This is a genomic window from Mesoplasma sp. JKS002658, from assembly GCF_023566355.1.
Taxonomy (GTDB): domain Bacteria; phylum Bacillota_I; class Bacilli_A; order Mycoplasmatales; family Mycoplasmataceae; genus Edwardiiplasma; species Edwardiiplasma whartonense.
This window is the reverse complement of record NZ_JAKNSW010000001.1, coordinates 346,030-448,687: the sequence shown is the minus strand read 5'-3', so window position 1 is coordinate 448,687 and position 102,658 is coordinate 346,030. Positions and strand designations below refer to the sequence as shown.

80 protein-coding genes, 1 tRNA gene and 1 other RNA gene (1 of these 82 cut by a window edge) are annotated in these 102,658 nt (G+C 32.0%); 77 read left to right on the top strand and 5 right to left on the bottom strand.

The genetic code is table 4. The annotated features are described in order from the left end of the window. The first annotated feature begins 95 nt into the window (after positions 1-95). The 42 genes from LD125_RS02050 (at position 96) to LD125_RS01845 (ending at position 42,825) form a co-directional block, all read left to right on the top strand. The gene (locus LD125_RS02050; RefSeq protein WP_250137380.1) at positions 96-1,856 is read left to right on the top strand and encodes a hypothetical protein; all 1,761 of its coding nucleotides are present in this window, start codon (positions 96-98) and stop codon (positions 1,854-1,856) included. A 91-nt stretch (positions 1,857-1,947) separates the two neighbouring features. Then, positions 1,948-2,295: RNase P RNA component class B (rnpB, locus tag LD125_RS02045), an RNA gene on the top strand. 83 nt (positions 2,296-2,378) lie between these two features. After that, the gene (locus tag LD125_RS02040) at positions 2,379-2,870 is read left to right on the top strand and encodes a CinA family protein (protein WP_250136459.1); all 492 of its coding nucleotides are present in this window, start codon (positions 2,379-2,381) and stop codon (positions 2,868-2,870) included. A gap of 83 nt (positions 2,871-2,953) precedes the next feature. After that, complete coding sequence (recA, locus tag LD125_RS02035; RefSeq protein ID WP_250136519.1) at positions 2,954-3,979, top strand: recombinase RecA; 1,026 nt, start codon at positions 2,954-2,956, stop codon at positions 3,977-3,979. 192 nt (positions 3,980-4,171) lie between these two features. Then, positions 4,172-4,801 (top strand): lipoprotein, encoded by a 630-nt coding sequence (locus tag LD125_RS02030; protein WP_250137381.1) that lies wholly within the window; start codon positions 4,172-4,174, stop codon positions 4,799-4,801. A gap of 401 nt (positions 4,802-5,202) precedes the next feature. Further along, positions 5,203-6,642, top strand: coding sequence for a ribonuclease Y (rny, locus tag LD125_RS02025; RefSeq protein WP_250137382.1), 1,440 nt, complete (start codon positions 5,203-5,205; stop codon positions 6,640-6,642). A 68-nt stretch (positions 6,643-6,710) separates the two neighbouring features. After that, complete coding sequence (locus LD125_RS02020) at positions 6,711-7,145, top strand: hypothetical protein (protein WP_250136462.1); 435 nt, start codon at positions 6,711-6,713, stop codon at positions 7,143-7,145. A 2-nt stretch (positions 7,146-7,147) separates the two neighbouring features. After that, a complete protein-coding gene (gene ffh / locus LD125_RS02015) occupies positions 7,148-8,503 on the top strand; it encodes a signal recognition particle protein (RefSeq protein WP_250137383.1) in 1,356 nt (451 codons plus the stop codon). Next, the gene (locus LD125_RS02010; protein WP_250137054.1) at positions 8,503-8,967 is read left to right on the top strand and encodes a 23S rRNA (pseudouridine(1915)-N(3))-methyltransferase RlmH; all 465 of its coding nucleotides are present in this window, start codon (positions 8,503-8,505) and stop codon (positions 8,965-8,967) included. Before ffh ends, LD125_RS02010 begins: the two co-directional genes overlap by 1 nt. A 121-nt stretch (positions 8,968-9,088) precedes the next feature. Continuing rightward, a complete protein-coding gene (rpsP, locus tag LD125_RS02005) occupies positions 9,089-9,367 on the top strand; it encodes a 30S ribosomal protein S16 (protein ID WP_250136465.1) in 279 nt (92 codons plus the stop codon). A gap of 14 nt (positions 9,368-9,381) precedes the next feature. After that, on the top strand, positions 9,382-9,894 hold the full coding sequence (locus tag LD125_RS02000; protein WP_250137053.1) for a ribosome maturation factor RimM: 513 nt from the start codon (positions 9,382-9,384) through the stop codon (positions 9,892-9,894). Next, positions 9,895-10,623, top strand: coding sequence for a tRNA (guanosine(37)-N1)-methyltransferase TrmD (gene trmD, locus LD125_RS01995; protein WP_250136467.1), 729 nt, complete (start codon positions 9,895-9,897; stop codon positions 10,621-10,623). A gap of 1 nt (position 10,624) precedes the next feature. Further along, positions 10,625-11,020: a 50S ribosomal protein L19 gene (rplS, locus tag LD125_RS01990; RefSeq protein WP_374982228.1), complete on the top strand. Its 396-nt coding sequence runs from the start codon at positions 10,625-10,627 to the stop codon at positions 11,018-11,020. A gap of 90 nt (positions 11,021-11,110) precedes the next feature. Further along, positions 11,111-12,061, top strand: coding sequence for a ribosome biogenesis GTPase YlqF (ylqF, locus tag LD125_RS01985; protein ID WP_250137384.1), 951 nt, complete (start codon positions 11,111-11,113; stop codon positions 12,059-12,061). Further along, positions 12,042-12,677 (top strand): ribonuclease HII, encoded by a 636-nt coding sequence (gene rnhB / locus LD125_RS01980; RefSeq protein WP_250137051.1) that lies wholly within the window; start codon positions 12,042-12,044, stop codon positions 12,675-12,677. The genes ylqF and rnhB overlap by 20 nt, the downstream gene beginning before the upstream one ends. A gap of 69 nt (positions 12,678-12,746) precedes the next feature. Continuing rightward, on the top strand, positions 12,747-13,061 hold the full coding sequence (locus LD125_RS01975) for a single-stranded DNA-binding protein (RefSeq protein WP_250136470.1): 315 nt from the start codon (positions 12,747-12,749) through the stop codon (positions 13,059-13,061). Between the two features lie 2 nt (positions 13,062-13,063). Beyond that, positions 13,064-13,786, top strand: a complete 723-nt coding sequence (locus tag LD125_RS01970) for a DNA-processing protein DprA (RefSeq protein WP_250137050.1) — start codon at positions 13,064-13,066, stop codon at positions 13,784-13,786. An 85-nt stretch (positions 13,787-13,871) separates the two neighbouring features. Further along, the gene (locus LD125_RS01965) at positions 13,872-15,872 is read left to right on the top strand and encodes an ABC transporter ATP-binding protein (protein WP_250137049.1); all 2,001 of its coding nucleotides are present in this window, start codon (positions 13,872-13,874) and stop codon (positions 15,870-15,872) included. A 13-nt stretch (positions 15,873-15,885) separates the two neighbouring features. Continuing rightward, positions 15,886-17,769: an ABC transporter ATP-binding protein gene (locus LD125_RS01960; protein WP_250137385.1), complete on the top strand. Its 1,884-nt coding sequence runs from the start codon at positions 15,886-15,888 to the stop codon at positions 17,767-17,769. A gap of 8 nt (positions 17,770-17,777) precedes the next feature. Further along, complete coding sequence (locus LD125_RS01955) at positions 17,778-19,424, top strand: hypothetical protein (RefSeq protein ID WP_250137047.1); 1,647 nt, start codon at positions 17,778-17,780, stop codon at positions 19,422-19,424. A gap of 46 nt (positions 19,425-19,470) precedes the next feature. Next, positions 19,471-19,547: transfer RNA gene (locus LD125_RS01950), tRNA-Arg, on the top strand. Positions 19,548-19,607: 60 nt separating this feature from the next. Continuing rightward, a complete protein-coding gene (locus tag LD125_RS01945) occupies positions 19,608-20,339 on the top strand; it encodes a DUF3196 family protein (protein WP_250137386.1) in 732 nt (243 codons plus the stop codon). Continuing rightward, entirely contained in the window at positions 20,329-20,625 is a 297-nt protein-coding gene (locus tag LD125_RS01940; protein ID WP_250137387.1) for a hypothetical protein, read from the top strand. Before LD125_RS01945 ends, LD125_RS01940 begins: the two co-directional genes overlap by 11 nt. 27 nt (positions 20,626-20,652) lie before the next feature. Next, positions 20,653-21,948: a GTPase ObgE gene (gene obgE, locus LD125_RS01935; protein WP_250137045.1), complete on the top strand. Its 1,296-nt coding sequence runs from the start codon at positions 20,653-20,655 to the stop codon at positions 21,946-21,948. A gap of 16 nt (positions 21,949-21,964) precedes the next feature. Next, positions 21,965-22,711: an NAD(+) synthase gene (gene nadE, locus LD125_RS01930; protein WP_250136478.1), complete on the top strand. Its 747-nt coding sequence runs from the start codon at positions 21,965-21,967 to the stop codon at positions 22,709-22,711. A 33-nt stretch (positions 22,712-22,744) separates the two neighbouring features. Further along, complete coding sequence (locus LD125_RS01925) at positions 22,745-23,023, top strand: TIGR04561 family membrane protein (RefSeq protein ID WP_250136479.1); 279 nt, start codon at positions 22,745-22,747, stop codon at positions 23,021-23,023. Next, complete coding sequence (locus LD125_RS01920; RefSeq protein ID WP_250137043.1) at positions 23,023-23,880, top strand: MSC_0882 family membrane protein; 858 nt, start codon at positions 23,023-23,025, stop codon at positions 23,878-23,880. Before LD125_RS01925 ends, LD125_RS01920 begins: the two co-directional genes overlap by 1 nt. Before the next feature lie 97 nt (positions 23,881-23,977). Beyond that, positions 23,978-24,733 (top strand): hypothetical protein, encoded by a 756-nt coding sequence (locus LD125_RS01915; RefSeq protein ID WP_250136481.1) that lies wholly within the window; start codon positions 23,978-23,980, stop codon positions 24,731-24,733. Between the two features lie 96 nt (positions 24,734-24,829). Then, positions 24,830-26,971: an ATP-dependent Clp protease ATP-binding subunit gene (locus LD125_RS03945; protein WP_250136482.1), complete on the top strand. Its 2,142-nt coding sequence runs from the start codon at positions 24,830-24,832 to the stop codon at positions 26,969-26,971. 72 nt (positions 26,972-27,043) lie between these two features. Then, a complete protein-coding gene (gene hrcA / locus LD125_RS01905; RefSeq protein ID WP_250136483.1) occupies positions 27,044-28,084 on the top strand; it encodes a heat-inducible transcriptional repressor HrcA in 1,041 nt (346 codons plus the stop codon). Between the two features lie 13 nt (positions 28,085-28,097). Next, positions 28,098-28,703 carry a nucleotide exchange factor GrpE gene (gene grpE / locus LD125_RS01900; RefSeq protein ID WP_250137388.1) on the top strand — a complete coding sequence of 202 codons (606 nt, stop codon included), beginning with the start codon at positions 28,098-28,100 and terminating at the stop codon, positions 28,701-28,703. Positions 28,704-28,733: 30 nt separating this feature from the next. Continuing rightward, positions 28,734-30,518: a molecular chaperone DnaK gene (gene dnaK, locus LD125_RS01895; protein WP_250136485.1), complete on the top strand. Its 1,785-nt coding sequence runs from the start codon at positions 28,734-28,736 to the stop codon at positions 30,516-30,518. Positions 30,519-30,577: 59 nt separating this feature from the next. Next, on the top strand, positions 30,578-31,693 hold the full coding sequence (dnaJ, locus tag LD125_RS01890; RefSeq protein ID WP_250137389.1) for a molecular chaperone DnaJ: 1,116 nt from the start codon (positions 30,578-30,580) through the stop codon (positions 31,691-31,693). A 169-nt stretch (positions 31,694-31,862) separates the two neighbouring features. Next, positions 31,863-32,993, top strand: a complete 1,131-nt coding sequence (gene mnmA / locus LD125_RS01885; protein ID WP_250137390.1) for a tRNA 2-thiouridine(34) synthase MnmA — start codon at positions 31,863-31,865, stop codon at positions 32,991-32,993. Between the two features lie 59 nt (positions 32,994-33,052). Next, positions 33,053-33,673, top strand: coding sequence for a hypothetical protein (locus LD125_RS01880; RefSeq protein WP_250136488.1), 621 nt, complete (start codon positions 33,053-33,055; stop codon positions 33,671-33,673). 51 nt (positions 33,674-33,724) lie between these two features. After that, positions 33,725-35,881, top strand: coding sequence for a DUF2779 domain-containing protein (locus LD125_RS03940; protein WP_250137391.1), 2,157 nt, complete (start codon positions 33,725-33,727; stop codon positions 35,879-35,881). After that, positions 35,874-36,854, top strand: coding sequence for a methionyl-tRNA formyltransferase (gene fmt, locus LD125_RS01870; RefSeq protein WP_250136490.1), 981 nt, complete (start codon positions 35,874-35,876; stop codon positions 36,852-36,854). Before LD125_RS03940 ends, fmt begins: the two co-directional genes overlap by 8 nt. A 19-nt stretch (positions 36,855-36,873) precedes the next feature. Beyond that, the gene (efp, locus tag LD125_RS01865; RefSeq protein WP_250137392.1) at positions 36,874-37,434 is read left to right on the top strand and encodes an elongation factor P; all 561 of its coding nucleotides are present in this window, start codon (positions 36,874-36,876) and stop codon (positions 37,432-37,434) included. 25 nt (positions 37,435-37,459) lie between these two features. Next, a complete protein-coding gene (locus tag LD125_RS01860; protein ID WP_250136492.1) occupies positions 37,460-37,753 on the top strand; it encodes an MMB_0454 family protein in 294 nt (97 codons plus the stop codon). Between the two features lie 20 nt (positions 37,754-37,773). Then, positions 37,774-39,066 (top strand): trigger factor, encoded by a 1,293-nt coding sequence (tig, locus tag LD125_RS01855; RefSeq protein WP_250137393.1) that lies wholly within the window; start codon positions 37,774-37,776, stop codon positions 39,064-39,066. A 129-nt stretch (positions 39,067-39,195) separates the two neighbouring features. Next, on the top strand, positions 39,196-41,526 hold the full coding sequence (gene lon, locus LD125_RS01850; protein ID WP_250137394.1) for an endopeptidase La: 2,331 nt from the start codon (positions 39,196-39,198) through the stop codon (positions 41,524-41,526). A gap of 54 nt (positions 41,527-41,580) precedes the next feature. Further along, positions 41,581-42,825: a replication-associated recombination protein A gene (locus LD125_RS01845; protein WP_250137036.1), complete on the top strand. Its 1,245-nt coding sequence runs from the start codon at positions 41,581-41,583 to the stop codon at positions 42,823-42,825. Positions 42,826-42,841: 16 nt separating this feature from the next. Here LD125_RS01845 and LD125_RS03935 read toward each other — a convergent pair whose 3' ends face one another. Beyond that, the gene (locus LD125_RS03935; protein ID WP_250137395.1) at positions 42,842-45,682 is read right to left on the bottom strand and encodes an MOLPALP family lipoprotein; all 2,841 of its coding nucleotides are present in this window, start codon (positions 45,680-45,682) and stop codon (positions 42,842-42,844) included. Positions 45,683-45,916: 234 nt separating this feature from the next. Between LD125_RS03935 and LD125_RS01835 the strand changes: the two genes are divergently transcribed. The 24 genes from LD125_RS01835 to aspS all read left to right on the top strand — a co-directional run bounded on the left by LD125_RS01835 (position 45,917) and on the right by aspS (position 84,983). Beyond that, positions 45,917-51,166 carry an ABC transporter permease gene (locus tag LD125_RS01835; protein WP_250137396.1) on the top strand — a complete coding sequence of 1,750 codons (5,250 nt, stop codon included), beginning with the start codon at positions 45,917-45,919 and terminating at the stop codon, positions 51,164-51,166. A gap of 258 nt (positions 51,167-51,424) precedes the next feature. Then, complete coding sequence (locus tag LD125_RS03930; RefSeq protein WP_250137397.1) at positions 51,425-53,395, top strand: lipoprotein; 1,971 nt, start codon at positions 51,425-51,427, stop codon at positions 53,393-53,395. Between the two features lie 43 nt (positions 53,396-53,438). After that, the gene (locus LD125_RS01825) at positions 53,439-54,161 is read left to right on the top strand and encodes a hypothetical protein (protein ID WP_250136499.1); all 723 of its coding nucleotides are present in this window, start codon (positions 53,439-53,441) and stop codon (positions 54,159-54,161) included. Between the two features lie 51 nt (positions 54,162-54,212). Then, the gene (locus LD125_RS01820) at positions 54,213-56,015 is read left to right on the top strand and encodes an ABC transporter permease (protein WP_250137398.1); all 1,803 of its coding nucleotides are present in this window, start codon (positions 54,213-54,215) and stop codon (positions 56,013-56,015) included. A 39-nt stretch (positions 56,016-56,054) separates the two neighbouring features. After that, entirely contained in the window at positions 56,055-57,554 is a 1,500-nt protein-coding gene (locus LD125_RS01815) for an ATP-binding cassette domain-containing protein (RefSeq protein ID WP_250136501.1), read from the top strand. Positions 57,555-57,678: 124 nt separating this feature from the next. Then, positions 57,679-58,248 (top strand): DJ-1 family glyoxalase III, encoded by a 570-nt coding sequence (locus LD125_RS01810; protein WP_250136502.1) that lies wholly within the window; start codon positions 57,679-57,681, stop codon positions 58,246-58,248. A gap of 55 nt (positions 58,249-58,303) precedes the next feature. After that, positions 58,304-60,100 (top strand): cysteine peptidase family C39 domain-containing protein, encoded by a 1,797-nt coding sequence (locus LD125_RS03925; protein ID WP_250136503.1) that lies wholly within the window; start codon positions 58,304-58,306, stop codon positions 60,098-60,100. 1 nt (position 60,101) lies between these two features. Further along, positions 60,102-60,434 carry a hypothetical protein gene (locus tag LD125_RS01800; RefSeq protein ID WP_250136504.1) on the top strand — a complete coding sequence of 111 codons (333 nt, stop codon included), beginning with the start codon at positions 60,102-60,104 and terminating at the stop codon, positions 60,432-60,434. A 24-nt stretch (positions 60,435-60,458) separates the two neighbouring features. Continuing rightward, entirely contained in the window at positions 60,459-60,950 is a 492-nt protein-coding gene (ybeY, locus tag LD125_RS01795; RefSeq protein WP_250136505.1) for an rRNA maturation RNase YbeY, read from the top strand. Positions 60,951-60,959: 9 nt separating this feature from the next. Next, entirely contained in the window at positions 60,960-61,868 is a 909-nt protein-coding gene (era, locus tag LD125_RS01790) for a GTPase Era (RefSeq protein ID WP_250136506.1), read from the top strand. 3 nt (positions 61,869-61,871) lie between these two features. Continuing rightward, complete coding sequence (recO, locus tag LD125_RS01785) at positions 61,872-62,642, top strand: DNA repair protein RecO (RefSeq protein WP_250137399.1); 771 nt, start codon at positions 61,872-61,874, stop codon at positions 62,640-62,642. Between the two features lie 100 nt (positions 62,643-62,742). Beyond that, on the top strand, positions 62,743-64,107 hold the full coding sequence (locus LD125_RS01780) for a glycine--tRNA ligase (RefSeq protein ID WP_250137400.1): 1,365 nt from the start codon (positions 62,743-62,745) through the stop codon (positions 64,105-64,107). A gap of 11 nt (positions 64,108-64,118) precedes the next feature. Further along, positions 64,119-66,023: a DNA primase gene (gene dnaG / locus LD125_RS01775; RefSeq protein WP_250137401.1), complete on the top strand. Its 1,905-nt coding sequence runs from the start codon at positions 64,119-64,121 to the stop codon at positions 66,021-66,023. Positions 66,024-66,045: 22 nt separating this feature from the next. After that, entirely contained in the window at positions 66,046-67,470 is a 1,425-nt protein-coding gene (locus LD125_RS01770; protein WP_250136510.1) for a sigma-70 family RNA polymerase sigma factor, read from the top strand. Positions 67,471-67,472: 2 nt separating this feature from the next. Further along, entirely contained in the window at positions 67,473-68,165 is a 693-nt protein-coding gene (locus LD125_RS01765; RefSeq protein WP_250137402.1) for a class I SAM-dependent methyltransferase, read from the top strand. Then, complete coding sequence (locus tag LD125_RS01760; protein ID WP_250137025.1) at positions 68,143-68,934, top strand: Nif3-like dinuclear metal center hexameric protein; 792 nt, start codon at positions 68,143-68,145, stop codon at positions 68,932-68,934. The genes LD125_RS01765 and LD125_RS01760 overlap by 23 nt, the downstream gene beginning before the upstream one ends. Positions 68,935-68,936: 2 nt before the next feature. Then, entirely contained in the window at positions 68,937-70,301 is a 1,365-nt protein-coding gene (locus LD125_RS01755; RefSeq protein ID WP_250137403.1) for a DEAD/DEAH box helicase, read from the top strand. A 32-nt stretch (positions 70,302-70,333) separates the two neighbouring features. Next, complete coding sequence (locus LD125_RS03920; protein ID WP_250137404.1) at positions 70,334-71,923, top strand: YitT family protein; 1,590 nt, start codon at positions 70,334-70,336, stop codon at positions 71,921-71,923. Positions 71,924-72,069: 146 nt separating this feature from the next. Further along, positions 72,070-76,020, top strand: coding sequence for a protein translocase SecDF, variant type (locus tag LD125_RS01745; protein ID WP_250137405.1), 3,951 nt, complete (start codon positions 72,070-72,072; stop codon positions 76,018-76,020). A gap of 21 nt (positions 76,021-76,041) precedes the next feature. After that, the gene (locus tag LD125_RS01740) at positions 76,042-76,554 is read left to right on the top strand and encodes an adenine phosphoribosyltransferase (RefSeq protein ID WP_250137023.1); all 513 of its coding nucleotides are present in this window, start codon (positions 76,042-76,044) and stop codon (positions 76,552-76,554) included. Between the two features lie 327 nt (positions 76,555-76,881). Beyond that, complete coding sequence (locus LD125_RS03915; RefSeq protein ID WP_250137406.1) at positions 76,882-79,497, top strand: lipoprotein; 2,616 nt, start codon at positions 76,882-76,884, stop codon at positions 79,495-79,497. A 195-nt stretch (positions 79,498-79,692) separates the two neighbouring features. Beyond that, positions 79,693-81,993, top strand: coding sequence for a RelA/SpoT family protein (locus LD125_RS01730; protein ID WP_250136815.1), 2,301 nt, complete (start codon positions 79,693-79,695; stop codon positions 81,991-81,993). Beyond that, positions 81,986-83,254 carry a histidine--tRNA ligase gene (hisS, locus tag LD125_RS01725; RefSeq protein WP_250137407.1) on the top strand — a complete coding sequence of 423 codons (1,269 nt, stop codon included), beginning with the start codon at positions 81,986-81,988 and terminating at the stop codon, positions 83,252-83,254. Before LD125_RS01730 ends, hisS begins: the two co-directional genes overlap by 8 nt. Further along, a complete protein-coding gene (gene aspS / locus LD125_RS01720; RefSeq protein WP_250136813.1) occupies positions 83,247-84,983 on the top strand; it encodes an aspartate--tRNA ligase in 1,737 nt (578 codons plus the stop codon). The genes hisS and aspS overlap by 8 nt, the downstream gene beginning before the upstream one ends. A 31-nt stretch (positions 84,984-85,014) precedes the next feature. On the opposite strand, the gene LD125_RS01715 is transcribed toward aspS, so the two are convergent. After that, a complete protein-coding gene (locus tag LD125_RS01715) occupies positions 85,015-85,719 on the bottom strand; it encodes a hypothetical protein (protein WP_250137408.1) in 705 nt (234 codons plus the stop codon). Between the two features lie 132 nt (positions 85,720-85,851). On the opposite strand from LD125_RS01715, the gene LD125_RS01710 reads away from it, so the two are divergent. The 7 genes from LD125_RS01710 to LD125_RS01680 all read left to right on the top strand — a co-directional run bounded on the left by LD125_RS01710 (position 85,852) and on the right by LD125_RS01680 (position 95,097). After that, positions 85,852-86,475 carry a hypothetical protein gene (locus LD125_RS01710; protein ID WP_250137409.1) on the top strand — a complete coding sequence of 208 codons (624 nt, stop codon included), beginning with the start codon at positions 85,852-85,854 and terminating at the stop codon, positions 86,473-86,475. 8 nt (positions 86,476-86,483) lie between these two features. After that, a complete protein-coding gene (locus tag LD125_RS01705) occupies positions 86,484-87,125 on the top strand; it encodes a hypothetical protein (RefSeq protein WP_250136795.1) in 642 nt (213 codons plus the stop codon). A 4-nt stretch (positions 87,126-87,129) separates the two neighbouring features. Then, positions 87,130-87,696 (top strand): hypothetical protein, encoded by a 567-nt coding sequence (locus tag LD125_RS01700; RefSeq protein WP_250137410.1) that lies wholly within the window; start codon positions 87,130-87,132, stop codon positions 87,694-87,696. Continuing rightward, positions 87,689-88,288 (top strand): ribosome biogenesis GTP-binding protein YihA/YsxC, encoded by a 600-nt coding sequence (gene yihA, locus LD125_RS01695; protein ID WP_250137016.1) that lies wholly within the window; start codon positions 87,689-87,691, stop codon positions 88,286-88,288. The genes LD125_RS01700 and yihA overlap by 8 nt, the downstream gene beginning before the upstream one ends. A gap of 14 nt (positions 88,289-88,302) precedes the next feature. Then, complete coding sequence (locus tag LD125_RS03910) at positions 88,303-91,206, top strand: cation-translocating P-type ATPase (protein WP_250137411.1); 2,904 nt, start codon at positions 88,303-88,305, stop codon at positions 91,204-91,206. Between the two features lie 88 nt (positions 91,207-91,294). Further along, entirely contained in the window at positions 91,295-93,526 is a 2,232-nt protein-coding gene (locus LD125_RS01685) for an MATE family efflux transporter (RefSeq protein ID WP_250137412.1), read from the top strand. A 134-nt stretch (positions 93,527-93,660) separates the two neighbouring features. Then, positions 93,661-95,097 (top strand): hypothetical protein, encoded by a 1,437-nt coding sequence (locus LD125_RS01680; protein WP_250137413.1) that lies wholly within the window; start codon positions 93,661-93,663, stop codon positions 95,095-95,097. 36 nt (positions 95,098-95,133) lie between these two features. On the opposite strand, the gene LD125_RS01675 is transcribed toward LD125_RS01680, so the two are convergent. Both LD125_RS01675 and LD125_RS01670 read right to left on the bottom strand, forming a co-directional pair. Next, positions 95,134-95,772, bottom strand: coding sequence for an NAD(P)-dependent oxidoreductase (locus LD125_RS01675; protein WP_250137414.1), 639 nt, complete (start codon positions 95,770-95,772; stop codon positions 95,134-95,136). A gap of 130 nt (positions 95,773-95,902) precedes the next feature. Next, a complete protein-coding gene (locus LD125_RS01670) occupies positions 95,903-96,895 on the bottom strand; it encodes a hypothetical protein (protein WP_250137415.1) in 993 nt (330 codons plus the stop codon). Between the two features lie 151 nt (positions 96,896-97,046). Between LD125_RS01670 and LD125_RS01665 the strand changes: the two genes are divergently transcribed. The 3 genes from LD125_RS01665 to LD125_RS01655 are packed head-to-tail and all read left to right on the top strand — an operon-like array spanning position 97,047 to position 102,069. Further along, a complete protein-coding gene (locus tag LD125_RS01665) occupies positions 97,047-99,701 on the top strand; it encodes a valine--tRNA ligase (RefSeq protein WP_250137416.1) in 2,655 nt (884 codons plus the stop codon). Between the two features lie 32 nt (positions 99,702-99,733). Continuing rightward, positions 99,734-100,021 (top strand): hypothetical protein, encoded by a 288-nt coding sequence (locus LD125_RS01660; protein WP_250136786.1) that lies wholly within the window; start codon positions 99,734-99,736, stop codon positions 100,019-100,021. Continuing rightward, a complete protein-coding gene (locus tag LD125_RS01655; RefSeq protein ID WP_250137417.1) occupies positions 100,003-102,069 on the top strand; it encodes a ComEC/Rec2 family competence protein in 2,067 nt (688 codons plus the stop codon). The genes LD125_RS01660 and LD125_RS01655 overlap by 19 nt, the downstream gene beginning before the upstream one ends. A 32-nt stretch (positions 102,070-102,101) precedes the next feature. Here LD125_RS01655 and rpsT read toward each other — a convergent pair whose 3' ends face one another. Continuing rightward, positions 102,102-102,347: a 30S ribosomal protein S20 gene (gene rpsT, locus LD125_RS01650; RefSeq protein WP_250136784.1), complete on the bottom strand. Its 246-nt coding sequence runs from the start codon at positions 102,345-102,347 to the stop codon at positions 102,102-102,104. A 158-nt stretch (positions 102,348-102,505) separates the two neighbouring features. Here rpsT and LD125_RS01645 point away from each other — a divergent pair, with 158 nt between their 5' ends. Further along, a protein-coding gene (locus LD125_RS01645; protein WP_250136783.1) for a peroxiredoxin crosses the window boundary here: on the top strand, positions 102,506-102,658 show its 5' end (the start). Its footprint extends 255 nt past the window's final position; the window shows 153 of its 408 coding nt (coding positions 1-153); the start codon lies at positions 102,506-102,508; the stop codon falls past the right edge of the window.

Genomic DNA, 102,658 nt, shown 5'->3' with positions numbered 1-102,658 from the left:
AATCAACCAATGAATGCTGGAAGTGTTATTGTTTTTTTGTTTGGTGATTATATCCTAATGATTAATATCAATTAGATTTTGTAAGGAAAAATTAAATGAAGAAATTTTTAATGATTTTAACTACTATTGGATTAGTCATGACCACAACTAGTGTGGTTGCTTGTGGAAGTTCAATAAAACAAGTTGTTGATACGATTGATATTGTTAAAAACGACGTTGATTTAACTTTAAGTTCAACTCATCAATCTGCAACCTTAACTATAACTCAAAGTGAGGCATTAAGTTTAAAGTTAATTCAATCGCTTGATTCGCAAGTTTATGTCAAAAATGATGATAATTGAGTTGATAGTTTGAGTGTTAATAATAACGCAATAGTTCTTAGTGCTACTTTTGTTTTGAATCAAAGCAATGGAGAGGTTACAGTAATGATTTTTGCTGATAACCCAATGCAAAGTGCTGTTGATGTTGTTTTTACTTTTAAGAACAAACGAACTTTAACTATTCAAGATTTGTATTTGGATTATTATCCTGAAGTTGAAATAGTTAAAGCAGCCAATATTGATGACAATCATGAGTTTGCAACCTTAACTTTAGTTCGAAGCGAGGCATTAAGTCTAAAATTACTTCAAGTTGATGATCATGGTTTAGTGAGTTATGGTGATAACTGAATCGATCATTTTGAGTGAGTAGTAGGAGTTAACCAAACCTTGATTAATGCTACTTTAAAACTTAAAACACGAACTGGTCAAGTAGAAATAATCTTTAATACAAATAAAGCAATGCGTCACTCTGAAAATCTTATGCTTACTTTAGATAAAACTCAAAAATCTAAATCGACCTTGATAGTTACTGGTTTAAATCTGAATTTTATTCGGACTGATCCAGTGACTCTACAAAAATATCCAACCCTGAAGACTGATCACCAATCAGCAACTTTTGATTTAACTTTCAGTGAAGCCTTGAGTTTAAAATTAACTCAATTTGATTCTAATGGGATTATTTCTCAAGGAATTAATTGACCACGTGATCATCAATTGACTACTGCCTTAAAGAATGGGACTGAGATTATTGCCGATCTTCTTTGACAAGAAAATGGTAGTGTAAAAATTACTTTAACTAGTTCTCAAAAGATGAGCGTTCCAAGTAATCTTGTCTTTGAAGTAAATAAAGATGATGAACCGCTTGCTCGTTTATTGGTTGGTGATTTGAACCTTGATTATGATGGTGAAATAATAATTGACAAGGTTTCAACTGATGTGAAAATTTCTGCTGATAAACAATCTGCTATTTTAACTTTAAGTGCTGCTGAAGCTAAGAGTTTAAAAATTACTCCCACTTCTAATTTTTTGACAACTTATCTTTCTGAAACCAGTCCACAAGTGATGACTGAAGTATCGCCATCATCCTTCAATGATGATGGTAGTATAGGGTTAATTTTAACCCTACTAGAAGTTATGAACAAGCCAACAACGGTTGTTTTTGACTTTGGTTATCCTAGTTATTCTTCAAAACAATTAATAATCAAAGACCTCTATTTAGACCTTGCTTCAGAAGTTATTCACCAGGGTGATGAATTGACAATTGATAGATCAAATACTGAACCGATGGCAAAACTTACCCTAACTGCACTTGAAGCACGAAGTTTGGGGTTGTCAAAACAGGATTTTTTTGAGCATTGATCAACCACTCTTCCTACTATCAAAGCATCATTGGATTTCAATGATTTAAGTTTTGATTTTACCTTTATTTTCGGTGCTCCAGAGCCAATTAATACTCCAATTGATGTTAGTTTTAATTTCGCTAAACCAGGAAAAACCCCAAAAATTTTAACAATTAAAAACTTTATTCTGCCTTAAATTTTAAATAAAATGGCTGCTGATCTTTTCTTAGAAAACTCTTTTCTGAATTCCTTTAATTTCTTCTAATTATTAGATAAAATTAAAAGGAGATTGAACTTAACTGCTGTATTTGCAAAATAATACAGAGGAAACTCCACGCTTACACAACCTGTGATTGGTTGTAGGGTTTGTGCTAACTGAAACCATAAAGTTAGACTATGAAAATAGATGGCAGATGATGATCTAAAGTAATTTATTACCATGATCTAGTCTTGAAAGTGCCACAGAGACGAGCAAAAGGGAAACCTTTGACCTGGAACGCGGTAAACCCCACAAGTAAGAAACTCAAATTTTGGTAGAGGAATCACTTAGAGAGAAGCCGAATCAACAAGTGGATAACATTAGTTATAGATAGATAGTTAAGCTAAGCAATTAGAACAGAACGTGGGTTATGTAAATCTCATTATCTTTTTTAAGTTTTTAATTCGTTGAATTCATTAAAGGTTTAAAAAAGGTAAGAATAAGGTAAGGATTGATTTGATGAATGCAGAACTTCAAGTTAAAGCAAGACAAGTAATTGAAGTTTGTTCGTCTCAAGGAATCAAGATTGGTGCTTGTGAATCATTTACTGGAGGCGGTTTTGCTAATGCTTTGACTAATATTCCAGGATCAAGTCAGGTTTTTAACGGAGCGATTGTTTCTTACACTAATGAAGTTAAAGTCAAACTTTTGCAAGTTAATCCTGTTATTCTTGCTAAAAAAGGAGCAATTTCTACAGCCTGTGTTCAAGAAATGGTCCTTCATGGAGCTAAAATATTAGAAGTTGATCTTTGTGTTGGCTTTAGTGGTAATGCTGATCGAAATGTGAGTGAAAATCAACCACCGTTTTTTAGTTTTATTGGTTTTTATTATCATAATCAAACTTTTGTTTACCCGTTTTCACTTCCTGATACTCCTGATGTTAATCGTGAAACCTTTAAAATCGCAGCAATCATCTTTGCATTGAATAAAATTTTAGAACTTTTAACCTAATTTTTCCTTATTCTTCGGGGGAGAGAAAAATGGAAAATTTAAAAATCGAAAACAAAGTAGAAAAAACTGAGGTTCTAAGTCAAATGAGTAAAAAAGAAGTTGATAATTCCGCCACAATTTGAGATGATGAAAAACTAAGAGTTTTGTTGAAAGATTTAGAAAAAACTTTTGGCAAAGGCACGATTATTAAACTTGGTGAAAGTGATTTAAAAAATCATAATGAAGCAATTTCTTCAGGATCATTATTGTTGAATAACATCATTGGAATTGGGGGATATCCTAAAAGAAGAATTACTGAAATTTATGGTCCCGAATCTAGTGGTAAAACAACCCTGGGATTGCATGCGATTGCCGAGTGTCAAAAAAGCAACGGAATAGCAGCATTTATTGATGCTGAACACGCTCTTGATCCGCGTTATGCGCAAAAGATTGGGGTGGATATTGATAATCTTTTGGTCAGTCAACCAGAATATGGTGAACAAGCTTTAGATATTTTAGAAATGTTAGTTAAATCCAACCAAATTGATTTAATTGTTTTAGACAGTGTGGCTGCTTTGGTACCTAAAAGTGAATTTGAAGGGGAAATGGGTGACCAATCGATTGGTTTACAAGCACGAATGATGTCTAAAGCGTTACGCAAGGTTAATGGGACGATTGCTAAAACCAATACCACAGTAATTTTTATCAATCAAATTCGTGAGAAGGTTGGGGTTGTGTTTGGTAATCCTGAAGTTACTTCAGGAGGAAGAGCGTTGCGATTTTATTCATCTTTACGAATTGAAACAAGAAAAGGTGAGATTTTATTAAAGAATGGTGAAGCGATTGGTAATAAAGTTAAGATTAAGATTGTAAAAAACAAGGTTGCCCCACCTTTTAAAACCGCAATCATCACCATTAACTATAATAAAGGTATTGATGGTGATAGTGAATTAATTGATTTGGCCACTACATATGAAATTATTCAAAAATCTGGGGTTTGATATTCTTATCAAAAAGAAAAAATTGGTCAGGGTAAAGAAAACTTGAAAGAATGATTAAATAGTCATTTGGAGCAAAAAACTTCGATTATTCAGCAAATTAGCGAACTTTTAAACCAAGTAAGCAATTAAATGAAAGTTAAGAAAATCACTTGAAGCAATTATTTTAATTTGTTAGTTTTATTGCTTTATTTTTATGGTTTAATCAAAGTAGATGAAGTTAGTTTGTGATTTTGTTTGTTTTAGAGAATATCTGGAAGAATTTTTTGACAGACACGATTACCAAATTAAATTTAAGAAACATCGTTATAGGAGGAAAATATAATGAGAAAATTATTAACAATTTTGGGAGCAGTTGGGTTAACTGCTACTAGTACTGCAACTGTGGTTGCTTGTGGAGATGGAAATAAAAACCCGGTTCCCGAGACAATTGAATTAGGTTCTGTGCAAGGATTGGATAAAACAATTACTGGTTCAGAAGAAATGACTGCTGCAGATGCTCTTAACGCTTTCTTAGCAATTGCTGCTAACAAAGACTTAGAAGATCAAGTTCAAGTTAAAGAAGGTGAAGAAAATTTTGTTGCTCCTACAACTGAAGCTGCTGGAAAATTAGTTATTATCGCAAAAACAGATTCTACTAAATACACTGGAGAGTTAACAATTACTATTGATTACAAAGCTGATACTATTGACCTAGGTTCTGTGCAAGGATTGGATAAAACAATTACTGGTTCAGGAGAAATGACTGCTGCAGATGCTCTTAACGCTTTCTTAGCAATTGCTGCTAACAAAGACTTAGAAGATCAAGTTCAAGTTAAAGAAGGTGAAGAAAATTTTGTTGCTCCTACAACTGAAGCTGCTGGAAAATTAGTTATTGTCGCAAAAACAGATTCTACTAAATACACTGGAGAATTAGAAATTATTATTTCAGCGTTATCAGGATCACAAGAATAGGTTCAGTTACAATAGTTATTAAACACTAATCAGAGTGAGATGTTAGTTTTATTCTTCGATTTAGTTTCAAAATTGTAAGTCAAAAACGAACAACTACCTCACTATTTATAATAGTGAGGTAGTTTTTTATTATCAAAAACTACTCTGATACTCATTGAAATTGATGAAAAAACTTAAAATCACAATTGAATAATTCTTTGAGTTAAAAAACCTTGATTATTCAAGGAATTAATTAATTTTTTAAACCTAATAAAATTTCTAAAAATCCGCTATAATCTTATGGTCTAAACGATCAACACTTTCCTTTTTATTAAAGGAGTTTTATGACATGAAAAATTATTGCTATAGTCTTTTTAGTTCTTTTTATTTTGACACTAGTAGCATTAAAGATAATCTGGTATTTGCTTAAGAAAAAATCACCTCAAAAAAGTCGTGATTTAGCTCAAAAAGCAGCCAAAAAAGAACGACAAAAAATTTTAGGGGAAGGGTATAAAACCCTGAAAGAAAAAGAAAAATTGTTGAATCAACAAAATGATGATTTACGAAGTTTTTTAAACCAAGAACTAGCTACTCTTGATTATCAACGCAAAACTTTAGAAAAATTAAAAAGTGAGTTAATGACTAAAGAAAATGAACTTAATGAACAGACTTTAGAATTAAACGAGCAAACTCGCTTGCTCGAGAGTAAAAAAACAAACTTAATCACTGATCTAAGCTCAATTGCAACTTTAACTCCAAGTGAAGCTGAAGCAAAACTATTTAAGGAAATTAAAGAACAAAAGAGTCAAGAAATTAGTCGTTATTTACGTCAAAAGGAATTAGAAACAACTAAGAAAGCACACGAGATGAGTGTTAATATTCTAATTAATGCTCTAGAAAAGTTTAAAACAGATTTTGTGCAACTTCGTACTACAAGTACAATCAAGATTCCTGACGAACAAATGAAGGGTCGAATTATTGGTAAAGACGGGCGGAACATTAAAACTTTTGAGCAGTATGCGGGAGTTGATGTGATCATTGATGATACTCCTGATTTAATCATGATTTCAAGTTTTAACCCGATTCGCCGAGAAATTGCAATCAAAACCTTGGAAAAACTTATCAGTGATGGTCGGATTCAACCAGTGCGAATTGAAAATGAACTAATTGCCCAAACTCAAAAACTTGATGAATTAATTTATCAAACTGGATGTGAAGTCACTGAAGAGTTAGGGATTTATGATATGGATTTACAACTAGTGAAGTTAGTCGGAAAGTTAAAGTATCGTACTAGTTATAGTCAAAATGTTTTACTCCACTCAATTGAAGTGGCGAAAATCAGCGGGGCAATTGCTGCAGAACTAGGCTTAGATGAACGCGTAGCAATCAGAAGTGGATTGTTGCACGATATTGGTAAAGCGCTTGATTTTGAACAAGAAGGAAATCACGTTGAGTTAGGGGTTGAAGTGGCTCGGAAGTATGGTGAGAATGAAGTGGTTGTGAATACGATTGCTGCTCATCATGAAGATGTTGCCAAAACAAGTATGACTGCTGCAATTGTTGCAATTGCTGATGCTCTCAGTGCGACTCGCCCCGGAGCACGAAATGAGCAATTAGAAGATTTTGTGCAACGAATTACAGAAATTGAAGAAATTTGTAACAATATTCCTGGAGTGGTCAAAAGTTATGCGCTACAGTCGGGTCGACAAGTACGGGTGCTTGTTGATCCAGTCAAAGTTGATGACTATCACATGATGGAATTAATTGACCAGATTTCTACTAGATTAAAAGAAGTTTCTATTCCAGGTAACATTACTTTAACCTTGATTCGCGAACACCGCGAAACTGTAGTAATAAAATAGCAAAACTGCTTTATTTTTTTATTAACTAGAATGTATTAAAATTATAAAAGAAAGTGGTTTTAACAAGAATGCAAACTGGTGAAAACTTGCAAGAACAAATTGCTGTTGTGGATGGTCTCGGACAAGAATTGAGTGAAAAAAGTGAATTTCAAGTATTGGAAAATTATCTTTTTGATCATGAACAATTGCTTAGTGCAATTGTTTGTTTAGTTGAAGGACAATTAAATCTAGTTGCTTGTTCAACTTCTCGTCTTTTCTTGGTTAGTCGGATGAATGCTTTGGGGAGTAAGGTTAAAAGAATTGGTTTGGAAGATATTGCTGATCTTAAATTAATCACTGACAAACAAATCGGGAAATTGGTTGTGAGTTTTTATAGTGTTAACACCGAGTTATTGATTGAAGGAATTTCTTCAGTTAAAGCGCAAAAGTTTGGGAAAAAACTCGTGACAGCAATTCAAAGTTGAACCTTAAACCTACAAAATAATAATTTAAAGGAGAAATAAAAATGGCATTTGGTGATTTCTTAGCAAAAAGAATGAAAAAAAGTTTAGAGAAGAAAGTGAATCAAGCTACTCTAAGCGAAGAAAATATTAAAGATACTTTAACTGAAATTCGGTTAGCTTTATTAGAGGCTGACGTGAATAATGAAGTAGTTAAGGAATTAATTAGCAAAATTCAAGCAAAAGTTGTTGGAGGTTATATTGAAGAAGGTGTCAATGCTCAACAACAACTAATCAAGGTTGTTCATGATGAGTTGCAACAGATTTTGGGTAAAGAAAACCAACCTCTGGAATTAAACCACAAACCATCAGTGATTATGATGGTTGGATTGCAAGGTTCAGGAAAAACTACTACGGCAAATAAACTTGCTTATTTATTGGCAAAAAAGCAAGGTAAGAAGCCTTTGTTAGTAGGGTTGGATGTTTATCGTCCCGGAGCAATTGATCAATTAAAAGAATTAGGATTACAAACAAACATTCCTGTTTTTGAACAAGGTAAACAAGATCCAGTTAAAACCGCTAAGCAAGCTTTAATTTATGCTGAAGAAAATAATTATGATGTGGTGATTCTTGATACAGCTGGTCGATTACAAATCGACAAGGAATTGATGGATGAATTAAATCAGTTAAGAAAAACTACGTCTCCATCAGAAATTTTGTTAGTTGTTGATGGCATGATTGGTCAAGAAATTATTGATGTTACTAACGCGTTTAATGAACTTTTGAAATTAAGCGGAGTAATTATTACTAAATTAGATGGTGATGCTCGCGGGGGAGCCACGCTTTCAATTGCTTATATGACTAAGTTACCAATTAAATTCATCGGTGAAGGAGAAAAACTTAACGCGTTATCGCCTTTCTATCCAAAACGAATGGCTGACCGTCTTTTGGGAATGGGTGATATTGAAACTTTATTTGAAAGGGCAATTGAAAACATTGATGAACGTTCGATTGAAAAAACAATGAAAAGAATGTTTATGGGTCAATATGACTTAGAAGATTTACGAAATCAACTTGCTCAAACTGCTAAAATTGGTAACTTATCAGGAATTATGAAAATGATTCCTGGTTTAAATGGTAAGATTAACGATCAGCAAATCGAAGAAGCGCAACGAAGATTGGTTATTTTTACTATTTTAATGGATTCGATGACAATTAAAGAACGTCGTGAACCGAAGTTATTAAAATCAATTTCGCGAAAACAACGGATTATTAAAGGATCTGGTCGTAACGAAAAAGAACTTAACGAACTTTTGAATAATTTTGATAAAGGTAAGAAACAAGTTTTACAGTTAACCAAACAATTTAAGAAGGGCGGTATGGGCGCTTTTGGTAAGGGTAACCTACCTTTTGGTTTTTAATGTTTATTAAAATTTTGTGTTTTGGTAAACTTGATAATCGTTTGTTTCAGCAGTTGTTTGATTTTTATCAAGCAAAAATTCAAAAGAAAATTAACTTTGAAGTGATTGAATTAAAAGAAAACTATCAAGCAGAGACAAAGGTTAATTTAGAAGTTAATTCTAATTTACTTCAAGAAAAAATTAACAAGTTTTCTGATTATGAAGTTATTTTATTAGATGTTGATGCTCCTATGCTTAGTAGTGAAGAGTTTGCTCAGGCAATTGCTAAGAATAAGGATTTAAAAACTGGTAAGTTGTTACTAGTAATCGGTCCTTCTGATGGTTATGATCAAGCATTTAAGATGAATTATCCGCGAATAAGTTTTGGCAAAATTACCTTTCCTCATCAATTGTTTCGTCTCATTCTTGCTGAACAAATTTATCGTGCTTTAAAGATTATTGGTCATGAACAGTATCATAAATAATTTTCTTTGAAAGTTTTAAAAAATCAGACTTTATTTTCTAATTATCCTGTTAAGTAAAAATACTTGACACCATCTTTAAAACCTTATAAAATGAGTATGAATTTTATTTAGGGAGGTAAAAATGGTTAAACTGAGATTAAAAAGAATTGGTAAGAAACAAGTTCCTTTTTACAGAATTGTTGCTGCTGATTCAAGAGTGAATCGTAACGGTAAATATATTGAATTAATTGGCACTTTTGATCCGTTAAAAGATGATGTGAAAATTGATAAAGAGTTAGCTTTAAAATGATTACAAAATGGTGCTCAACCAACAGATACTGTCAGAAGTCTTTTTTCTAAAGAAGGTATTATGACAGAATTACATAACCAAAAATTAGAAGCAAAAAAAGCTTCTAAATAAAAATAAGGTCTTTGATGAATTTAGAATCATTAATTAAAATTGGTAATGTTGTCAATACTTTTGGTCGAAAGGGTAGTATTAAAGTTTTATTAGCGAAGAACTTAATTCTTGTTGATGAACAATTAGCCACTCACTTCTTCTTTTATGAAGATGAGTATAGGATTATGCAACCATTAAGGATTGAGAGTTATTCACAATCGCAAGTCAATCTTTTGGTAATAAAGTTTAGAGATATTGATTCTTTATCAAGTGCAGAACGCTTAAAAAATGCTGATATTTATAGTTTAAAAACAGATAATTTGTTTACATCAACTCCTGATTATTTGAGTTATGAAATTGTTTTTAAATTAGATAATCATCAAGTGAATGTTAAGGTTAGTGCAGTGATGAATAATGGGCTTTATGATTTGTTTCAATTTTTTTGAGATAACCAAGAAGTTTGAATTCCTAATGTGGCAGAGTATGTTGTTAATATTGATGACAATGAGCAAAAGATTTATGTTCAACACTTGGAGAGGTTAATTTAAATGAAGTTTTCAATTCTTACCTTATTTCCAGAAGTTATTAAGACTTATATTGACCAATCAATTATTAGTCGTGCGATTAAGAGTCGGTTAATTGAAGTTGAAGTGATTGATATTCGGGATTTTGCTACTTCAAAACACCACCAAGTTGATGATTATCAATATGGTGGTGGAGCGGGAATGGTCATGATGGCTCCTCCAGTTTATGAAGCAATTCAAAAGGTTAAGACTCCTGAAAGTTATGTTGTTTTGACTTCTGCACAGGGACAAACTTGAACCCAAACAACTGCTCGCAATTATGCGAAGAGTTATCAACACTTGATTATTATTTGTGGACACTACGAAGGAATTGATGCGCGAATCTTAAACTATGTTGATGCAGAAATATCAATTGGTGATTATGTGATGACTGGTGGAGAGATTGCAAGTTTAGTCTTATTAGATTCAATTACTAGAGTTATTCCTGATGTGATTCAAGTTGAATCTCATCTTAACGATAGTTTTGAAAATGATTTATTAGACTACGATGTTTATACCAAACCATTGGTTTGAAAAGATAAACCAGTCCCAGAAGTGTTAGTCAGTGGTCATCATCAAAAAATTAAAGAATTTCGTGAATTCAGTCAGCTATATAACACCTATACCAAGCGACCTGATTTAATCAATGAAGTTAAATTATCTAAAGACCAATTAAAGATTTTAAAAGAGTTAAAAACGAAAGGAGCAAAATAATATGAGTTCAATCAAAACTAAAACGATGCAATCAAACTATGATCTTGTAAATAATCAATTACGTGATGATTTACCAGACTTTAATTCTGGAGATACTATTTGTGTTGATGTCAAAATTAAAGAAGGGGAAAAATACCGAATTCAATCTTTTGAAGGATTGGTAATTAAAACCCAAGGATCAGGGATTAGTTATTCAGTAACTGTTCGAAAAATATCTAATGGTGTGTTTGTGGAAAGAACCTTCCCCTTACATTCACCAATTATTGATGAAGTTAGAGTAGTTAAACGTGGACGTGTTCGTCGATCAAGAATTTACTACATTCGTAAGTTGAAAGGTAAAGCTGCTCGAATTAAAGAGGTTTTACCAACCAAAAAACCAGAACCTTCAACTAAATAAAACAATTAGAACCATTTTAATGGTTCTTTTCTTTTCTAAATATAAAAACTAAATATAGTATAATTTAGGAAGTTTAAAGGAGTGATTTTGATGAGTGGTGCACAAAACTGATTTCCTGGTCATATGAATAAAACCTTGAAAGAAATCGAACAATTAATTACCGCTGTTGATGTTGTTGTTGAAGTGATTGATGCTCGAGCACCTTATTCTTCACAAAATCCCTTATTTAGAAACTTGTTAAAAAATAAGGTTGTGGTTTATGTTATTAGTAAAATTGACTTGGCCAACCCCCTGGCTACTAAAGAGTGAATGGAACATTTTCAAGAGCAGGGCGATTCTTTTCTTTTAGTGGAAAAAACTAGTCAGAATTTGACTGATCAGTTAGTGGGAATAATTAACCAAGTGACTGCCAAAACTAGAAAAAAGCAACATCAAAAAGGAATTGTTAATCCGCAGTTAAATGCATTGATTATCGGTTTACCAAATGTGGGAAAATCAACTTTTATTAACAAGATCGTTAAAGATAAACGGGTAAAGGCGGGAAATAAACCAGGTTTAACCAGAGGATTACAACGGATTGTTTTAACTAAAAATATCACTTTAATTGATACACCAGGAATTATGCCCTCTAAGATTCCTAATGAATCGATTGCTACTAACTTAGTTTTAATTAATGCTGTGAAAGAAGATGTCTTTCCTCGTGAAAGAATGGCTGCTCGAGCAATGCGTTATGTTTTTAATAATTATCCTGATAAGGTCAAAGAAGTTTATCAAACTAGGTTAAACTTTTTACCACCAATTGAAATTAAAGATACTTACCGAATTTTTGAAAAAATTGCTAAAAAGAATAAATGAGTGCTTTTAGAAGATGTTTATGATGTTGAACGGGTAATGAAAACCTTCTTACGCGACGTTCAAAACGGAAAATTGGGGCGAATTAGTTATGAAACTCCTGAATTAATTGCTCAATTAGAAGTTAATCCTAATAAAGAAGAACCAGATCAAGTAGAAAACAAAAGTGATGTCAGTTCAGAGTGATAATTTTGGTTGAATCTTTGATCAACAATTTCGTAAAGATAATTTAATAATTGCAGGTAGTGATGAAGCTGGAAGGGGCGCTTGAGCGGGTCCGTTAGTTGTGGCTAGTGTAATTCTTCCCTCAAGCTTTTCTTCTTCTTTGATTAAAGATTCTAAAAAAATGACAATTCAACAGCGTGAAAAGCAGTTTAAAGTGATTAAAAAAGTGGCAATTGCCTATTCAATTGTGGTAATTGATACGCGTATGGTTGAAAAATTAAATCCCAAGCAGGCAAGTATTTATGGAATGCAGTCAACTTTGCTTGACTTAAAGGTTCAACCAACTCTAGCTTTGATTGATGGAGAACAATTACCACATGATTTTTCGATTAAAACTCAAAAAATAATTAAGGGTGATAACCTTTCTTTATCGATTGCTGCAGCCAGTATTTTAGCAAAAGTTACTCGTGATCATATTATGTATCAGTATCACTCTCAGTATCCTGATTATAATTTTTTACATAATGTTGGTTATGGAACAAAAGCTCATTTACAAGGATTAATGACTAATGGTGTGACCAACTTGCACCGAAGAACTTATAAACCAATTAAAGATCTCTTAGCAATTAAAACTAAATAAGTAATTAAAATCCAGAACTTTATGAGAAAAGTTTTGGTTTTTTTCTTATTCTATAACGGAGGAAAAAATATGAATAATGTAATAATGATGGGAACTTTAGAAGGAGATGCAGAAGTTGTTTACACCACTCCTGATGGTAACAAAAGTCTTTATAAGTTTCTTTTAAAGGTTCCTAAACCTTACAAAGCAAAAGAAAAACACGAGCACGAACATCATGATGATTTAATTAGTGTTAAGGTTTGATCAACTCAATTGACTGATGAGTTTGTTTTGCACGATCAAGCATGTATTGGCATTGAAGGCCGAGTTAATTCCTATGCAGGCAAAGATTTTAAAACTATAATCAACGATATTATTGCTAATAAAGTTTTTTATTTGGCATAGAAATGGACAAAGTTCTTTTATACTTTAGTTTAAAGTACCACGGAGAGTGGGATAAAATTTATGAAGCTTTGGATAAAAAAGAAAAGATTAGTCAACAAGAATTAGAATCAGTTGAACAACGCATCAATTGTGACTATTTAACAATTATCAATCCATTATATCCAACTAACTTGAAAAATAGTCATCATCCACCTTTTGTCCTTTTTTATAAAGGCAAAATTGACCTGTTAGTTAATTATTATAAAATTTTTAGTTTTATTTACGAAGATAAAATTGAAAATTGTAACCAACAAAGTTTTGAACGATTGGTGAATAATTTCAAAAAAGAACATAAAACTTTTTTACTTGCAAACTTAAACCTGATGTCTGGTTATATCAACTGTTTAATTCAAGAAACTTCTTCAAACTATATTCTGATTACAGATACAATCGCATCTGTTCATGATAACAGTGATGGTTTAATTATTAGTGAAGGATATAATTTAAACAATAATCAGGTAGCCTTTATAACTCGACTATTAGTAACTCTTGCTACGGCAACTGTTGTGATTGAGGTTGCTAAAAAAAGTCCTTTAATTCCAATAATTGAACAAGGTTTAACTGAGAATGGATCGCTTTTTGTTTTACCTTTAGGTATTGATGTAAAGAACCGTGCTAACAACACTTTGATTAAACTTGGAGCAAAGTTGATCGAATCTTCAAGTGATGTTTTAAAAGATTTGTAAAGATGGAGATAGTGAAACTGTTCACTATTTTTTTGTTTTTCTAAATGTTATAATCTTTTAAATACATTCAGGAAAGGAGATAATTATGTCAGAAAGTCCAAGCTCCGAGGACAAAAAACTGCTAAAAAATGACAATCCTGAAGAAGGTTCTATTAACCGAAAAATTGATAACTCAATCGCTCCTGAAACTCCTTGAAAGACTCGACTTGTCCGTTTTTTTCAAAACTGAAGGGAACAAAGAGATGATGATGAAGACATTGAACCTGTAATTGAAACCCCTAAGATTGGGTTTTTTAAGTTAGTTTCTACTTACTTTATTAAGAAGTGACCGTATGGTTTAGCTATCTTAATTTTGCTTTTGCTTGCTTCAGTGGCCTCTGCTTTTGGGCCTTATATCATCAATAATTTAACTAAGGTGGTAATTTGGAAGAATTCTGACACGTTTAAACAAATTCCTTATGACCAGTTATCTAGTGATTTAAAACCAATTTGAGATATTTCTTGAGAAGCGTATATGGGTTTGCAAATTGCTTTACTCTTTATTGTTGCTACTACTACTTTTGCAGGAACAGCGATTGCTGGTTTTTTGGGTAAATATATTGAAGTTGATTTACGAGATCGTTCTTTTGCCCGTCTAATAACTCAGGATATGAGTTATTATTCTGATAAAAAAATTGGTGATATTTTAACCAAAGTTGTTTCTGATACTCAAATTATTGGTGATCAGTCTCAAGCAATTCCAACTGCTTTTCTTTCAGCGGTCTTTACCACTATTGCTGCAATCATTATGGCCTTTGTGATGGATTGAAAATTAAGTTTAGTAATTATTGTAATGTTTGTTTTAATTATTGCAATAATGTTAGCTATTTTTGGTAGTTTAAGAAAACTGATGTTTAAAGCTCGTGATGTAATCACCAAGGTTAATGGAACAGTTATCAACCGCATTAGCACTGTGCAGTTAATTAAAACTTCTGGAACTGAAGCATACGAAAAAAAAGGTTTTGTCGATCAACATAAGGAGTATGCTTCAGCATACAAACGAATGGTTAATCTTCAAGCGATTTTAACTGCGATTTTAATTATTGGGATTTCTTCAATCCAGATTGTGTTAATTATCGCAGCAGCGATAATTTATAAAAACGATACAACCTTATTAATTACTAAACTCCCTGCCTTCTTGTTGATTTCAGCAGTGATGATTGGTCCTTTGATGCAAGTAATTCGGGTACTATCAGGAATCATTATTGCTTCAACTTCTGCAGAGAGAACTGCGCAAATTCTTTATTCAAAATCAAATATTAATACTCACTTGCAGGATAAAGAAGGAATTTATCTTGACAGTATCAATGGGAATATTCTTTTTAAAGATGTGGTCTTTGCTTATCCTGAAAAACCAACTAAGGTGATTTTGCCAAAAACTGACTTTACTTTTGAACAAGGAAAAAAATATGCTTTTGTTGGTGAAACTGGAGCTGGTAAATCAACAATTTCTAAATTACTTTTGCGTTTTTATGATCCAACCTATGGAGATGTTTTAATTAATAATGATATTAATTTAAAAGATATTCATTTATCAAGTTATCTTGATCATGTCGGTTATGTGGAACAAGAACCCCAAATTTTGTTAGGAAACATTTGAGAAAATGTGCGCTATGGAACTGCAGATAAAACCAACGAACAAGTAATAGAAGCATGTAAAAAAGCTGATTTGGACCGAATTATTCAAACTTGACCAGATAAGTATGACACGATTCTTGGTGAACGGGGATTTATGTTATCTGGAGGACAAAAACAACGTTTGGTAATTGCGCGAATGTTTTTAAAAGATCCTGAATTATTAATTTTAGATGAAGCCACTTCTGCTTTAGATAATATTGTTGAAAAAGAAATTCAAGGTCAACTAAATAAGCTAATGCAAAATCGTACCACAGTTTCGATTGCTCACAGACTATCAACTATTAAGAATGCTGATCAAATTATTGTGTTAGTTCCAGGAAAAGGAATTACCCAAGTGGGTAGTTTTGAAGAATTAAAAAAACAACCTGGTCATTTCAAAGATTTATATGAAGCTGGATTAATGAAATAGAAAGGAAAACCTTATGGAAAACGAAGAATTACTACTAATCAAACCAACCAGCAGTAAAACAACTAGTAAAGTTACTGATAAGTATGTTAACAACCCCCATTTTCGTAATACTGATCGTGATTTTTCATGAAAAAAAATGGGCAGTTTCATTCGAATTGTACTGGATAACGCTAAAGAGAATCCAGTACTTTTCTGGTTGATGGTAATCATAACTATTCTTAATGGAATTACTGCCACCTTGACGCCTTTGGCTGCTTCACAAATTGCTGGTTTGTTAACTTCGACAACAACAAAAACTGATACTTTTTTAGGTATCACAATGCATTGATATAGTTGAATTGCAGTTACTGGTGTGGCGTTGTTTTTCTTGTGTATTTTTGAGTATTTAACTGATTACACAATCGGAGTTTTTGCGATGAAGGTTGAAATTCAACAACGGTTAGAAATTCTTAATAGTTTAGTTGATCAAGATATTGATTTCTTCTTTGATCATGCTAGTGGAAATATTCTAACTCGTTTAGTTGCTGATACTGAAGGGTTATCATTAGGGATTCAACAATTTTTAACTAATATTATTTATTTAATTGCTGCAGTAATTTCAGCAGTTGTAATTTTATTTACAAAAAACGCGATGCTAACAGGAATTGCACTTGGATATCTGGTGATTGTTCTTTTAGTTGCTTTTGTTATTTTTATATATTTCCGTCGCGCCTTAATTTATATGTTTGATATTAAACGTGATATTGATGCTGATATGACTGATCGAATTAATAACATTACCTTAATTAAGTCATCAGGAACTGAAGTTGAAGAAATTCAACGAAATGTTGCTGAGAACGCTGTTTATTCAAAAAAGGGAAATAAACAAGTTGTTCTCTCAGTAACACTAAATACTTGAATTTTTATTGCTGATTCTTTTCTTTCAACAATTATTTTGTTGATTGCTATTGGTAAATATCAAAGCAATCCTGACCAGTTAGCAAGTATTTTGGTAACATTTTTACCTAACTTAAGTATGTTGTCTTTACCAATTATTATGATGATACAAACTTTGAGAGCAGCGGCCAGAGCTGCTAACTGTGCTGACCGAATTGGTCAATTGACCGAACCAAAACCTCAGATTCTTCCCAATATCGAAGGAAAAAAGGTTGATGAAATTAGAAACATTGTTTTTGAAGAAGTTTCATTTGCTTATCCTCAAGACTTAAATAACATTATTATTCCATCAACCACTTTTACATTAGAAGAAGGAAAGTCTTATGCTTTTGTTGGTGAAACTGGAAGTGGTAAATCAACAATTGGTCGTTTGTTACTTCGGTTGTATGACCCAACAACAGGAAAAGTTTTAATTAACGGAACTGATGATTTAAAAAGTTTGAACTTACCTGATTATTTAGCTAAGGTGGGATATGTAGAACAAAATCCACAAATGTTTTATGGAAATTTCTGAGAAAATATTGCGTATGGAATTTTTAATGCTAGCAAGAAAGCAATTATCGCTGCTGCTAAAAAAGCTAATTTACACGATTTTATTATGTCCTTGCCAGAAGCTTATGAGACGATTTTAGGAGAAAGAGGTTTTTTACTTTCTGGAGGACAAAAACAACGGTTAGTAATTGCGCGAATTTTCTTAAAGGATCCTGACTTAGTGATTTTAGATGAAGCCACTTCTGCTTTAGATAATATTGTTGAAAAAGAAATTCAAGCTGAATTAAATAAGTTAATTGCAAATAAAACTTCAGTAACGATTGCTCACAAGTTATCAACAATTAAGGATGTTGACCAAATTCTTGTTCTAGAACCTAAAAAAGGTGTAACACAAAAAGGAACTTTTGAGGAATTAAAAAATAAACCAGGGCACTTCAAGAAACTTTATGAAGCTGGATTGATGGATTAGGAGAGCACATGTATAAAAAACAAGATTCGAATTTTTGGTGAGCAATCAATGATTATGTCCAAGATGAACCATCATTTTTAGATTTATCAGCAGATGATAAAGTGGTTATTGAACAAATTTTTCGGATTACTTATTATGGGTTATTTCAATATCAACTTTACACAGGTAAGGAATTAACCAGTATTGAGTCATCAAATATTCAAGAGCTCTCTGATTATATTCTTAAAAACTATTCTCTTTTATTTAGAACTGTCTACAAAGATTCGGAAAATAAGGTTGATTTAAAAGTTAATAATCAGTCAATCAGAACTCAACAACTATTAGAAAAAATTATCTTTCCTTACATTAATGATCACTCTTTTGTTTCAAAAGATGACTTAGCAATTGATGGTGATTTAATTTTCATGATTTTAATGCAACTATGTTTTAAAAATCGGTATGATATTAATTTAGAAAATAAAAACACTCCTGATAAACCTTATTTTTCTGCTCTTTATCCCTTTTTATTGACTTTATTAATTGTTAACCCGACCACTCCAGAATTAATTTATCAAAATATTAACCAAGTTTTTAATAAAGAAAACATCCATGCTGCTTTAATTAGTGGTCGCGTGTTGAGTGAAAGTGAAAAAACTTTTGTGGCCCCTTTGTTAGATACTTTAGCAAGTGATGAAGATTTTCAAGCGATGTTATTTTCATTTAATGAAGATCATTGACGAAAGTTAGAGTTAGATGAACGTTTCAAAAGTGTTTATCAATTATCGAAATATACAAGTATTTTGTTGAAAGATAATATTCGTGCTTTAGACCAACTCGAATCAGAAGTGGAATTAAACGCATTATTACATAATTACCTTGATATTATTTTAAAAAGTGAAGCAGAATGATTAATTACTCTTCAAAACGATTCTATTCAAGAGTTAGATTCAGAGTACGATGAAACTGCGACTTTTCAAACCCTCAAGTTTGCTTCACCTGACTTTTTATATCCAATTTTAACCAAAGATTTCAATCCTAAAACAATTATTGAGTATTACAATCATTTGCCTCGAGTTAACAAAATTAAGTTTTCTGCTCATAGGCTGGAAAAGTTTATCAATGGAATTTTATATGCAGTTTCATACTTACGTTTAGTTCAACAAACATCACTTGATTGTCCTGCTGCTGAAGATTTATTTATTATGCGAAAAAAAGTGGCCTTAGTTAATTCTTTGAAATTATTTTCTGAAGATGAACAACACCGCTTTCAAACTAATAACAACTATTGAGTTGACAATTTAGACACAATTTTTCTCACATCTCAAGAATTAAAAACTATTCTTGAAGAAAATAATAAAAAGAATAAAGATTTAACAATGCAGTTAAAAGAAGTTCTCCGAATAATTTCTTTCTTGATTTCATTAGAACCTAAAATTGTTAAAGAGATGGACTATTCTTTAGAAGAAATTATTAAATACTATTTAATTTGTTTTGGTCCTTACCAAAGTGATGGCTTAGCCTTTCAAAAAAGCGATATCAAAGAGTTGAATAGCGCCATTAAAAAACTTGATAAACAGTTAAATATCGAACAGTATAGTAAGCAGAACGATGACTATTACTCAACGTTTTATTTAATCAATAAACTCCTGGCTTTTAAGAAGAATCGTCTAAAATAGGTTTGTTTTCCACCCTAATTAATGGTATTATTCATTTGTGGAAAACGCCCATGTAGCTCAGTAGGATAGAGCACGTGCCTTCTAAGCATGAGGTCGGAGGTTCGAACCCTCTCGTGGGCACCATTTTGGAGCTTAGTCATGCCTTCGTGCATGATTTTTTATTATAAAAAGGAAGTGTTTTTTGTGAATTTTTATGAAGAAAAACTAAAAGAATTACAAATGTTAATGAAAACAAAAGAATATCAGGAAGCTTTGCGCTTGATTAATTTAGAACTTTCAATGCCATATATTCCTGCTGATTTTGAAGCAAAACTATTAAAAATTAAAGCTAAAATTCCTTTTGATCAACTTGATAATGAAACGCATAATTTAACTCCTAAAGAAATTTTTGCCTTAATTAATAGTCGTGAATTGGCATTGATGGAAAAGATTGGTTTAATGCAAGCGTTACAATCAGTAAATTTGCGTTCTTATCTTGATGAAAGCAATGAAGTTTTACAAAGTCATCTTCCTAATGAATTAAAAATGATTTTGTGTTATTTTTTGTGTGAACAACAAATTGATTATGATTTTACCTATCAAAAAAATAACGAAACTTTTTCTTTCAATCCTGAAAAATTTGACTTAGACACTCAAGAAATGGTGCCAATGAAAGTTATTGAAAAACTTGATAGTTTCTTAAACTCTCTTAGTCCCCAATTATTAGAAATGGCAAAACAAATTATGGTTAATGTTTATGCTAAAGCCTTTCCCTTTAACCAAAAATTTGACTTTACTTTATTAGCAAAAGCGATCATAAAAGTTGTTTATCAATTAAATGGTTTAACTGATGAATTGCCCTATAATTATAGTGATGGCGAACAGGAAATAATTGAACGTTATCTTGAATGGATGAGAGAATTAGATGCAATTTAATCAAATTGATTATGAATTATTTCGCGATTATAAAGATGTTATGCGTCAAGTTTTTAACTTGACTTGTTCTTGGTGTGGTGAGGGTGAAATTACTTATGTTCGGAAAAATTATCCACCACTGATTGGGGATGTGGTGAAGGCATTAAAACATCAGTTAAGTGACCAGGAACTAGAAAATTACTTAAAAGAACCAATAAAAGCTTGGCAGGTTTTTGATGATAATAATGTGGATCATGATTATCCGACTTATCTATGTGATCAATGTTACAATTCCTGCCTTCAATAATAAAGGCAAAGAAAATGGAGAGAGACAATGAAGTTTATTGATACAGCAAATTTTCAGATTAGAGCTGGTAAAGGCGGCAATGGTGCTGTTAGTTTTCGTCATGAACTTTATGTTGCCAACGGTGGTCCTAATGGTGGTGATGGTGGTGATGGTGGTGATGTCATCTTTGTTGGGGATGAGGGAAAACACTCTTTATTAGATTTAAAACTAAATAAACTTTATCAGGCTAGGGATGGTGAAAAAGGTGATATTAAAAATATGCACGGAGCCAATGGTGAAGATTTGGTGATTAGAGTTCCTGTAGGAACAGTTTTAATTGATCACAAAACTGGTAGGGTTCTTGCTGATATTAACCAACCTAACCAACCTCTAATTATTGCTCATGGTGGTAAGGGAGGTAAAGGAAACGCTAGGTTTGCTAATTCGCGAAATAAGGCTCCAACAATTTTTGAAGCGGGAATGATGGGAGAATCGTTTGAAATTCGTGCTGAACTGAAAGTTTTAGCTGATGTAGGGTTTATTGGGTTGCCAAATGCGGGAAAATCAACTCTCTTGCGAGCGATTTCTAATTCAAAACCAGAAATTGCTGACTATCCTTTTACCACTCTTAATCCCCAATTGGGTGTAACAAGAGCTCTTGATGGGAGCACGTTTGTTGTTGCTGATTTACCAGGGTTGATTCAAGGTGCAAGTTTGGGAAAAGGATTAGGGCACGAGTTTTTACGACACATTGAACGATGCAAGGTAATTTGTCATGTATTAGATTTCTCTGGTAATTATGGTAGTGAAGATGTAGTTAATAATTATAAAATTATTCGCCAAGAATTAATTCAATATAATTCGCAATTAGCAGCTCGTCCTGAAATTGTTGTTTTCAACAAGATGGATTTAGATGAAGCGCAACTAAATTTAATGGATGAAACAATTCTGGAGTTTTTTAAAGACAAAAAGGTGGTTGAAATTTCAGGAATGAAAAAAACTAACCTTGATCAACTTTTATCATTGATTGCGATGACTTTAAAAACAACAACTTTTTCTGGCTTATGACCAGATCAAAATTTAAACGAAGGTTTGAAGGTTTATAAATTTAGTGAAGAGGAGCCAGAAATCATTATTCAGAACAAAGGAAATGGACAATGAGAAATTTCTGGAAAAACAATTTATAATATCTATCAACGAACCCCTTTAGCAACTCGTGATAACTTGTTATTGTTTAACGAAAAGTTAAAAAAACTTGGTTTGTATGACCAGTTACGAGCAAAAGGAATTCAATCAGGGGATGTCGTGAAAATTTTTGATTATGAATTAGAATGAATTGATTAAAGAAGGGTCAAAGGAAATGGAATTAAAAGCGTATTTGGATTATTTAGTGGAGTTCATCCAAGAAACTGTTCACAATGCTCATGCTGATGGGGTTGTGGTTGGTGTTAGTGGAGGAATTGATTCTGCTGTGGTTGCAATGATTGCTAAAAAAGCCTTTCCTGATCACTACTTAACTTGTTGAATGCCTTGTTATTCTAGTCAAGAAGATTACGAATGTGTTGAAGAACTTGTCAAAACCGGTGATTTAAAAACTTTAACTGTTGATTTAGCTTCAACTTTTGATGCCCTTACCTCGACAATTAAAGATCAAACCTTTGATCTTTCAAGTTTAGCTACTGCTAATTTAAAGGCTCGTCTTCGAATGACAACCCTTTATGGTGTGGGTCAAACTAAAAACTACTTAGTTTTAGGAACTGATAATGCTGATGAATGGTATATTGGTTATTTTACTAAGTATGGGGATGGTGGTGTTGATGTTGTTCCTTTGGTTCACTTACTTAAAGGAGAAGTTAGCCAAGCAGCATCACTTTTGAATGTTCCTCAACGGATTATTGATCGTAAGCCTTCTGCTGGTTTATGAGCTGAACAAACTGATGAGAACGAAATTGGTTATAGCTATGAAGAGATTGATCGCTATTTATTAACTAAAAGTCATGATAATCCTCAATTAGTTGAACGAATTGAAACGTTACATAAGAATTCTGCACACAAAAGAAAAGGCGCAATTCAACCGTTGCAATTTGAACGTATTTTTGAAAAGTAAGGTACAATAAATAGTAGAGCGAGGTTAGAAGTCGTGTTATTTACTCCGATTCAAATTTTAGATGTATCAATTAAAGAAGAGATTATCTACATCATCTTTGTTGTTTTAGCAGGAATCGCTTTGTTTTTGTTTGTCTTTAGTTTAATTTTTAAAAAGGCTCGAACTAAACAAAGTACGAAACTTTCAAATGAAGAACAAGCAAAAAAAATGGTCTTTGAAAAGGAAATGAATGATGTGGAAAACGAAGTCAATTTAATCCTTTTAATTCAAACTAATCCTGAAAAAGTCCAAGAAAGAAGGAAAGAAAAATAATGGATCTACCCAAAAGTTCTAATCATATTAATTTTGGTCAAAGTTCAGCAATTGATACCCAAATTAATCAAACCCAACCCCCTTTAAAACCAAACTTTACTAAACAAGAGTTGAACAATGTTGAATTACCATCCTGAATTGCTAAAGAAATTCGCGCAGAAAAATACCGCATTTTCTTCTTAACTTTATTTAGTGGTATTCTTTTTGCGATTTCACTTTTCTTTATTTTGGCTTATTTCATTCCTAATTCAATTGTGAATCTAGACGGGGAACAAACTAAGTGAAACATTCCTGTTGATTGAATTCCTCATCCTGCATTTATGATTATCACAGCACTATTTTTCTTGTTTATTTTAGTTTTAATCAGTATCAATTATTTTCATTTGATTACTGCGGTGAAAAGCTATAAGGGTGATTTGTTGATGCACCAACAGACTCTTCCTCAGTTTATTAAAAAAGAATATCGTGCGTTAATTACTAGAATAGTTTATTTAAATTGATTGGGGGGGACGATTTATCTGGTTTCTGGAATTATTATTGGTGTTTTTTTCATTTTGAAAACTACAATGCATAAACCTTATCACACTGAATTAATTATTATGTATGTTATTTTGGGAGCAACTGCTTTTATTCATCTTTACTCGTTGATTAGTATTAAGTATCGCAAAGGAAACTTGAGTGCTAATTACAATGGTGATATTGTTCCAACTGAGGAGGCCCATCAGTTAGCCAAAAGCGCAAACAAAAAGTGTTTAATTGTTTTTTTGGTTTTTCTAGTTATTGTGTTTATCTTTATTTTCATTCCATATGCGATTATTCGAAAGCGAGAAAATCGTAGTATCAATCCAATTAAATAATTCTGACTTAATCACTTCTAAGAAGTGATTTTTCTTTTTTTGAGAAAAATCAAACTTTTTATCGTATACCTTAACAAAGATTAAGAGGAGTGAATTTATGCAAATTGAACTATTAAAAAACAAAAAAACTAATATTATTGAAAAATTAATTATTAATCATCACAACAACTCGCGATTAAAAAATCTCGCCATTCTCAAGTTAACTCATGATGAAAGTATGATTATGTTAGGAAAAATTGATATCAAATGACACGAAACGATTATTAATTATCGTCATCAACAAAATAAGTTAAAAATTATGCAAGAGGCGCAAAAAGATTTTCATCACAATCGAAAACTTAATTTCTTGTTGAACTATTTTTTTAATTTTCATGAAGAGTTAACCTTAAAAAAGAATTTCAATCAACAACTTGATATTTGGTACATTAATTATTATTTTTGGTGTTTTTTTTACATTGTTTTAAAAGGTTTGGTTTGGAATAATCAAGTAAAAATTAATAATCCAATTGATCAAGATTACCAACCTGTTTTTGATCCATTTATTTTATTTATGTTAGAAGGGATTGAATATACAACAGAAAGTAAACTTTTGAAATCTCAAGATCAACACGAGCTGAAGTTTATTTTTAACATGCATTTGCAAACCAGACCAGATGATTTATTTAGTCAACTAAAACAAAATCATTGCAATAATCAGAACATTAATTTATTGATTTTTGAAAAGGAAGTAATTTTAAAAAACCAATTAGAACAACAAGAATACGTATTTTGGCTATTAAAAGAACGAACAATTGCCAATTATCTCTTAGAAATTGTTGATTATAAGATTCATTACCACCAAAATTTTGTTTAATTAGCACTCTATGATTGTAATTGCTAATTTCTTTGTTAGAATAGGTTTAAGAAGGAAAACTTCTTAAAAGGAAATGAACAAAGGAGTGAGGTATCAATGGATTTACAACAAAAACCAAATCCGCAAAACGATCCAAATATTTTAGAAAAATATACCACTGATTTAACATTGGATGCTAAAGAGGGTCGTTTAGATCCTGTTATTGGTCGCGAAGATGAAATTTTAAGAGTGGTTCGAATTCTTTCGAGAAAAACTAAAAATAATCCAGTTTTAATTGGAGAACCAGGTGTGGGGAAGACTGCTGTTGTTGAGGGTCTAGCCCAACGAATTGTGAATGGAGATGTACCTTCAAACCTCAAAGATAAAAAGATTTTAGTACTTGACATGGGGTTGGTAATGGCTGGTGCGTCTTATTTGGGTGAGTACGAAGCGCGGGTAAAAGGAATTGTGAATGCTGTTCAAAAAGCTGATGGAAAGATTATTCTTTTTGTTGATGAAGTTCACCTGATTGTGGGAGCGGGAAAAACTGGTAATGGTGGGGGAATGGATGTTTCTAACCTTTTAAAACCAGCTCTTGCTCGGGGGCAACTAAAAATGATTGGTGCAACCACTTTAGATGAGTATCGTGAATATATTGAACAAGATTCTGCTTTGGAACGTCGGTTCCAACAAGTCATGGTTGAAGAACCAACTGTTGATCAAACGATTTCAATTTTACGGGGATTGAAAGAACGTTTTGAATCATTTCATGGAGTTGTAATTCATGATAATGCTTTGGTTGCTGCTGCTAAATTATCTGATCAATACATCACAGACCGTTTTTTACCAGATAAGGCAATTGATTTAATTGATGAAGCAAGTGCGACGATTCGAACTGAATTAGCAAGTGTTCCAACCCAGTTAGATCACGTTAACAGAAAGGTAGTTCAGTTAGAAATTGAACGAGCGGCTTTGGCTAAAGAAACTGATGATAAGTCACAAAAACGGTTGAGTGAAGTTGATGAAGAGTTAACTAAAACGAAGAAAATTCAAAGTGAATTTAATCAAAAATGAGAAAAAGATAAGCAAGATATTAAGAAAGTTTCTGGTTTACGTACCAAATTAGATGGTTTAAAACAAGAACTTCAACAAGCACAATTTGATGGTAATTACCAAAGAGCAGGAGAATTGCAATATTCTTTGATTCCGAATTTAGAAAAAGAATTGAAGACGGCTCAAGACGCAGTTAATAGTAACGGGATGCTTAATGAAGAGGTGACTGAAACCGAAGTCGCTGCTATTGTTTCGAAGTGAACAGGGATTCCTGTTAATAAATTAGTCGAAAGTGAGCGTAAGCGCTTGCTGGAATTGCCACTTGATTTAAAAAAGAATGTTAAAGGTCAAGATGAAGCAATTGAAGTTGTTAGTGATGCAATTATTCGCAGTAGGGCAGGAATTAAAAATCCTGATAAACCAATTGGATCATTTCTTTTCCTAGGACCAACAGGAGTCGGAAAAACTGAAGTTGCGCGAACTTTAGCTGACGTCTTGTTTAGTTCAGTTAAAAAGATGGTTCGCATTGATATGAGTGAGTATATGGATCGTGAAAGTGTTAATAAGTTAATTGGCGCTCCTCCTGGTTATATTGGTTATGGTCAAGGTGGTGTACTTACTGAAGCTGTCCGCAGAAACCCGTATTCAATTGTCTTGTTTGATGAAATTGAAAAAGCACACCCTGATGTTTTTAACGTTTTTTTACAAATTCTTGATGAAGGAAGAATCACTGATTCTAGTGGACGTGTTGTTGATTTTAAAAATACGATTATTATCATGACTTCAAATATTGGTTCAGAGTTGATTTTGAATAATGAAGATGAAGAAGTTAATTTGAAGTTATTAATGATGGAACTACAAAAGTCATTTCGTCCTGAATTTTTAAACCGAATTGACAACATTGTTCCGTTCAATGCTCTCTCAATAAAAGTAATTGAAGAAATTATTATTAAGGATTTGGATGAGTTGAGAGAGCGTTTACATAAAAACGGCGATTATCTAATTGAATTTGATCCAAAGGTGATTACTAAAATTAAAGCTGAAGGTTATGAACGCGAATTTGGAGCACGACCAATCACACGCTATATTGAGAAAAATATCGAAACAATGCTTTCAAAAGAAGTTATTAACGATCAAATTAAAAGAAACGAAAAATATTTGGTAACTGTTAGTCCTGGTGATGAGTTTAAAGTAGAAAAGATTTAAATTTATTGATTAGCACTTGATTAATTTAAGTGCTAATTATATAATGAAAGTAATTTTGGAAGGAGGGATTCCATGATTACGGCACGTGAAGAGACGATTTTAAAAATTATCGTTGATGAGTATACTAGGACTGCACAACCAGTTGGATCAAAGAAAATTATGGAGTTGATGGGTAATGAAATTTCATCAGCTACGATTCGCAGCGAGTGTGCGATTCTAGAAAATCATGATTTTCTAGAAAAACCCCATACCTCCTCGGGAAGAATCCCTTCGACTAGAGGATATCGTTATTATGTTGATAATTTGATGAACCAATCATCTTTTGATGGTTCCTTATTTCAACAAATTGACGAACTCTTTTCAAATCGAAATTATTCAATTGACCAGATTATTATGCGTTCTTCACAAATTATTAGTGATATGACCAATTTAGTGGCAGTAATTTCTCAAAGAGATGAAGTTGATGATTTGAAGATTAAAAAAATTGAAATGATTCCTTTAGAAAGCGGTTCAGCTTCAGTTATCTTCATTTTGAGTAATGGTCAGGTGATTAGTAAGGTGTTTTATCTTGATCACGGAGTACTTAATGATTTAAAGATTGCAATTAACTTGTTTAATGACAATTTAACTGAAACCAAAGTAAAACATTTATCCAAGAGTGTAATTGATGATGTTGGGAGTAATTTAAAAATTTCAATTAAAGATTATGAGGCATTTTTCTCGCAATTCATTAACGCAATTTTAGAACAGAGCAAGGTTAAAACGCAAACTGTGGGTTTGAATAATGTTTTAGTTAATCCTGAGTTTATGGATGTTGAGAAAATTAAAAATATTATGACTATTATTGCAAATGTTTCTCCCTTTGAATGGTTTGATTATAATTATCAAAGTTCTAAAAAAAATGTTCATATTCGTACTAAGATTGGTTTGGAAATTAATCCTAATTTGAAAGAAACTGATGATGTTGCAATTATTGGAGCAGAAATTGATGGGCAAGGTTCACAGAAAAACATTATTACCTTAATTGGTCCAAAGCGGATGCGTTATGATGAAGCTAACCTTTTATTAAACTTTTTAATAAAAAAAATTAATGGGTTACAGGGCAATAATTAAGAAAGGGATATTTATGGAAAAAGAAGAACAAGAAATTAAACAAACATCGAACTCTGATGAAGTGAATCATCAAGACGAAGAGTTTGTTGAGAAAGATTTTGATCAACAAGTTGATGATTTGTTGGCAAGAAATGCTGATAATCCTGACTATCAGCTTTTAAAGCAAAAAATCGATCAACAAATGGATGTGATTACTGATTTAAATGAGAAGATTTTGTACCAAGTGGCTGATAATCGTAATATGCTTAATCGGCGCGAGGAGATTGAAAGAAAGTTACGCAAATATGGAGCAAGAAAACTTGGTGAATTGATTGTTCCAGATATTGACTTGTTTAAAAAAGTTTTAGCTACTTCTGAAAATAATGCTTCTGAAGAAGTGAAAAATTATTTAAAAGGTTTTGAAATGATTATTACTAAATTGGATCATTCTTTAGCAGAAGCGGGAATTAAAGAGGTAAAAATTTCTATTGGTGATGACTTTGATTCTAAAATTATGGAAGCGGTTGAACAAATCGAAAGCACTACTATCCAAAGTAGTAAGGTAGTAGAAACAATTAGTAATGCTTATTTAATTCATGATGAAGTTTTACTTCATGGTAAAGTAAAAGTTGCAAAATAGAGAAAATAAATCGATAAAGGAGAAGATATTATGGCAAAAGAATTAATTATTGGAATTGACTTAGGAACAACAAATTCAGTTGTTGCTATTTTAGAAGGTGGAAAACCAGCAGTTTTAGAAAATCCAGAAGGGCAAAGAACCACTCCTTCAGTTGTTGCTTTTAAAAACGGAGAAGTGATTGTTGGTGGAGCTGCTAAAAGACAAGCAGTCACTAATCCTGATACAGTAATTTCAGTTAAAAGAAAAATGGGAACTAATGAAAAAATCCATGTCAATAACAAGGATTATAGTCCTGAACAAATTTCAGCAGAGATTTTAAGATATATGAAAAGATATGCTGAAGACAAAATGGGTCAACCAATTACTAAGGCAGTAATTACTGTTCCTGCTTACTTTAATGATGCTCAAAGAAAAGCAACTAAAGATGCAGGAGCAATTGCTGGGTTAACTGTTGAAAGAATTATCAATGAACCAACTGCTGCTGCGCTAGCTTATGGGTTAGAAAACAAAAACCAAGAAGAAAAAGTTCTTGTTTATGACTTGGGAGGAGGAACTTTTGATGTTTCTGTACTTGATTTAGCGGATGGAACTTTTGAGGTATTAGCAACTTCTGGGGATAACAGTTTAGGAGGAGATGATTTTGATCAAAAGGTTATCGATTGGTTAATCGCTAAGATTAAAACTGAATCAAGTGTTGATTTGACCAATGATAAAATGGCTAAACAACGTTTGAAAGATGAAGCTGAAAAAGCGAAGATTAACCTTTCTTCGCAAGCACAAACTGAAATCAACTTGCCCTTTATTGCGATGAATCAACAAGGACCAGTTAACTTTTCAACAGTTTTGACTAGAGCTGAATTTGATAAGATGACTAAAGATTTAGTAGAAAGAACTGCTCAACCAGTACGGGATGCTTTAAAAGAAGCCAAATTAACTCCTAAAGACATTAATGAAGTTTTATTAGTTGGTGGTTCAACAAGAATTCCTGCTGTGCAAGCAATGGTTGAAAAAGAATTAGGTAAGAAACCAAACCGCAGTATTAACCCTGATGAAGTTGTAGCAATTGGGGCTGCGATTCAAGGAGGAGTGTTAGCAGGTGATGTTAGTGATGTGTTGTTGTTGGATGTAACCCCACTTTCTTTAGGGATTGAAACAATGGGTGGAGTTATGACTAAATTAATTGATCGAAATACCACCATTCCAACTGAAAAATCACAAATTTTTTCAACTGCTGCTGACAATCAACCAGCTGTTGATATTAACGTTCTTCAAGGAGAACGTCCTATGGCTGTTGATAATAAATCATTGGGTCGTTTTGAGTTAAGTGGAATTAAGCCAGCTCCAAAAGGAGTGCCTCAAATTGAAGTTACTTTTAAAATCGATGCTAATGGAATTGTCTCTGTAGTAGCTAAAGATAAAGGAACTGGTGAAGAAAAATCAGTTACTATTTCTAACTCAGGAAATTTAAGTGATGCTGATATTGAAAAAATGATTAAAGAAGCTGAAGAAAATGCCGAAGTTGATAACAAGAAACGCAGCCAGATTGAGCTAAAGAATAAAGCAGAAGGTTATGCTAATGTCATTGAATCATCAATCAAGGAAGCTGGTGAAGCAATTACTGCTGATCAGAAAGTTGAGGCAGAAAAATTAATCGCTGATATTCGTCAACTAATTACAGAAGAAAAATATGAAGAGTTAGAAAAACGGATGAATGATCTTGAAAAAATGATGGCTACTGCTGCTGAATTTGCTCAAGCTCAAGCTGCTCAAACTTCAAATCCTGATGAACAAAGTTCTGATGATAAGAACGAATAAAACTTGTAATAGATAGAAGTTAATTCTATCTATTATTTTGATTAAGAGGAGATTAATGAATGGCTAGTAAGAAAGATTATTATGAAGTGTTGGGAGTAAACAAGGGTGCGAGCGAGCAAGAAATAAAGAAAGCTTATCGTAACCTTGCAAAAAAATATCATCCAGATTTAAATAAAGAACCAGGTGCTGAAGAAAGGTTTAAAGAAATTTCTGAGGCCGCAGAAGTTTTATTGGATAAAGATAAACGAGCAAAGTATGACCAATTTGGTTTTGCTGCTTTTGATAATAACAGCTTTGCTGGAAGTGGCTTTCAAGACTTTGGCGAATTCTTTAACGACATGGGTGGTTTTAGTGATATCTTTTCCTCTTTTTTTGGAAATACTAATCATCAAGGGAGAGAAAATCGCTATTCACGAGCAGTAAAAGGTACTGATGTTTTTTTGGAATTAGAATTAACGTTTAAAGAGTTGGTTTTTGGCACAAAAAAACAAGAGAAGATTCGAGTTTTGCGAACTTGTGCTACTTGTCACGGAACTGGAGCAAAAAATCCTGATGATGTGGTGAAATGTACTCGTTGTCACGGGCAAGGAACAATTACTGAAGCTCGTAATCTGGGACCTTTAATGATTAATCAGTCTGTTACTTGTCCTGATTGTCACGGTTCAGGAAAAATTATTAAAAATAAATGTAAAGATTGTCACGGTCATGGTTATTTGGAAAAAAGTGAAACTTTAGATTTAAATATTCCTAAAGGTTTAAGACCAAATCAACAATTATTTCTTCAAGGAAGTGGAAACGCTTCTTTAAATGGTGGTCAAAATGGTGATGTTTATATTAACATTAGCGTAAAAAAATCCCCAAGTCTTTATCTTGGTGCTGATGATACTCTGCACCAGATTTATAATGTTAGTTATCTTGATGCCTTATTAAACAAAACTGTCGAAGTCGCAACTTTGGATGGAATTGTGAAAATTAAACTTCCTAGAGGAATTAAAAATAATGATGTTATTAACGTTAAGAACCGAGGATTATATGTCAACTCTTCTTCTGTTCGACGTGGTGATTTGAAATTAATTTTTAACTTAGTAATTCCAAGCAGTCTTTCAACCAAAGAAAAAGAAGTTTTAGAAAATATCGATCAAGAAACAGATTTTAAACCAACTAATAAATTGTAAGAATTTTGATGAGCTGGTTTTAATTTGATCTAGTTAATTAAGGCAAAATAGCAATTAAAATTTGACTTTGGTTGCTATTTTTGTTTGAACGGGAATTGTGAAAATTTCTAGCGAGATGTTAAAATCTTTACTAAGAAAAAGAAAGTAGAAAGTGTTAACAAGCGGACTCATGAACAAAAAGAAAAAAGTAGTGGTTGGTTTAAGTGGGGGAGTTGATTCTTCAGTAGCGGCTTTATTATTACAAGAACAAGGTTATCAAGTAGAGGGGTTTTTTATGCGTAATTGGGACTCTAATGCTAATAATGATTTTTTGGGTAATAATAATCAAGTTGATGATATGTGTCCTCAAGAAATTGACTATCTTGATGCTTTAAAAGTAGCCAATAAATTGGGAATTAAATTACATCGAGTTGATTTTATCCAAGAATATTGAGATTACGTGTTTGCCTATTTTTTGAAAGAATATGAAAAGGGAAGAACACCAAATCCTGATATTTTGTGCAATAAATATATTAAATTTGACCAATTTTTAAATTATGCTGTTGAAAAATTAGGTGCTGATTATATTGCCATGGGACATTATGCAGGAACTAGGTATAATCCTGAAACTTGTCAATTTGAACTATTTAAAGCAGCTGATGAAAATAAAGATCAGACTTATTTCTTGTGTCAATTATCACAATCTCAAATCAGTAAAACACTTTTTCCTTTGCAAGACTTAAAAAAAAGTAGGGTTCGTCAAATTGCTCAAGAACATGATTTGATTACAGCTAACAAAAAAGATTCAACTGGAATTTGTTTTATTGGTGAAAGAAATTTTGCTGAATTTTTACAAAACTATATTCCTAATCGTCCAGGAAAAATTGTCAATATTAAAACTGGTGAAATTATTGGTGAACATATCGGGATTATGTACTATACGATTGGTCAAAGAAAAGGCTTAAACCTTGGTGGTCAAGCAGAACCAATGTATGTAGCTAAAAAAGATTTAGACAACCAAATTCTTTATGTAGCTCCAGCCTCTGATCAAAGTTATCTTTATTCATCTTCTGCGATAATTGGTGAATTAAATTGAATTGTTAATCTAACTGATTATCAGTTAGATGTTAATCGTTTTAAATGTAGTGCGAAATTTCGTTATCGCCAAAAAGATGAAAATGTAGAATTAATTCGTCAAGATAACGGAAATTATTTAGTGAATTATGACAATGTTAAAGCAGTTACTGAAGGACAAGAAGCAGTTTTCTATTTAAATGAGTTGTGTCTTGGAGGCGGAATTATTGAAAGTATTAATAAATAAAAAAAGTTCAGTAATTGGTATAATTATAATAGTGCTGAAATTAGGGAAGGGAAGTTAACTTGAGTACAATTAATATAGTTTTAATTTTAGTTGTGGTTGTAATTATTGTTTTTATTATTGTTACCACCATTACTGGAAGAAAAGCTTCAAAAAAGGAACGTTCAAAACGAAAAAAAGAAGTTCGAGAAGCAATTAAACAATATATTGCCCAAAACGATAATCAAAAAAACTTAAGAATTGATTTTGAAAAAGTTTATGCTCGTAAAGGAGCAGAATACAAGTATCGTGATGTTTTTGATGTTGTCGTTGATTTAGTTGAACCTAAAACTAATCAAGTGAAAGAAACTCGTGCTTATGAAATCGAAGGAATCACTCATAAGATTGATAAAAAAAACTATAATACGGAATGAAAAGTTAATGGACTTTTAGAACTTGATGCAACCAAACGTCGGATTGCGATTGCAGAAAAAGAAATTAAGTTAACTAAAAAAGAAAAAGAAATTCTTAAACGTGAAGAACGCAGTAAAGAACGTGAATTGAAAGAAACTAGAAAAAAAGAATTAGCTGTTGCTAAAAAAACTTCTAAGGCTACAAAAGCTGCTAATAAAAAGAGTGCTTTAAACGATCGACCAAGTAAGGTTGAGGGTGAAAAGTTTATTCCTTCTCGTCGTAAAGAGTAGTTTTACACCATGACCTTTGGGTCATTTTTGTTTGTAAAGGAGGGTTCGAGTTTGATTTATCCAACCCACATAAGTAAAGAAGATTTTAAACGAGCTTATACTACTTGTTTAAAAGAAGCATGGGTAATGCATTCTCCTGCTAACTTCAATTTAGCTCGAGAGTTTAATCGAGAATTGAAACTTAGCTTTAAGATTGATCTTAATGTTGAAAGTGACAGTGAGTTTGATGACAACACGGCTTCAATTAATTTATTTGAAGCTTTTAAAGCGATTTTTGAGAGCGAAAATGATCTTGAAGGTTTAAAAGCTTGAGAAGCAGCATGAGCAGATATTAATGGGTTTGATTTTGAAATTTATCAAGGTGATAGCATTACTGATGGGAACATGGTTGGAGAAAAAGCGCGGGAATTATTTGGGTGAAAACTTTTTCAAGCAAATCAAAAAAACCAAATTCAAAAACAAGAATTAGATTTGAGCCATTTGAACTTTGAAGCTGCCCTAAAAAGAACTAGTGAAGTTTTTAAGAAAGGTGCCAAACAATACCAATATCTTTATGAAGCTGCTTTTGAGTTTGACCACCACCATCTAAAGACTCGGTGTGATGTTTTAGAAGTTTTAGATAATCATAAAGTTAATATTTATGAAGTTAAGGGGACTTCAAAAATTAAACCAGAACACTTTTTTGATTTAGTTTACCAAGTCTTTGTTCTAGAAAAAAACGGGATTGAAGTTAACAATATTTATATTTGTCATTTAAACAAAGAGTATGTTTTTGGATATAAAAATTACCTTGATTTAAAAACTCAAGCAAAGATAATTGAACAACAATATCACGATTGAACTTATGAACAAGTGGTTAGTTATATTAAAGAAAAAAAGTTATTAACTGAATTTAGTAATCCTGTCTTAGAAGATCTTAATCTTGAAAAACTTTTTGTTCTTGATGATGAATGAAAGGGTGCCACAAAAAAGACCCCAGCAATCACCTTGTTGACCGCTTATCACCAGTTATTAAGTTTGAGTTCAATTGATGATTTGATTAGTTTTTTAGCTGAGAAACTTGCGATTAATGATTCTGAACACGTTTTTCATTTATTGACTCGTCCCTTGTGCGAAACTAAAATGTCTTATCAACCTAAAACTGGGTGAAAATTTGGTGAAAAAGCTAAACATCAAGAAAGCTATTGTTATCATGTTCTTCCTTACTTTGAGCCTTTAAAAGGTGATACCATTTTCAATTTAACAGGTTCAAGTTCGTTTTCAAATCGCGATAAAGCAGAGTTTTATCATCAAAGTAAACTTCTTTATTTAAGTGATTTATTACAAACTCCCAAAAAACTGTGGCCTTTGAAAGTAAATAGTAAGAATGAACAAAAACCTTTTCTTCGTCCCGAACACGAACGAATTTTACAAGTTTATCAAAGTTATTTAAAACATTCGAAGAAAGTTGATTATCAAGATATTATTGATACTGGCCATTTAGAAGAGTTGCACCAGGTGTTAAGAAATTATCAAACAACAACAGATATCTATATGTATGATTTTGAAACAGCAAAATTTGCGGTTCCTTATTTTTGAAAATCCAACCCTTATCAACAAATTCCCTTCCAATATTCAATTGATATTATTTATAATCAAAATTATGATTATAATAATCCTGCGACAATGGATCATTATGATTTTTTGCCAAGGATAAGTCGCAACGATCCTCGTCCAGATTTCTTAATTAATTTTGTTCACGACATGTTGCTTACTCGTAAAGAAGGAGTTTATGTTGCTTATAATAAATCTTTTGAGCAAACAGTTTTAAAATACTTGGCAGTTGAATTTCCGGTTTTTGCGCCTGCTTTGATTTATATTGCGACCCATACAATTGACTTAATGGATTTTTTTAAGGGATCAACCACTCCTTTTCGCCCTTGGTTTTTGATTTATCATCCAGAATTTCACGGCAGTTATTCAATCAAAATGACTCAACCAGCACTTGAACCAAGTTTTAATTATCATGATTTGGTGATTAATAAGGGTGATAAAGCAGCTCAAACCTTTCGTCAGTTCGTGGTTGGTGATTTAACTGATAGACAATGAGAAATTATTCGTCCTTCGATGATTGCTTATTGTAATCGCGATACACTTGCGATGGTAGTTATCCTTAAGCGGGTAGAAGAAATGATTAAAGAATATAAAAAAGGTGAAGTTAATGAATAAAAAAATGCGAGTTGTTTTTTGTGGAACCCCCTCAATTGCTGCTGATCTCTTAGAAAGTTTAATATTAAATGATGATGTTGAAGTGGTCGGAGTAATTTCTCAACCAGATAAACCTCAGGGGCGGAATCGTGTTTTAACACCCACTGCTGTGAAAGAAAGTGCTCAAAAACACAATCTAACTTGTTTTCAACCCTCAAAAATCAGTGATCTTTATGCACAGTTGCAAACCTTAAAGTTTGATTTCTTGCTAACTTGTGCATATGGGCAGTTTATCCCGTTAAAAATTCTTAAGTTGGCTCAATGTGAAGCTTTGAATGTTCATGGTAGTCTTTTGCCTCAATATCGGGGTGGAGCACCAATTCAACGAGCAATTATGAACGGAGAAACTACCACTGGGGTATCTTTAATGCGGATGGTTCAAGGAATGGATGCGGGCCCAGTTTTTGCCACTTTAAAAACCAAGATTGATTCTAATGATGATAGTGGTAGTTTATTTTTAAAAATTTCGCATTTGGGTCAAAAGATTTTGACTGATAACTTAAAAAAGATTTATCAAGGTGTGCTTTTACCAATTGAACAAGATTTAAGTCAAGTTTCTTATGCACCAATTATTAGTGTTGAAGAAGAACAAATTGATTGGTCGCAATCTGCTGAAACAATTAAGAATCAAGTGCGAGCACTATCTCCTGCTCCAATTGCTTATTCATGATTGAATCACCAGCGCTATAAGATTAAAACTGTGCGGATTGTAGAACCCTCAGAAAATATTTTTTTCAAAGAATCAGGAATTCCTGGAAGCGTTATCGGAATTGACAAAGAAGGCATCATGGTCCAAACTGGACAAGGAGTCATTAAAATTCTTGAAATTCAACGTCAAGGAAAGAAAATGCTCTTAGCAAGTGCTTATTTTATCAATCAATTAAGAGATATTAATGTCGGAGTTAATTTTGATATAATCAAGACAACAAAGTAAAAAAAAGGAGTATGCAAAGATGTCAGTTAATGACCTACGACCAGGAACGACGTTTATTTATGATGGTAATGTTTATATTGTCTTAGAACAATCGTTTTCTAAAACTGGTCGTCAACAAGGTAAAGTCACAGTTAAAGTTCGGAACATGCGTTCTGGAGCAAGAACAGAAATGACTTTTACTGGTGGTGAAAAAGTGGAAAAAGCCATGATTGATCGGATTGATGTTCAGTACTTATATAGTGATGGTAATGATGTTTATTTGATGGATGTCGACACCTATGATCAATTTTCTTTACCAAACCAAAACTTGGCGTGAGAACTAAACTTCCTCACTGATGGTTTGATGTTAAAAATGACAAAGTTTGGTGATGAGATTTTAGGAATTGACTTACCAGATAAAGTGGAAATGGAAATCATTGAAGCTGAACCAGCAGTGAAGGGAGACACTTCTTCAGGAGCACAAAAAAGAGCGAAAGTCCAAACTGGATGGGAAGTACAAGTGCCTTTGTTTATTAAAGAAGGCGAAAAAGTTTTAATTTCAACAAACGATGGTAAATATAACGGTCGTTCAAATAACTAAAATTAACAAGTAAAGGAAAGAAAGCATGTATCTTACAATTGAACGTAATAATCGGGGAAACTTTGAGGTTTCACCAAAAGTGATTGAGACAGTAACAAAAAACATTATTGCTGTTACTTTGGGTGATATGGTCAAAAGTGTTGAGATTAATTCTGAAATTTCTCCCAATGACTTATTGTTTTTGGTTGTAAAGTTAGTTTTAAAAAGTACTGATCAAGAATTGTTCAATGAACAAAAATTAGTTAAAGAAATTGAAAAGGCTTTTTTTCAAACCTTAAGTTTTAAGCCCCGCAATATTGCGATTGCTTATTACAAATAAAGAGAGATAGAGGAAAAATAATGAAATTTAATGACAAAAAGTTGGCCGATAATACCCAAGGGGTGTGAATTGTTAATGTTGATGGTCAAGATTGAACTAAAGCATTAGAGAAGGCTCGTAAACAACTAGAAAAAAGTTTAGAGATCCCTGGATTTAGAAAGGGAAAAGCGCCCAAATCAGAAGTAGCTAAGCATTTAACTACTGATAAAGTTTACAATGAAGCTTTTAAAGAATTGGTGAGTCCTGCTTTCACCTTCGCTTTGGAACAAAAATCAAAACTTGAACCAATGACTGCACCAACTCCTAGTTTGACTAAAGTTACTGCTGATGAAGCAGAAATCACTTTTACTTTCGATTTGCGTCCAGAAGTAAAACTTGGTCAATACAAAGGTTTGGGTTTGGCTGCTGATAAATTAGAAGTCAAAAACGAAGAAATTGAAGATATTTTAAAAGATTACCAAAACCGTTTTGCGATGGAAGTGCCAAAAGAATCAGGAGCAAAAATTACTGATCATGATGTTGTCACTTTTGACTTTAAAGGTTTTGTTGATGAACAACCTTTTGATGGTGGTGAAGCTGCAGATTATAAATTAGAGATTGGTTCTAACCAGTTTGTTCCAGGATTTGAAGAACAAATGATTGGTTTGTCAGTTGGCCCTGATCAAAAAATTAAGGTTACTTTTCCAACTAATTATCCGGGAAATTTAAGTGGTAAAGATGCAACTTTTGTTTTAAACATTAAAGAAATTGCTCAAAAAGAATTACCTGAAATTGATGATGAACTAGCTAAAGATGTGAATCTACCAAACATTGATAGTTTAGAAAAATTGAAGAGTCATATTGAAGACGATATTAAAAAACAAAAAACTAATGCAATTAAGAACAAACATGTTGATGAAGTGTTGACAAAAGTCATTGAGAATTCTGAAATTGATATTCCTAGTTCGGCAATTAAAAAAGAAGCAAAACAACTTAAAAAAGAATTAGAACAACAGTTACAACAACAAGGTGGAATGACTTTGAAAGACTATAAAAAAGCTAGGGGAATGAGTGAAAGTGATATTGAAAAAGAGTTAGAAGTTGATGCTAAAGCACGCTTACAATCTTATTTAGTCACTTCTGAAATTATTGCTCAAGAACCAGTTTTGGGTGAAGTTGACGACGAAGAAGTGGAAGCTAAGTTACAAGAATTAGCAACTCAGTTTGGAATTGCTGCTGATCAAATTCGAGGAATCTTACCCACAGAACAACTTAAAAACGAAATTAAAAATGAGAAATTAATTAGTTTTTTGTTTGATAATAACCAAAAATAAATTAAAAATTTTTTATAATAGAGAAAAGTTAACTGTCGATTGGTTAGCTTTTTTGCTCTTTTTAGCACTCAAATATTTAAAGTGCTAAAAATTGTGATATTATTAGACTATGCTAAGAGGAGGACAAATATGAGTTCAATTAGTAAAACCCCCTTATTAATCGCTTCCGCATCAGAAATTATTTTCCCTAATGCGGAAGGACCATTAGAATTTATTGATCAAGTTTCAATTGTATCAATTGAGTATGCGGTTAATAATAATCATGGTCAAGTATTATTAGGAATCAAGAAAAATACTAAAAACCAAAATGCTGATAGTACCCCAACAATTAATAAGTACGGTATTTTGGCAACTGTAAGCATTATGAAGAAATGAAACGATGGGACCATTACTGTGAATGTTAAGGGTCTTGATCGGGTTGAAATTAAAGATTTAGAAAAACTTGATCAAATGTATGTTGCAAATTATCAAGTTACTAAGAATGAAAAACTTTCTGATCATGACAGTGCTGAGTTTAAGGATAATGCCTTGAAATTAGCGATGTTAATTGGTGAAAGCGCTGATGAATTAAAGGAATTAGTTAATTCTGGAGCCTTTACTGATGATGAAAACCTTAATAAATATTTAGAAAATATTTATACTAATTTAGCAATTGTTGATAAAAATGCTGCTAATGATTTATTACAAGATGCCAATCCATTAAGTCAGTTAAAAACTTTATTAAAGTTGGCTGGTGCTTCAATTGATACTAATGAAATTGAAAAAGATTTGAATAAACGCATTAAAAACCGAATTGATGACCAACAACGTGAATTTTATTTACGAGAAAAATTAAAAGCAATTAAAGATGAGTTGAATGATGCTGATGGTGCTGAAGTAAATTCGATTGATAATTACCGTAAACGTTTGGCAACTGAACCTTTTCCAGTTAGTGTTAAAGAAAAGATTCTAAGTGAAATTGATAAGTTAGAAGGAATGCAACCAGCAAGTGCTGAAGCAAACATTCAACATACTTATGTTGATTGAATGATGAGTATTCCTTGGTGAGAAAAAACTGAAGACATTAAAGATTTGAAATTTGCCAAAGAAACTTTAGACAAAAACCATTATGGATTAACTAAAGTTAAAGACCGAATTTTAGAACATTTGGCAGTTGTTCAAAAAACTAATTCAGTCAAAGGACAAATTATTACTTTGGTAGGTCCTCCAGGAGTCGGAAAAACCTCACTTGCTCGATCAATTGCTGAAGCGATGGGACGAAATTTTGTCAAAGTTTCTTTAGGAGGAATTCGTGACGAAGCAGAAATTCGTGGTCACAGAAAAACCTATGTCGGGGCAATGCCAGGTAGAATTATTCAAAGTATGCGCCGTGGTAAAGTGAAAAACCCAGTCTTTTTATTAGATGAAATTGATAAAATGGCAAGTGATTATAAGGGTGATCCTGCTAGTGCAATGTTAGAAGTATTAGATCCTGAACAAAACCAAGAGTTTTCTGATAACTACATTGAAGAACCTTATGATTTAGGTGACGTGTTGTTCATTGCTACTGCTAACTATCCTCAAGATATTCCCGAAGCATTATATGACCGTATGGAAATTATCAACCTTTCTAGTTATACAGAAATTGAAAAATTGAAAATTGCTAAGGAATATTTAATTCCTAAAGTGTTAAAAGAATACAACTTAGATGTAAAAACCTTAACCTTTACAGCCTTGGCATTAGAAGAAATTATTAAGTATTACACTCGTGAAGCAGGAGTACGTCAAGTTGAACGTTACCTAAGTACAATTGCTAGAAAGTTCATCGTTAAAGAGTTGAACGAAGAGTTAACTCAATTAGAGGTGACTCCTGAAATTGTGAATGAATATCTTGGTAAAAGAATTTTTGACTTTACCAAGAAACAAGAATCAGCACAAGTGGGAGTAGTTACTGGTTTGGCTTATACCCAGTATGGGGGAGATATTTTACCAATCGAAGTAAATTACTTCCCTGGTAAAGGTAGTTTAGTTTTAACTGGAAAACTTGGTGATGTGATGAAAGAATCAGCAGCGATTGCTTATGATTATGTTCGTTCAAATTATCAAAAGTTTGGAATTGATAAAGAAATCTTTGAAAACAACGATATTCACATCCATGTTCCTGAAGGAGCAGTTCCAAAAGATGGACCTAGTGCTGGATCGGCTTTAACTACAGCAATCATTAGTGCTTTAAGTGGAAAATCAGTTTCTGAAAATGTTGGAATGACTGGTGAAATTACTCTTCGTGGTCACATTTTACCAATTGGAGGATTAAGAGAAAAATCAATTTCTGCAGCTCGTTCAGGATTAAACCAAATCTTGATTCCTGCAGAAAACTTAAAAGATTTAGACGACATTCCTGAAGAAGTTAAAAAGGTTTTAAAGATCACCCCTGTTAAAGAATATGAAGAAGTTTATCAGGCAATTTTTGCTGGTCAATAAGACTAAATAGCTAGTTCTTGACTAGCTTTTTTTATGAGAAAAAGGAGAAAAATAATGAAACCATTAGCTGAAATTTTGCGACCAACAACAATTAAAAACATTGTGGGTCAAAGTCAGTTACTCCAATCAGAAGGTTTGGTTAATAAAATGGTTGAAAAGCAGTTTGCTTGTAACTTGATTTTTTATGGTCCTCCAGGAGTTGGTAAAACCACGTTTGCTTATGCTCTGGGAACAGATTTACACCAAGAAGTGCATTACTTTAATGCTAGTGTCGAGAAAAAAGAAAACTTAGATAAAATTCTTAAAAAAGCAACTGTTGAACAACCGATTACCCTGATCATTGATGAAGTGCAAAGAATGAATCAGAACAAACAAGATATTCTTTTAGAATATATGGAAAAAGGTTTAGTTTTTGTTTATTTTACAACAACTGAAAATCCTTATTTTGTGATTAATCCTGCCCTAAGGTCACGTGCAACGATTTTAGAGTTAAAACCAATTTCGGCTCAAGATATGTTTACTTTCTTTAAACAAAAACTTACACATCATGAACTTGAACTTTTAATTGATGATGAAGCTTTAATGTATTTATGCGAACTTGCTAATGGTGATTTGCGAGTGGCGATTAATAAACTTGAACTTTTGATAAACCTTTATCCTGGTGAAGTCATCAACACTCCTTTAATCAGTAAAGTTTTTGATCATAAGGGTGTTCAACAAGGAGGAAAATATGGTGATACTTTCCACGATTTGAAATCAGCGTTGCAAAAATCAATTCGTGGTAGTGATGTTGATGCTGCTTTATATTACTTTGCTCGAATGCTTAGTTTAGGAGAATATGAAGCTTTAATGCGACGAATGTTAATTATTGCTTATGAGGATATTGGTTTAGCTAATCCTGTGATTCCTGTCCATGTCTTTACTGCGTGTCAAGTCTTTAGAAATGTGGGAATGCCAGAAGGAGTAATTCCCTTGGGTTTGGTTATTTGTGAGATGGCTTTAAGTATCAAGTCTAACTCCGCTTATTTAGCTACCCAAAATGCTTTAAATGATGTTGGTCAAGGAAAAGTTTATGATATTCCTGCCCACTTAAAGGATAGTCACTATTCTTCGGCAAAAAAACTTAACCGGGGAGTTGGTTATAAGTATGCTCATAATTATCCCAATGATTGGGTGGAACAACAATATTTACCAGATGAGCTAAAAGATGTTCATTACTATCAACCAAAATTACACAGCGCTTATGAGAAAAAACTTAACGAAATTTATGAAAGCTTTAAAAAAACACCCAAGAAATAATCTTATTGGGTGTTTTTTAGTCTTGACGATTAAGTTCAACCAATCGTCAACCAATTCCATCTAATCCAGTTCCTCCTGAATTTGGATCTAAAAAGGCTGGACGAGTTCACTTTACTTGATAATAATAAACCTTGTGGTCATCAGGATTTTTATAACTTAAACGATAAGTTAGCGTTTGCATTGTTCCATAACCTTTTTTACTGTCTAAGTTCGTACTTTTTACTTGGTCCAAACCAAAGTTTCCTCTTAATAAGTATTTTTGATAACGATCAGTAATTAATTGATCAATTGATTGGTTAGCAAAAGCGGAAAATTTTTTGGCAAGTTCAAGTACTTTTGTTGGTAAAGCTCGCATTTGAGCAACATTACCGTTGGTATTTTCGAACCACGAATTGTAACTTGAATCAGCATTATCATAGTAATGACCATAAAATCGTGCAAAAGCATAGTACAAGGTTTCTTTATAAAAGTAATTAGGTTGAGTAGTGGTTTCTAATCCTAATAAGGCATTTAGTAAGTTTGTATTAAGTTTGACACTAGTGCCGCTGGTGGTAAAAATCGGCACATTAACTGATCCTGTTTGCGTAATTCTAGTTACTTGATATTTTTTTAATAAAGCATAATCTTGTGCTAAATCTGTGTTAGTTAATTCTTTGCCACCATCAACAATAGTGTATAACAAGAGTTCTAAAACACTGACAGGTACGCCATCCTTTAAAACTTGACTCTCAGAATTGGTTGAAGGCAGTAGTGTGGTTAGTAGTTGTTTAATGTCTAAACTGTTAATAAAGTACTGGTTGTTGGCTTCTAAAGTTTGATATCTCGTGGTGTTGAAAGTAGTTGCCAAACCATCGATTAAATCAGCAATCGAAAGGTTGTTGAGATTGTATAAAAAATCAGGCATTGAGAGGTTCAAAGTGGTAAATAAACTAGAAAGTTTACTGGTTAAGAGGTTTTTAATGTTTCCGATTTTTTTAATTGCTTGTAGGGTATTGTTGTCAATATCAATGATGCCATTTAAACTTGTAAGAATATCAGCAATGAAAGTACCATTATACAAAGCATCTCAAGGTCTTTTTAAACTTGCTTGACCACTTGTAGAGAGATAGCCGACACTTGCTTTCAACTTTAAAACAATTTGATTAAAACTTTCGATTGCTGATTTAATTTTGTCAATTGTTGCTTGGTCAAGCGTGATGCCTAATGGATCTAATAAAAGTTTTTGTAATTGAGCGATAATGTTGTCAATTTGTCCAGTTAACTGGGGAATTAAATTCAAAAGTAAACCAGCCCCATCTAATGGTCCGTTAAAAGTGGTTGTCAAGTCGCTGTTAGTTAAAATCCCATCAATAATCGTGTTGAAAATATTGGCAATAATCTCATCACTCTTATCTAAAATTCCTGTCAGACCAAATTGGTCAAGATAAGGTTCAATTGCTGCAGGAATTTTGCTTTTAAGTCAGTTTTTAATTGCTGGTGCTAAACCATTTTCGATTAAAGCACCTCGTATTGGAGCTTGATAAAACTGGTCACTATTACCCTCAACAGCGCCGCGACCCAAAAGAATGGTAAAGAATTTTAAAGTATTTAACCCTTGATAATCATGTTGAGAATCAGGAGAAAGGTAAAGTTGTAAATCACTGATGATATTTTGAAGGTTAATTAAGGCATAAAGCGTTGGACTATTTTTCTCTTTGTATCACATACGAGAATCGCTTTTATAGGGTTGATTTAAAATTTGGTCAATGATTTGCCCATTAGTTTTGTGACTACTAAATAAGTAGTTATAACTAATTGGCTTAAAGGTTTTAAATTCATCAAAAGCACCAAGATAAGTAGTTAAGACATTCACAAAGTTAAGAATTTTAGCACCATAACTAATTTCTAAGTGATAATCAGCGCTATCATCTTCATTACTATCAGTTGAAAAAACATCTCCAGGATCGACTTTTAAAAGTAGGTCAAAAAAGATTTCACTAGCACTGAGGTTTTGCTCATTCATTTTATCAACATTAATTTGTTTGTGATCAAGGAAATAAACCAAACTCAAAAAAAGGTCTTGAGTAGCTTGGTTTAAAACAGTTTGAGTAGTTGTGTTTGAGTCGATGTTTTCTTGGGTAATAGCACTGAGAACTTCATCAATAGCCTGAGTATTTTTATCACTGTTTAAAACACCTAAAATTAAATTAATGGTTTGGCTGATTTTAGTTTGTTGTTCAGTTTGGGGATGAAGATAAGGTTCGAGAATATTGGCAACCACAGGCGTGTTAATGATTCCGTTAATTAAACCTGCTGTATCACTAGTAAAGTCATTTCCTAAAACAATATTTAACCCCCCAGTAATTGCTCCTAAAGTTTTAGTAATGTCACTATTTGGTGCTGACTGCACAATGCCATTATCGTTAGGATTAGCGATATAAGTGCTTAGTTTTGTGTTTGTTTTTACTCCACTATTAGTTAAACTGCCATTAGCAACACTGTAAGTAAAGTTATAATTAAATCCACCTTGATTAGATCCAAAAGCCATTTTGTAAAGTTCAGCTACTTGAGCATCAGGAGAAATTGCAATGTTGCTATTTTCACTAATTAGTTTGGGAAAAACATCTTTAATCAAAGCATCGCTGTAGTGGTTGGAAGTGAAGTTAACATCAATTGAAGTGTTCTTTTGGTTATTAATTGTAAAGTTTTGGTCAAAAAGAACTGCTGATTTTAGAGCTTCAGCGGTAATTTGAGAATAAATTTTTGTTTGGTTTTGAACTACTTTTTTTTGATCTTGTTTATAAGAGCAACTAATAATAGTAGTGGTAGGGGCAATTGTTAAAATGACAGCACTTAAACAAACCAGTAATCTTCTCATTACGCTTCTTCCCTATCTTTTTTAAAACTACTATCCAAGGTGACTTAATAGTTAATCATTAATTGATATTTTAACATAGAATAAATGACAAAACCAAGCAAATAACCACTTATATGTTTATACCATTTCTCTTAAATTTCAGTTATCATTCCTATAATAAGTGTTAAAATAAATGAGTTAAGTTATAAGGTTAGAAGAACTTGAAGATAACGAAATGAAAAAGAAGAGGATATAATGGATAAATTTTCGAATTTCTTTTTGATGCTAAAGCAAGGTATCAAAGGTGTCTTTCATTTCCGAGTTCAATTTCTGATTATTTTAATCTTAAGTTTTATTGCTACTTTTATTCTTTCAGTTTCTCTTTCAACCCAACGTCGGATGAATAGTTCTTATGACCAGATTGTCAAGAAGGTTCCTCGATTTGATTTCCAAGGAAATATCCAACTAAAAGGTTCATCGAATCGTGGAGATGATGTTTTTTTAGTCAGTAACCTTTTAGATAATGCTGATTATTTAAGTTTAGAAGACTATCAAACTGATTTAAATGGTGAACAAGTGCTTAGTAATCAAGATAGAGCTTACACTTATAACTATGTTTTTGCTGATAGTAGTGGTGTTTATGCTAATCATCAAAACTTTTTTACTCTTTTAACTAGTAGTTCAACTTTTCAAAACCTTTTTATTCAAGCCAATCTTTATCAAAGTCCCACGATTAATGGATTAGAGACCACAAGTGATGTGGATGGATGATATCAGGTTTATCAAGCTTTATTTATTGAATTGTTTACCGAATTAACCACTTTAAGTCAGGGTGGTGATTTGGGTGTTAACACCTTACTCTATTCAGTAGTAGGAAGATATACTGTTCAATATCCAGACTGGTTTTCTACTTATTTAACCTATGATGAGAATAAGCAAATTATTGGGTGAAATTCTGAACTTGACACCCAAATAACAAGTGTTGATGACGCTGCGATTTTTAATAGCGTTCAAACGGGATTAATTAAGATTGTTACTTGAATGAAACAAGCAGTTGATACCTTTCTGATAGCTCCTTTAACTTCAGTTCAACAAGCACAAGTAACTTTTAGTGATGTTTTTGCCTTCTTGTTTGGTGTCAAACTTACCAATACTTCTGGTTTGTTAAATGATAATTGAATTGTTGGTGCTGATAATCCTGCTTATGATATTTATGTTTCTAACCAGAATAACACCCCGTTAAATGATTTTGTTTTTGTGAATAACGATTCAACCAATCCTAACTTGACGACTGCTTTACATACCTCTGGTTTTAAAGGAATTTTAAACCCAATTATCTATACAAAGCGAGGAAATACTACTGCGATTAGTTTTAGTGAGTTAAACCCACTCAACTTTTTCACTGGATTATTATTAACAGCAAGTGGACAGTCACTATTTGATAAAATTACAGTTTTTGATAATTTTCACCAAGTTTATAATTTTACCCAAGCGTTAATTAAAAGAGCCTTTGTTATTCAAGAAGATGACGGTTTTTATCATCCAGAACAAGGTCTACCAATTCGTTCAACTCTTTATTATGCTTACCAATTAATGACCGCCAGAGCTAGTGGTTTTGATTTGAAGATTCGTAGAGAAGCAACTTTTTTTGATGCTACTCACCAAGTAAAGTACCGAGGAATTATTCTTAATCCGTATGAAAATTACAATATCACAGTTTTAAATGGTCGTATTCCTGCACCAGTGCAAGAGCTTGGAATTTCAGAACAATTTGCTCGGAAACAAAAGATTAGCATTGGAAATGTGATTAAGGCTGGGGACGCACTTTATAGTGTTGCAGGATTAATGACTGATGCCTTTTCTTTTGTGCCTTCTCAAGATCTTCTCAATCCAGTTCCTAATCCTAAGGTTTCTGCTTTTGCTTATGGAAGTGAGTTAACTTTGCAAGCAATGATGGAAGGGACAAAGACAAATTCTTCTTCAAAAGATTCGATGTCACAAAATTACACCTATTTTTTATGAAATCAACATCAAGAATCAACCTTTGAACAAGACCAGAGAAAGATTTTATTTCTTTCTTCCATGCAAGATCAAAAGCAAAATTTAAAAAATGACTTTGCTAACGTTAAAAATTATGTTCATCAAGAAAAGCAAAGCTTAGTTGCTGGAGTTGAGACTGAAGAAATCTTAAAAGATTTTAACCATTCTAACTTTAGATATTCTTGAACCCTTGAACCGTTGGTGTTTAAAATCTATTCTGCAATTACTTATACAGCCGCACTAATTATTGCTTTAATTGCAATTATTGCTTTAGTGGTTTGTGTTCGTAAAACAATTGATTTAAACTCAAAACAAATTGGAATTTTAAAGGCTTTGGGAGAATCTCCGGCCCAAATTTCAGTTTCTTATATTTCCTATTCGATTATCATTCTTGCAGTTATTATTCCTTTGGCTTGGATTAGTGGTATCGTGTTGCAAATTCCTTTTGCAAATATGTTTTTAACTTATTTCAGTGCTCAACCTTACCAAATTTTATGAGATTGAATTTCAATTGTGATTGCAATTTCTGCTTTGGGGTTATTATCTGGAGTCATTGCTTTTGTTTCAGCCTACAAGTTAACAAACCGACCAGTAATTAAGATTTTAGGTTCATCAGTTAAGTGAGGTCATTCCTTCTTCTTAGATTGGTTTAAAAGTTGAAACAAAAAAGCAAAATTCAGTAGCAGATTTTCTTTAACTTTAGCAAGTTCTGGATCAACTCAAATTCGGTTAATGGTCTTCGTGGTCTTAATCACTTCACTGTTAATGACTTTTGGTTTAGCAATTCCTTCAGTAGCAATTAGTACTAATAATACCTATTATAAATCAACTAAATATGCTAATGCTTATACTCAAGTACCTCTAACTGCCAATGCTCCTCAATCAAAGAATGTGATTTCGTTTTGAGAAGGACAAGACTATTTAGATAGTGACTATATTGACGGGAAATTACCCTTAGATAATAGTGGGAATACTTATGGGTATTATGATAATGTGGAAAATTATTCTAGTACGATTTCTAATTCAAATGTCGTTGTTCCTTATCTTTATGATGGGACTAACGTCCAAAATACCTACGCTTATATTATTAAGAACAGTACCCAGTTATTGCCAATTATGAGTGCTTTGTTTGGAAATAACTTTTATGTTGATACAGGTCAAGGATTTTCTGTAGGAATGATTGATAAGCTTTTTGGTACGGTGTTGCATTCATATAGTAATATAAACCAAAGTATTGACTCATCACAAAACATTACTTGGACTGATGCAGATAAGATTTTGTTTGCCCAAAACTTTTCTAACTGGTTAACTAGTTCGATTCCTAACATTATTGGAGCGATTCTTGGAGGAACTGGTACTGGTAATGACCGAGGAGATACTGTTGGGGGAGAAACTTGAAAAGATGATGTGATGAATGTTATCTATAAGGCAATTCCTTCTTATGTTAAAGCATACGTGCAACGCTCGGCTTCTCGTCAAGATCAATACGCAATTTCTTATCAAAATGATTTATATGCTCCAGGAATTGATACTTACACAACCCTAGTTGATGGTCAAGCCAGTGCTAAAAGCATTACTTTAACTGGTTTAGATGAAGTTCAAAACGGAATTGTTATTGATCAAAGTACAAAGGATAAAGCTTATTTACCCCAAGTGGTTAAACAACAAGTTTATGATGTGTTAAACAATAAAGTTGCAAACACAGATATTAAGTATAAGAACGTTCAAATTTATAATAAGGCTACTAACACTTTGACTTTACCAATGGTTATTAATAATCAAGCAGCATCTTCTTATGGTTTGACTAACACCAAGACTTTAACTGATTGAACTAATAATGCTCAAAAGATTAACTTTTTAAGTACTCAGGGTTATAAAGAACTCCCTAAACAAGCCTGGGTTTATGATGACACTGATTATGTTGATATTAGTAAAACTAAAGTTAGTGATTCGCAGTTTTATGCTGATGTGAATAGTGATCGTTATGAAACTACTGCTGATGGTAAATACTATTTAGATCCTTACAGTTTAGATAACAACAAGTTTACCTTGAAGGTGCAATACGATTTAACTGATGGTTCTTTACGCCCTTCATCATATTTATTTAACGATTGAAAGTATAATTCTACTACCATGCGTCCAATTGGAAGCTATATCCGTCCTTATTATGTTTTTAAAGACTTAAAAATGATGATTCCTTTAAATGCGATTGCTGATATCGATAATTTCTTGTATCCAAACGGACCTCAAACCAAGGATGAAAATCCTAATGATAGTTGATATGATGATAGTTTTGCAGCAACTAATGTACCTACTTCAGTTAAAGCTGCTTATGCTGCTCAAGGGTTTGATAGTGATGTTTTAAACGGAAAGTGATTAGTGATTAATCCTTATGATATTAGTTATTATGATCCAGAAATCTATGCTAATTCTTTAAACGGTGCGGAATTGACCAACCTGTTAATTGGACCAAGTTACTGGTATCGTTGGGTTACTTCAGGAGCCCGTCCACCCCTATTAATGGTGCGTGATACCCAAACTTATCCAAACAAAACCATTAAAATTAACTTCCAAACTGTAGGAAAAATTGAGTCTTATAACGATAAGTTGGTAGTGATTGATTCTGATCTTGCAAATACTTTATTAGGTTATTCTACAGCAAGAACGTACCAGTACAACTATCAAATCTTTGATCCTGATACTTTAGTTCCTGCTAATACCCGAGCCAAAGATAATAGTATTTCTATTTTTAACCGGTATAACCTACTTAACTTAGAACCACTTATCGATTCTGATGCAACACCAAATCTTTGGTTGCCAACCAGTTATAAACTGACTAGTGATGCTTTTGATTATGCTCCCCATATGTGATATAACGCAAAGCTTTCAAACTTTGATGAACCAATTAACTTTACTTCTCAAATTTCATTTACTCGTCCTGACCGATGGGGACAATTCTCAATTAAGTTGGGAGGAAGTACGGGAGCTGAGATTTCAATTATTGCTGATTCGCAACTTTTAAGTGAATCAAAGGCATTAATTAAGCAAGTGTCAATGTTAGCGATTGCGATTGGAGCCTTGTTGATAGCAGCGCTTATAATTACTGCTTCGTTGTTAATTATGCTAACTGGAGACATTTATATTGCTCAATACATGCGGTTTATGGTGCTCTTAAAGGCGTTAGGATATTCTAACTTTCAAATTATTACCTATACTTTTGGAACGGTGACAATTTTAAGTGTTATTGCTTGAATTGGGGGCACGATCATTGGTTGAGGACTCATTTTTATTGGCGTGCATATTTTAGGAACTCGTGGATTGGCGCTGCCTGTGGGAATTACGTGATGACCAATTATTATTTCTTTTGTGGTGATGCTCATGTCTTATTTAGGTTCATTAGGATTATCATCTCATAAAGCGCGTAGAGAAAGTCCAAGTGTGATTTTGACTGAAACTGCCGAATAGTGTGATAAACAAGTTTAAATTAAAATAATCAAACAACCCTCCTTTTTTTATAAAGATAGGATGGGTTGTTTTTTAAACATTGTTCGTGGAAATGGTGATAGCCTTTGATTAATTAATATTGATAATGACTTATTTTTGCAATTTTTGAATTAAAACTTTGAGTTAAGAATCTTGGCATTTTTAAAGTTAATTTCCCTCTTTTATTAAAAAATCACATATAATCTCTTTGAATAAGTATAAATATGAAGGAAGATAAAGATGAAAAAGTTATTAAGTTTTTTAGCTGTTCTTGGGTTGACAACAACTGCGGTTACTAGTGTTATTGCTTGTACTGACAAATCTAAAGACCCAATTCCAGGTCCAGGTGATGGAAACACAAATGGTGATTACAGTGATTCACTAAAGATGTATCAAGATACTATTAACACTATTTTTAGTAGTGTTATGCAAAAAAGTGCCAGCAAATTGGTGATGCAAGTTGATATGGCAAATCCTGATCAGAATGAAAGTGGTTACCAGTTTCTTAATTATGAAGTTTTAAAAGAATATTTAAAGCGAGGTGAAACAGAAATATCTTTTGCAAAAGATTCACCAGAATTATCGGGATTTCAAACTGACTTGTACAGTTTATATCCTGATGATTCTTGAAACCAAGGAATCACTACTAAGATCAAAAATAATGATAGTCTTCAAAATTTGATTCCAAAAGATGGTAATGTTTTAGGAACTTATCAAGTTGATGATCTTGTGATTAATATCAGTCAAAATCCCAGTGATTCTAATGATTTTGCCATTAGCGTAAAATCTCATTTTAAACGTTTTTTTAATTATTTAGCTGAGGATGGCAAAACTGCTCAAAGTTTTGATTCTTCACAATATTTAAATGCAATAATTACTAGTAATGACCGAATTGTTAAGGTTATTCAAACAGTGCAAGATGAATTACCAACTAAGTTGATTTCAGTACCAAATGCTGAGGGAGGAACGCAGTTTAAGTATTCAGAATTAAAAGGTGCGAATGAAAAGTTAAAGGCTTATGGCTATATTGATGATACTGTTGTCAATGCGATTAACAATAAAGACGAAATTAATGGTAAAGTGTATAACAATATTTTTTCTTATACCCAAACAACTCTTCGAAGAATGTTTGAAAGTGATGATGCAACAGTGGAAATATCTGGGGATTTAGCTGATTCTGGCACTTTTAGTACTATTGGTTCTTATTTAGGGGATGATGCTTATACAAATAGTAAGTTTGTTTCGGATATTACAAATAATCAGTTTATGAATAAATTGATTTTTAAAACTAAAGATGAAAGTGAATATTTAGATGAAGATACTGCAGTTAGCGATATGCGTCAAATCTTTACCACGATTGGTAGTCCTACTTTTGGAAATTCATTAAAAACTTTTTTAAAGCAAAATGGTGCTGATCAAACCCAAATAGATTCTTTAGCAAACACTGCTTATTCCTATGGTTATTTCAATTTAGATAATATCACCATTAAGATTTCTGAAGATTATCCTGCAATTACGGTTCCTAGAATCTCAGTTCCTTGAGTTTATGAAGCTAATTTAGCTTATGGTAATAATCGAGAAACTAATTTTTTAGGTGCATATTATGATGCTTTAAAAGTTGTTAACACGCACACAGTTCAATTAAATGCTTTAGATAAAGTTAATGAAGTTTTATTTCAGACAACAGATTCGTTTAAAGAAGCATTTTTAGGTGATTTGATTTTGAAAGGAATTAATGATACTTCAAATGGTACCTTAGGAGTATCAATCGCTCAAATCAATGATTGATTTAACCAAAATCCCGAATCATCCGCCATTACTTTAGGGATATCTTCTTATAAGACAAATTATTTTACTTTTTCTGCAGTAGAAGACGAAATTAATCAGGATCCTTTTTATCAATTTGAAGGATATCATACATTTGTTCAAAACCCCTTATTAAATAATCTTGATTCACTTGTAATTAGAAAAACACGTAGTGGAAAAATTGGACTTGGTTATGCAAATGTAGTTACTGGTTATGGTTGAGTAAATACTTTTGATTGAAAACAAAATATTGGTAATGCTAGAATGAATTTTTATTTTCCCTTTGGATTTTATGAAGATTCAGTACCTTGGCATGATTCTAGCGAACCAATTTCTGAGTTAACAAAACTGAAAGATGGGCTTAAGAGTAGTGTTGATGATTTCTTGCTTTGAGAATTAAATTAATAAACGATTAATCGAGGCGAAGTTAAGGGAAGGAACAATTTAAATGAGGGCAATCATCGAGAAAAAAACAACAATAAATCATCATGTCATTTTTCCTGGAGTTTTTTTCATCAATTCTGTTTTAAAGAAAATTCGTACAGGTTATATTGACAAAACCTCACCAATTTTTAATAAACAGATTAATGACTTTTTAGTTTTGTATTTTAATAAAAAAAGAGATAAAACAGAAAAGGTTTTGTTCAATAAAGAACACCTTTCTTTTTTTCTTGATTTGATTGAAAAACATCAGTTTCAAAATTCTTTGAAAAACAATTTTTCAAAAATTTCTGCAAACTTGCCGAAGAAGAAAACATCAGCAGTTGATTATAATCGAATTTTAGAAACGAACTTTGATTGGTTCTTGTATTTAAACTTAAAGTCATTGTTTCCTAAATCTTCTTTAGACCAACAACAAAGAATCGAAGAAAATTTTTTCTTATTTAATTTAGAGTTTTATGACAAAAAATTCTTTGATATCTTAAATTTCTTTGTTTTAGCTGATTATCGTAATAATTTTTCAATTTCTTTACCTATTGTTTATAAATCTGATTTTCAATTTTCTTTAAAAAGTTTTAACGCTAATCAAAAAGCATATTTAACTAAACTAGTTCATGAAATTGAATTTTTAAAGTTAAACTCAAATAACGCGACATGAGAACAATTGTTAGATCTTAATTTAACTTATGCACATGAATTTTATAAAGAAGTGTTTTTAAAACATTTTTAAAAACAAAAAAAGGATTTAACAGATCAATAACAGAGGGTGAGGATGAATAAGATGTTAAAACTGATTGACAAAATGAAAGAAGATTTAGTTACTAGAACAAAAACAAAGGAAAAAAGAATTTCGTTTACGGCCTTATTTTTCTATTTTTTTAAATTAATTATTTTTGATAAAGCTTTTATTGTTTTATCGTTTTTGTTTTTGCTATTAACAGCAGTTTTTTTAGGGTTGGTAATCAGTAGTACAAACAAGATTTCTTTGTCAAACTGGTTCGTGCTTTTCCAATTAGTCTTTTTAGTTATTCTAATTTCTCGTTTGGCTATTTATTTTTTAAACACCAAGATTAAAGACCAAACTTTAACGCTTATTGTTCAACAAAGAACATCAAGAAGTAAAATTTTTCTTGCGATTTTTGCTTCAATTATGGTTGTTTTAATTGTCCTTTTGTTACTTGGGAATGGGCTTTTATTTTTAACAAATTTAAGTAGTTGAGAAGTTTCACGGTATTTCTTAATTGTTTTAGGTGTTCTGGTTGCTTCAGCCTTCTTTTTAACAGGATTTATTTTCATGATTACCTTAGTCTTTAAATATCACATTGTTTCAATTATTATTTCTTTTTTAATTTTGGCACTGTTTATTTGTAGTGTTCCCCAACAAATTTTTAACCAGCAGTTAGATTCAGTTGGACTAACCTTTAAGAATGATTTTTCTTCGGTTAAATATTCTGGAACCGAGATTAACCAAACCTTATCATTTAACAACAACGTTAATCAAAAACAGATTAAATTTCCCCATCTAAGTAAATATTTAAACGATTTTTATGTCAATCAAGGTTACACCTTAGAAACTTATGATAATCCTAATGCTGTTAAAGATCGTCTACAATTTTGAGATGATTTAGGGATAATTAACCAAACACCAGTTGATGAAAACCTTTATCAGTTAGAGATTGCCAACATTCGCCTTGTTAGTGGTTTAAAAAACTTAAGTGCTGGAGATCAGGTGGATGTTTCTTTAAGTTTTTCAAATACTTTTAAAAGCCTTGATGAAATTAAAGAAATTTATGTCAATACTAAAGATTCTGAAAAGAAAGCAATTTTAAAGGATTTAATTGATTTTTTTGAACTTTATCATCAAAGTTGAAAAGATTATAAAAAAATTGATGATACTCAAGTCTATACCAGTCTTTGAAATTTAAAATATGATCTTTTTGGTACGTATGCTAATGAGCAAATCACTAATAATGCGTATATCTTAAAAACTGGTGATGTCCAAACCAATAAACAAACTATTAATAAAGATCTTTTCACTGCTTATTTTTTAGCAAACTATTATTCAGGTTCCCGAAATGATAGTTTGTATTTTAAAAACGATTTACAATATAAAAAGCTGATTGCTGATTTTTCTCAAGTAGCTTATTCAGAACTGTTTATACGGACTTTAGAAAATTACTTTATTTATCAGACATCAAAATATGTTGTGATGACAACTTGAGCTGTTGTTACTGATGATAGTTATCAAAAATACTTAAAAAATTATAAAAATTACAATTTATTTTTGAATTTAATCCCTCCTATGAATACTAGTTTAGTTTTAACTACGATGGCTGGTAAGGAATGAGATAAATTCTGGTTTGATATTCGTAATTTGTCAACAATTTCTTTTGAAACCCAAAATAACCTTTTCTTTATCTATGATCGTTATAATCCGATTTTTGCTAATAGCACAGATTCACAAGTTCCTAATATTAGGTTAAAAGAGACATATAAAGGTTATTACATTGGTTTAGAAGTGTTTTTTTTAGTGATTAATTTAGGAATTAGTATCTTTGTATTTTCTCGCAAGGATTTCCAATAGTTTAATTAAAAAACTGCAAAGAGGGGTGAGGAAGTAATAATGATTATGAATAAAGTTAGAGAAAAGCAACAAAATGAAGATAATGCGATGATTGTTTTAAAAGGTTATGAAAAAAGGTTTGGTTCAGTTCGCATTAAACAAAAAATTGGACCAATTGATTTCGAGATTCCTAAAAATAAATGTACTTTAATCTTAGGAGCAAGTGGATCAGGGAAGAGTGTTATTTTAAATTCAATTCTAGGAACTTATATCCGTTATCGGGGAAAAATTTTTATTGATGGAGTTGATCGAAAAGCAATTGATCGAACTTCGGTCAATGATCAAATTGGTTCTTATTCACAAATGGATTTTTTATCAACTGATATTGCTTTGGGAAAATATTTATTTCAATTGGCAAGTGTTTTTGGGATTAAGGCAAAAGAAGCAAAAACTCGCATTGAAGAATTAATGAAGTTCACAGATTTATATAAAGAACGAAATAAAAAAGTCTCAAGTTTTTCTTGAGGGATGAAAAACAGGGTTAATTTTATTATTTCAGTTTTAAAATATCCCAAATTGTTATTATTAGATGAACCAGGAGCTAATCTTGACTCGGGATGAAGAAAAAAAATTATCAACTTCTTAAAAGAATATAAGAAAAATTCGACCATTGTTCTTGTGGTTCACAACATTAGTGAAGCTATCGATTTAGCAGACCACATTATTTTATTAGATCAGGGTCGCGTGATTTTTAATGATAGTATTGAGTATTTTAAACTAATTTATCGCAGTCAAGTTTATTTTCAATCAGTCTTATCAGATGAAGTTTATGCTAATTTAGTATCGGAATTACTTAATCACGAAATTAAAGTTTATGAATATCAAAAAGAAGAAAATTACCTTGTTTTAGGAATGGAAGATAGGTTTAAAAAGAATATTAATATCTTTTTTGAAATTTGTGAAAAATATAAAATTGAAATTAAAGATTTAATTAATTTACCAATGGATTTTGATTCAATTACTTTTTCTTTGGGTCAATCTACTATCAATAAAGAAATTGATTTTTACTTTAAAGAATTTAAAAAAGCGCGAACAAGTAATTCGGTTAACCTTTTAAGAATTCTAAAAAATAAAAAGTTAGAAATTTATGATAACTCGATTTTTAATAATGAGTTAGAACCAACTCAAGAAGAAATAGAAGAGTTGATAAAAATTAATGAACTATTAATGGGTTTATCGTATGGCAATATGAATGAGCGACAATTATTTGTTGAACTTTTTGAAAGTGTTAAGAACTGTCTTTTTGGCAGTAAAAAAACCCGACAATTTTCAATAAATCTAGATCGTGCCTTAAAAATGAGTTTTTTAACTGTTCATGAGTATATGATTGTTTCTTTAGCGCTTAAAGTTGCTAAAGATGCTATTGTTTTAAATGATGATGTGAAAGAAATTCTTGCTAAAATTGAAAAACATAAATATTCGAACAAAATTAAATTTTTAAATAAGAAATTCTTAAAAAACAAGTTTTTTGTTGATTTAGTAGCAAAGTTAGTTTGATAATTTGAAACGATTAATTTATTAAGCACCACTTTTTACTCATTATTTTTTACTTGATAAGTTTAATTTGGACTTATTTTTTTCTGTGTTAAAAAGCATATAATCAGGATAACAAGGAGAAGATACAATGAAAACTTATTTAGCGATGATGGTTGGTAACAACTTTGAAGAAATTGAGATGGTTGCAAGTGTTGATGTTTTGCGAAGAGCAGGCATTAAGGTTGATATTGTGAGTTTGTACAATCAAGCCACTCTTATTGGTGCTCACCAAATTAAGATTTTACCAGATTTAAATTTTGCTGAATTTGATTCTAATCAGTATGACGGGATTTTAATTCCAGGAGGAAAAGGTGTTGAAAGTGGTGAAAAACCTTTGCTAACATCTGATGTTTTAGTTGAACTAGTTCAAGTCTTTAATCAAGAACAAAAACTGGTTGGAGCGATTTGTGCTGCTCCCCAAGTTTTGGGAAAAGCTGGGATTCTCACTAAGAAAAAGATTACCCATTTTCCTGGTTCAGACCAGTTTTTAACTGATGCTATCAGTGATCTTAACCAAGCTGCGATTGTTGATAAAAACATTATCACTGGTTCAAGTGCTGGGGGAGCAATTCAGTTTGCTTTGAAAGTAGTTGAATATTTTCAAGGTCCAGAGAAAAAAGAAGCACTAGCTCAACAATTAGTGATGAATTACCGTTAGTTGAAAAAAACAGAGATTCTTCTCTTATTCTTTAATAGGGAGGAAAAATATCCTGGTGAAATTAGTTCAACAACTTGATATCAATGATTGTGGTATGGCTTGTGCTTTAATGATTTTGCATCACTTTTCTAAAACAACGATGGATTTAGGAGAATTTAAAGTTAAGCATCATTATGCTCGTAATGAGTTAAGTTTTTATGAACTTGAAAAACTTTTAAATAGTTATCAACTTTTAGTGGAAGGTTATTATCTGGAAAGTTTTGATGATTTAAATGAATTGTTCTTTCCAGTACTAGTGGATATAAGAAAGCCTGGTGGTGAAAATCACTATGTAGTTTTAGAAAAACAAAGTTTGCAAAAGTTTTTAGTCTTTGATCCAGATTGTACCAAAGTTCAGGTAATTAGTCTTAAAACTTTAAAACAGATGATGAATGGAAATGTTTTAGTTTTTCAAAACCAAAAGAGTACTCCGATTGTTACTAATCATTTTAAGTTTGGTTGAAGAATTGCTTTGCAGCTTTTAAGTCGGAATTGATTGAACTATTTATTGTTAAATCTTTTTGACTTTTTAGCTACTTTAAGTTTGCTTTTTAGTAGCATGTTTATCAAAATAATGATTACAAACTATTTTTTCTTTACTTGAAAACAAGTAGTAAAGGTTGCGTTTGTCATTGGATGCTTGATTTTGGGATGGATGGCGTTATCTGGATTAAGTTTGTGATTGAAAAAAAGTTTAATAAAAAAGGATGCACAAGAATATGTTGATTATCTTTCTATGTATGCTCAAAGTCTTCAAGTTTGGCTGCAAACAAATCATCATGACTTTATCTTTAATCAAATTCAACGAAATTTAAATTTTAGAAAAGCACTTAATCAACTCTTTGCAACGATGTTTGCTTTGGTTGGTTTTGCGATTTTTATTAGCTATGTTTTAATTACTTTTTCAAAAATGTTTTTCTTTAGTTCTTGTTTATTAATCTTTTTAATGATGATTGTTAAAGGAATAAAAGTAAAACATTTTTATAGTATTTCAACTTCTGAACAGTTTTTTAACCATCATTCTCAAGTTTTAATCAAGACAATCATTCGTGATTATGGAACAATCATCAATAAAACTAATCTTAAAAAATATTATGCAACAAAGAGAGTTGAAAACAAAAAGTTAATTCAATCTTCTAGTTGGTTGTTACTTTTCAATACTTTAGAAAAATTGGTTATTTTAGGGTTTTATGTCTTAATGTTTTTGACTTTGAATTTTCAGGTTTTGAATTTAACAAGTTTCTTAATTTTTATCAACATTATTTTAGTCTATAACGTACAAATTGATCGTTTTTTAGATTTAATTTGGTTGGTAAAAATTTCGCAACCTTCAACGATGATTTTTCACCCTGTTTTTTCAATTAATCGTGAAGAAGTAGTAATCACTTTTAATCATCAACAGGTTAACGACCATCATTTAACTATTGCTGATCTTGAAAAACAATATTTGTTAATTGATTATCAACCCCTAAAAGTTTGACTGACAACTAATCAAATTTATCAGACTAATCAAGCAATCTTAGCTAACGAGTTGACAAGTAATAATTTATTTAATTTTGGTTCTAGTTCAAATTTAAGACTTTTTCAAACAATGAAAATGCAAGGCTATTTGGAAAAATATGCGATTGATTTAACCACAAACACTGATTATTTAAACTCTCAACAAAGACAACTATTAACAATCTTGAGTGTTTGTTTTTGTGAGCAAAAAATTATTTTAATAGAAAAAATTACTTTAGATGAGTATTCAGAAATTAAACAACAATTGATTGAAAATTTAAAGGATAAAATCTTGATTTTTGTGGAGGATTAGCATGAAGAAGTGGTGGTGTTTAATCTTTTTAGGATTAATTGTTGGAATAGTTTTAGTGGTTTTGACCACATTGCGGATTAATCTTTATCAGGTCTTGGAATCAGAAATTATTAACCAAATTGGTTATGTGAAATGTTCTCATGTTTTAAGTGAAGTTTATTGTAATAATCATCAAAACATTAAGGTTTATCACCACTTAGTTTATTTGGAAAATAATGTTTATGAAATTCAAAACGAGACTTTTTTAATCGAAAAACCAAAACCAATTTTTTATTATCAATACGGAAAAATGACTTATTTGGCTTATTTTTTTAAGGTAGTTTTTCATATATAATTAAGACCAGAAAAGTGTGAGTAAATGAGTGAAATTTCTTTTTTAAATAAAACTAGTATTGCAATGATGGAGTGAGAAAAACTGTATCAAGAACTCTTAGTAACGGGAATTAAAATTTTAGGTTTAAAAGATAATTTGACTTTAGCAGTAATTTGAGTTGTTAAGTCAGAGGCTTTGTTGATTAACCAAAAGTATCGAAAAGAAGAGTATGTACCTGATGTAATTTCTTTTCCTTTAACAATGAGTGCTGATGTAGAAATGGTTGTTGATGAACATGAACTAGGCGATTTGTTTGTTTGTTATGAAGTTGCTCAACAAAAAGCAATAAAGTACCATCATAAACTTAGAGAAGAAATGGCTTTTTTATTCGTTCACGGATTTTTGCATTTATTGGGTTATGATCATGAAAAAAGTTCTGCTCAAGAGGAGCAAATGTTTTTGCTTCAAGCCGAAATTTTAAAAGCTGCAGGGATTAATTATGAAGTTATTTACGATGAGGAAAGTTATTTAGCATAGGAGTTAAAGATGAGTGAGAAGAAGTTTAAATCTGGTTTTGTAAGTGTGATTGGTCGACCAAATGTTGGCAAGTCAAGTTTAATTAACGAACTAATTGGTCATAAAGTTTCGATTGTGACCAATAAACCTCAAACTACTAGAAATAATATCCGTGGCATTTTGAATGTTCCTGGTGAGTATCAAATTGTTTTTGTTGATACTCCAGGGTTTCATACAGCGAAAGATGGTATTGATAAGTTAATGAATAGCAGTGCTTTTCAGAGTCTTAAAGATACTGATATAATCCTTTTTTTAGCACCCGTGGATGAAAAAATTGGGAAAAATGATCTTTATATTTTAGAGCAATTAAAAAAACAAACAAACATTCCCCAGTTTTTAGTTTTAACCAAAGCAGATTTACTTCCAAAAGAAGCCTTGATTCAAAAAGTAACTGAATGAAAAAAACTCTTTAATCCTGATGAAACAATTTTAATTTCCAGCACTACTCGCAAGAACATTGATACCTTATTAGAACTGATTTTGCGTGACTTGCCAAATGATTTTGCCTTTTTTGCTCCTGATCAAATCACTGATCAACCTAACCGGTTTTATATTAAAGAATTAATTCGCGAGCAAGTATTGTTAAAAACCGGACAAGAAGTGCCTCATAGTGTTGCAGTTTTGGTTGATGAACTTGAAGATGATGGGGAGTTGATGCAAATTAGGGCTACCATTTTTGTAGAACGCGATTCGCAAAAAGGGATTTTAATCGGAAAAAATGGTAAGAAGATTCAAGATATTAAGTACAAGGTAAAAAAAGAATTAGTCACAATTTATCAAAAAGAGGTCGAACTGCAACTGCGGGTAAAAGTTGAACGAGATTGAAAAAAATCTGCCTCATTGATTAAAAAGATGGGTTATGACAAAAACAAGTATTAGTTGGTGAGTAATTTGAAAACGATTGAAGGCTTTGTGTTAAAAAAACTTGATTATGAAGATTATGATGAAATCATTACTGTTTTTTGTAAAGAATACGGGTTAATTAGTTTTTATGCTCCAGGCGTTAGAAGAATAACTAGTAAAAATAAAACTGCTCTTCAGCTTTTCACTGCTGCAAATTTTGAGATTTTTAAATCACCAACTAACCGTTTGTCAAAGTTGAAAAAAGCGCATTTAATTGAAACTCATGCTAGGATTGCTGATGCCTATTTTAATTACTTGTTAGCATCAGCAATTACTACAGTAAGCTTAAGTTTTTTTCGGGATGGTGAAAAAAGTTATGAATATTATCAATTATTAAAATTTATTTTCACAAAATTAGACCAGCACAACTTTTTATTAAAAAACTTTGCTATCTATTTGTATCGCAGTTTAAAATACAACAATTCGTTATGAGATTTAATTCATTGTGCTTATTGTCAAAAAAAACTCAGCCATCCTCGGTTTTTGAGTTTGTTTGATTATGGGGTTGTTTGTGATCAAGATTTTGCTCTCATGGTAAATCAAGACAAAGTCCTTCAGGCTCCAGAATTCATTGTGCTTTTAAACCAAATTGCTACTTTACCAATTGAGGAATTTGATGATATTCAATTAGATATTAAAACCGCAATTTTATTTATCAACGTGAACTTGGAATATTATGAAAACATTTTGGGAGTAAGTAGTGCTGCGTTTTATCAAATTAAAATGCAACCATTTCTTCAGGTTTGGTAAAACACTTATTGTGGGTTGACAAAAACGGTTATGGAGCATAATATCACAGTAGTTATTTTCAAAAGGATTAAACAGTTAATTAATAGATTACGGGGGATGTATGGTTAAAAAAATGGAGGAACTAATTAGTTTTTTAAAAACTAATGGTTTTGTTTTTCAAGGTTCAGAGATTTATGGAGGCCTTGCAAACAGTTGGGATTATGGTCCTTTGGGAGCACAAATCAAGTTGAACCTTAAAAACCTGTGGTGAGATTTCTTTATAAAATCTAATCCTTATAATGTTGGTTTAGACAGCTCAATTCTTTTGAATAATAAAGTTTGAAAAGCCTCTGGACATATTGATGGTTTTAACGATCCTCTGGTTGATTGCAAAAATTGTCAAAGTCGCTGACGTGCAGATAAATTGATTGAAGAAAAGTTTCCTGAAGTTAATGCTGCTAAGATGAGTTATCAGGAATTAGAAGACTTTTTAAAAACTAAGGAAATTAAATGTCCTAAATGCGGAAAGACTGATTTTACTCCGATTAGAAATTTTGGTTTAATGTTTAAAACGCAACAAGGGGTTTTAGAAGATGAAAATAGTGTTGTTTATCTTCGTCCAGAAACTGCTCAAGGGATTTTTATCAACTTTAAAAACGTCCAACGTTCATTGCGAAAAAAACTTCCGTTTGGAATTGGACAAATGGGAAAATCGTTCCGAAATGAAATTACTCCAGGGAACTTTATCTTCCGTACTCGTGAATTTGAACAAATGGAATTAGAGTTCTTTTTTGCTCCTGATGATCAAACAGACTGATTTGCGTATTGAATGACAATGGTAAAAAAATTCCTTGTTGAAGTGTTACAACTTGATGAATCTAATTTTCGGTTCCGTGCTCATGACCAAACAGAGTTAGCTCATTATTCAACTCAAACTGTTGATGTCGAGTTTGATTTTCCTTTTGGATGAGGTGAGTTGTGAGGAATTGCTAATCGAGGTAATTTTGATTTGACCCAACATATTCAAAATTCTGCTGCTGATTTGACTTATCTTGACCCAACAACTAATCAAAAAATTATTCCCTATGTAATTGAACCAAGTGTAGGTTTAGAACGTTTGCTACTTGCGATTTTTTGCCAGTTTTATGTGATTGAAGAGTTAAAGGATGGAACTAGTCGGGAAGTTTTAAAACTTCCTCGTGCACTTGCTCCCTACTTGGTTTCAGTGATGCCTTTGCAAAAAAACTTAGCGCAACCATCCCAAAAGATTTATGCTGATTTATTAGCATCAGGTATTAATGCTACTTATGATGAAACTGGTAATGTTGGTAAGCGTTATCGTCGTCAAGATGCAATTGGAACTCCTTTTGTGATTACTTATGATTACGACTCAGAAACTGATCAAAAAGTCACACTTAGAGATCGCGATACAATGGAACAAACCAGGGTCAAAATTAACGACTTGGTTGATTATTTAAAACGATAGGTTGTGAATAAATGGCAAGAATTTCTGAAAATAAAATTCAAGAAGTTTTAACAAAAACAAATATTGTGGAAGAAGTTTCTAAGTACACTAATTTGCACAAACAAGGTCGAAATTATGTTGGTTTATGTTTGTTTCATGCTGATCAAACTCCATCAATGATTGTTTCGCCTGATAAGAAGATTTTTAAGTGTTTTTCTTGTGGGGTTGGGGGTAATATTATTCAGTTTGTTGAAAAAATTAATAACCTTGTTTTTCCTTTAGCAGTAATTAAACTTGCTAAAGAATATGGAATTGATTTAGGTAATGTTGACGACTACATTCCTAAAGACCCTTATAGTAGCGAACAAAAATTACTGTTTAAAATTAACGAAGATGCTACGAATTACTATCAAGCTGTTTTGTATAACAAGGTAGGGATTATGGCAAGAAATTATCTTGACCAACGTCAAATTGATCGTGATCAGGTTGGTCAATGACAGATTGGTTTTGCTTATGAAAATAATTTGATGCAACATCTACTTGGTTTAGGTTATGCTGAGGGTGAAATTGTGAAAGCTGGACTAGCGACCACTAATCAAGCTAGTCAAAAAACTTATGACTATTTCCAAAACCGAATAACTTTTCCAGTTAAAAATAAAGATGGTTATGTTATTGGATTTAGTGCCCGAGTTCTTGATCAAGAAAAACCAAAATATTTAAATACCCGGGAAACATTAATTTTTAAGAAGTCAGAGGTAATGTTTAACATTGATTATGTCTTAAAAAATAAAGAACGTTTTGCTAATATTATTGTTTTAGAAGGGTTTATGGATGTCATTAGTCTAACTAAGGTTGGTTATCCAAATTGTTTGGCATTAATGGGGACTAATTTAAGTGCTTTTCAGATTAACATTCTTAAACAGTTGAAAAAACCAATTAAGTTGTTTTTAGATGGGGATGGCCCTGGAATTAATGCGATGTACAAAATTGCTAAATTATTGATTAATAATGACTTAGAGTTTTCAATTGTTGATAATTTAACTGCAATGGATCCAGATGAATTAGTGCAAACAAATCAAGTTGAAGCTTTAAAAAAAATGGTTGATCATTCTATTAATGTGTATGAATTTTTTCTAGAAAAATTTACCTTAAATGAAGTGATTAATGTTGATAAAAAAACAACAATTATTGAACAAATCTTTGCTCTATTAAAATATGAAAAAAATCTGCTGGTAGTGGATGGTGTTTTTGACCAATTAAGTAATAAACTAAATATTAGTAAGGAAATTTTAATAAATAGTTTTAAGCAAAAACAAAGTCAAAATTTGCAAAAAAAGGTTACCAATTGGTCATCACCTCAAATTTTAAATGATAACAATCAATTTTCACTAAAGCCAAAAACTCGTAAAGAAGATATGAAGTTAAAAGTTTTGATTGCTCTTTTACAATCAAAAGACTATCTCACAGAAATTAAAGATAATCTTGTTTATCTGGCTGGTGCTGATCAACATAGTTATTATTTTCAACAAGTATGTAACACCTTGATCAATTACTATTTAGAGGATAAGTATCAAGGTAATGATTTAGAACGTTTTTTTAGTTTATTGAGTGCTGAAAAATCCAAACTTTTACAAACTAGTGTTGCCCAATTAAAAATGATTTTAAATCAACCCTTAGCAAAAGAAAATTTTAAAATGCACTTATCAAGCAAAGGATTAGAAGACATTATTTGACAAGCAAAGTTTGACCAATTAAGTCAAGAAATTAGCGATGGTAATGATGAATTAAAAGCCTTGGAATTACAAGTTGATCAAAACAATTTTGATCCTGATAAAGTACGTGTTTTGAGTGGAGAAAAATCAAAAAAACAAAAAGAACTTTTGATTTTACTTAAGCAAAAAAGTGAATTAATTGCGTTGAAAAATGCAAAGAAATAAAAGTGGAAAGAAGCGACTAACAATGGCTGGAAGACAAAAAAAATTAAATAATAAAGCAAGATTAAAAAACATCAAAACAATTCCTCAATTTATGAATTATGTTGATGAACATATTAAAGAAACTAATAATGAATTAGAACAACAAGATTTATTAGATGCCTTAAATCAAGCTTTGATTGGAATCACTGATGATGAAGTAAATGAAGTTTTAGAGACCCTAAATAGTCGAGATGTTGTTTTTACTGATATAAACTATGCTGATGAGGATGAGCAAGGTGATGATCTTGATGAAGAATTAGACTTAGATTCATTAGATGATGAGGAAGTCGATGAAGATGATGACGAGGATGGTCAAGAGAAAAAACCTAAGAAAACCAGAAAGCAAACTATCGGGTTGCGAATTGGTGGAATTTCTAATGAAACTAAAATCCAAGATATCATTAAAGCCTACTTTAATAAAATTGGAAATTCGAGCATTTTAAGCAAAAAAGAAGAAATTGAATATGCAAAAATGTTGGAATCAAAAGATCCTGAAGAAATCAGAGAAGGAAGAGAAAAGTTAATCACCTCTAACTTAAGATTAGTGATTTCTGTAGCAAGAAAACACTTAAATCGTGGTCTTGATTTTGCCGATTTAATTGAAGAAGGAAACGTGGGGTTGATGAAGGCGGTTGATAAATTTGATTACACGAAGGGGTTTAAGTTTTCTACTTATGCAACTTGATGAATTCGTCAAGCAATTACTCGTGCGATTGCTGATCAAGCCAGAACAATTCGAATTCCTGTCCATATGGTAGAAACTATCAACAAATTAACTCGGATTGAACGTTCGTTGACTCAAGAATTGGGTCGAGAAGTAACTGCTCAAGAAATTGCTGATAAAGTTGGTGGGGGAATGACTGCTGATAAAGTAACTGATATTAAGAAGTTATCAATTGAACCAGTTTCATTAGAAAAGCCATTTGGTGATGAAGATGATACTCATTTTGGAGATTTTGTTGAAGATAAAGATATGGTTTCTCCTGATGACTATGCTGAAAAACAATCATTAAGAGAAGTCATTGATGATCTTTTTGTAGAAGTTCTAGCTCCAAGAGAAGAAAAGGTTATTCGTATGCGTTTTGGAATTATTCCAACTAAACTTAGAACAATTATTCGTCTGGCTGTTGAATGTGAAGATGAGGAATTAGAAACGTTAAGAACAGTTGTAAGAGAATTGGATTTACACTTTGACACGCCAATTGAAAAAATTCGTGATATTGAAAATCCGATTTTACAAGAACAACTTAACAAATATGATTCGCCTAAAACACTTGAAGAAGTGGGCAAGGAATTGAAGGTTACTAGAGAAAGAATTCGGCAAATCGAGGCCAAAACTATTCGCAAATTTAAACCCAATGCGAATAATCCCAAGACTAAAGTTTTGCGCGAATTTTTTAAAGGTTAATCATGCGCTTGATCAACCAAACTCGGTTAGACTTTTTATTAGAATTTGTAGAACCAGCAACTATTCTTGCTGATATTGGTACTGATCATGGATATGTTCCTATTGAAGCGATTAAAAGTAAGCAAGTGAGTCATGCTTATGGAGCAGATTTAAACTTCAACCCTTTAAACCAAGCGAGAAAAAACGTTGAAAAAGCCGGATTAAGTGCTGATATTGATTTAATCCAAACTGATGGTTTAACTTACTTTAAAGAACATAACATTAGGTTGGATTATGTTGTGATTGCTGGCTTAGGAGCACAAAGTATTAGCAAAATTATTGCTCAAGATTATCTAGGGATTAATAATTATTTAATTTGTGCAAATACTGATCCTTGACCAATCAGAGAACAATTACAATTAAAAAATCTGCTGATTAACCAAGAGTTTTTCTTAGTTGATCAAGACCAAAAGTATTGGTTTTTATGAGTTTCTCGAATTAGTGGTCGAAAAGTTGTTAGTAAACGTGATCTTTATTTGGGAGTAGATAAGCACTTATTGAATGATCGAGATTATCAGGAATTTTTAGCGCTCACCACAGCAAAATACAAAAAACTTTTACCCCTAGTTCATCATCAAAAACAAAAACAATTTTATGAACTTTTTATTAATATGGTTGAAAAAGGAGAAAATCATGGAAGCACAGAAAATAATTAAGTATTTGGATAAAAAATTCTCACCAAAACTTGCTGCTAATTGAGATAATTCTGGTGTGCAAATTTATCAAAAACAGCTACCTAATTTATTAGAACCAATTAATAAGGTGTTGGTTTGTTTAGATTTAAACCAAAAGGTCGTTGATTATGCAGTTGAACATCATTTTGAACTGATTATTACCCGACACCCACTAGTGTTTTCTAGTCTAGTGGTTGAAAACAAACAAAAGAAATCTATCTTTGCGAAGTTAAAAACCAACAATATCCTAGTTTTTAGTATTCATACTAACTATGATGCTTCACCGAACCAAAACTTGTTGAAAATTGTTGGTGAAAAACTCCCAATTTTAAAAAATAGACGGTTTGGTCAGGATAATGAGGGTTATTACTTGCGCTTGAAACAAGCAGTTAAACTCCCTGATTTTATCAAGGCGCTACAAGCTATTTTTCCAAACAGTAGCATGCAAATGAATTTGATTGCAGATGGTCAAGGTTTTGTTGAAGAATTTTATTTAATCCCAGGGGCTGGAGGCAGCGCATTAACTTCATTAAAATTAACCAATACTTTATTAGTTACTGGCGAAGCAAAGTGAAACGAGTTGGTTAGTGCTGATGATTTTAATAATGGGGTAATTTTATTGGGTCATTATATGGAAGAATACTTTGTTGGTGACCTTGTGTCGTTACTAACGAACGCGTTTGAGAGGGAACTGATTGTGGAAGGGTTTGACATCAAAAACCAATTGATAAATGTCGAAGGGAGAAAGTAAGGATGAATTTTAGTGATTTCGGTTTTAAAAAGTTTATTAACGATGGGTTAGAAGTCAAAGGTTTCACCACTCCTACCCAGGTTCAAGAAATGGTCGTTCCGATTTTGAAAAAACACCAAAATGTAGTTGGGATTGCGCATACAGGAACAGGAAAAACCTATGCATTTCTTTTGCCAATTTTAAATAACTTGAACTATGAAAAACAAGGTGTTGTTCAAGGTTTGATTATTGCTCCAACTCGTGAGCTGGCTAAACAAATTTATGATGAAGTCAACTTTTTTAAAAACTTTCAACCATTGTTAAAAACTGGTTTATATATCGGGGGAGAAGATAACCTAAAAATTGCTGAAAGTTTAACTCATCATCAACCTTTACTTGCGATTGGTACACCCCAAAAGTTAAAGGAATTATACGAACAAAACTTATTAAAACTAACTACTTCAACCTGGGTGGTTGTTGATGAGTTTGACATGATTTTTGATTTAGGATTTTTTGACGATCTTGATTTTTTGATGAGCAAGATAAAACAAGATTCTGTGAAAGCTTTGTTTAGTGCAACTATCAATCCTCAACTTTCACCTTTTGTTAAAAAATATATTCCTGCAGTGCAAATTGTTGACTTAATTCAGGAAAAGAAAATTACTAAGCAAGTAAAAAATATTCTAATTGATACAAAAAACAAGGACAACCAGGAAGTTTTAACTTTGTTATTAAAGAGACTCAATCCTTATTTAATGATTATTTTTGTTAATAATAAAAACGAAGTTGATCGGGTTGTTGGTTGATTAAAAGAAATCAGTATTGATCAAGTTGGGGTCTTGCATGGGGATTTACCTCCTCGAATGCGAGCAGCAATGTTGAAACGAATTAAGAATAATGAGTTTAAATATGTTGTGGCAACCGACATTGCTGCTCGAGGGATTGACATTCCTGGAGTTAGTCATGTTGTTTCGCTTGGTCTACCAAAAGATTTAAGTTATTATGTGCACCGAGCAGGGCGAAGTGGACGTAATGGTTTAACTGGAGAAAGTTATCTTCTTTTAAATTTAAAAGAACAAGATAAAATTAATTACTTGACTAACCACGGGATTAACTTTGAAGTTAAAAAGTTTCTTCATCAAGATTTGGTTAATGAAAAAACTTCTAAAAAAATGAATCCTAAAAAGCATAATCTTTCTAGTGAAGAACAAATTATTTTACATAAATATCACGATAAAAAGGTTAAACCAGGCTATAAAAAGAAACGCAAACAAGCTTTAGAGACAATTAAAAAGCAACGCCGTCGTCAACACATAAAAGAAAATATCGATAAAATTAAAAAAGCAAAATATCAAAAACGAAAAAAAGAAGTTTTTGGTAACGATTAAAATTAAGATAACACGCTATATAATAAAAACCAATGGCTGAAATCAAAAATAATAAAACTAAGTGAAGACATAGTAAAGAACAGGTTACAACTGAAGAAATTTATAGCAGTTCTTTATTTTTAGATAATCAAAAGTACTTTGTGCGCAAGGGCTGAAAGAACCTTGCTTTAAAAGATTATTTTCGTCATGATTTTCGTAGAGATTTACTTTTTATTTGTTTTTCTTCACTTCTAACAGTGATTGGTTTTGACTACTTTATTTCTGCTTCAGGATCACAAGGAATTTATCCAGGAGGATTAGGATCGATTGCGCGTTTTTTAGCAGTAATTATTACTCCGGGAAATAGTAGTGGAGCAATTGCTAAGCAAAGTACTTTTTATTATGTTTGGTATTTAGTTTTAAATGTGCCTTTTATGGTCTTTGGTTTTTGAAAGCTTGGTTTACGGTTTTCGATTATGACAATCGCTTATATGGTTTTACAAATTGGTTTTGACCAAATTATTAGTCACCTTCCTGTGATTAATCCTCGTGAATGACACATGATTATTGATTATCCTTTAGTGGCTAAGTTTGCTAACGGGTGAAATACCATTATCTGATTATTTATCTTTGCAATTATTGGTGGAGTGATTATTGGATTTGCCTATTCGTTGGTTTATCGCTCGAATGCTTCAACTGGGGGTACTGATTTTGTTACTTTCTTTTTTTCAATCAAAAAGAATAAAAATATTGGTTCTTTGAATCGTTATGTTAACTTTGCGGTTTTAGCACTAGTAATTGTTTTAAATACGATTTTTTTAAACATTCAAGATTTACCTTCACAAGCAAAGGTTTCGGTGATTAACGATGCTTCAAATAAAGACTTTCAATTTTTTTTAGATTGGTATGAAGCAAATAAAACAAATTTAAGTTGATCTAATCAGCTAGAAAATATTTTAAAAACCCAACAAAGTGCTTTGAATCTTTCTGATAGTCTTAGTGATGCGATTTTAAATCACCGGGATAAATTTGACAAAACCTACCATTATTTTATTAATCAATTAGCCCAAGAAAAACTTTTTACCAGTTATCCTAGTCATTTGGTTGCTAAGATTCGTTTCTATTATATTTTTGGTTCATCACTTTTTTCATCGATTGTTTATATTATTGTGTGTTCTAATGTGATTAACTTTAACTATCCTAAATATAAAGTTCGTACTTATGTGATTAGTACAACAAGATCAGATGAGCTGATTCAAACTTTACAAAACCAGGGTTATCGTAACGAAATTAATGTTAGTAAACCAGAGCAAATACTAGTTAATGGTCAACCAGATCCTGACCGAAAAATCATTACTTTAGCAATGACAGTAATTAATTGAAAAGCAATTTATAATTTGTTATTAAAAACCGACCCCAATATGATGGTAAAAGTGGTAACAACTAAAAAAATTGAAGGTAAATTTGACTATGAATTTAGTAATGACCATGTCCAGAATTACTTTACTAACGAGATTCTTAATAATAAAAAAAGTATGAAAAAAATTGATAAACTTGCTTATCAAAAAACTAAAAAAGAACTCTTAGCGTTAAAACAAAAAGAAAACCAGAAAAACTCAGAAAAAAAACAAGAAAACCAGTAAAACTTGTGCTTTTTTCTTGTTTTGATTTTAGGCATTATCAAAGTAAGATATACCAATGAAATAATGATTATTATATAATAAAGGAGTTATGGTTTTAGAACCAGAACTTTTTATCTTTCCAGGGAGAAGTTAGAAAGAGAGCGAGAATGAAAAACAAGTTTAATTATAAAAAATTAGTTCGTCTTTTAAGTTTGCTCCTATTAACGCTTGGGTTAGTATTGGGAATTATTTTGTCTAGTATTAAAGTTGATACTAACCTAGTTTATGGTCCTGAATATAAAGGAACATATCGGGTTAGTGTTAAAGTTAGTCGTGATGATAACAAGACAGTTAATCTTAATGATGCTTCTAGCTCTTTACAAGATAAACTTTCACCGTTTAACGATATCCCTTTAACTGTCAATAAGAAAGGGAAAAACCACCTTGAATTAATTGTTTCTCGTACTGCTTTTAACAATAATACTTTCAACTTACGACAACAAATTGAATCTGGTGGAGGAATGTTTGTGCTTAGTCGCGACCCTTCAATTACTGATAATACGAGTATGAGTAACTATGCTGACTTTTACACTAACAGCAAAGCTTTAGAAGCAGCAGGGCAGGATAGTAGTGTTCAACGTTTGAGAACAAACATGATTTTTAACCAAAAGATTAAATCAACAAGTTTATCAAATGGTACTGGTCGTTCACCTTATATTGACATGTCGTTACAAAAGGTAGCTGATAGCAGTGATTATGTTTTTCAAAAAATCATTCAAAGTGCTTTAACTGCCAGTCAAGGAACGACTGTTCCTCAGTTATTTTTTGTCACTGACTTGGAAGCTTTAATTAACGAGTTACGTTATTTTTACACTCTTGATGAAACTAATGATAAATTCTTACGAGCATACTACAATTTAATTATTCGTCCTGCTCAAGATTTATACAACACTAGTAATGATGACAATCTAAAAGCAATTTTAAGAAATTTGTTTGGGGGAACGATTACGTATCGAAATCCAGGGACAGAGCTGTTTTTAACCCGTTCAATTTCTTTGATTGATACAACTTATGATCTTTCCAATGCCCGACCAGTTATTAATGGTTCAACAATTAGTGGGACTAAGAGTTATGATGATTTAAAGAATATTTTAACGATTTTTACCCCTTTTGAGGATAGTGCTTCTGCAACAAGCAATTTTATTTATGCTAGTGATTTAACCACAGGATTAAGTAATGAGATTGAAACTTTACGTTTAGGAACTAATACTAACAGTGGTACTGCCCCAACAATTCATAAACAAGATGCATTTAATGATACGATTAACTTCTTTATGAATAAGGTTTTGTTCACTGATAAGGATGAAACTTCTCAACCTGTTTTAAACGAGAAGTTAACTAGTCTTTATGCGTTGATTAAAAATAACTTTGTTTATCATAACTATGATCAAACTCTTGGTGGGGTGATTGCTGGATCTGATAGTTACACTACAGGTAATTTAGTGTCGTCAGGAATGGCGTTTTTTACCCCAGGTTCAAATGGAAATGGATCGAGTACAAATAAGATTGATGCTGGATTTTATATTCCTACTACCACTTTAACTGTTGCTAAAAGAGCGGTTGCTTCAATTAAGCAAAATACTGCAGGCATTAATTATGGAGTGGAATCAATTATTAGCGAGAACGCTGTGATTAGTACTCTAGCATGAATCGTTTCAGTAATTATTCTAAGTTTGATTGCTTTGGCTTTAATGATTTTCTTGTTGTTTGTTTACCGTTTGATGGGTTTATTTACAATTATCATTGCAGCAACAACTGCATCACTCTTACTTTTGATTGGTGGACTTGGGTTCCATATTGTCATGGGTCCCCAGTTTATTTGTGCTTTGTTCTTAATTATTGGTTTTGTTATTGATATTAATCTCATCCTTTTTGATTCATTTGGTGAGAATTTCTATGAGAAAAAACACGGTGCTTTAACTTCGTTTAAAATCAGTAACAAAGAAACTTGATCAATTGCAATCGATGCTTTAATTGTCACAATCATTCCCAGTGTTGTTCTGTTTTGGGTTGGTAATGGGGAAGTGAAGAACTTTGCCACTTTAATAACGATTGGTGTCTTTTTAGCAATTTTATTAGCACTTGGCTTGGCACGAATTATTTACTGGTTATTAATGAAAAATAAACTGATTTTAGACAACCTTTGACTACTACCAATTAATACCAACATCAGGATTTTTAAAACTGCTAAGGAACAATATTTAATTACTTACTACGAACAATATTTAGAAAAGATGGATAAGAAGAGTAGGTATACTAGCAAAGAGTTAATTGCAATTAAAAAAGCTACCGATCGGTTGGTAGAATTGCACGCAAGTGTTGATGCCAAGAATGCTGAAGTTGTTCAAAAAACTGTTCGACACGAAGAAAAGTTATTAAAAAAACTTAAAAAACGTTTAATGCGTTTATATGGATGAAAAAATAGAATTAAGCAACTTTTCAAAAACAAGCACTGACAAAGTTTTGTTTCCACAAAGTTTGACCACCAGATTGATGATCTTGATCATGTGATTGAATTAACTCAAGCAGAAATTGAAACTGATAGTCAAACTCTTGAGAAGGTTGATAGCCAAGTTGCAAAAGTTTATAAAAAAACCCGATGAGTTAGTCATATTGGTCTGGTTTTAGGGGTTGCAATCCTTCTGATTGGCGTACTTAGTGCAGTAATTGGTGGAAGTATCGGGCCAAACTATTCTTCAAGTTATGGTAAGGGACAAAACTTCATTGTTTATGGAAACGGAATCACTGAAGCTTATGACCGGGTGATTAGCTCTGAGAACTGAGACAGCCAAGATATTAGTAAACTTGTTGACCAATTCAAGATTGAAGATGACCAATGACGAAATAATCATCCTAATGCTGATGATGATACTTTAAATACTCACCAAGCTGAAATGGTGCAGGACTTTTTACGCTATGTGATTGATCATGAACTTTACATTGAAATCACCAGTCAGGCAGGAGGTATTGATTTAAAGAAAAATACGATTGTCATGATTCCAAACTATGTGATTGTTGAAACTTCTACCACTACGGTTGCTGTAGAGGTTAATAGTAATGCCACTAATGAACGTTCTCGTTCTCAATTCAAAAAGTTGCTGCGTTTTATCGCTTATGGGGAATGAAGTAATAATAATGATGGTACTAGTGATGAGCAAATTGCTTCTTATACTCTTGAACCATATAGTGGCAAAGAACAGTTGCGTGATTTAGGAATTGTTTTAGGAATTATGCTTTTAGCCTTATTGGTTTATATGATTATTCGCTTTAAGTGAACTTATTATGTGGCAATGGCTTTGGGCTTGGTTTTAACAATTGGAAGTGTTTTCGCTCTGGTAATCTTGTTCCGCATTCCGGTTTCTATTGAGTTATTAAGTGGAATTGCTTTCTTGATTACTTGTTCATTAATTACGATGATGCTCGTGTTAGGGAAGGGAAAGAATATTCTTAATGCAGAAGCTAAGGATAAAATTTATCACCATTTTGATCAGGAAGTCGATGATGCAATTAAATTACGTCAGTACCGTTATGATCAAAAACAAACTTTAAAACAAGCAAAAAAAGCATTGTGTGATTTAAAAAAACAAGTGAAGCTAAGTCAAAAAAAAGTTGATCAAGACGAATCTCAAGATTTACTTAACCAGTTAGAAGTAGCAGAAGATAACTACGCTTTAATGAAAAAAACTTATCGTGATGACTATCAAGGGTTCAAAACTAAAACTAAAGAACAAATTGATTATCACGCTCGCAGAAACCTCTTCTTCAAGAATTTATATGCTCGTTTAATTGATTTTTCTCTTTGACGTTATGTTACGATTGGTGGATTCTTTGTTTTAACCGCACTAGCATTAACTGTTACGATGCCTTCAATTTTTAATTTTGGATTAATTATTTTGATTGGACTATTGATGGGAGGAATGGTATCATTATTCATTGTGATACCAACTTGAATATTTTTTGAAAAGAAACGAATTAGAAACGCTTATGCTTCTAAACAATTTGTAAGGTCTTTAAAAGTATCAGGTGAAGAACAGATTGTTGAAGGTATAAACGACTAATTAAGGAGACAGAAATTAGAGATGGATTTAAAAAAATATATTACTGATGTTCCTGACTTTCCTAGTCCAGGAGTAGTTTTTAAAGACATTACTCCGCTATTGAATCATCCCTCTGCTTTTAAAGCAGCAATTGATGAAATGGCTAAGTTTGTTCAAGAGCAACAAGCTACAGCAATTGTTGCTCCTGAAGCAAGGGGTTTTGTATTTGCTAGTGCAGTTGCTTATTTAACTAATACTAAGTTTGTTTTAGTGCGAAAACCAGGTAAATTACCTCGAGCAGTTGAGCAAATAGAATACACCTTAGAATACGGAACCAGTAAGGTGGAGATGCAAAAAGGTGATTTAACTACCTCTGATCGAGTGGTCATTATTGATGATATTCTTGCCACGGGAGGAACAATTGATGCAATTGTGGAGTTGGTTGAGAGTCAAGGATCAACAATTGTTGGAATTGAGTTTTTAGCTGATATTACTAAACTCCATGATCAAGAATTAAACAAAAAGTATAAAGTTAAGTCATTAATTACTTACTAAAATTTTGATAAGTTGTCAGTTTTAAATAATGAAAAACAGTGAAATCGCCTTTGCTTTTTCACTGTTTTTTTTGTCAAGATATTACCAAAATCTTCTTGTTGATTAATGAATTTATATGGCTAACTTTTATAAATTTCATCAAAAAATCCTAAAAAAATTTTAAAAATAAAACTTGAAAAATCTAAGACTAAAATGATAAAATAATAGTAACAAAGTGAGATTGTTAAAGAGTTATCAAGCGTTTTTTTACAACATAAATGCTAATGTTTAAATATAATAACAAATTACGATGTTATGGATTTTACTACAAAAGGAAAGTAAGTTTATATGAAGAAATTATTAACTATTTTGGGATCAATTGGTTTAACTAGTACTGCTGCTATAAGTGTTGTCGCTTGTGGAACGAAAAATCGTTCTGAAGTGAAAATCGATTTAAACACGTTAACTTTAAATAAGGAATCAATCACTATTTCAGAAGGCATGACCAAAGAAGATGTATTCCAAGCCTTCTTAAACAACAACAAAGACGTTACTGATCTTGAAGCAAACGTTGACTTAACGTTTAACGAACCAAGTTATACTACACCTGGTTCTTTAATAATCAAAGCCAAAGCAAATACAGCATACACTGGATCAATTATAATTACAATTAATGCAATTGGTCAAACAAGTTTAAACGACTTGCATCTAAAAACTTTATTATCACTTCCAGTAACTAACCAACAAGCAGCGTTTGATTCATTTATTAAGTTAAACTCTGAAGTTAGTGATTTACGCGATAATCTTGAAATTGAGAATTTTACTGCTCCAGATTACAACCAAACTGGATCATTAGAAGTTAAAGCAAAACCAAATACAAAGTACAGTGGAACTTTAACCATCACGATTCCAGAACTAATCAAAACTAATATCGCTCGCCTAGTAACAAACACAATCATTCAAGGTACTGAAAAGATGAATAAAGATGTCGCGTTTGCCGCTTTTTTAGAAGTTAATAACAGCTGAACTAACTTAAACGACTATGTTGAAGTTGATAGTTTTGCTGCTGCCACTTACACAAGTAATGGTTCTTTAACCATTAAGGCCAAAGCAAATACAGCATACACTGGATCAGTTATGGTTAGAATTAATGCAATTGGTCAAACAGCATTAACTGATCTTCACCTTAATTTAGAATTAAGTGAAGCATACACGAATCAAGATGATGCGTTTAACGCTTTCTTAGAATTAAATAAAAATGTAGCTGATTTAAGAGGAAACGTTCAACCAGGTGAATTTGTTTCATCAAGTTACGGAACTCCTGGGTCACTAGTCATCAATGCTAACAGCGAAGATAAATACCAAGGCAGTGTCACAGTTAACTTCGCAGAAATCAAACAAACTAACTTAAACACTTTAAATAAAAGTGCAATCACTGGGTCAGAAAAGATGGATGAAGACGCTGCTTTTGAAGTGTTCTTAAAGAATAATAACAGCATTACTGAACTTAAAGATAGTGTCGTCACTTCAGAGTATTCAAAACCAACTTATACCACTCCTGGTTCTTTAACTATTACAGCTAAACTAGGTACTAAATATACTGGTTCAATTACCATTGTAGTTACTGCGATTGGTCAAACAGCATTAACTGATCTTCACCTTAATTTAGAATTAAGTGAAGCATACACGAATCAAGATGATGCGTTTAACGCTTTCTTAGAATTAAATAAAAATGTAGCTGATTTAAGAGGAAACGTTCAACCAGGTGAATTTGTTTCATCAAGTTACGGAACTCCTGGGTCACTAGTCATCAATGCTAACAGCGAAGATAAATACCAAGGCAGTGTCACAGTTAACTTCGCAGAAATCAAACAAACTAACTTAAACACTTTAAATAAAAGTGCAATCACTGGGTCAGAAAAGATGGATGAAGACGCTGCTTTTGAAGTGTTCTTAAAGAATAATAACAGCATTACTGAACTTAAAGATAGTGTCGTCACTTCAGAGTATTCAAAACCAACTTATACCACTCCTGGTTCTTTAACTATTACAGCTAAACTAGGTACTAAATATACTGGTTCAATTACCATTGTAGTTACTGCAATTGGTCAAACAGCATTAACTGATCTTCACCTTAATTTAGAAGTGGATAAAGTATATACAAAACAACAGGAAGCTTTTGATGCATTTATTAAGTTAAACCCTGAAGTTAGCGATTTACGGGATAATCTTGAAATCGAGAGTTTTACTGCCCCAAGTAAAAATTCATTTGGTGAATTAAGCGTTAAAGCTAAACCAGATAGTAAGTATAGTGGTAGTGTAAAAGTTAACCTTAATAATATAATTAATTTAGACGATTTAAGTCTTGAAACAAATATTGCAGTACCTTTAGAATCAACACAAGAAGAAGTTTTTAAAGTATTCTTAGAGAAAAATAGTGATGTTTTTAAAGATAATCTTTTAAATCTTGATGAAGTTTTTCTAGAAACTTTCCAAGCACCTAAATATTCAGTAAACGGTCGTTTGAATATTGTTGCTAAACTTGATAGTCAATATCGTGGTACTGTTGAACTTAGACTTAGATACATTTTAACAAAGGATAATTTTGCTGCTGCTATAAAAGATCTTTCAGATAATGATTTACTTCAACCTACAGTTTGGTCTGGTTATCTTACACAATTAGGAAATTTGGCAGTGCGATTTAAAGAATTCTTAAACTGAGAACTTAAAGAATTTTGTGATTATGCTAAAAACATTACAACAGTTTACGTCAATAATTGAGCTTGAAACTTCCCTAATGGAGTAACGCCTTCTATAGAAGACTTAAATACTCCAGGATATGTTTTACATCTTCCTAATTTTTATTGCAATATTTATCTTGGTTTTTCCGACGGTCCATCGATTGCGATTCCTGGTTCTTGAAATATTTGATGAACAACACGTATTTGGCAAGAAACCTATTAGATATTGGTAAAATTTCTTCATCGTGTAATAATTTTGTAATTTATATAAAAAAACTAACTTTTATTAGTTAGTTTTTTTGTTTTAAGGAGTTGTTGCTTGCTTGGTAATTTCTATGAAATTCAACCACAAAAGAACCTCAGTTTGCTTGTTTTTATTTCTTTAAAACTTAGCATATAATTAAAATAGGAGTTTAGAATGAGCAATCAGACAAATAAAAATTATGAATTAAAAGTTCAAGAAATTCATGATTTAAAAATATTAATCAACGAAGCCCGAACTTATATCACCGATGAAACTTGACTGACTAAAATTACTCAAGCTTATGAATTTGCTAAGCAAAAACATGGTAAGCAACTACGAGCTAATGGCGATCCTTACATCTATCATCCGCTAACAACAGCTTATTTTTTAGCACAATACAAAATGGGTCCAACCACGATTATTGCTGGATTGCTCCATGATATTTTTGAAGATACACCAGTTCAAGAACAAGAAATCATTGATAGATTTGGTCAAGAAGTTAATATGTTAGTTCGAGCAGTTACTAAGGTGAGTTATTTTGCCAAGGAAAATCGTGAACAGTTAAAAGCAACTTATTTGCGCAGACTTTATCTTTCAATGGCTCAAGACATTAGGGTGATGATTATCAAAATTTGTGATCGCTTACATAATATGTTCACAATTGGTAATTTACCTTTAGATAAACAGCAAGTGATTGCTCAAGAAACTTTAGATACGTATGCTACGATTGCTCATCGAATTGGAATGAATAGTGCTAAATCATGGTTAGAAGACATGAGTTTTAAGGTGCTTGACCCTGGTAGTTATGCCAAAGTAGCAGAATTAATTGCTCAAGATCGCAAAACTCGTGATGTTGAAATTAAAAAGATTATTATTGATTTGAACTACTTCTTAACTAAAGAAAAACAGATTACTGTGGTACGAATTTTTGGTCGGGAAAAAACCGTTTATTCAATCTATCGTAAGATGACAATGTTTGGTAAAACTTTTGATGAAATTAATGACCTTTTAGCGGTGCGAATAATTGCGCAAAATGTTGATGATTGTTACAAGATTTTAGGTTTTATTCACCAAAAGTATTTGCCTATTCCAGGACGATTCAAAGACTATATTGCTACACCAAAAAATAACCTATACCAATCCTTACACACAACTGTTGCGAATAAAAATGGATTGCTTTTTGAAGTACAGATTCGTACTGATGAAATGGACGAGTATGCAGAATTTGGAGCGGCAGCTCACTGGCGCTACAAAGCAAATGATGAAGTTTCGGTAGCTGATAAACAAAAAGAAATTGATGATAAACTCGATATTTTTCGTCGGATTATTTCGTTAAATAACGAAGAGCAAAACCAAGAGTTAGAAAAAGAACTGAAAGAAGATATTTTTACCTCAACAATTTATGTTCTAACTCCTAATGGGCAAATGATTACCCTGCCTTATGGTTCAACAGTCTTAGATTTTGCCTTTCGAATTCACTCTGAGGTTGGTGAACATGCGATTGGAGCGAGAATTAATGGAGTCTTTTTACCTTTAAACACAGTTTTACACTCTGGAGAAATGGTTGAAATTAAAACTTCACCCACCCAAACTCCTAACCATAACTGATTAAAAATTGTGAAAACTTCTAATGCGAAAAACCGGATTAAAAAATATCTTGCCCAAAGCCTAGTTAATGAGAGTGAAACCTTAACTAAAAAAGAAGAGCGTGAGCAAATGATTGCGCGTAGTAAAACTGCAATTAGTGCTTTTTTAAACGCTAACGACTTAAAAGGAAAACGCTGAAGTGAGAAAGAGACTATTGAGTTGCTTCGTAAAGATGGATTTCAAACTCTAGATGATGTTTACTGAGAAGTCGCCAATAACCGTTTAAAAATCGAAGCAGTGGTTAACAAATATTTAGTTAATCCAGAGTTTAATAAAGATAATGTTATTCTTGATCAACTAAGCAAAACTCAAGCTTGAGCTCCAGAAATTAATAATGATTTAATTGTTGATGGAATTTCTAATATGCAAGTGGAAATTGCTAATTGTTGTTTACCGATTCCTTTTGAACCAGTGGTTGGTTATGTGACTAAGGGGAAGGGAATTAAAGTTCACTTGCCTTATTGTGTTAATGTTAGTGGCAAGGAAACTAAACCTCGTTTGGTTAATGTTCATTGAAATCGTGCTCAAATAGGTAATAAAAGTTATGTGACAAAAATCAAGTTTAGTGCTAACGACCGCCCCAATTTGTTATATGATATAACCAGAATGCTTTCTTCTTTGAAAGCAGCGATTATTTCTGCTTCTGCTAGTACTAATGAAAAAACTTATCTTTCAACAGGAGTAATTAAATTGAAGATAAATAACTCTGATCAACTTAACCAGATTATTTCGTCAATGAAAATTATCCCTGGATTATTAACTGTTGATCGGGTAGTGACTCGTGAAGAAGAAAACTTAACCTCAAGAAAGGATGCTAATAATGATTAATAAACCTCGGGGAACAAGTGATGTTTATGGAAGAAGAATGGAAGTACTTGATGGGGTGATCGGTAGAGTTAAAACAATTCTTCATCAAGCAAATTATCAAGAAATCATGACCCCAATATTTGAAAGTAAAGAACTTTTTGTTCGTGGGGTCGGAGAAACTAGTGATGTTGTTAGCAAAGAAATGTACGAGTTTAATGACAAAAAAAACCGCGTGTTTGTCTTACGTCCTGAAGGAACCGCAGGAGTGGTTCGGGCTGTAGTTGAAGACAAGATGTATGTTTTAAACAATTTACCCTTAAAGTTCTTTTATGTTGGCAGTATGTTTCGTTATGAGCGACCTCAGGCAGGAAGATACCGTCAGTTTAACCAGTTAGGAATTGAGACTTTTGGAGCTGATAATTTAAATCAAGATGTCGAAGTTATCAGTTTGGCTATGGAAATTCTTACATCTTTAACTCTTGAGCAAAACGCGGTGATTTATTTAAATTATTTAGTTAGTGGTGAAGAGAAAAAGCCTTATTTAGCTGCATTGGTCCAATATTTATCTACCTTTGATGATTTGTGTGATGATTGTCAAGTGCGGATTCAAAAAAACCCAATGCGGACTTTGGATTGTAAGATTGATGGCTATAAATTTACTAATCCACCCTCAATGGGTGATTATCTTAGTGTTCAAGATCAAATGCGAATGAAAGAACTTGTTGAATGTTTAACAGCTTTAAATTATCAAGTTAAACTTGATCCAAGTCTAGTACGAGGACTGGATTATTATACGGGAATGGTTTTTGAAATTAAGTATGCTGCAGATAAAAGTCAGGAAAGTTTAACTCTGATTGGTGGGGGTCGATACAACAACTTAGTGCAACAATTGGGAGGTCCGAGTGTCCCTGCTGCTGGATTTGGTTTAGGGATTGAACGTTTATTAAATTTGTTGGGTGAAGAAAAACCAGACCTTTTTACCCGTCGCGAACTTGATTTATATGTCATTGCCTTAGAGTTTAATGCACAAGTAATGCAATTAATTTCAACACTGCGGGCAAGTGGGTTAGTAGTTGATTTTTCTTTACTAAACAACACCTTAAAAACTGGTTTTAACCAAGCAAAAAAATTACAAGCAAAAGAAGTTTTAATTTTGGGAAGCCAAGAGTTAACTTCAATGCGAGCAAAGTTAAAAAACCAAGTGACAGGAAAAGAACAGGTGATTGATTTAAACCAAATTGAAATTATTAAAACAATGATTAGGGAGCAAAACAATGATTAGAACAAATAATTGTGGTGAGTTAACTGCCAAAAATTTGGATCAGGTAGTGATTTTACAAGGATGAGTGAAAAAAGTTCGAAAATTAGGGGGATTGACCTTTCTTGATTTAAGAGACCGTTATGGCTATACCCAGGTCGTGGTCGAAGAAAGTCAAGAAGCACTGGTTAAAGGTATTAAACCTGAATACGTTTTAGAAGTTAAGGGAATGGTCAAAGCACGAAAAGCTAAGAATCCTGAAATTCCTACTGGTGAAATTGAAGTTGCTGCAGAAATAATTACAGTGATTAATCCATCAGCATTGCCTCCTTTTGTGCTCGATGATGATGTTGAAGTATCAGAAGAAACCCGTCTAAAGTATCGTTATTTAGATTTACGTCGGCCAAAAATGCAACACAACTTAATCATGCGCGCCCAAGTTAATCACTTGATTCGTAATTTTTTAGTTGATGAGCAGTTTCTAGAAATTGAAACTCCCGTCTTTGGAAAATCAACTCCTGAAGGAGCGCGAGATTTTTTAGTACCAAGTAGACTAAATCGTGGTAAGTTTTATGCCCTTCCTCAATCGCCGCAACTTTTTAAACAGTTATTGATGATTGGTGGTTATGATCGCTATTTCCAAATTGTGAAGTGTTTTCGGGATGAAGATTTACGAATTGATCGACAACCAGAATTCAGTCAACTGGATTTAGAAATGAGTTTTGCTACTAGCGAAGATGTGATGAATTTAACTGAACGCTTGTTAAAAAAAATCTTACAAGTTACTAAAAACATCAAGATTAATGAACCGTTTTTACAGATTAGTTATCAAGAAGCAATTGACAAGTATGGTGTGGATAAACCAGATTTACGTTTTGATTTACCCTTAAAAACTTTAACCTCACTTTTTGTTAATTCAGAAAATAAGTTAATGCAAAAGTTTAACCAAGAAAAGGCTGAAATTCGAGGAATAGCTATTGAAAATCAATTGTTAAATAAGGGTCAGATTAAAATTTTTGATGAGATCAGTGCTCAGTTTAATTTACCCAGTTTAGGAATTTTAAAATTAGAAAACCAAACCTGAACAGGAGGTTTAGCATCAAGTTTAACCCCAGAAGAAAAAAATGGTCTATTACAAACTTTTGGTTTGGATCAAAATGCTAAGGCAACAATTTTAATTGGTGGAGGAAAGTATCACCACGTTTCGCATGCTTTAGGAGAAATTCGTAACCAAGCAGCAAAAATGTTTGACTTGTACCAAGAACCTTATAAGTTGTTATGAGTAGTTGATTTCCCCTTATTTGAGTTTAATGCTGAAGAAAACCGCTACGTTGCTGCTCACCACCCTTTCACGATGCCTCAAACTGATTTTCTTCCTACTTTTGATATTGATCAACAAAATGCGATTGCTGATGCTTATGATATTGTTATGAATGGATTTGAAATTGGCGGGGGAAGCCAAAGAATTACTGATTCTGAAATTCAAGCTCGCATGTTTAAAGCGATTGGATTAACTCCAGAACAAGTAAAAAATAATTTTGGTTGATTTATTGAAGCTTACCAGTATGGGGCCCCATATCACGCAGGTTTAGCTTTGGGAATGGACCGAATTATCATGTTACTGACTGGAGCAGATTCTATTCGTGATGTCATGGCTTTTCCTAAAAATGCCCATGGTATTGATGTGATGAGTAATGCTCCTGATAATGTTAGTGATTACCAGTTAGAAGAGGTTCATTTAAAATTAAAGTAAATTAAAACCTCTTGAAGCTTCAAGAGGTTTTTTAATACACACTATTAATAAAGTTTTCAACATAATACCGTAGCGTTGTAAAATAACTGTCAGCAAATAAACTATTGAAATAAACTTGATTAAAACTTTCAGTAGTAAGTTTTTTATTATTAGTACTTTTATTAGCAAATTTAAATAAGGTGCGAATGTTAAAACTCGGGTCAAATACTTGATCAACATAAAATCCATCAGTGTCAAAGACTTCTTTAACCATTTTTTGAAGTTCTGCTTGATCGTTGAAAATTGTTAACATTAACTTCTGATAAACTTGATAAAGTTGGGTAATTGTTTTGTTTGTTAACTTAATGACCAATAAACGTTTTTTGGCAACTTCGTGATTGTTAACTTCTTCAAAGTAATCATCAATAATGTGTAAGAGACTAACAAATCCTACTTCTTGTGCTGATAGAGTAATAAACCGACTAAATTTTTTTACTAACTTGGCACTTTGTTCAATCCCACTTTCTTTACTCACCAGTAAATCGAAGGTATTTTTGACATTGGTAATAAAAAGGTTATAGTCCAATGAGTGTTTATCCTTTAAATAAGGCTTAAGTTTTTCGCCTCAACCAAATCTGGTCAAATATTTACTTAATTGGTTTTGGTTTTTAATGATAGCCTTATCAAACCAAGGTTTAATATGACTAAAATTCTCTTCGTGAATTAAGCCAAAGTTCTTTTTACAAGTTTCAATCATCGTTTTTCACCACTTACTTAATTATACAAAAATAATGATTACTTTCACCACTTAAACCCAATTTAGTCTCTGGCATTCATCCAAATTAAGGTCGAGAATCGGTTATAATAAAAAGAAAAGGGGATTGACAAAATGAAACACGAAATTGCAGAGTTTGACTTTTTTGAGCGCGGATTGGCCTTGATGGTTGCTAGTTTAGATGATGGTACCCAGTTGTTAACTGAGCTAAGCCAAGAGCAAAGTGAAGCGTTAGATATCTTGATTGATCGGTTAGTGGATGTTGAAGACTCTGAAGGGTGAAGTGAGTTCAATCACGATTTGAAAGGATTTGATGAAGAACTATTTCAAGATGAAAAATACTTGAATGATAAAGAACTTTATCTTGCTTTAACTGAACCAGTTTATTTAGGTAAATACCTCGACTTGTTATTGATAGGTCACAACTATCAAGATCTTGATCTTTTAAGTGCACAGGAGGTAATTAAAGATAATTTTGCTAGTGTGATTCAAAAAATAATCACTTTTCCTCAACTTAATAATCACTTTTCAGATGAAGTAATTAAAGTTATCAAAATCTTGGCAACCACCACTAACCTTAATGATTTAAATGAAGGTTTTCTGATTGTTTTTGCTCAAGCATTGCAAGAATTTAAGATTTTAAAAGACGAAACTTTGGCACTCTTTGACTTATTAATCGAAACTGATGCTTTGCTATCTTATTGAAGCTTTTTAACAAGTGATATTGACGCAGAATAGGTGGGGGAATGGACGCTAAATATATTGCCTTAATTGTTATCATTACAGTTTGATTACTGTTGTTGATAATTTTTGGTTTTTTAAGTTGAATTTATCAAGTTAAACATAAAGAAGAAATTGCCAAGCGTAAACAATATTTTGCTGATTACCACACACTTCAACAAGATTTCTTGACTCTAACACCGCTTAATCTAGATTTAAAGTTAAATGATAACGAAGCGGTTTATGCTTATGAAGAGAGGGTCCAGGTTTATACTCATAACCTAAAAAAATCTAAAAAGGTTGGATGGTTATACAAAAAATATCAAAATCCTGCTGATGATCAGTGAGAAGAGAATGCTGAGCAAACCAGAACTGGTCTTTTAAGATGAACTTATTCACTACGAAAAGCAAATCAACATTCTAAGGATGCTGGTTTTATGACAACAATGATAGTTACTAATCATCGGATTGTTTTTTTTAATTCTCAGAAAAAAATAGTAATCACCTATGATCTTGTGAATGAAATTGCTCCGATTATGGTTTTAGTAGCAAAGAGTTTTCTTCCTGGATTTGTTTTAAGTACAAAACAAGGGGTTTATGAGATTGTTAATCATCACATCAAGACAGTAATTATTTTAGAAAACTTAAAAAAGGTCCAGAAAGGATAAGAAGATGAATTTGAATGGTAGTTTAGTTATTTCTGGTTTTGTGCTTTCCTTACTAATTTTTGCAATCTTTGTAGTGGCATCAGTTAGTTTGACAAGAAAGTTACACCAGTTGAAAAAGTTTAAGTCTCAAACTGTTGTGGTCTTTGAAAATCACCATCGCAGAAAAATTTTAATGAGTTTAGGTGTTTTAATGTTAATCCTTTCTTGTGGAAGTTGAGGTTTGTTTATTGGCTATGAAATTGATCAAAGTTCAGGATTGTTAATTGCTTTTGAAATAGTTTTTCTCTTGCAAATGTTGAGTATGACTGTTTTAATGTATTTTGAACATCGGTGGGCTAATTGTTTACTCATTGTGGTGAAAAATAATCACTTAATTTCTACAAGTGATGTAATTGCCTTTTCAACAATTACATTAATCAAAACTTCACCGCACCACCATTTTTTCTATTTAAACTATCGTGATGACAAGATTAAAGGTAATATTAAACAAATGAAAGTTTGTTATTCTTGACAGTTAAAAGATTTTTTGACCGCACAAGGATTAATTAAAAAGGAGCAAACTAATGATTAAATGAGCAGAATTTGTAAAATCAGCAGCTAGTAAGGATGGTTGAATTGATGATGAAGTTCCTGAAGTGTTGTTTGTTGGTCGTTCTAATGTCGGAAAATCTTCAATCATTAACGCGTTAACGAATAATAAAAAAATGGCAAAAGTGTCTTCACACCCCGGAAAAACCCGTCTTTTAAACTTTTTTGATATTAACCATCACCAGTTTCGAATTGTTGATGCACCAGGGTATGGTTATGCTCAAGTTAGCAGTGATTTAAAAGCAAGTTTTGCCCCAATGATGGAAGAATATTTAACCAATCGAACTAACCTTAGATTAGTTTTAATGTTAGTTGATTTACGTCACTCTCCAAGTAAAGATGATTTAATAATGTATGATTATCTTAAACATTATCATGTTCCTGTGGTTTTAATTGGTACGAAGTTAGATAAACTAAAGCAAAACGAGATTAAAAAAAATGTTGAGTTAATTCGTACTAGTTTGAATGTTGATTCCACCACTCCTTTAATTAAAACTTCAGTGACCAAAAACCAAAATATTGACCAGATTTATTTAACAATTTGTCAGTATTTGAATTTAACCCCCCTATCATAAAGAAAGGAAGCAGAATGAAACCTGATTGAGAAACCCTAACCACTCAAGAAGTAGCAACTGTGGTTGATACAAATTTTGAAACTGGTCTAAGTCAAGAAGAAGCTAGTCTTAGGTTAGAAAAAAACGGAAAAAACCAAATTCCTGAAGGAAAAACCCGACCTTGATATATCACTTTTTTGTTAGCCTTGGTTGAACCTTTGCAAATTATTTTAATGATTGCTGCGATAATTTCAGTCATTGCTCCCAAAATCGGGAATTGAGATATCCCCTTAGAAATTGGCGATTTTATTGATTTTATTGTCATTATTTTGATTGTGGTCATTGATGCGATTTTAGAAACTGTCCAAACAGTCAAAGCAAGGAAGTCAGTTGATAGCTTAAAGTCACTTTCTCGTCCCCAAGCAATTGTTATCCGTAATAACAAAACTTTTGAAATTGATGCTACCCAACTTGTGGTTGGAGATGTTGTTGTAATTGAAGCAGGAAGATATATCCCTGCAGAACTACGGGTTATTGAAAGTAGTGATTTCACTGTTGATGAAGCGATTTTAACTGGTGAATCATTTCCTGTTGATAAACACGCCAAAGCAATTAAAAAAACTGATATCTTGGCTGATCAAACCAATATTTGTTTTATGAATACCTTTGCAGTTAGTGGTCGGGGTGTTGGTGTAGTTATTAAGACAGGTTTGGATACTGAAATTGGGAAAATTGCTCAAACTATTAATGATAATAAAGTTAGTCAAACTCCCCTAGAAAAGAAATTAACAAAGTTCAGTTATTGAATTTCTATTGCTGCTGTTTTGATTGGAATTATTATTTTTATTGGTTTGTATTTAAGTGGTGAAAAAACTTCTTGGTCAAGCTATTTAATGGTTGCAATTACTTTAGCAATTGGAGTAATTCCCGAATCCTTGAGCGCTGTTGTTTCAATTACCTTATCATTTTCAACTAAACGTCTGGCTGAAGAAAACGTGATTGTTAAAAAACTTGCTAGTGTTGAAACCCTTGGTTCAGTTAATGTTATTTGTACAGATAAAACCGGAACCCTAACCCAAAATAGGATGACAGTACAAAAAGTAATTATCAATAGTGAGATTATTGCTGCTGCTGAATATTTAAAAACTCCTGATAACCATGAGAAAGATATTTTTAAGAAGTTGTTAGTCTTGCCAAATGATGCAATTACTCAAGGTGATGATCGGGTTGGTGATCCAACCGAGTTAGCTTTAATTGATTTTGCGGAGTTGATGAAAGTTGATGAAATTAAATACCGCAAGAAGTTTAAACGTTTGGATGAAATTCCTTTTGATAGTAAAAGAAAGTTGATGACAACGATTAATAAAGATGGTGATCACCAATTAGTCGCTGTTAAAGGAGCGATTGATGAATTATTAAAAAGATGTACACGTATTCAAGTTAAAAACAAAGTGTTAACTTTATCTTCTAAAGATAAAGAGGCAATTTTAAAATTAAGTGAAGAACTTTCTGATCAAGCTTTAAGAGTCCTTGGTTTTGCTTATGGATTAGATCAAAAACCAGGTGCTTATGAAGAAAATTTAATCTTTATAGGCGCTGTAGGAATGATTGATCCTGTTCGTGATTCGGCTGTTCAAGCAGTGAAAACAGCACATCAGGCTGGGATTAGAGTAGTAATGATTACTGGTGATCATCAGATAACTGCGTTGGCAATTGCTCGTGAATTGGGAATTGCTTATAGTGATTATGAAGTGATGACAAGTAAAACTTTACAAAGTCTTGATGATGAGCAGTTAAATCGAGTAGTCGATACGATCAATGTTTTTGCTCGGGTAAATCCTGAACATAAGGTTAGAATTGTTCAAGCGTTGCAAGCTAAAAATAACATCACTTCAATGACTGGGGATGGAGTTAATGATGCTCCGAGTTTAAGTATTGCTGATATTGGAGTAGCGATGGGAATTACTGGTACTGATGTAGCTAAACAAGCTTCAGATGTAATCTTGAGTGATGACAACTTTGCTACCATGATGAAAGGGGTTAACGAAGGTAGAAACGTCTGACAAAAGATTAGAAGAACGATTGTCTTCTTGTTAGGGGTTAACATTGCTAATGTTTTAGGAATTCTCATTGTTTCGTTAATTAATCATAATTCACCTTTAGAAGCCACTGATATTTTGTGAATTAACTTAGTGGTGGAATCATTGTTAGCAATTTCAATGGGAATGGGTCCAAATGATAATTCGCTCATGGGTCTACCACCAATTAAGAATAATAATAGTGGTTTACTAAAGGGTTTATTATTCCCAATTTTAAAGATTGGAATTATTCAGGGAGGAGTGATGATTGCTGCTTTTTATGTAGGAATGATTGTCACACCAAGTGATTTATATACAAACCTTCCTGCTGATGCTTTCAAAGACGGAATGAGTCATTCGTTTGATAATTGACAACAAGCGATTAAGGATTCTAATTTCATTAGTAATAGCACTACAAAAACTCAGATTTTAGTTTATGGGCGCACGGCAATGTTTATTGTTGCTACCTTTGCTCCAACAATCATTGCTCACATTATTCGTTTATCAAACTGAAAATCATATCGCAAACTGAAATACGAATGAAATAAACCTTTATTATTGTTTTCAGCAATTGCTCTGGGACTGGATTTGTTAATTATCTTTATTCCTGGATTAAATAATGAAGTATTTAGTTTGCTACCAACCCACGATTGAAGTGTTCATAACTGCTGAATTATCTTTGTCTCAATTGCTTTTGCTCTTGCTTCACCACTACTAATTTTGATAACTGATGGAGTGGTTTTCTTTGGATATCACTACGCCTTGAACCCGTGAGAAAGAAACCGCGCGCTTGTCAGTGGAATGGTTAAACAAGACAACGAAAAGAAACGCGATCAAATGAAAAAAAATAAAAAAGACTAGGAACTTTCTCTTGGTCTTTTTTCTTGGTTTTTCTTAAAAAAATCGTTATAATTCTTTCAAGTATTTTTGTGATAAAAAGGGGAAAAATTTGACAGCAACTGTAACTAATAAAATTACTGCAATTGATACTGATAAAGATTTTTCTCAGAGTGCGAATCTTTTTACAAAACGAGAATGAATCATGCGTTATGCCACTCCTTTTAAGGCATTGATGTTCATGGCTGGACCAATGGTAATTATCCAGTTGGTGAACTCGTTGTACGGGATTATTGATAAGCAATTAGCACTTAACTTTGCAATTGATAGTGTTTTGACAATGTATAAACATTCTGATCAAGATATGTTTCCTTATATCACCGGAATTTTACACCTAAATAATCCACTTTCTGAAGGAATTCCTGTTGTTGTTGGAAGTTCTGATAATTGAAGTCAAGATGGAATTGATTTTGCCAAACAACTAATTAATGTTTCAACCCAGTATTCAAATACCATCATTACCTTGTTATCTGCTTTAGCCTTGCTTCCTGCTGTAGGAACAGCAATTAACTGGGGACAAGCAATGGGGCGGAGAGACAAAGCCCGAATGGATGGGATTTTGATTAATGGTTTACTTCAAGCCTTTGTGATGGGGGGGGTTGGTATTTTAGTCCTCCACTTCGTGGCTCCCTATATTATTACTTCCCAAGCAAATATGAGTTATGGTGGCAAAGATTCTTCTTTAATCTTTTTGTTATCAAATAGTTATACACAAATGTTTATTTGAGGTTTTCCGATGTTGGCGTTGTCAATTTTCCTTTCAACCCTTTTAAGAACTGAAGGAAAAGTTTGGTGAGTGATTGGAATTAACATTGTAGCGATTTGTTTAAACATTCTGTTTGGTGAGTTGTTTATGGATATTGCTCCAGCATCAGAAAAGATGCAAGCTGCAGTTTATGGATCATTTTTTGCTTGAGGATTTAGTATTGTAGCGATTTTAATAGTGATTGCTTTTTCAAAAAATACCTTGTTAAAAATTAATTTAAAACAGATCAAATTTAAATGAACTGATGCCCGGTTAATTTGAATTAATGGTTTTTCTCCCTTTTTAGCTAACTTTATTTTTGCTGCTTCTAATTTTGTGACAACCCTTTTAATTACAGTTGCGCATCCAGGAGCCCAGGTCCATGATGCGATTGTGGTTAACTTTTTCACTTCAACAAGAACTGACACTACTTATATCTCTCCAACCCTGAGGGTTATGAGTTCGGTCTTTCCGTGACTAAATATTTTATATGCTCCGATCATTGGAATGATGGAGGGAGCTAATGCAAACTATTCTTATTGTAAAGGAGCGCAGAAACGTTACCGAATGGTGCAAATTTGAAGACTCCACCTTTTAATTAATATTGCCTGGGGAATCTTTTGTTTAATCGTGATTGTTGGAGCAGGAAAACCGATGATGGAGGCTTTTGATGGTCCAAAAGAATTAAATTGATGGTTTCTTGCTTATATTTCTGGAATTGTCTTTGCAGCAATGACTTATAGTGCCTTATCTTTATTTCAAGGAACTGGTCATGCTTTAAACGCAATTCTCATCGCAGTCTTTCGTTCGCTACTATTTGGTATTGGTTTTATTATCATTGGGTGGGTAATTGCTAAGAAACTTTCTCATGATGGTACTCAAGACTGGACAATTTTCTTGTTTAACGGTCTTTCAGAAATTCCTGCTGTTATTGTTACTTTCATTTTATTAAGTAACTTAACCAAAAAAACAATTAAGAAGTATGAAATTAATGATGTTCCCGACAATTTTGTTTCTCCCTCACTTCAACAAGCAGCCTTAAATGAAGTTAATATGGCCTATCAGGTAAATTTAAACCATTTAGATCGTTGGTATGAACAAGCAATTCTTAGAGCTACTAACCACCACCAACCAAAAAAACTAGCTAAATTGGAAACCAAATACGAGCAGCAAGAAACAAAGATTGCGACGATAAGAAGTAAAGCAATTCAAAAGGTTGAAAAGAAATATATGTTTGACACGATGAGTCTTGGTCAATCACCTCGTGATACAGCAAAGAAACTTCTTGATCGTTCTCAAGCTAAACAACTTTATGCTTTAGAACATAAAAAGAATGGTTATAACAAGAAAATAAAAACTAAGTTAGAACAAGAATTTAAGGTTAAACATGAAAAATTGCAACAAAGAATGGATCAACATGACGAGTATTATGTTGGTATCTTGAGTGGAAAAATTAAATTAACACCAATCAAAGTTTTCTTCTCCCCAATTGAACCGCAGCCATTATGAGCATTAGATGCGACTAAAATTAGTTTTTAAATAAAAAGATTAAACCACTAGGAATTTAGTGGTTTTTTTGTCGATACTATCAGTGAGATTAATTTCTTTATCACTTAATTATAACTTACTAAAATAAAGTGATAAAATAAAAATTATTAAAAAGGAGTTTCATAATGAAACAATTTATTTGTTTATTGGCGTTGCTGGGTTTAAGTACAACTACAACTACAACAGTCCTTGCTTGTGATAATACCAAAAGCGAGACGATAGTCAACAAACCTAATTTATCGACTTTATTTAGTATTAAACAGATTGTTGTTGGAATAAATGATCAAGACGACTTAATCATTAGAAAAATTTTGAATATAAACAAAATCGATCAAGTGACGTTTATTAAAAATGCTACTTTTAAATTTCTAGACCATAGAACTGTGCTAATTTCGGTCTTAGAAACTAGTAATGAATGAGGTGGAGATGATATAAAAATTAATCTTCGTGATAATCTGAATACAGCTAATTTTTTTCCAATAGTTAATGCTGATGAAGCTAACTTTGATCTCTCCCAAAAAACAATTGATGTCATCAAGTCAAAAATTACCACTGAACTTGATTTTACTGTTTTAAATATTGATCTTGATTATGATCATAACGTATTTAGAATTACCCCAATTGCTGATTCAAAAAAATATTGAGGAGCGATAGAAATTGGTTATCGCCCTTTTCCAAGAAAAACTTTACAAAGTTTAATTAGTATTACTGATTTTACTACTACTAAGAATGCTACTAAAACTGATGTTTTAGACCAATTAAGCGCTTTAAATAACAATTTTATTTTTGATGAAAATCAACTTGAAATTACTGATTATAACTACCAAAACGACTTTACTTTAACTTTAACTCCTAAAACTGATAGTGAATTTTATTGTGGAGATAGTTTAACTATTATTGTGCGAAAAAATGTCAATGATTTAGGATTGAATGGTTTTGCTTACAATGTTGATAATGATAATGTTAAAACAATCAGTCAATTCAAAACTAGTCAAACTAATCTAAAAGTTGACTGAACAGCTTTAGATGTCCAAAAAACTTCAAATACTTTAACTATTGCCGCAACTGCAACTAATCAAAAATATAGTGGAAGTTTCATCAGTGTGTTGTGACAACCAATTTTATTTCTTGATGGGTATCAAGCAGATAATAAAGACAAAATTCTCAAAGATTTATGACACGTTAATTCCCTAGAAATTCAGAATCTAAAAATTGATTTTGAGATTGATGACTCAGCAGAACAATTAAAAGTTTATGATAGAGAGCATCCAGAACAAAACCACATTACGATTAATTATTATGAACGAAGTAATCTTGCGACAACAATTACTACAACTAAATTAGAAGGGATTTATAATAGTGCTAGTGAGAGTGAAATTAAAGCAGCAATTATTGCGCAAAATAATTTGACCCCACAACAAGCTAATGCAATTCGAAATCAAGTTGATGTTTATATTGATTTTGAAAATAACAATTTCTACTTAAAAATTAAAGACTATGCAAACATCAGTACTGTTTTTTATGGATTTACTGCTAACATCGCCTTTGATGTTCAAAACTAAAAAAGAAGGAATTATTCATTCCTTCTTTTTTGATGACTAGTCAGTTTCAACACTAGTGATTTGTTTGTTTAAATAATCTTGGTAATGGTCAACTAAATAAACCAGAATTTTAGCTTGGGTTAAATAACCGATGATTGATTCGTCATCCTTATTGTATAACACTTGATCAGTCACTTCTAATTTAAAGGAATGTTCTGGTCGCTCTAAATCTAAAGTAAAGGCAGGAGAAACAAAAACATAGTTTAACTCATCAATGGTAGGAAACAAATCTTTGACTTTAGCATGACCAAAGATTGCTGCTGCAAGTGGAGCAGGGAAATTACTTTGTGGTTGATCAATTAAACGAGTGCCATCTTTTTGAATCAAAGTTCCTGCTCCTGCTGATCAAATCAGTGGAACTTTAATTTCAGCAGCTACTTTAGCAACATTGGTAGCAATAGCGATTAATTCATCAATACTTCCTGCTCCTACTGTAGAAATGATTGCATCAACCTCTGTAGCAGCTTTTTTGACATCATCATAGTTTTTTGGATCGCCAACGATATCAGTGGTGTTAGTTACTTTAAACGGTTTTCTGGTTAAAGTAACAACTTTAGCATTGTTTTGCAATAAATCTTGAACGACCATTTGACCTAAATGACCATTAGCACCAATTACTAATACTTGTTTATTCATAATTATTAACCTCTTTCTTGTATTGGTTATAATTATAGCACTCAAAATAAAACCAAACGTTCTCTCATATGAACGATGGGCGAAGAGAAAAGAAAAACCTTGATAAAATTCACTTTATCAAGGTTTTTAATTAAATAGTTTTATTAAAGTAAGGTAATAATAATAAAGCCATAATCTCATTTTTGCGATCTAAACGTTTAACCTTAGAAATGATGGCACTATTTCGCAGCGTTTTTTTATAACTCATTCGACCATGTTTATTATGATAAACATTAATAGTTTTATAAAGTTGATACTTCTTATCCATATTATTATTAAATTGAACAATCATCTCTTTAATAATTTTAATTTTAACCTGATTGTAAAGATCAATCTGTTCTTTAGACTTATTTTCAGAAGAAGTATCTAAAATCAAATCATTAGCATTTAGTTCTAGTTGAATTGCAACTTCCTTTCAAGTGAAATTTTCATCCTCATAATTAATCTTGCTAATATAATTTAGTTTTGAAATCCCATTCATTTCTAACCACTTATTAAAACTTTCCATTTGGTGGTCATAGGTAATGTAGCGGTTAATAAATTGCACTACCAAAGGAATAATCATTGCAGGCATAGTGATTGATAAGGCTGCAAAAATCGGAATTCCGCGTTCATATTTAACAACGTGATCTCCACCAGTAATCATATCGATGGCCGCTCCATAGAAGAGTAAGAAATCAAACACACAAATTGAAAGTGAAATAACGACCAACTTGTAGTTTAAGTACCTTACTTCATGATTGCGTTTAACATTACGACCACTATTATAATAAATATCATTATATTCAAATCCACTAATTCCTTGACTAGAAAAAATTAAATAGAGGGTAAATGATCAAATCATCACTAAAGAAGCTACGATTAAGTTAATTCAGATTTTGTCACGATTTAGAATTAATAAGGGAACTTCAGCGACTGTTAGACAAGTAATAATAATTAATGAAATCATGTTGAATCAGAAAAAAGAATTGTGAATAATTGTTAGTTTGGCAAAGTCATTGGAGATATCTTTTTCACTTTTGATCTGGTCTTTGTTGGTAGAATTGACTTTTTCTAGTTCTTCAAGAATATGGCGGTGTTTCACAAACTGCTCCTTTAAACTTTTCTGGAAATGATTATAGCAAAAAAAATATTTCAGTTTTGATAGTCTCAGATTATCACCATAAGATTGATTAAATAATTTGAGGTTTTATTGTAGAATTAACTTATTAGGCGTTGATTTTAAGGAGTAAGAAATGAAAGAAAATCTGGTTTTAGAAAAAAAATATCACCCAGAGAGTATCGAGAGTTCAAAATATGATTTTTGGATGAAGAACAACTATTTCAAAGCTGACCCAAATAGTCAAAAACCAAAATTTTCTTTAGTTTTACCACCCCCAAATGTAACTGGAAAATTGCATTTGGGCCATGCATGAGATGGTAGTTTACAAGATGCTTTGATTCGGTTTAAAAAGTTAATTGGTTATGAAACACTTTATCTACCAGGAATGGATCATGCTGGAATTGCTACTCAAACCAAAGTTGAAGCCAAGTTAAAAGAAACTGGAGTTAATCGATTCGAGTTAGGTCGAGAAGCGTTTTTAAAAAAAACTTGGTTATGAAAAGAAGACTATGCTCAAGTAATTCGTTCGCAGTGAAAAAAACTTGGTTTGGGATTGGATTATAGTCAAGAAAAGTTCACTTTAGATCCACAAGTTAATGATTTGGTTCGTTGAGTTTTTGTTCAGATGTATCATCAAGACTTAATTTATCAAGGTGAACAAATTGTGAACTGGGATCCTGTTCAAGAAACTGCAATCTCTAATGTTGAAGTAGTTTATCAAGAAGTTGCAGGGAAGATGTATTACTTTAAGTATCGTTTAAAAAATGAACCTAACCAGTACATTGAAGTTGCTACTACCCGTCCTGAAACAATGTTTGCTGATCAAGCAGTTGTTGTTAATCCCCTTGATTCTCGTTATCAAACATTAGTAGGACAAATGGTGATTAACCCAATAAATCAAGAAACAATTCCAATTATTGCTGATGAGTATGTGGCGATGGATTTTGGTACTGGGGCAATGAAAGTTACTCCTGCTCATGACCCAAATGATTTTGTTATTGGTCAACGTCATCATTTAAAAATGCCTAAATGTTTAACTACTAAAGGTTTAATCAACAAGAAAGGTGGATCAACTTATGAAGGTTTGGATCCCATTTCTGCTCGAAAAAAAATCGTTGATAACTTAAATAAAGCTGATAATCTAGTTAAGGTTGAAGATATTACTCACCAAGTAGGCTTTTCTGAGCGCAGTCAAGCAGTGGTTGAACCTTATCTTTCTAAACAATGGTTTGTGCGAATGAAACCTTTATCAGCAATGGTTTTGGATTTGCAAGCCAGTGATGAAGCGGTAAAATTTTTCCCTCCACGCTTTATGGAAGTCTTAAATAAATGGATGGAAAACGTTCATGATTGAACGATTTCTCGTCAGTTGTGGTGGGGTCACCAAATTCCAGTTTGGTATCATAATCAAACTAAAGAAGTTTATGTTGGTGTCAATCCTCCTGATGACATCAATAACTACACTCAAGATCCTGATGTCTTAGATACCTGGTTTTCATCAGGATTATGACCCTTGGCAACTTTGAACTGAAATCCAGAACAAACGACACAAAATCCCTACTTTAAAGCTTTTTTCCCCACCAGTACATTAGTAACTGGTTATGACATTATTTTCTTTTGAGTAGCACGAATGGTTTTTCAATCTCTTGCTTTAGTAGAAGAAAAACCATTTAACGATGTTTTAATTCACGGTTTAATTCGGGATGAAACTGGTAAGAAAATGTCCAAATCATTAGGAAACGGGATTGATCCAATGGATGTTATTGACCAGTATGGTGCTGATGCGTTGCGCTTCTTTTTGTTGACTAACTCTACTCCTGGCCAAGATATTAAATATAGCGAAGAAAAAATCCGTAGTGCTTGAAATTTTATCAATAAGCTTTGAAACGCTTCGCGCTTTGTTTTAATGAACATCGACAAAGATTTTGTTTTTGTTGATGATTTCAAAACTTTAATTCAACAAGATTTAACCAAAACTGACCAATGAATTCTTAGCAAATTGCAGCAATTAAAAGCAAGGGTTATCGACCAATTGAATGATTATGAATTTGCTTTAAGTGGACGCGAACTATTAACGTTTGTGTGGGATGACTATTGTTCGTGGTTTATTGAACTTTCAAAAGTTGAACTTGAACACAACAATGCGCCAACAAAACAGGTTTTGGTGTATGTTTTAAAAGAAATCTTGGTTTTGTTGCACCCTTTTATTCCTTTTGTTAGTGAAGAAATTTACCAACACTTGGGATTAAAAAAATCAATTCTTGAAGAACGACTAACCATTGAAGAATATGTTGGAAAAAATAGTTATTTAGACTTATTAATTGCCTTGATTGAAGGAGTCAGAGACTTTAGAGCAGAAAAACAACTTAAAAAAGATTTAGCTTTAACTGGAAAATTAACAAAATTAACTTCAGATCAAGAAGGATTATTATTCGAGAACTTAGGAGAAATTAATGCTTATTTGAAACGAATGGTTAATTTTGAAATTAATCAAACTTTGAACTTTGCTCAACAAGAAATCACTTCTTTAAGAATCAAAAACTTCTTTATTGAATTAGATGCAACAACTTTTTTTGATTATGAACAGGAGTTAAATGATCTTTTAGTTCAACAAGAACAATTAAGATTAGAATTAGCTCGAAGTGAAAAAATTCTTACTAACCCTAATTTTATAAAGAAAGCTTCCCAAGAAAAGGTGGCATTAGAACAAAGCAAGTATCAAGAATACCAATTGCAAGCAGAAAATATTGCTGCAAAAATTGCTGAATTAAAAATGAGAAAAAACTAAGTTTTCTTCTTAATCTCTTTAGGAGGTTAATCATGAAAAAACAACTTAGTTTTTCTTTTTTATTAATTTTCTTCACCATTTGTTTAGGGTTTTTAACCACTACTTATTTGGTTAATAAATCAACGTACCAATTAAAACTACTAAACTTGACATCGTATCAAAACCAAATGATTCTTTATCCTAAAGTGATTAATTTTAAACCACAACAAACTAGTGATTTTAAGCATCATTTTCAAAAAAGTCAGTACAACTTTTATCTTTATTTAGAGCAAGGGTTTTTAGAAATAGAGGGGGAAGTGGTGTGACTAAAACTCTCTTAAAGCCTCAAGATTATTTTGTGATTTATTTTCTTTTTAGTGGCTTAATTGCCTTAATCTCTTTAAAGGTACCTTGAATTTTGATTCCAGGAATTGGAGTTCTACTACTTTTCACTTTAGTTGATTGAAAAGTAAAATTTTCACCAATGATTGTGAGTTTGTTGTTACTAATTTCGTTTTTGATTCGTTGTGTGGTGAGTTGATTGGTTAAAACTCCACCAACTTTAATACAAACTAAATTTATTGTCCAAACAATTAAAGATAACTATCTACTTCTTGATCATCATGGAATTAAATACTATTGTTCTTTATCTTTACTCCCAGACCACCAATTTTATTTACACCAAAAACTCTTAATTACTGGTCAAGCACTTCCTTTATCAAAACAAAGTAATTATTTTGAATTCAACTTTCAAAATTATTTACACCAAAAGGGAGTTAATCAAGAAGTACGACCAGACCGGGTTATTTCTACTAATAACGGGTGATTATTCAAAATAAATCTTTTTTATAAACGATTTTTTCACAGTGATTTTGAACAAGTTTTTCTTTTAAATAATCATCAGTCTAGTATTGAACTGATTCAAAGAACGAACCAATTGGGCATTACTTATTTATTAAACTTTGGTGGTTTACCATGATTTTTTCTCAGTTGAACTTTAACTAAACTGATTCAAAAAGCTAAGGGGAAAGTCCACGTGAAATACAAAACAGGATTAGTTGTTGATGGATTACTTTTATGTTTTGGTTTTACCCTAAATTTTCCCTTCGTTTTGACTAGAGTCGCATTAACCAGTCTGGTTCACAATTGATTAAGAATTAAAAAGATTAAACCAAATTTAATCAGTATTTGAGTGATTGTTTATAGTTGTTTAATTGCTTTAGATAATAGTTTAATTCAAAGTAATGTTTTCTTATATTATGTAATGGTAATTATCTATTTTCGCTTCACATCATCACAATCAATTTGAAAACAATTACTTTTTAATTTTGTAATTAGTAACCTAACTTTTGGTGTAGTTAATAGTTTAATCGGTTATCGTTTCTTTTATTTAAATGAGGTTTTTTGCGTCCTACTTGCACCTTTATTGGGTTTTTTAAACATCTTAACGTGATTAACTTTTTGAATTCCAAAAATTGATATTGTTTATCATTTTTTAAATCATTTAGTTACTAGTGAATTAACCTGTTTTGCAAAGATTAATTGGTTTTATGCTACAGGTCACGTTAAGATCTATTGATATTTTCTTTATTTTGGATTTTTAAAGTTGTTTCTCACGATTTCAACTCCGAAGTGGTGTAAAGGCGGATTGTTGATAACAACTTTACTTTGTTTAGTTTTTATTTTTAGTGCAAAATTTCTTTATTTTCAACCTGGAATCGAAATTTTGAATGTTGGTAATGGTCAAACTGTAATCTTAAAACAAAAAAACCACATCACCTTGTTTGATGCTGGATCGGGTCCGGGTCATAGCAAGAGTATTTTAAAAAATTATTGTCAATATTGAGGAATTCGTCGAATTGATGAAATCTTCATTTCTCATTACCACGAAGATCACTATAACCAGATTGAAGCATTGATGACTGATAAGATTTTGATTAAAAAAGTGATTAAAAGAGAGACTGCTCTGAGATTTTATCAAGTCAAGGATGTACGGATTAATCTTTTTAATCTTGATAGTCAAAGTAAAAATGAAAATAATAATAGTTTGGTCTATTTATTAAATTTCCATCACAAAAACTTCTTGATTATGAATGATTTAGAAACAGAAGGTGAAATTAAACTCTTAAATGATATTAATTTTCGTGCCTGTATTCAAAATAAAACCATTGATTATTTGTTGGCCGGACATCACGGTAGTAAAACTAGTTCCACTTTGCCTTGATTGACTTATTTACGACCAAAATTAGTGTTTATTTCTGGAGAAAAACAAGGATTAAGACAATTTCCTAATGATGAAACAATCAGTAAATTAGAACAATTATCAATTCCTTATAAAGTTACTGGGGGTAAGTTCAATTTCTTTATTAAAATAAAAAACACTCCATAAAGAGTGTTAATCAAAATTATTGCAAGGATATATTAAGCAACCATTAGGCGTGATTTTTCTCTAGCCGCCTTGTTTGGTTTATATATCCCCTTAGTAACGCTTTTGTCAATTAAGCGAACTGCTGTGCTAACTAATTCTTGTTTGTTAGCGGCATCTTCGCTTTTAGCAGTTCTAGCTTTTTTAATTGCTTTTCTGACTTCAGATTTAAGTGCTTTATTTGCTAAACGTGATTTTTCATTAGTTAAAACACGTTTTTTTTGCGATTTAATATTTGCCATTCAACTCTCTCCTTACATTCTTTTTTCACACTACAAAGTCTATTATATCAAATCTTTCTTAATTTATAGTTTTAAAAAATGTGAAAAAGGTTCAAATTGACCTGAAAATAATAAAAAAAGGTGAGGACAAGTTATAATGAATATAAGAGGTGATTTTTGTGGAAAATAGGGTCTTAAAAAGTTTAGATGTGAAAAAGTTGAGTGGAAGTAAAGGTTTAATTATTTTCTTTTATCCAAAAGCAGGAACTAGTGGTTGCTCTTTGGAAGTAGCTGCTTATAACAAACATTTAAAAGAATTCCAAGATTTGGGA